This is a genomic window from Priestia sp. 179-F W1.4 NHS, assembly GCF_045369295.1.
GTDB lineage: Bacteria > Bacillota > Bacilli > Bacillales > Bacillaceae_H > Priestia > Priestia zanthoxyli.
This window is the reverse complement of the sequence record NZ_JBIQFF010000002.1, coordinates 653,205-768,547: the sequence shown is the minus strand read 5'-3', so window position 1 is coordinate 768,547 and position 115,343 is coordinate 653,205. Positions and strand designations below refer to the sequence as shown.

Sequence of the window (115,343 nt, the reverse complement as noted above, 5' to 3'; positions counted from 1 at the left end):
AGAAATTCCAACAAAAAGCAAAATAATCGCCACAATAAGAACCATAAGAGGGGGACCGGATGATCCCACTAATGTATAGCGAACAATGCCATATTCACGTACAACTTCCATGCGCTTAGTAATTGTCTCGATTATTTCATAGCTAATTAAGGCAAACGTAGTCAGCAAGAAAAGAATGCCGGCAACAGGTTTTTTAGCCCATGTGATCGTCGAGTATTTCGCTACGCCATACGCAAAGAGCACCAAAGTAGGGGTAAATAAAGCGTGAAACCAAAAGCGAAGGGTGCTGAGTGAACGTAAAGTATCGCCTTCACCGATAAATGAACCAATCCCAATCATTACATTATCGTAAATTAGTCCAGCTATTACTAAAGGAAGAAAAAGCATGTAAAACGGCGAAGTGTTTTTTCGTACTACATATATGCTAAAGAAAAACAGGACAATGTAGCAAAAAGAAAATAGAAAATAAAGGATTGTATCAACCATTGTTTTCCTCCTTTTGATGATACTTCTTCTTTTTATGATAACATCATATGCCAAAAAAGTGAGAAATCATGCATTTTTCTAGGCAATCTTAACGGACAAAAGATGCCTTTATCGGTAGAAAGATTCAGAAAATATTGAAATAAAAATAGGAAAAGAGGCCATAGTCAAGAGATTTAGATTTACTGAATTGATTATTAAATAAAGGGAATCTATAAAATAACAACAAAAGCACTAGGTACATATGGAGTCTAAATGCTTATAAAATTAGAAAAAAATATTTAATGTACTTTCTATTTAAGTAAGTTAAATGTAAGCAGAAAATGATAAATAAATGTATTTTTTTTACTTTTATATCTATCTATCATCCTCACAAGTACGGTTGTTAGACAAATTCAATTGGTATATCCATAAAAAGGAATTAATGGGATAAACTATTTTTTATTCCACCTTTATATTACAAAACGTTTTCTAAAGTTAAGAAATTTTTAATTACGTAATATTTCCGTGTGTTAATTGTAAGAGTGATGTATAAAATATTCCTGTTGTTATGGTAAAAAAAGGTATCGATGGGATTTTTCTAGGTAAATAAACTTTAGACCTATTCTGTAAATTTTAAATAAAACGATGAGTTTTTAATCCTGTAAATAGACAATCGGAATTGTAAGAATATATAACATTTGAGCTATTGACCACTAATGAGCGCAGATGATAGTTTTAGAGCTGTTGAAATTGGTACTCGAGTCCATTTTTCAAAGCAGGTGTTTCAGCAGCATGCTAGCGCTGTTAATTGATTAGCTCCCATACATATATAAAGGGAGTGAAACTATGAAATCGTATATCTATCATTATGAATCAAAAGCATTCATAACGTATCCAACAGGAGAAGTTTGGAAGGAGAAGAATGAAACATGATCTTAATTATCCTATGCTGCCTATTTTTAGTAGGGTATGGCGTTTGGGAGTATCGCAGACATTTACGCAAGCTGCATTCAATTCCTGTACGAGTGAATGTTAATGGTATTCGCGGAAAATCCACCGTTACACGATTGATTACAGGTATTGTAAAAGAAGCAGGTTACAAAACAGTAGGGAAAACGACAGGAACACAAGCGCGTATGATCTACTGGCATACAAGTGAAGAAGAACCAATTATTCGTCGTAAAGAAGGTCCGAACATTGGAGAACAGCGACGAGTGGTAAATGAAGTTGCCGATATTGGCGCAGAAGCTCTTATTTGTGAATGTATGGCGGTACAGCCTGATTATCAAATCACATTCCAAAATCAGCTGATTCAAGCCAAGGTAGGCGTTATTGTAAACGTACTAGAAGATCACATGGACGTAATGGGTCCAACTCTAGATGAAGTTGCTCAAGCGTTCACTGCTACTATTCCTTATGATGGCCACCTTGTTACAATTGAAGGTCCATATTTGGAATATTATAAAAAAATAGCTGCAGAGCGCAACACAAAGGTTATTGTAGCTGACAATGATAAAGTATCTGAAGCGTATTTACGTGAATTTGATTATATGGTTTTCCCTGATAATGCTTCCATCGGTTTAGCAGTAGCAGAAGCACTTGGCATCGATGCTGAAACAGCGATGAGAGGAATGTTAAATGCCCAGCCTGACCCAGGAGCTATGAGAATTACAACGTTTGGCGATGAAAAAAATCCAGCATTTTTAGTGAATGGATTTGCTGCCAACGACGCTTCTTCCACGCTTCGTATTTGGGAACGTGTAGATTCAATGAATTATAGTGAAAAGCTTCCTATTGTCATTATGAACTGCCGTCCGGACCGTGTAGATCGCACGGAGCAATTTGCTGAAGATGTAATGCCATACATTGAAGCGGATGTAATGATTGCAATTGGTCAGACGACCTCACCAATCGCTGCTGCACACCAAAGAGGCGAATTGCCAACAAAAGAATTCTGGGATATGGAAGGCGCTTCTACAGAAGAAATTTTAGAGCGCATGAAGCCTTATTTAAAAGATCGTATCGTATACGGTGTCGGAAATATCCACGGTTCAGCCGAGCCGCTTGTTGAAGCTATTATTGAAATGAAAAAGATGAGAAAAGCAGTTTAATCTAGGAGGCCATTTCATGTTCGGATCAGATTTATATATTGCCCTTGTGTTAGGGGTTACACTAAGCTTAATTTTTACAGAAAAAACGGGCGTATTGCCAGCCGGTCTTATCGTACCGGGGTATTTAGCTCTTGTATTTGATCAGCCAATTACCATTTTAATGATTTTCTTAATTAGTATTTTAACGTATGTTATCGTCGTGTACGGAATCTCAAAAGTAGTTATTTTATATGGACGTCGCAAATTTACAGCGATGTTAATTACGGGTATTGTGATTAAAGTTGCATTTGATTATTTCTTCCCGATCTTGCCGTTTGAAGTGTTTGAATTACGCGGAATTGGTATCATTGTACCGGGCTTAATTGCAAATACAATGCAAAAGCAAGGTCTTCCTTTAACAGTTGGAACAACGGTTTTATTAAGTGGTGTAACATTTGGAATTATGCAAGTTTATTATTTATTTTAATACACAAACAAACCGCAGCTGGTAAAGGAAGGTGAAAGCGTTGAAAGAGAAAAAATTAAACTTTCAAGAAAAAGTATTGATGTTTATAAAGAAAACAAAGCCTACAACGGGCAAGCAAGCTCTTATCTTAACGCCAATTTTAATCGTAATTTTAGCTCTTTCAGGATGGATGGAGCGTTCGGACGCTCTTGAAAACCCTGAGACGGCTAATCCAGAGGCCAATAATGATTTAACGATGACTATGGTCGGAGACATTATGATGGGTCGCCATGTAAGAGAAGTAACTGAACGCTACGGAGAAGATTTTGTATTCCGCAACGTGGAGCCGTTCTTTAAAAATTCGGATTACGTAAGCGGGAACTACGAAACGCCGATTTTAACAAACGACGTAGATTCATATAAAGCAATGGAAAAAGGTATTCATTTATATAGTAAGCCTGCTGATCTAGCGACCGTTAAAAATGCGGGTTTCGACGTATTAAACTTAGCGAACAACCATTCAATGGACTACAGTGCAAAAGGGTTAGAAGATACGATCTCTACTTTTGAAGCAAACAAATTAGATTTTGTTGGTGCTGGCCGTAACTCTGAAGAAGCAAAGCATATTTCATATAAAGATGCTGACGGCATCCGCATTGCAACCGTAGGGTTTACGGATGTACATTCAGACGGAATGTCCGCTGGAAAAAACAACCCAGGTATTTTAAAAGCAGATCCGGATCTTATTTTCAGCACGATCCAGCAAGCGAAAGCAAATGCTGATTTAGTTGTAGTAAATGCCCACTGGGGTGAAGAATACGATGCACAGCCAAGTCCTCGTCAAGAAGGACTAGCAAAAGCGATGGTAGACGCTGGTGCGGACATTATCATCGGTCACCATCCGCACGTTCTACAGTCATATGACGTATATAAAGGTTCGGTTATTTTCTATAGCCTAGGAAACTTTATCTTTGACCAAGGGTGGTCAAGTACAAAAAATACAGCGATGGTTCAGTATCATTTAAACAAGCAGGGCCAAGCTAAAATTGATGTTATTCCAATGGTTATTAAAGCAGGTACACCAACTCCAACAGATAACCCTTGGCGCATGAAGCGTATTTATAACGATTTAAACAAGTTTTCTTCAAACCCTGAACTGTTAGAAAAAGAACGAAACAAGTTTGAATTAAACTTAGATCATTCTCGCATTATAAAACATGCAGAGGAGCGCAAAAAGAAAGAAACACAAGCTAACTAATAGCCCGTCATACACAGAGGAGGTAAAAGATGATAAATAAACGTAATACGATTATTGTTTCCATTGTCATCTTTTCACTCATAGTAGGTGTATGTGTTTATCAATTTATGTTTCCAAAACAAGAATATGCAGTAAGTACTTCAGATCCTCGCGCCACAAAAGTAGGTATGGAAATTCTTAAACAAGGCGGTACAGCAGTTGATGCAGCCATTGCCATTTCCTACACGCTTGGTGTTGTGGAACCGTACGGATCAGGACTTGGGGGAGGCGGCGGAATGCTGATTGATCCAGCAGATGCCTCTCCAACATTTATTGACTACCGAGAAATTGCACCTAAGAATGATAAAGAAGATGAGATTGGCGTACCAGGGTTCGTCGCTGGTATGGATTATATTCAGCACCACTACGGATCTCTGTCGATGAGCAAACTAATCGACCCGGCCATTAACTATGCCGAGAAGGGGTACAAAGTGGACAAAGATTTGCACGATAGGCTGCTTTCATACAAAGGTAATGTGAATGAAGATGAAATTCCTAGCTTTTACCCAGATAAAGACGCCATTAACCCAGGTGAAATTGTCAAACAGCATGAATTAGCGAACACGCTGCAAAAGATTAAGGAAGAAGGGCCAAATGCTTTTTATAGAGGGGAAATTGCAGACGATATTACAGAAGAAACGAAAGTAAGTCACAAAGACTTGCGAAAGTATGCGCCTGTTGAGCGCAAACCTCTATCAACTAATTATAAAGGTCATCAAATTATTTCAGCACCTCCTCCTTTTGCTGGTGCTACGCTCATTCAAATGTTAAAAATGACGGATCAAGAAGATATTTGGAAGCTCAAGGAATCGCATCCTAGTCTTTATTATCATTTTCTTGGTCAAATTTCAAAAGTAGCTTATCAAGACCGCTTGAAGAAAATTGCCGATCCGGCTTTTATAAAAGAAACGCCAAATGATTGGATCGACGATCACTACGTGCATTTACTTCGTAATAAATTAAATAATACTGAAACAGATCACACCAAAGTAAGCGACGTCGAAGAACATGAAAGTACCACTCATTTTGTTGTGATGGACGGTGACGGAACCGTTGTATCGACAACGAATACGCTGAGTAATTTCTTCGGCAGCGGTGAATATGTAGATGGATTCTTTTTGAATAATACGCTCAATACGTTTGGACAAGGAATTAACAAGCGTGAACCTGGTAAGCGTCCAAGAACATTTACAGCCCCTACCATTATTCGTGAAGGTGATGAATGGGTAATGTCGATTGGCACACCGGGAGGAAATCGTATTCCGCAAGTGTTAACGCAAGTAATTGGGGATTATTTTGAGGACAAAGATTCCATTAAAAAGGCAGTAGAAAACAAGCGTGTGATTTTTGATTCTCATAAGTTTTATTCAGAAGCTAAGCTTAAACAGTCAACTAAAGATGGTTTAAAAACGTACGGCTATGACTTGAAAAACAATGATAACGCGATGTTTTACGGAGGCGTTCAAGCTCTTGTGAAAGACTTAAAGAAAAATCAAATTCAAGGTGACGCTGATCCGCGCCGCCACGGTTTATGGGAAAAAAGTACAGACTAATTTAATTGGAGGAATAGAAAATGATCGCAAAACGTATCGTAGGGATTGTAGGACCAATTGCTATTGTAGCAGGAGTAGTAGCAGGACTTGGAGCTTTAAAACATCCGGCTACTCTTTCAACAGATGAACAGCAAAAAATTGAAAATAACGTAAAAATGATTGAACAAACAAAATCTGCTGCTACAGATGCAGTAAATGATGCTGCAGCAGCTTCTGGGAAATAAAACATATATAGTAATAAAAAGGCATCGTCCGGGGCGATGTCTTTTTTGTGTGCAATTTAATGTATGGATAAAAATGAAAGCGCTTCACAAAATATACATATGAGTAAAAATGGAGGGGAATGTGTGAATAAAAAATTACTGTTATTTAATATTGTTGCTGTTTTGTTGTTAATCGGGGTTATAGCCGCTTTTTTTATGACTCAATCGAGTACAGATCTTAGTCCTAAAAAGCTGCTTAAAAAAAATAATGATCATTCTTATGGTGTGAGTTCATCGAATTCTCTGGCAGCAAATGTAGGGATGGACGTATTAAAAGAAGGCGGGAATGCAGTAGATGCGGCCATTGCTATTTCGTATGCCCTCAACGTAGTCGAACCTTTTGGATCCGGAATTGGCGGAGGTGGAGGTATGCTGATTGCCAAAAAAGATCAGCCTGCTACCTTTATCGATTACCGGGAAACCGCTCCAACTTCTATGAGCGGTAAAAACGGCGTGCCGGGATTTGTGGCTGGCATGGAATATATTCAGCAGAAGTATGGCACAAAATCAATGAGTGATTTAATTCAGCCGGCCGTTGAATACGCTGAAAAAGGGTTTGAAGTAGACTCTCTTTTATCTTCGCGATTGTATTATTCTAGAGGAAGGATGGATGTGGATGATCTATCTGCTTTTTATCCAAAGGGAGAAGCAATCGAAGAAGGAGAAACGCTGTCCCAGCCAGTGTTGGCTAAAACGTTAATTAAGATTCAGCGAGAAGGTGCATCTGCATTTTATAAAGGAGATTTGGCACAAGATCTTGCTGATGCAACGCCTATTTCTAAAAAAGACCTATCTTCCTATCAAGTGACAGAAACCAAGCCTGTCGTTTCTGCTTACAATGGAACGGAAGTGATTTCAGCGCCTCCGCCTTTTTCCGGGATTACACTGATTCAAATGTTAAAAATGGCAGAGAAAGAAAATCTTGAAACAATGCCTGACAAAGACTATTACGAAACGATGAACAGAATTAAAAAAGCAGCTTACTCCGACCGGTTAAAACAAATCGGCGATCCTGACTTTCATAATCAAAACTCAAGTGAGTTAGTTAGTGATGATTATATAACAAACCTGGTCAATCACCCGACAAGTTCTTCAGGTGAAGGGGATGAAGAACACGAAAGTACAACACATTTTGTAGTTATTGATTCAGAAGGAACCGTCGTATCAACAACCAATACGTTAAGTAACTTCTTTGGTACAGGTGAACAAGTTGACGGTTTTTTTCTTAATAACAATGCTGATACGTTTGGAAGCAAAGAACCGAATAATCGTGAGCCAGGAAAAAGAGCAAGAACCTTTACAGCTCCAACTATTATAAGAGAAAAAGGCGAGTGGGCGATGGGAATAGGTTCTCCTGGCGGAACACGGATTCCTCAAATTTTAACTCAGGTACTTTCTAAAAATCTTGAAGGAAATGAACCGCTTCAAGAAGCTGTAAATGAACCGCGATTTATTTTTGACGATTCGACTATTTATATAGAGCCTGATTTAGATACAAAAAATATCCCTTCTGCGTTTCGGATAGAAACAAAGGAAAGCGACGTCTTTTATGGAGGTATCCAAGCGTTAACCATTAATTTTCAAGATAAACAAATGGAAGGGGCGGGAGACCCTAGAAGAAATGGAGTTTGGAAAACAGGAGATTAACGAAGTAAAGATCCCTTCTCATATGCTTAGGCATAGTGAGAAGGCGTTTGAAAATATCGAATGGAATGAAATTCTTTGTCACTGGAATGAAAATGTACGTAAATGGGGGAACGATCTAAAGCAGGGTGAGCGTTGAAAAACGTGGCATCACCGTAGCGCAATGCTTTTAGTAAGTAAGGCATTTCTTGTTTGAAAATAGCATACCGTATGGCTTGAACAGACTTTTCCGTGTGTTCATTTCCAATAAATACGTATACATACAGCGTATCAACACCGTCTTTGTGGAGCCATTCAGCAAAAAGCTCATTTCGCTGTTCATTTAATTGATCAACAGCAAACTTTTCGTCGATCCAAAGAAATAAATCGTCTGTTTGTTCAGAATGGGTGAGCGTATAGCGGCGCCCAATAAAAGGAAAGGTGGGCGTGCTTCCTTGCCGGTATGTGACGCTAAATTGCTGAGGATTAAAAGCAGACAAAGGGCATCTTCCTTTCACGCTTTTAAGTAGTTTATGCATAAAAAAGAGAAATTTCACACATTCGTCAAGAATTTTAAGCTGCTTTTTTTACATGCATACTTATGAAAAAGTTGTTACACTGAAGAAAAGAAATAGTGGGTGATAGAAGATGGAGCCGCTGTATATTGTTTTAACGATTTTTTTAGCAGCCATGCTATCGTATGATATTGCTAAATTTGTTCGAGGAGACCGGCCAGATTGGAAAGAGGGTCTCGTGACGGGCCTTGTGTTCGTGGGCTTTTTAGCAGCCATGCAAATGGCTTTTCACATTGTATAGCGCAGAAAGAGGCTGGGACAAACGTAGTTTAGTTGAAGGAAGATCCGAACGATGAATTGTTCGGATCTTTTATGGTTAAGGTGAACGTAGATTTCATGTGTGTAGTTATGTCTCAATCTCTTTTTTGAGGATATGTCCGATAAGTTTAGTTCGGCAATACTAAAAAGCCCTGATATCGAATAAGCTGTTGTATACTGCATTTTTGATAAAGGGGCTTTTTACTTGTATCGAAAAAAAACACTGCTTTTGAAGCGAAGTTTAGGAGTAGCTGTGTTTCTTGCTTTGATTGCGCTGGGAATTTGGATGTTTCAATTTACATTCTTTTCTCCGAGTCATCAAGCCAAATCTGCTGTAAAAGAATTTTATACGCTAGAACAGGAAGGGAACTTTTCGGAATCATGGAACCTTTTTCATTCGTCCATGAAAAAGAAGTGGACAAAAGGTGCATACATACAAGATCGAGCACACGTATTTCTCAATCATTTCGGAGTAGACACTTTTACGTATTCCATTGAAGATGTTGAAAAAAGAAAGAGCTGGAAGATGGAAAATGATCGTAAAGCGTTTCCTGTTGTTTACGAAATGACCGTTATCCAAACGTATAAAGGGAAATATGGAAACTTTGATTTGGTGCAGAAAGTGTATGCTGTTCGTGAAAAAGGAGAATGGAAAGTCGTGTGGGATTATAAACAGTAGGAGAGCCTGCTGTTTTTTTATCTTCATATGAAATGAGCATACCTCAGCTGGTAATATGCCTCTTTTTTAACAGAAAAAACGTTATGTTTTTTTACGAGTGGGTAAAATGAAAGAAGGAGGCGAACGCAGATGAAATTTAAAACGATTTTATTTGATGCATATGGAACGCTGTTTGATGTACATACCGTTATTGAAACGTGTGATAATCTGTATCCGGAACGAGGAGAAAGTATTAGCCATTTATGGCGTTTGAAGCAAATTGAATATGCAATGCAATATCAGCTGATGGGACGATACGTTGACTTTTATACATTAACAAATCAATCCCTGAAATATGCAGCAGAAGCAAATGATATTGATTTAACGGAACATGAAGAAAAAATGCTGATGAGTGCTTACATGAAGCTGAATGTCTACGATGAGGTCAAAGAGGTGCTCGCCTATTTAAAAGAAAAAGGATATCGTCTGGCTATTTTTACGAATGGTCCTAAGCATATGATTGATCCGCTTGTTTCTTATCACAATATGAATCATTTATTTGAAGACGTTATTTCCATAGACGAAATCAAACAGTACAAGCCTACAATGGCAAGCTATCATTATGCAAAAAATAAAATGAATGCAAAAAGAGAAGAAGTATTGTTTCTGTCATCGAATACATGGGATATTGCCGGTGCTAAAAACTACGGGTTCGCAACGGCTTGGGTTAACCGAAAAGGAAATGTAGCTGAGCATAAAGAGTTGCAGCCAAACGTAATCATTAAAAGCTTAAATCAGCTTATTAAATAAAAAAAGAACGAGCATTAAGCTCGTCCTTTTTTATTTATTGCTAAATGTATCTTTTGTTTCGCCTACTGCTTTTTGAGCATTTCCTTTTGCTTTCTCAGCTTTTCCTTCACGCTGAAGATCGCGGTTATTCGTTGCATTTCCGACTTGATCTTTTACTTCACCTTTAGCTTTTGATACATTTCCTTTAACTTTATCTCCTAAACCTTTACTCATTTTAATCTTCCTTTCTATTAGTGATTAAGTAGTGTTACTTGTCTATTCCACCGTTAGAAAGAAATTAAACATATTTTCTGATTTTGGCCTAAACAGAAGCTAAGCCTGCGATATTTAGAAGTACTGTTTAGTCACTATCATCATTCGGAGGTTTTAAGTTCCCAATCATCATAAATCTGAGATTCATAAGGCCATGATAATAAGCTTAAAGATTCCACTGCTTTTAGAACAAGAGGAGAAGCATTATCGATGTTAAGATCTTGCGGTGCGATCCACAATGCTTCCAAAGAATCTTGTCCTTCAAACTGGACGGGGTTGGAAAGAAGCTCACCGCCGGCAATGTCTACGTAATAAAAAACAGCAATGTGATGTACATGGGTAAATTCTTTCCACTTACAGGGATACTGAAAATCCGTTGTACCGGCTTGAGAAATAATAGTAATTTCAAAGCCAGTTTCTTCACTAAATTCTCTTTTCATCGCATCTGTTAATGTTTCACCGTGTTCTAGCTGTCCGCCTGGCAAATCAAAGCGATGAATATACGGCCCTCTATTTTTTCGAATAACAAGCAGCTTTTCATCTCGCATACAAATTCCATATACGCCAAAGGCGCGATCATAGTTTGGTTCCATCTTTTTTCACTACTTTCTATAACAGAATGGCTTGATAAAGCATCATTTGATTTCTTTATCCTACCATACATTTTGTTATAGAACCTTTTTTAATGAGGTGCTTTTACAGTAAGCGTACGGGAAACAGCACTTTCGTTATGCAAACGGTCAACAGAGGTTACAACATATGTGTATGTTTGATTTTTGAGTGCGCTTTGATCTACAAATAATTGTGTTTCTCCTGTTTTCCGAACGGTTGTCAGTAAGTTTTCTGCGTTGTTGATGTCACCTCGTTTATTGCCTTGGAAGCGATAAATGGCATAATAGGCGGAATCATTCTGCTGATGATCTCGAATTTCAAACGCCGCTTCTTTTGTATGAGGGCCCGCGTTTTTTAATTTTGGTGCTTTTGGAGCCGTATCATCAAGCCAAGGCATTGCCGGAATAAGAGCAGGATGTTTATAAATATCGTTTTGCAGCTTATCTTTTATTCCTAGCGGGTTTCGGTTCAAATCTTTCAGGCTAAAATGCATGCTCCCGTGTACTTCTGGAAATTGATGATTCAGAGCAATTTGCCTTGGATACTCATCGGGATCAGACCATGCTTCGACCGCGTTGTTATTAATTTTATAAGCAGCTTGTCCAATATAAAGGTGAACTGGCTTTCCGCGAACTTCATCTCTCCACCAGTTGAGCAGCGTATCGTAAGCAGCGGGTTCAAATCCAATATTCCAATAAATTTGCGGAGTGATGTAATCAATATATCCATTTTGAATCCACGTACGCGTATCAGCATACAAATCATCGTAGTTTGTTTGTCCAGCAGTCGTCTCAGAGCCAGTTGGATCATTAGCGATGTTTCTCCACACGCCGAACGGACTGATGCCAAACTTCACGTATGATTTTGTTCTTTTAATAGCCGTATTTAAATCTCGAACAAGCTGATTAACATTGTCTCGGCGCCAGTCTTCAATATTCGAAAACGTTTGAGCACCGTAGGTTTGATACGTTTTTTGATCTGGGAACGTTTGACCTGCAATTTTGTAAGGATAAAAATAGTCATCCATATGAACAGCATCAATATCATAGTTTCTTACGACTTCGAGCACTTCTTCAATAATAAAGTTTTTTACTTCGGGAATACCTGGGTTGTAGTAGAGTTGTTTTCCATAGGAGACGACCCAATCAGGATGTTGTTTGGCAGGATGATTATCGGCAAGTTTGTTTAAATCAGTATGATTCATGGTAATGCGGTAAGGGTTAAACCATGCGTGGAACTCTAAGTTGCGCTTATGTGCTTCCTCCACCATAAAAGCTAGAGGATCGTAGCCGGGATCTTTACCTTGTGTACCCGTTAAATATTCTGACCACGGGCCATATTTCGACGGATAAAAGGAATCAGCGGTAGGTTTAATTTGAACGACCACAGCATTCATTCCCATCTTTTGTACTTCATCTAGCAAATAGGTAAACTCTTTTTTTTGCTGCTCAACCGGAAGACCAGGCTGAGAAGGCCAGTCAATATTGTATACGCTTGCAATCCAAGCCGCTCGAAGCTCCCGTTTTTGATACGTAGTAGGTACGTCTGCTTTAGCAGGTAATGTGCTCGAACAAAACAGCAGCAAAAACAAGATGCCTCCAATCCATTTTTTTATATGCATGTTCGTTCCTCCTTCTTTTTGGTTGAGATAAAATTTCTTTCATAATATAGCATGCGGTCGTTATATTCACAATAGGTTTTAATAAAATATTCTGAAAAATAAAATAAAGTTTTAAAAATATCAGAAAAATATTGAAATTAAACTTCAGAAAAAATATAATAATGGTAATTTAAAGAATATTTTAGAAATACGTTACTTAACGATGGAGGAATTCATGCGCCAATTTTCCGTACTTACTTTAATCGATGCACAAATGAATCATTACAGTCCTGCTGAAGGAAGAGTAGCTGATTACGTGTTAGAAAATCCTACGACCACGTTGAACTTAACGACCAAACAGCTAGCTAAGCAGTGTCAGTGCAGCGAAGCTACGATTATCCGCTTTTGTCAGCGTGTAGGGATTAATAGTTTTAAAGAATTAAAGATTGAATTAGCAAAAGATGCCCATAAGGTGAATAACGAGCAGCTGCCGAATCTTCCGGTTAATTTTGAAGACGAGACGGAAGCTGTGCTTGAAAAAGTCATGAGCAAAAGTATGAGCGCACTTATGAACACGAGTCGTTTAGTGAGCTCTTCTGCAATTGATGCAGCTGCGGAAGCTATTCATAGAGCGAAACGAGTGTTTTTATACGGAGCAGGGGGATCATCTGTAGTTGCGCTAGATGCGCAGTATAAACTGCTTCGAATTGATATTTCAGCGCTGTTTTCATTAGATAGTCATGTTCAAATGGTGATGGCTACGAATATGACAAAAGATGACGTGCTGTTTGTAGTATCGACTTCCGGTCAAACAAAAGAAGTGGTGGAACTGATGCAAATAGCCAAAGATAAAGGAGCAGCGGTTATTTTGCTAACGCAGCACGGCTCATCGCCAGCTTCTAGATTAGCTGATATTCTGCTGACTATTTCAGTAGAAGAGCAGCATATTCGAATTGGAACGATGAGCGCTCGTATTGCTCAGCTAGCCATTGTAGATGCGATGTTTATACGGTTATGTATTCAAAAAGGCAATCAAGTGTTTGAACGCATAATCGATACACATAATGTAATTCAAAAAATTAAGAGGTAGGGGGAAACGAGAAAATGAAGGTATTGTTTGTATGTTCTGGAGGAATGTCAAGTGCGATTGTGGTGAAAGCATTAAAAACAGAAGCACAAAAGCACGGAACGGATATGGAAGTGCTGGCAATTGGGACAAATGAAGTGGCAGAGGAAATTCAAAAGGGCTGGGACGTTGTAATGGTTGCACCGCAGATTCGTCACCGGTTTAACGCAGTGAAAGCGGAAGCGGATAAAGCTTCTGTTCCATGCGGGCCCATTCCGCCGCAGGCTTATACGCCGCTTGGAGGTCCGACGCTTTATAAAACGGTTCAACAGCTCGTTAGCTAAGGAAAGCAGGTTTCTTCCTGCTTTTTAAATAAATAAGGGGTTTATTACACAAGGGGAGAATATAGAGGGGGAAAGGGTATATGAGCAAATTTGTGTCGTTTTTAGAGAACAATTTATCGGGACCCATGGCCAGGTTATCAGAACAGCGGCATCTTCACGCCATTCGTGATGGTGTTATTTCCGCTTTGCCGTTTATCATTATCGGAAGTTTTTTCTTAATTTTAGCATTTCCTCCTGTGCCGCAAGATAGCACAATTGCGAAATGGGCAGCTGATAATAGCGCCAACATTTTAATACCGTATCGCGTAACGATGTTTATTATGTCTTTATATATAGCCTTTGGGATAGGGTATAACTTGTCCAAAAGCTATAATCTCGATCCGCTGTCAGGAGCACAAATTGCAGTTGCTGCACTACTTCTTACGGTGACTCCAAAGCTGATTGAAGAAGAAGGGTTTATGCTTCCAATGACCAACCTTGGAGGACATGGTTTATTTGTGACAATGATTGTATCGATTTTATCAGTCGAGATTCTCAGGTTTTGTAAAGCAAAAAATGTCACCATTAAAATGCCGGAGCAAGTGCCACCTTCCGTATCGAGGTCTTTTGAAGCGCTAATTCCAGTTGCGATTGTTGTTGTACTTATGACCATTATTACAATTGTTTTAGGTATCGATCTTCATCATTTAGTTGATAAACTAGTTGCTCCGCTTGTAGAGGCAGGAGATAGTTTAGCAGGAGTATTAATACCGGTTTTCTTAATTACGTTTTTCTGGTCATTTGGTATTCACGGCGTCTCAGTTGTTGGGACAGTGGCACGGCCTGTATGGGAAGTATATTTAGCGAAAAATGCTGAAGCGGTAGCAGACGGAGCTTCAACGCTCCCGTATATTGCACCCGAAACGTTCTTTCAATGGTTTGTTTGGATCGGAGGATCTGGAGCGACGCTAGGCCTTGCTTTAGCAATGCTGTTTTTCTCAAAATCTAAATATTCGAAAGCGCTCTCTAGGACATCTTTTATTCCAGCGGTTTTTAATATTAACGAACCAATTATTTTCGGTTTGCCAATTGTCTTAAATCCTATTTTAATTATTCCTTTTATTATCATCCCGATTATTACAACGATCATTTCATACGCAGCAACGGCGACAGGCCTTATTACTCCAACATACGTAATGGTTCCTTGGACGCTCCCGGCGCCGATTGGGGCATATCTATCGACCGGAGGAGACTGGCGGGCGGTTGTACTGGTCGTTGTCAATATTGCTATTTCTGTTGTGATTTATCTTCCGTTCTTTAAAATGTACGATCGAAAGATGGTTGAAATGGAAAGAAGCGATGAAGCAACGGTTACACCATCCGATAGCTCAGTTCAAATGTAAAGAAAGAGAAGCCAACTTGTTTGGCTTCTATCTCTTTAATAGGAGTGAAGATCAATGTTTGTTCGATTTCGATATAAAACCGTGTTTTTATTTCTGTTGACCATGGTTCTTTGTAACGTTATTTTTACACCTTTGCTGCAGTATGCTGGTTTGTCAGCGCAGCATAGTTTATTTGCCATTACAAGTCTGTCAGCAGCTTTGCTTACAACATTTATTTCTATTCGGCTTTCAACAGCAGCTTTATCTAAAACCGCTGTTTGTATACGCTTTGTTTTGCTCGGGGCAGGGTGCACAGCCGTTACATATTTAGCCGTTTTTTAACAAGGAGGGGCAAGGAATGAAAGTAGTGACAATAGGGGGAGGATCAAGCTATACACCTGAATTGGTCGAAGGGTTTATTAAAAGGTACAATGAGCTTCCAATTCAAGAGCTGTGGCTTGTAGATGTTGAAGAAGGAAAAGAGAAGCTTGAAATTGTAGGAGCACTTGCTAGAAGAATGGTCAAAAAAGCAGGTGTTGATATGGAAATTCATTTAACGCTTGATCGAAAAAAAGCGTTAATAAATGCTGATTTTGTAACGACACAGCTTAGAGTAGGCCAGCTTGATGCGCGTATTCAAGATGAACGCATCCCTCTTAAGTACGGAATGATTGGTCAAGAGACAAACGGGGCGGGAGGATTATTTAAGGGCTTGCGAACAATCCCGGTTTTGTTGAAAATTGCCGAGGAAATACACGAAATTTGTCCAAACGCCTGGCTTATTAATTTTACAAACCCTGCCGGTATGGTAACGGAGGCGCTGCTTCGCTACGGAAAGCATTCTAAAGTAGTAGGAGTTTGCAACCTGCCTGTACATATGACAAACTCAATCGCCAGCTTGCTTCAAATCGAAAAAGAAGATGTGCACATTGAATTTGCAGGGTTAAATCACTTGGTATATGGGCTGCATGTGTATGCAAAAGGAAAGGAAGTAACAAAAGAAGTCATTCAACTTTTAAGTGATCCAAAGTCTCAAGTAACAATGAGAAACATAGCTCCTATTCCGTGGCAACCGGATTTTTTGGAAGCTCTTGGCGTGATTTTATGTCCTTATCACCGCTACTACTATAAAACAAAAGAAATAGTAGCAGAAGAGCTTTTGGCCTTTCAGTCAGGTACTACACGCGCTGAAGTGGTCAAAGCATTAGAAGCCGAACTTTTTGAACTCTACAAAAACCCAAATCTAGAAAGTAAGCCTCCGCAGCTGGAAAAACGAGGAGGCGCTTACTACAGCGATGCCGCATGTAATTTAATTTCATCCATTTATAACGATAAAGGTGATATTCAAACATTAAATGTAAGAAATAATGGCGCCATTTCTTCACTGCCAAACGAATCTGCGGTTGAAGTAAACTGTGTTGTAACAAAGCAAGGACCAGTACCACTCGCTGTCGGTGAACTTCCGGTAGAAGTGAATGGACTCGTACAGCAAATTAAATCGTTTGAACGAGTAGGAGCAGAAGCCGCGGTTACAGGATCTTACGAAAAAGCGCTGGTTGCCCTGACCATTAATCCGCTTGTTCCAAGTGACGAACTGGCTAAGGCGGTCTTAGACGAACTGCTTCAAGCTCATCGCAAGTATTTACCCGCTTTTTTTAAGGAAGTGAATGCGTAGTATGTATGCCGTTGGACTTATGTCAGGAACGTCACTGGACGGAATTGATGCAGCTCTTGTGGAGATTGAAGGAAGCGGCTATGGAAGTAAAGTTAAGCTTCTTCAGTTCATTACCATGCCGTTTTCACCGCCGTTAAAAAAAGAAATTGAACAGGCGCTTTCTCTCGAACATTCAAATGTACAGCTGATCTGCAGCTTGAATTTTAAACTTGGCTACGCGTTTGCAGATGCAGTGAAAAGAGTGTGCCAAGAAGCCGGGTTTTCTCTTGAACAAGTAGATGTCATCGGATCGCATGGTCAAACCATTTACCATCAGCCGTATGCTTCAGGAAATACAGCGATGTCTACACTCCAAATTGGAGAGCCCGCTGTTATTGCCTATGAAACCAAAACGAAGGTAGTGGCAAACTTCAGAGTGATGGACATGGCAGCGGGCGGGCAAGGTGCTCCGTTAGTTCCTCACACCGAACGAATTTTGTACAGCCACACTGATCGTACAAGGCTGCTTCAAAACATTGGAGGTATTGGGAATGTAACGTTGATTCCGCCAAAACACTCTCCTATACCCGTAGTAGCTTTTGATACGGGGCCGGGAAATATGATGATAGATGAAGCGTGTCAGCAGCTTTTTCATGTTTCATTTGATGAAAATGGGTGTTTAGCAGCTGGAGGAACTATTATTTCAGAGCTTTTAGAAGACTGTATGAACCATGATTACATGAATCTTTCTCCTCCTAAATCGACGGGAAGAGAGCTGTTCGGTACACAGTACACAAGGAGACTGCTAGAGAAATATAGCAACCATAAAAAAGAAGATTTGCTAGCTACGATTACCATGTTCACGGCATCATCCGTTGTACATCACTATGAAACATTTATTTTTCCTGCCTATTCTATTGACGAAGTGATTATTGGAGGAGGCGGAAGTTATAACAATACGCTGATGAATATGATTAAAGCCAAGCTAGGGAAGCGCTGCAGCGTGTATACACAAGAAGAAATAGGGATGTCTTCAGAAGCAAAAGAAGCCGTAGCTTTTGCGGTGCTCGCAAATGAAACACTTGCAGGTTATCCAAGCAATGTACCAAGTGCAACCGGTGCTTTGTCTCCTGTAATATTAGGAAACATTACGCCTGCACCACTATAAAAAAGGGGATGGAAGAAATGACAGAAGCAGCAAATATGGAAAATGAAATTTTTGAACTTATTGCATACGGAGGAAATGCTAGGTCACTGGCATATGAAGCGTTAGAAGCAGCTGAAGATTATGATTTTAATAAAGCTGACGAACTTTTAAAGCAGTCTCAAGAAGAGCTCAGTCATGCTCATAAAACGCAAACTGCGCTTATTCAACGTGAATTGAACGGAAAAACAATTGAAAAGTCGCTGCTTTTAATTCACGCACAAGATCATTTAATGACGGCTATTTCAGAGCAAAAATTAATTGAACATATGATTAAGCTTATTAAAAAATTTAAAAAAGAAGGCGAAAATCAATGAAAAAGCTAGGTATTGCGATTTATCCGGAACATTCGACTGTGGAAAAAGATAAAGCGTATATAGCACTTGCGCATCAATACGGATTTACCCGCATTTTTACGTGCTTGCTTTCGGTTGAAGGCGATCAGAAAAAAGTAATGGCAAATTTTAAAGAAATCATTGAGTTTGCCAATGAGCTAGAGATGGAAGTAGTAGTGGATATCGCTCCTCGCGTATTTGGAGCGCTTGGCATTTCTTATGATGATCTATCTTTTTTTCAAGAATTAGGGGCTTATGCTATTCGTCTTGATCTAGGCTATACGGGAAATGAAGAGTCCATTATGACCTTTAATCCATACGGCTTAAAAATTGAAATTAATATGAGTAATGCAACAAAGTATGTTGATAATATTTTAAGTTACCAGCCGAATCGAAAACAGCTATTGGGGTCGCACAACTTCTATCCTCATCGATATGCGGGATTGTCGTATGATCACTTTATGAAGTGTTCAGCGTTGTTTAAAGAACATAACCTTGAAACAGCAGCGTTTATTAATTCACCAAGCGCTACTTTTGGACCGTGGCCTGTTACTGAAGGGCTTTGTACGCTTGAAATGCATCGCACGCTTCCAATCGACGTGCAGGCTAAGCATCTTTTTAAAACGGGATTAATTGATTGTGCAATCATTGCGAATGCTTATGCATCGGAAGAAGAAATGAAGTCGCTGCGTGATGTTGTTCAGCAAGAGCGCTTTACCTTTAATGTGAACCTGTATGATACGATTACCGAGCTTGAGAAAAAAATTGTGCTAGAAGAGTTTCATTTTTACCGCGGAGACGTATCGGATTATTTAATTCGCTCTACGCAAAGCCGAGTAAAATATAAAAAAGAAGAATTCAAGCCTACGCATACTCCTTCCATTCGAAGAGGCGATATTTTAATAGAAAATGAACTCTACGGTCAGTACAAAGGAGAGCTGCAAATTGCGCTGTTAGACATGGAGAACTCAGGTAAAACAAACGTAGTAGGCCGCATTGCGGAAGAGGAAATTTTCTTATTAAATGAACTGCAGCCATGGGATAAATTTGCTTTTTGTGAGCGGTGATGAAATGGACTATATTATTGGTATTGACGGCGGGGGAACAAAAACAGAAGCCGTTGCGTACAGCTTAGACGGCCAACAGCTCGCTGCTTCAAAAAGCGGTTACGGCAATTTACTCATTAATTACAACACGGCTATTACTAATATTGATGAATGTATTATGGCGTGCAAAACTGAGCTTGCTGGTCATACATGTAAAGGCATTTCACTAGGACTTGCTGGAAGTAAAGCATTATCCAAAGAAGAAATAAAAAGATATTTTTATAATCGTTATCAAGTAGAAGTAGGTTTATATGATGACGCCATGATTGCACATGAAGCACTACTGCATGGAAAAGAAGGGATTTTAACCATTGCAGGAACTGGAGCCGTCAGCATTGGTAAAAAAGATGGAGTGTATGAATACGGTGGAGGGTGGGGACACCTTCTTGGAGATGAAGGAAGCGGATATTGGATTGGTCTTCAAGCACTGATATTGCTGACGAAAGAGCATGATCAAAACCGTCCGTACAGCAGCCTTAGTCAGACAATCTTGCAACATGTAAAAGCAGATACCATACACGATATAAAAAAGTTTGTCTATTCATCTCCTAAATCAGAAGTTGCTTCACTCACTCCGCTTGTTGTACAGCAAGCAAGAAATCATAAACAAGAAGCAAGTGACATTCTTCAACGGGCTGGAAAGAACCTTGCAAACATGACTCTTTATTTGTATAAGAAACAGCGGTTTGAAGGGAGCTGCTTGCTGGCATGCAAAGGCAGCATTTTAACGGAAGTTCCAGAAGTGTTTAATGTTTATAAAAAAGCATGTGAAAAAGAAATAAACTATATCCAGTGGGCAACACAGCGAGTATCATCTGCTAAAGGAGCTTATCAGCTGTTCATGAAAGAGTATCAATAGAGAAAAAATGATCGTGGAAAAGGCAGGGGATCACAGTGAACTTAAATCATATCTTAACAGAAAAACGCAATCCGCAAACGTTAAACATTGATGAATTATCAAGCCTGGAAATTGCAAAAAAAATTAATGAAGAAGATCACCAAGTGCCTCAGGCAATCAATAAGGTACTGCCTGTTATTGCTTTGTTAATAGATGAAATTGTCAGTGCTTTTAAACAAGGCGGACGTCTGATTTATATCGGAGCAGGTACAAGCGGGCGGCTAGGCGTGTTAGATGCATCTGAATGTGTACCAACATTCGGTACACCTGCCGAACAAGTAGTTGGGATCATAGCCGGGGGAGACAAGGCGCTCCGGCACGCGTTAGAAGGAGCAGAAGATAATAAGAAACAAGCGATAGAAGATTTGAAAGCGATTAATTTATCAAATAAAGATATTCTTGTAGGGATAGCTGCAAGTGGAAGAACGCCTTATACACTCTCAGCGCTTGCGTATGCAAACAGCCTGGGGGCAGTAACGGGCTGCGTTGTAAATTCTCCTCAATCAGCTATGGAACAAGAAGCAAACTATGCAATAGTAGCAGAATCAGGCCCGGAAGTTGTAACAGGTTCTACCAGAATGAAAGCCGGAACTGCTCAAAAGCTTGTTCTTAATATGCTGACGACGGCTTCTATGATTCAAATTGGTAAAGTCTACAGCAATCTGATGGTAGACGTACAGCCGACTAATGATAAACTCGTACAGCGTGCTAAAAATATTATTGCAGAACTAACAGGCGTCTCATCAGAAGAGGCAGCCGAAAGTTTACAAACATACAAAACGCCAAAAGCCGCTATCCTTGCGCTTCTTACTTCTATAGAAGGTAATGAAGTGCACCGGTTGCTTGATAAACATGACGGACATTTAAAAAAAGCCATTGCAGAAGCAAAGGAACAGTCGACTAAAGATTAACCCGCCAGCTAATTAAATTATTTACGTAAAGATAAAAACCTCATGTTACGCTAGTAGCATGAGGTTTTTATGATATTGGAAGTGGAGGAGCAATGAATGAAAATTGGGTTAGCGCAAGTGAGATGTCCAAAGTCAGCCGCAGAGGGTGTAGCAACGGTAGAAAATTGTATGAAACAAGCAGCAGAAGAAGGATGTAACCTTGTATGTTTTCCAGAATCAATTGTGCCGGGACTTAGAGGAGTGGGTTTTGAAGTTGAGACATACAATCACGAAATTCAACAAAATGCGCTTTATAAAGTTAAGTTTCTTGCCAAACAGTTAAAGCTCAACGTAATTTTACCACTGGAATGGCGTGACGAACTTGGAATGCATTTAACTGCTTTTGTAATTGATGAAAATGGAAAAGAATTAGGGTATCAAACTAAAAATCAAATCGATCCAGCAGAAGATCAATTTGGTTATAAGCCTGGAAATGGCCGCCAGTTGTTTGAAATAAACGGCGTGAAATTCGGTATTGTTATTTGCCACGAGGGATGGCGCTATCCTGAAACTGTTCGATGGGCTGCTGTAAGAGGAGCAAGCATTGTGTTTCATCCACAGTTTACTGGTGAAGTACCAGATCCGAAGTTTTATGATTATGCAATGATTGCAAGAAGTACGGAGAATGGTATTTATTTTGCAAGCGTGAATTATGCCTTAGAGAACCAAAAAAGTACAACTTCTCTTCTTTCTCCAAAGGGTGAATGTTTGATAAAAGCGGAAGCTGAAAAGCAGGAATTACTAACGTATACGATAGAGCCCGGCAAAGCAAACCGGCTGTTAGCTCAGCGCTTGTTATCCAATTTACTATTGTAAAAAAGTTTATTTTTCTAGTTAAATTAGCATGTGCGCTCTGATAATCCTTTGGTTATTTCTCCTTATGACGATGTAAACATGAATATGGTATTATCGAAAGTTAAAGGGGTATTAAAAGGTGTGTGGAAACAATGGATCGAAAAAAAGCCGCATCAGTAGCTGGAGCATTGGTCATTGCCGTAGGAATTTGGCTGTTTCAAAGCGGGAAATTTAAAAGTGAAGCCCAGGCAGATAAGTTTACGAGTACGTTTTTGGTCGATCATGAACAAACAGACAATGGATTTGAATTATTTACTTCGGATACCAATCAATATAGCATGTGGTTTCCGCTTCAGTATGTTATTCATAAATCTTCTTATAAAAGCAGTGAAGATGAAAGTGAAGTATGGACAGCATCAACGAAGGAAAATGATTCATACAATGCTGGGAAAATAACGGCTTTATTTTCTAAGAAAAAAAGTAAAGCAGCTCAAAAAAAAATGGATGCGTTTCAGCCTGATTACATGTTAAAAGGTAAAAATGCAACGATTTATGTGAAAAAACAAACAAGAGATGGAAAGCATAGCATTTATCATGCTTATGTGAATGATGATTATTCAAGCAGGTATATTTACTATACGTTTGAACTCAGAAGCAGCGAACAGACAAACAGTACAAAACAGCAGTATTGGGTAGAAAAAATTCTTCTAAATACACAGTTTCAAAAAAACTCAGCTGAATAGTCAGCTGAGTTTTTTCGTAAGGATTCATAATGCTTTTGCTTTTTTATGTAAACGGGTACAATATGAGTAAGGAGGCCTTCGTATGATTGAAAAACAAGCAGTTGGTGAAAAAGCAGCACAATTTGTTGAAGATGGAATGATTGTAGGGCTAGGAACAGGTTCAACAGCTTACTATACAATTGTCAAACTAGGTGAACGAGTAAAAAATGGATTAAACATCAAAGCGGTTCCTACTTCTCAAAAAACAGAAGAACTGGCAAGGAAACTAGGTATTCCTATTGTTACCTTAGCGGATGTTGAATATATTGATATAGCAATTGACGGAGCGGATGAAGTGGATAGCGAGCTTTCTTTAATTAAAGGCGGAGGCGGCGCGCTGCTTCGAGAAAAAATGATTGCGTACGCAGCGAAGCGATTTATCGTGATTGCGGATTCTAAGAAAATAGTGAAGACGCTAGGAGCTTTTCCTCTTCCTGTTGAAGTTATACGTTTTGGCTGGGAAATGACGGCGAAGCATATTCGCAGTGCAGGTTGTGTACCGCAGCTTAGGCTTTTAGATGATCATACGCCGTTTATCACCGATAACGGAAATTATATTCTAGACTGCCATTTTTCAGAAATTGAAAATCCTGCTGAGTTGGAAAAGCAGCTGATAAGGATCCCAGGCGTAGTAGAAAGCGGTTTGTTTGTAGGAATGACGGAGGAAGTTATTACCGTACAAAATCAAGAGGTTCATATCATAAAAAAATAGAAGCTTTGGCGTCGGGCCTAGGCTTCTATTTTTTAATTAGAAAGAACGTTCCAATTTTTCTCTAATTGATATATGTATTGAGACGCGTTCAGTACATTTGGATGAACGAAAGTATCAATTGTTTTTTGCGGACAAGCAGATCCGTATAATGAAAAAATGACAAGCTTGCTATGCTCGATCGGTGATACAACGTGAGATAAACAGCGATAAGAAGGATTTATCAAGCTTTTTACCATCTCATGAATATCTTCTTTGTCGTAAAAATCGACTTCAATTTCTGTCTTTACTAAATAACGGCTTTCAATCGCGCTGCTTCTATAATAATTGTAGCGTGCTCCGATGAAGTAGGACGGATCTGATGTTGAAACGTCCAAATTCGTATATGTTTGATCCTGCTTGCTTTTATAAAAAATAGAATCATGAGTATGCTTCATGAATTCTTGATAAGTTGTTCCATCTTCCCACAGAGCTAGAATACAAGCATCTGTTTCATCTTCCACGTTCCAACCCCCTAATTGGCCAATGAAACCATTCACGTGTGCAAGAGCAGCCCAATGCTGTTGCGTATATGAAAAAGATGCTTTTTTATCAGTCGGTATGCTGCATTTCACAATTTTTGTCAACATTCTCCCATCACCTCAATTAATTACTTCGATAAATGCAGGAAAAATCCTTCTAAAAAGAGGAAAATGATAGACATATCCCCCCTTTAAAAGCCATACATTTCAAATAGGACAATGTTAGGGAAAGAAGGGGAAATGAATGAAAGTTTTTCGTGCAAAAGCCTGTCAGTCTTCTACGCGAAAAGGCTGGTCAATTATGTTTCAGCATCCGTTTAAAAAAGATGAAAGAGGAAGATCGCACCCGTTTGTTAAACGGTTTATGTATACAGAGCAACACGATGAAATTGACATGTTGGTTGAAGAGATGAATGAACTGCTGAGAGTGCAGGATTTTTGGACAAGTACTGCAAAAGGAAGAGCAAAAGCAAGATATGATGAACGAGTAGTGAGTGCTTTTTATAACGATATTGAAAAAAAGACAAGCGAACAAATTGACAGCGAGTATGAGTACGTTCATGTAATAGGAGAACAAGGAAGCGGCAAAACATCTTTAATCCGCCAGCTTCTTGGTATAAAAAAGGAGTGCGGCTTGCTAGGAATAGGCAGTAAAGGCGCTTATTCTGCTACGTATAAGGTGAAGGATTCTCAACACTATGAAGCTGCCGTCTCTTTTTTTACGCGAAGTGAAGTGCAAAGGAAAGTGGAGAATATCCTACTAAGAAGCGCTGAAGTGTATGCTGAAGGAGGCACGGATTATGACTTGGTCTTTGAGTTATTACACGGAGATTCCTCTTTTAATCTGCGCGCTCTTTTGGGAGATATCCCATACAAAGCCCGTTATTTTAATGATGATGTTCCTTTAAGAGTGAGCGACGAAAATAGTTCATTCAAACAATTTGTAGATGCAATTAAACGAGAAAGTGAAATAGTAAAAGACGCTGTTGATCAAGAAGGAAGAGATTTTGCAGAGGTATGGCATAAGCGGCTTGAATGTAGGAAGATCACTGAGCAAATGCTTCTGGCAATTGAATCTCGGTTGAGAGAATACAAGGAAGGAACGTGGGAAATAGGGGAAGACGACTGGCCAATATCCTGCCGTCTCACAGCAAAAGAGCTGTCTTTCTTTGATCCGCTAACAAATGAAGAAGAAGAAAATAACGGACGCCTTATTTATCCATTGTTTCGTAGAATTGAAGTTTCCGGCCCTTTTTCTTTTAAAAAAGGGGTAGCGATTTGCGAGCATCTATCTGTTGAATATACGGGCACCATCCACGATTCTTTTAAACAAGCAGCTTCTATTTTATACGTACATCATGGGCTTAAAGAATTAGATATTCAATTTCTTCAGCAGCTCATCGTACATGGGCACGGTGCTAAGGTAAACGTTTGTGTTACACACGGAGATTTGCTTACCTCTCCAAGCTGCCGTACGGATTATGCTAAAAAACATGCCATGGCTAAAATGATAGATGGTGCGCTTAAAAGCGTTTCACCTCTTATGAGAAAGCAGCTTCACTACTATTTAACAGTAGGGAATACGTCTATTTTAGAATGTGTACACGAGGAATCCGAAGAGAGTCACTTTCTGTATAAAGACTTAAAGGCAGCTTTAGTATCAGAAACGAGAAAAAAGCAGCAAGAGCTGCATCCTATTTATTTAAACTTGACTGTCTCGCAGGCTTTTTATGAAGCAATGGAGTCGCTGAACATTCCTTATATGGACAGAGAAACGTGTTTAAACATTTCCTTAGGAGAGAATGAAGGACCGGTACCAGCTATTGCGTCCGCCGTTATTTCATCTGTGTATGAGCATTTTTTAAGTCAGCCGTCTGGATGGTCAAGTACTTATCATTCGGTCACCGACCGACAGCAGGTTATTCAAGAGTTGGCAGGTGAGTTCGCAACCGTCGTTTATTCCTATTTCAACGAACAGCTGCTTGAAAATCCCCGTAAGGACTGGCTAGCTCTTTATAAAGAAAAAGAAGACGATCAGCCGTATAAATATAGCAGGGTCATAGAAAGTGTGATTCCTGCCAAAAACGATATCTATCAGCAGCAAATTCTTATGAGAACGGTTTATCAATTGATTAAGTATGTGGTAGAAAAGAAAGACGGCGTAATGGTTCATTAAGGAGTCCGTGTAAAAAGAGGTTTATAAATAAAAAAAACAGAGCCTGATTTCAGGCTCTATTAGCGTTTGGAAATAGCAGTTAACGTATTAGGTCCGGCAACGCCGTCCACTGCTAGCTTATTGTCTTTTTGAAACTTACGTACAGCAGCTTCAGTATTGGTGCCGAAAATACCGTCCGTGCCTTTTGTATCATAGCCAAGCGCCGTTAATTTCTTTTGAAGAGCTTGAACATTGCTGCCTTTGCTGCCTTTTTTAAGCGTTTGTTTTGTGTTAATTGTTGTATCCGCTGGTGGGTTTGTTGGCTTTGGATTTGTCGGATTTGTTGGTGTCGGGTTGGTTCCAGGGTTTCCTAAAGCTTTATACGTTGATGGACCAACAATACCGTCAGCCGTTAAGCCGTGGTCTTTTTGGAACTTACGCACAGCTGAATCTGTATTGGCACCGAACACACCGTCCGTACCTTTTGTGTTATAGCCAAGTGAAGTTAGCTTCTGCTGAAGTTCTTTAACTGCATTTCCTTTACTGCCTTTCTTTAAAACAGTTCCTGTAGAAGGAGCTGGAGTAGAACCTGAGTTTCCAGAAACGTTGTACCCGTTTGCTGCTGCAATGTCATTAAATGATTTAGAAGAAGTTGTAATCACAACCGGTGTACCGACGGTCACTTTACTAAATAACCATGCCACTTCTTCATCGTACATACGAACGCATCCGCTGCTTACATATTTGCCAATGGAAGCAGGATTATTATTTCCATGAATAGCATACGTCGTGCCGTATGTACCTCTCGCATTTAGACCCAGCCAGCGGTTGCCAAGAGGATTTCTAGGGTCTCCACCAGGAATGTTCCCTGAGTAATAAGGGCGATTGACAATTTTATTCACTACTTTGAAATGCCCTTCTGGTGTAAGAGACTGCGTGCGTCCTGTTGCGACTGAAAACGTTCGGACAAGTGAACCATTTTGGTAATAAGCGAGTTTATTTGTTGCTTTGTTAATGATAATTAAATGAGATGGTGTTGAAGCAGCTTCTGTTTTTGGAACGCCTACAAACAAGCAGGCTAGAGCTAGAATAGCCGCTATGAGTACGATTGTTGTTCTTGATATTCTATTTGCCATGTGCTGCGCCTCCTTAGGCTGCATTAATGAAAAACGTATGGTGCGGCAGTGCTATAAATTCTTCACTAATAAAATAAAAGACGAATAGCTGCATTTTCTATACCTGTATGTATGCGCTTAATAAGGAAATCATTAAGTAGAAAGACTTTACTAGCGGGAATTTATAATAATAAGAATAACTAAGTTTTTCTTGATGATTTGTACAACTTTAAGAATATAAGTTTACTAATCTAGCGGATTTATATTTACATAAGCAGCACATCCTTTCCAGTTCTTCATTTTCGTGTAAAGAAATGAAAGCGTTATACAGATTGTTTTGTAATCATATTGTAACATAGTTGTATTTTTTGTACCATAAAAAGACATAAAATAGTATAAAAATACTTTATATGGGTTTTATGTACAAAAAATTCAAAAGTTCAGGAGAACGAAGCTATTATTAGATATACGAAACTGGAAAAGAAGTATGCGTAGTTTTGTGGAAATAGATAAATATTCTTATTCGAATATAGGGAGGAAAAGAGTAAAAAACTACTTGCAAAGAGACAAGTAGTTTTTAAACCGTTATTTTTGAGCATACATTACAACAAAATTAAAAAATTTATAAATGCAATCCACTGTGCTGAACCCGCTTGCTGTTAACCAATTTAACTGATCATGTAAAGTTGCCATTTTATCTAACTTCGTACGTTCATGAGCAGCCTTAATTTGCTCATGCGTTAATCCGCTTGCGGCAATTCTTTCACTCCAGTCTTTTTTATATAACTCTTCAATAATAGAAGAATGGCCTAATACTTGATCCGCATTAATAAATATTCCTCCTGTATGCAGTAAATTATGAATTTGCCCATACAGCTTTTGCTTTTGTTCGTCTTCTAAATGATGAATAGCAAGTGAAGAAATCACAATGTCGAATGAGTGCTCAAATTCGTAGCTTGTTATATCTGATACAATAAATTCCATATGCTGTTCGTTTTTAAAGCGCTCCTTGGCTTTTTCAAGCATTTGATCTGACACGTCAATCAACGTGAAATGAGCATCTGGGTATTTTTCTTTGACAAAAGAAGAAAACAATCCTGTACCTGCTCCGATATCAAGTACGCGAAGCGGCTTATTTGAAAAGTGAAGAAGAGAAACGGGAATGGAATAAAAATCAAAAAAACAAGGAATAAGTTTGCGGCGCTGCTCATCATACTGAGAAGCATGGGCATTAAATTTTTCTTTAACGTTATTTTTCATTTTTACAGCTCCTTTATTTGGTAATATTGAGATACATATATCGTATAGAAGTTTGGTAGAAAAGAAAATAAACAAAAATAAGCAGTATTGATTCCAGTTTGTTATAAATAGAAAGAGATGGAGAGAAGAAAATGGAGATCAAATGGTTAAAAACATTCATCATAGCGGCTTCTTATGAAAATTTCAGGCAAGCGTCTGAAGATTTATTTTTAACACAGCCTGCTGTATCAAAGCATATTCAGCGACTGCAGCAAGAGTTAGGTGCTGAGCTTTTTGAAAAAAAAGGTAAATACATCACGCTGACTGAGGCAGGACGCTTTTTTTTGCCTCATGCTCAAAAAATGGTGAGGGCATATGAAGAAGGAGTAGGAAATTTTAAGTTATGGAAGCAAGGATATAACCGAAAACTGGCTATATCCGCTGCTCCTCAAATAGCAGCATCTGTTTTACCAAGCCTCATCAAACAATTTGTAGAGAGATATCCCCATATTGAAGTAACGGTTAATATCACAAATTCGTTTCAAGTGGGAAAAGACATCAGCGACAGAAGGTCAGATATTGGATTAACAAGGATGCTTCCGGGTCAGGCAGACGTTTTTTATGAGTTAATTCATAAAGAAAAAGCAGTCTTAGTTGCCCCGTTTTCTGCAGAGGCACGTACGGAACAGGAGCTGTTATCTTCCTACCGGCTGCTTACGAATAATCATCCTGTTTATTGGGAAGATTTACTCCTTCAAATCAAGGCTTGTTATCCTCACATTCAGCTGCTTCCTGTGACGCAAGTAGAAATTACAAAGCGCTTTATTGAAGAAGGTTTAGGCGTATCTTATTTGCCATTTTCTATGGTGAAAAAGGAAGTTGAAAATCAAACGTTAAGCGTCATTTCACAGCAAAAAATTATCCGGCCTTCTTCACATACGTATATCGTAACAAAAGGTGAAACGGAAGAAACAAAGCAGTTTAAGCACTTTGTAGCTGAGACCTTAACAGAAACGAGTTGAAATGATACCATAAAAAGGAAGGGGGGATGGCAATGTATATATTAATAATACTTGTAGCAGCAGCGGTCTTAGCAGACGTTATCTTGAGAAAAGTCCTTGATATCCCTCGCAGCAAATTTTGGGGAAAATATGAGTATGAAAGTCTAGCTTTAGGCCGATGGGATAAATATGTGACGATAGCTTTTGTTCTTTGTCTGTTACTTGATATGATCTTTATGTTTGTAGAGCCTTATATCGTATCTTTCCTATTTTTAGTCGTGAATATTTTGTTAAAAAGTATAGATGAATGGAAATACAAACAAGAAACGAAAGAGTACGTAACAAGCTTTGTACAGATGGGATTCTTCTTTACAGCTTTTGTTCTATTAGTCAGCGGAATTGTATAGAAAAAAGAGCTTTACCTATGGCAAAGCTCTTTTTGTATTATTTAAAAATATGATCAATGTCTTTAATTTCAGAAGAAGTGAGCTGAACATCTAATGTTTTTAAGTTATCAAGTACTTGATCAGCGCGTTTTGCTCCTGGAATTAATACATCAATTGAATCGCGCGTTAAGTACCAAGCCAGAACAAGATGAGCTACTTCTACGCCTTTTGCGCTAGAGATTTGACGAAGACGCTCTACTTTTTCTAGGTTTTGCTGAAATGCTTCGCCGATAAAATGAGGCATATCTTCGCGCAGGTCATTAAACTTTGTATTTTTATCATATTTCCCAGCAAGTAAACCAGAAGCTAGCGGAAAGTATGGAATAAATGAAATGCGGTTTGCAGCCGTATAAGGTAAAATATCGTTTTCTGCTTCTCGCTGAATTAAGTTATATTGGCCTTGTACCACGTCTACATAACCATCTTTATTTGCTTCTTTTAACTGATCTAACGAGAAGTTTGATACGCCAATAGAACGGATCTTACCTTCATCTTTTAATTCTTTTAACGCACCAACCGCTTCGTCTTTAGGTGTGTTTTTATCTGGAAAGTGAATATAATATAAATCGATATAATCTGTTTGAAGGCGTTTTAAGCTATCTTCAACCGACTGTTTTAAAAATGCAGGAGAATTGTCTAGCAGTACTTCATCTCCAACAATTTTATGTGCTCCTTTTGTAGCGATCACCGCTTCTTCACGATTCCCGCGTTCTTTTAGCACTTCGCCAATTAATTCTTCAGAACGTTTAGGACCATAAATGAACGCTGTATCAAGTAGGTTTATGCCATTATCTAACGCCTTATGAACAAGGTCTTTGCCGACTTCTTCGTTTAGGTTAGGATATAAGTTATGTCCTCCTACAGCGTTTGTTCCAAGTCCAATAGGATTAACATATAATTCGGATTTTCCAATCTGCACTTTTTCTGCCATGTCTAACGCCCATCTCCTTTTTTATATCTTCTTTTTTACTATAGCAAAATATACCACGAATCAAAAATAGTACGCTCATATGAAAAGCAACTTTAAAAAAATATGTGAACTTGAGTTACATGTAAATAAGGAGTATATTCTACATGGATCTATTTCAATAGCAGAAATAAAAAAAGAGTCTCTTTTAAATAAGAGACTCTCTTTTAGTCATGGTAATATGATAGCTTTTTGACAGCTGAAATGTTTCAGCGAGCTGCCTGCGTCCTTGCGCTCCTTGTTCGCGCACATAGTCTAATTCGTTTGGTGTAAGAAGCTTCATGCTAATCAGTTTAATAGATTCGTAAGGTAAAGAGAGGCTAGCTGAAACAGAAGGAGACTGAACTCCTAGCAATACACCAATATCTCCATTTTTATTTACAAAATGAGGCGGTACGTCCAAATCCGTAAATTCAATTGAAAGAACATCATGTTTCATGAATAGTTCTAGCATATTAGGGTGAGCGGCAGCATTTTGACTCATTTGATAAAGAAGGTCAAATGCCCAGTGATCCTGGATATCCGATAAAGGTCCGCGAAGAGATTCATCATCGCATTCGATATAGAATTCTAATCCCTTTCCTTGTCTTTGGCTCTTTTCTTCAGGTAGTTGAAACGGATCGGACAAGCCGTCGCTTGCTAAAATAACCGTCTCTGTTTTTTGAACACGAATAAAAGTTTGACGTCCAGACGGCCAAGCAGGCCCGCCAAAAAACATGGGATTTAACAAATGAGTTAATACGTCTCCGTCTACATGTCCAATTGTGTTCCAGTAGTCTTTTCTTTTTGAGATTGATTCCTCAAGAACACGCTCTACTTCTTTTTCCTGCTTCTTTTGCTTCCACTTTAAAAATAATGACAAGTATCCCACACCTCTTTACGACTTCATAGTACCCAATATATACCTCATTTAGGGAACTCGTAAACCATTATTTAGTGTATAAAAGTAAATTATTCCTTTAAATTATAAAATTCCCAAATTTTTCTCGGGGGATTACAGAATTTTGTCTTTAATAAATCAGGTGAAAAATCAAATAAGCCACATAAACGGCCTGTGCGAAAAATAAAAAGCCCCAAAAGCGTGCTGAAAGATGGGTAAGCTGCTTTAAACTTGTAGCGTCACCCGCATCGTTTGGGTATTTGATGCTTAACACAAAAATAATAAAGGCGGAAAATAGAGATTCTACAAGTAACAGTGCACCAACAAACATCATGCTGTAGCGCATAAGCTGTGGATCTTGCAGATAATAGATGCCTCCGAGGATCAAACCGATAGAAAATAGCCATACAATTCCGTATCCGTTACGTACCCAAAGCAGTAAATTAATAACAACAACACTTCCTAACCCGTAAAAAAGCCAGTCGTAGTGGTTGTGAACGAGCAGGTAGAAAAACAAATAAGCCATTGCTGAGCTGAACGGGTAGCCGGCTAAGGCAATAATGACGCGCGGCAGCCATCCACGGGATCCCGCGTAGGTGGCAGTCACAGCTACACCTTCATTATTGGTGTAAAGCTCAATGCGATTGACGCCTTTTCCGACAATAAGCCCCATTAACGCGTGGCCATCTTCATGAAACATCGTATTTAAATTTGAAAAATAACGTCCAATATGCCTAAGCAGTGTATTAATGCTAGGAGCAAATGAACCTATAAATGGAATGCCTCTTGTTAGCACAAAAGCTAATAAAATAAATAAGAAAAGCGTAGTAGATTGTTCCATCGCGATAGTCCTTTTCGTAAAATGATATGTTTCTACTTTACTCGCAAACGTGCTAAAAGGGAAATGAAACGGCTAGTTTCTCTAGGAAAAGAGAAGTTGGGAGACTTACATAATATTAGTGTAAACAGACCTGACACATTCATTGACCAACTTATTCCAAATTTTATATTCTAAACAGATATAAGAAATGAGGAGATGGTTGAATGAAAGATACGTGGAACGCATTTGTAGACAGTGATCTTTACGCACCTCCAACGGGAACGGGGATGTTAAATAACTTGAGTTTTGCGTTAAAAGACGTATTTGATGTACAAGGACATATATCAAGTGCAGGAAATCCGGATTGGCTCGCCACGCATCAGCCTGCAAGCGAACATGCAGATGTAGTAGCTGCTCTTTTAAAAGAAGGAGCTGCACTGAAGGGAGTTACGCACACGGACGAGCTTATGTACGGACTAAACGGAGAAAACGCGCATTATGGAACACCGGTAAACCCAAAAGGCGCAAATCGAATTCCGGGAGGTTCTTCGAGCGGATCAGCGGTTGCTGTCGCAGCGGGAATAACTGATTTTGCGATTGGAACAGATACTGGAGGATCGGTTCGAATTCCGTCAAGCTACTGCGGTATTTTTGGGTATCGTCCTTCTCACGGACGCATTTCTACAAACGGTCTAATTCCACTTGCTCCAAGCTTTGATACAGTTGGTGTAATGGCTAGAGACGGCCACACTCTGCAAAAAGTAGGAGCGGTTTTATTGAACTCAACGTCGCGTGCTAGCGGTTTTACAAGACTTTATGTAGCAACAGACGTTATGGAACTTGTGGATGAACAAAGCATGCAAGCTCTTGCACCACCTATTAAGCACGTAATGAAGTCTTTTTCTACTACAGAAGAAATAGTAATTGCCCCCCAGGGTTTTTCTACATATATGGAAACTTTTCGTTTGCTGCAAGGAAAAGAAATTTGGCAAACGCACGGAGAATGGATTCAAAAAGAAAACCCAACGTTTGGAGACGATATCGGAAGCCGCTTTCAATGGGCGAGCACTCTTACCTTATTAAATATGAATTATATAGAAGAAAAGCGTCGTGAACTTCGCTATTTTATGTACTCACAGCTTGGAGAAGACGGAATATTAGTGCTTCCTACAGCTCCAGGACCCGCGCCTATAAAAGATGCAAAAGGACCGGAGTTAGAAAACAGAAGATTGCGAACACTTCAAATGACGTGTATTGCCGGACTAAGCGGACTTCCGCAAGTTACGATACCTGCGGGAGAACTAGACGGTTTGCCAATCGGCTTATCTTTTATTGCGGGATACAACCAAGATGAAAAATTATTAAATTGGGTAAAAGAAAACAGCGATCATATCATTCAAGCATCGGTAAGGAGCGTATCATGAAGTTAGTAAATATAATAGAGCAAGGGAAAGAACAAGCAGCTATTTTAGACAATGACAGCATTCTGCTTATAGAAGATATTAATGCTAAATATTTAACAAACTGGTCTACAACAATTTGGGATCTTATTCAATATAAAGAACTTCGCCACCTTGAAACATGGTACGCCCATAATAAATTTGGTATGAACAGCTCTTTTCCCGCACTGCACTTGCAGGGCAGAAAAACAGCTCCTATCATTAGTAATCCGTCAAAATTGTTAGGCATTGGATTTAATTATGCAGCTTCTGAAGAAAAACTAAAAGACTACGACCGTGCCATTGATCCAGTTAGTTTTTTAAAACCCGCAACCGCCATTATTGGACCAGATGACAGCATTCGTATTCCAAAGCAGTCCTACAAAACAACGGCTGAAGCGGAACTAGCGGTGGTAATCGGCGAAACGTGTAAGGATATAGAGCCAGATGAAGCCATGAACGTAATTGCTGGTTATACGTCAGCCATTGACGTAACCGCAGCTGATATTCATGCGGCGAATCATCGCTACTTAATGCGAGCAAAAAGCTTTGATACATTTTGCAGTATAGGCTCAGAGTTTATCACAAAAGAAAGTATGTCAAACGTGAAATCACTGCAAGTGCGCACATTGCTAAACGGAGACATGCAGCATGAAAATACCGTGTCTAATATGATTTACGACATCACATACTGTGTTTCATTTTTCTCAAAAGTCATGACGCTGCACCCGGGAGATATCATCTTAACCGGAACGCCGGGACCCGCTGTTATTGAAGACGGGGACTGTATTGAGTGTCATATTGAAGGCATGCTTCCATTAAAAAATAAAGTGAAAGACATGAAGAAAGTGCCTCAGCAAATATAAAAAAAGAGGCTGTGACAAAAGTATGTTATTTGCAGTAATATCCAAACTGTTAATCCAAATTATTAATTAATAGTTTGGATTTTTTCACTTTCATAGTGAAAGGAGCTTTCAACTGCTTAGTTGATTCTAGCGGTTGATTTAGTTTGTCTTAATTGCTTTTTAACGGAAACGAATATCTTCACACTCAGTTCACAATTAGTAGATATACTAATTAAAAGAGACAGCTGCGTTATCATATACTGAAAAATGAAATATTTACAAATGGAAAAGAAACGGGTACGATATCTGTAGCGACACTTAATAAAAAGGAGCTGACTGACAGTATGATTTTAGTCATCGGAGGAGCAGGCTATATCGGAAGCCACCTAGTAAAAGAATTAGTGAAAACAAATGAAGTTGTGGTACTTGATAATCTATCAACGGGTTATCGCTGGGCAATCGATGAGAAAGCGGTATTCGTAGAAGGAAATCTAGGTAATGAGAAAGATTTAGAAAGCGTATTCACAAATCATAAAATTGATGCTGTCATGCATTTTGCTGCTAATAGTTTAGTAGGGGAGTCAGTAACAGATCCTCTTAAATATTATCAAAACAACGTAGCTGCGACGTTAACCCTTTTACAAACGATGATGAAGCACAATGTGAAAAAGTTTATTTTTTCATCTACTGCTGCTACATACGGGATTCCTTCTGTAGATATCATTACAGAAGATACGGCAACAAACCCAATTAATCCGTACGGACGTTCAAAGTTAATGATCGAACAGATTTTAGCTGACTTTGCAAGTGCTTATGACATGGAATATGTTGTGCTTCGTTACTTCAACGCAGCGGGTGCTTACGAAACAGCGGAAATTGGTGAGTGCCATGATCCTGAAACGCACTTAATTCCAATCATTCTTCAGCACCTGCTTGGTGAACGTGAAAACATCTCTGTATTCGGCTCAGACTACGATACTGCAGACGGAACGTGCATCCGCGATTACATTCACGTAACAGACCTAGCAAATGCTCACATTTCAGCGCTTCAAGCACTGTTAGACGGCACGAAGAAAACAGCAACGTACAATCTTGGAAACGGCCTTGGCTACTCTGTAAAAGAAGTGATCGAAACGTGTGAAAAAGTAACGGGTAAAAAAGCGAATGTTGTAATGGCAGACCGCCGCGCTGGAGATCCGGCACGCCTAGTTGCATCTTCTGATAAAATTCACGCAGAATTAGGCTGGAAAGCGCAAATTTCATTAGAAAAAATCATCGCATCAGCTTGGAAATGGCATCAAAACAGCGCAAAAGTAACAAATTAATAAAAAGTGCCTCTTTTTTCTTTAAAAGAGGCTTTTTTATTACGATTAAACTGATTTATGTTCTAAATAATCATTTTTAAAATCCAGTGTTTTAGCCCACGAACAAGCCTTCTTCTTTTCGGACATTTTCGCTAAACAAGCACGACTTTTATTCTTTTCCATATGCTATAGGTAAATATACCACTCACAACTATCCCGGTTTATAAAATAGCCCGCAAGGAGGTTATGATATGTATTACTGTGTAAGATGCTCCAAATTTCATGACGAACAGGAAAAAGAAAACATCTTTCAAAATGGTTTTTACATTGATCCCTATTTGCTTCAAAAAGTCCATCTAGGCATGTGCGTCCACAAATCCCCATCAATCAAACAAATGAGAGCCGTAGAACGATTCGAAACGAAAAAAATGTAGAATTCACATTCACCAATAAGAAGCTAGATCTAACCAGGTCTAGTTTTTTCAGTGAATAACAGCTTTCTTCAGCTATCTTTCATGTAATATTAAGAGAAATTTAAGACAAGCCCGCTATACTAGTTAGTAGACGTATACATAGGATATGGTACGTTAAGAAATTGAAACAGCAGTCCGTTTTATAAACTAGAAAGGATGGCGTCAAATGATTTCTGAAAAACAATCACTTTTGTTGAAAGAACAAGCAAAGCTTCTCGCATTAAAAGAATATAAAGGCATTGTCAAATCCATATCGCTGAGTAAAATACTCACTCTTCCTATTTATACAGTAGACATCCTTACGTTAAACGGAGAAGAGCACAAAGTAAAAATTAACGCCCAAACCGGGAGTATTTTGAAAGAAAAAACGATTCCTTTAACTAAAAGCCGTGCAAAAGCATACGCGTTAAGACAGCATAAAGGCATTATCGAATCGATTGTTCTTGCTAACAAGCAATACGAAATTGTCATCCTTGGACTTGATGGAAAAACCCACAGCGTGAAAATTGACGCTGAAATTGATGTGCTGGCACAAGGAGAGCGAAACATTCAGTAAATGGCCTATATTATGTAATCAACCTCACTTTGTTGAAAGTGGGGTTTTCTTTATTGAGAGAAATCATTAATAAAGGTAACAATGATAAAAAAAGAAGTGATTGTTTCTTTAATAGAAAGGGTAAGTGATAGTAAAAAATAACCACTTCCTAATTATGGTTCTTTGATTCGTTCTGCTTATGACTCTCCCATTATAAGTATGATACTATCGAACATGTATAAAACATAGGTTATAACATAACTAAAAGGGTGTACGACAATGAAAAAACGTACGAAGACCATTATTGCAGTCATTGCAGGAGCTGCTATTTTAATAGGAGGAATATGGATGATAAACGAAAGCCGATACCCAAACGTCCCTGCTTTTGATGATCACTTTACGCGTGAATTCTTAAACAAAGATAAAAAAGTGGATGATGGGTTTTGTGAGTTTAAGTCGAAGACAGGGCAGTATACGATGTGGTTTCCGGAGGGATATACATTACTAAATGAAGATGGCGATTATTCTAGAGATAATAAAAACTTCGAGCAATGGGGAGCTGTTCCCTCAAGTGAAAACCAGGTGTATAGAGGTGCTATACACATCACAATGGCTAAAGATAATAAAAAAAATCAGCAAGACTATATTGAAAGCTTTTTTAAAGATCATTTGATTTCTAAAGAACCAAAGCTTATTAAAACAAGCAAGAATATTATTTACTTTTCTAGTGTTCATTTTGAAGTAAATAAAGACAAACAAGTAGTAGAAGGTAGCGATCAAAAACCTAATAGCTTTTATGCATATATTATGGATAAAAACTCCGATAGAGTAGTTGAATTTTCTTTTGAAACCAGTGGATTTAAAAATCAACATTTGGATGAAGAAGATCAGACAAAGTGGTTAATGAAGATTTTGAAAAGTATAAAATTTTCTAACTAAGGGGTTTTTATTATGGAACAGAAAGAAATTTTAGATAACAGTATTAGAAATAAAATCGTTCAGTTAGAATATAGTGATTTAACAAATAAAGAAGAGAAAATAAGGAAAATATACAAAGAAGAAACAGGGAAAGAACCTCCTGAATTTAAAATATATACAAGTGAAGAGATGGGGATTGGAAAAACCTCAGGGATGGATGGAGCAGCTATACACTTTTATGATAAAGGTCAAAAGATAAATCAGGTATATTATATTTTCAGAGGAACAGAACCTTCCAAAGATTTCGGAGATGTTATTTATGACGCTTTAGGTATTGGAGCAGGCAAGAAAGATAACCAGTTAAGAGATGCGTCTATAATGTATGATAAAGTAGAAAAAAAAATAAAAACACAAAATAAAAATAACGATATTAAACTAGTACGTTATGGAGATGGGCATTCACTAGGAAGTAGCTTAATAGTAAGTATCGGGCTTATAAAAAAGACTTTTACTAATATACGGGGTTTAAACGATGCCCCTGTGAATATAAAGCAAATTGTTAGGAATGATACGTCCTTTCGAACGTATTTAAGTCGAACGGAAGGTAGAATCGATAAGATACCTGAAAAAAAATAATTGAAATAGCCAATACTTACTACAAAAAGCAAAAGGCCACTATCAGCCATACCTGGGTAAAAGGCGAGCCCATGCATGCTCAATCCTTTCCAAACAGCTGGTATGCAGGTAACAAAGTGACGATGCTTGGAGATTTAGATACAGAAGAAATGATTAACATTGGGAAATATCCTTTTCAGAAAGAAGCAAAATAGAACCCAGTGTATATGATAGACCAATTCCGTTATAACCTTGGAGTAAAGACAACATTAGGCGGTTTAGGGTTTGTTAATGATCATGTGAAACAAGAAACGTTGCTTAACCTGCCAGAAACACGTGATCAATACCTTGAGAGTGTAAAAAGATATCCTTTTCTTCATTTTGGAGAGATTAAAGCAGGTATAGGAGTAGGAGCAGTAGTAATGGTAAATACATTTACTAGCCCTGGAGCAACATTTCAGCTTGTTAAAGGAATATCTCAAAGTAAACAAGCAAAACTCCACGGAATTAATTATGTTGTCAAATACACAGAAGCTAATGCTATGAAGACGTATTATCAGGTTTTTGATTCAGGATCTCAGGAAGAAATCTTACTAGATTATGAACAAATGAAGAAGTTTGTTTATTACTGTGCTAATGCCATTAAAGATAAAGAAGCAAACTTAAATGCACTAAAGCAGTATTTACATAGTGAAATTAACGAAGTCTTCGAAGCTAAGAAGAAAAAGTTAAAAATGAAGATATCCAGAGAAGAAGCTTCTCCCCAGTCATTTATGGAAAAGGCAGATAAAGACGGCGCTACTCTCGCTTGGTTTGGACAAAAGCGTGTGGCTGAAAAAGTGACGTTTGACAAAACGTTTGACCCGCTAGACGATAGTGTATTTACCCCTGTTGAAGAAATTATTTCTTCTATTCAAGAGGAAGTTACATACTATCAAAAGTTTCTTGAAGCGTTCTTCCAAAATTTCGAGAAGATGATGGAAGCTGACGAATCGGTAGCTTCAGATATTAAAAGCATGAAAGAAGTAGTAGGGGGGATTTAATTGTTTGATTTTGATTTTACACACACAGGAACAACGAGCGGTAAATACACGTTTGAATTTGATGGTGATGACTTCAAAGGCGAGCAGGCAAAAAGGATTAAAGAGTTAATCAAAAAGGATCAAGAAGTAAATGAAAAGCTTTGGCATGCTAAAAGCTATTTAGAAAACCAAACGGGTGAGTTTGCGGATGCGGTTAAAAGTAAATTAGAAGCAGCTGAGCGGGGATATACGCTACGAGCTCAGCAGTATGATACTGGAGCATTTCAGCATATTATGAGTTTTATGCATTCTGTTAAAGATATGCATAAGAGGGAGTACGAAATTCGATATAAAGAATCAATGGATGAAAGTGAATTAACATAAGGGATACTGCTATTCCTCAGACAGTGGTCTGAGGGATTTTTATATGTTGAACAATTTACATTAAGTCCTATTTATTTCAAAAGAGTAATAAAGGGAGTGTAGGACAATGAAAAAACGTACGAAGACCCTTTCCGCAATCATTATAGGAGTTGCTATTTTAATAGGAGGAATATGGCTGATAAACGAAAGCCGCTACCCAAACGTCCCTGCTTTTGATGATCACTTTACGCGTGAATTCTTAAACAAAGATAAAAAAGTGGATGATGGGTTTTATGAGTTTGAGTCCAAGACAGGGCAGTATACGATGTGGTTTCCGGAGGAGTATCAGTTGTTACATGAAAATGAACAACAATATGTTAAAAGTGACGATTTTTACGAAAGGTGGAAAGCTTCATCAGTCAAGAAGCATAAAAAAGGAGATCAACTAAATTATTTACAAGTCGAACTATCAGAGAGTAATGCTGATGATGAATCTATTTATGTAGAGAGTCTATTTAAAGGTGAGTTTGGCGCAAATGATCCTGAAAAGTGGGAAACAGCTAATACCCGTATATATTTTGATGCAGCTTATCTTTATTTTAAAGGAACAGAAGAACATGTCATCCATGATAAGAATAAATATGCTCCAAATACATACATAGGATACGTAGCAGATAAGTATTCTAATAAGGTAATTGAATTATGGTTTGATGACAGTTTAAATCATCAAACTAATAAGGGGCTTGAGAAAAGAGAGTGGTTTGTAGAAATATTAAATAGTATTCGTTTTAATCAAGAAAATAGCTCAACTTGAATACAAAGGCTTATTTGGTAAAGAAAAAGAAGTCAGAGAGATTTGTGAGTCTCAATAACTTTTAAAAAAGGTATGTCGAAGAAATAAGAACAGATATAACAATTCTAAACTATTCAATATATACAAAGTGAAGTTTGTTCTAAACAATAAAAAAGGATGGGCGACTATGAAGAATCGCATGAAGACTGTTATTGGAGTAATTGTAGGAGTCGCTATTTTAGTAGGAACAATATGGCTGATAAACGAAACACGCTACCCCAACGTGCCAGCTTTTGATGATCACTTCACGCGTAAGTTCTTGAACAAAGATAAAAAAGTGGACGACGGGTTTTATGAGTTTAAGTCGAAGACAGGACAGTATACGATGTGGTTTCCTAAAGGGTATCAGCTTATAAAGGAGAATAGAGAAGATTACGTAATAAACGGTAATTCTTATGAAAGATGGATAGCGAAAGAGGTGAATAACAAAGCTGGAAATGCTGGAGGAAGTTATATCGAAATGACATTTTCAAACGCAAGAAAGGCTGAAAATGAATCCTTTACTGTAGACAATATGTTTAAAGAACAGCTAAATAGCACTAAGCTTAATACGTTTGAAACTTCTAGTACAAGAATCTACTATAATTCAGCTTATACGTATTTTAAAGGAACACAAGAAGTAATTATGCATCCTAATGAAGAACATGCCCCAAATACATATATAGCATATGTAGCGGATAAACATTCTAATAATGCAATTGAACTGTGGTTTGATAAAAGTGAAAAAAGCAGAAAGAATGATGAAGTAGCAGAGAAAAAATGGTTCCTAACAATATTAAAAAATATTAAGTTCCGTGAGGGGAATGAGGCTTAATAAAGCTCATGTTGAACGATAATTTAAGAAATAAATCAATTTTAACTTAAATACCAAAACCTATCTAGTAGAAATAAAGAGGATGTGCAGCTATGAAAAAAAGGACGAAGACCATTATTGCAGTCCTTGCAGGAACGGTTATTTTAACAGCAGGAATATGGCTAATAAACGAAAGCCGCTACCCCAAAGTCCCTGCTTTTAATGATCACTTTACGCGTGAATTCTTGAACAAAGATAAAAAAGTAGCCGATGGTTTTTATGAGTTTAAGTCAAAAACTGGGCAGTATGCGATGTGGTTTCCAGAGGAGTATCAATTAATACATGAAAATGATGAAGATTATGTTGTAAGTGGAAAAATGTACGAAAGATGGGTAGCAGCTTATACCAAAGAGCATAAAAAGGAACATCAAATTAATTCTATCAGTTTAAAGTTTTCAGAAGGAAGAGATCCAGAAGATGAATCTTTTAGCGTAGAAAGTCTTATGAAAAATCGTTTTAATGTAAGTGAACCAAAGGTAATAGAAACTTCTAATACTAGAATTTACTATCAATCTGCTTACATTTATTTTAAAGGACCCGAGAAGCATGTGATAAATGACAGTAAAGAACATGTCCCAAATACATACGTAGCCTATGTGGCTGATAAGGAATCGACAAAGGTCATTCAATTATCAATGGATCAGGTTGGAGATTTTATAGAAGATAGTAGCTTGGAAAAGAATACGTGGGTTTTAAATATGTTAAAGAGTATCCATTTTAAAGCAGAAAATAATGGAGATGCCAGAAGATGAAAAAGCATACTAAAACTATTATTGCAGTCATCATAGGAATAACTATTTTAATAGGCGGGGTATGGATGATAAACGAAAGCCGCTATCCAAATGTCCCAGCTTTTAATGATCACTTCACCCGTAAGTTCTTGAACAAAGATAAAAAAGTGGACGATGGGTTTTATGAGTTTAAGTCGAAGACAGGTCAGTATACGATGTGGTTTCCAGAAGAGTATCAAATTATACATAAGGATGCTTCGGATTATGTTAAAGACGGTACATACTATGAATTCTTGAAAGCTTCTAACAATAGCCACGATGGATATAAAGGATATATTGATATTGAGCTGTCTGAGAAAAAAACTAATAAAGAAAAGATATATGTAGAGGGCTTATTTAAAAACCGTTTTTATATTAATGATCCTCAAAAATTACAGACAGATACAACAAGAATTTATTACGATAGCGCGTATATCTATTTTAAAGGCACAGATAAAAGAGTAATTACGGATTTTAATAAACGTACGCCAAGTACATATGCTGGCTATATTGCGGATAAAAACTCTGAGCGGGTAATTGAATTTTATTTTGATAGTACAGAACACCTTTCTGAAAAATCAGCAGAAGAACGTGAGGAATGGATTATAAAGATATTAAAAAGTATTACCTTTAAAACAGAATAAAAACAAGGTCTACTCATTCTGTTTTAAACAATAGCTGCAGAAAATTTCTTAATTTTAAAGTTTGTACTAGCAATGGCAATAAAGGATGTGTGGAGTGATGAAAAAACGTAAAAAGACTGTTATTGCAGCAATTGTAGGGTCATCTATTCTAATAGGTGGAATATGGCTGATAAACGAAGAACGCTACCCCAACGCCCCAGCTTTTGATGACCATTTTACGCGTAAGTTCTTGAATAAAGATAAAAAAGTGGACGGCGGGTTTTATGAGTTTAAGTCGAAGACCGGGCAGTATACAATTTGGTTTCCAGAGGAGTACCAGCTGTTGCATGAAAATGAACAGCAGTATGTTAAAGAAGGAAAGTTATATGAGCGTTATAGAGCTGTATCTAATAGCAATGAATTAGAATATATGACAGTTGAATTTTCAAACAAAATAAAAAAGAATGAATCTATTTACGTTGAAAGACTGTTTCAAGAGCAATTTAATTCAAATAAACCTTATAAAATAGAAACTAGAAATGTAAGTATTTATTATGATAAGGCCTATACTTATTTTAAAGGTACTCATAAGCAAGTAAATAGAGAAAAAGAGGGCTACGTACCTAATGAATATGTAGCCTATATAGCGGATAAACATTCTAATTCAGTTATTAAATTTTATTTTGATAACGTAAAAGCAGAATTAAATGAGAGGCAAGGAAGAGAGCAAGATAAGAGGATTATGAAAATCTTAAAAAGTGTTCAATTTAATGATTTTAAAGATACTAGAAATTAAAATCTTTTGTTGTGGAATAAGATTGAATTAAAAAACTACATGTTATCCAATTTATAATAAGTCCCGTTTATTTCAAAAGAATGAAGGGAGGGTATGACGATGAAAAAGCGTATAAAACTCATTACTGCAGTTATTGCAGGAACAGCTATTTTACTAGGAGCCGTATGGCTAATAAACGAAAGCCGCTACCCCAACGTTCAAGCTTTTGATGATCACTTTACACGTAAGTTCTTGAACAAAGATAAAAAAGTGAACGACGGGTTTTATGAGTTTAAGTCAAAGGCAGGGCAGTATACGATGTGGTTTCCCGAGGAGTATCAGCTGTTGCATGAAAATGAACAACAGTATGTAAGAGACGGTAATTTCTATGAAAGATGGAGAGCTTCATCTATTAAAAAGTATAAAGGTGAAAACCAAATAAATAATATACAAGCTACATTTTTAGAAGCAAGAAAACAAGAAAACGAAGAATTTAGTGCAGAAAGTTTATTAAAGAGACGCTTTAATGTCAGTAAACTAGAAAAGCTAGAAACAGATGAAGTTCGAATCTACTATCAATCAGCTTATATCTACTTTAGAGGGGCAGAAAAATACGTTATAAATGATAAAAATAAGCATGCCCCTAATACATATGTGGCATATGTAGCTGATAAAAACTCTAAAAAAGTTATTCAGCTGTCTTTTAATAGTATTGGTAAGCGTTCAGATAACTCTGAGCCTATAAAAGAAGAGTGGTTTATAAAACTTTGTAAAAGTATCAATTTTAATAAGCCAAACAACGGAGATGTAAGAGGATGAAAAAACATACGAAGACTATTATTCTAGTCATTGTAGGAGCCGCTATTTTAATAGGTGGCATATGGGGCGTAAACGAAAGTCGCTATCCTAACGCCCCAGCTTTTGATGACCATTTTACACGTAAGTTCTTGAACAAAGATAAAAAAGTGGAAGATGGTTTTTATGAGTTTAAGTCAAAGACGGGGCAGTATACGATGTGGTTTCCAGAGGGGTATCAAATGCTGCATGATGCTTCAGAGTATTACTCTGTAAATGGAAAATCATATGAAAATTGGTCTGCTTCATATAGGAAGATGGCTGGAAAAAACAAGTCAATATACTATATAAAAGCTGAATTTTTAAAGAATGATAAGAAATTTGAGCCTATTTATGTGAAGGAATTGTTCCAAGAGCAATTAAAAGATAGTAATCCTAAAGAAATAGAAACTTCACGTACTCGCATATATTATGACTACGCTTATGCATATTTCAAGGGAACTGAAAGGCATGTAGTACATAACAGTAAAGTCCATTTACCTAATACCTATACAGCATATGTAGCAGATAAAAGTTCTAATAAGGTTATAGAATTTTCATACGACAGTATAGGTAAAGGTACAGAAACTAGCCAAGAAAAAAGGAAGTTATGGTTTTTGACAATATTAAAAAGTATTAATTTTAGCGAGGGTAAAAGTCGTGAGTGAAAACCTTTATTAAGTAACGATATAAAAAATGAAATAACTCAGCTTGAGTACAGTGGATTATATGGATGAAAGTGAATGAATATAAAAGGTACTGCAATTGCTCAGATAATGATTTGAGAGATTTTTATATGTTTAATAACTACAAATAGATGAGTAAGCAGTATGTAGCATACATAGCAATAGATTTAAATAAAACTATTCAAATTACATTAAATGTGGTTTATTTCAATCAATGAAGGGAGTGTGTAACAATGAAAAAATGTACCAAGGCCATTATTGCAGTTATTGCAGGAGCCGCTATTTTAATAGGAGCCATATGGCTGATAAACGAAAGCAGCTACCCAAACGCCCCAGCTTTTGATGACCACTTTACACGTAAGTTCTTGAACAAAGATAAAAAAGTGGACGATGGTTTTTATGAGTTTAAGTCAAAGACCGGGCAGTATACGATGTGGTTTCCAGAGGAGTATCAAGTTTTACATAAATATCGCGAGGATTACACTAGAAATGGCGAATCATATGAAAATTGGTCAGCCTCTTATATTAAACCCTACGAAAATGATCAACAAACGTACGCTATCAAGGCTGAATTTTCCGAGAACGACACGAAATCAGAATTAATTTATGTAGAGAGTTTATTTAAAGAACAATTAGACAGTAAAAAACCTAAACAGTTAGAAACCTCTCATACAAGAATTTATTATGATTATGCCTATACATATTTTCGTGGTACTAACCAACATATAGTACATGACAGTAAAGAAAATCCGCCCAACCTTTATGTAGCATATGTAGCAGATAAAAGCTCTGATAAGGTAATCAAATTAATATATGATAGTGTAGGGGAAAATACAGAAACAAATAAAATGGATAGAAAGAAATGGTTTTTAAAAATGTTGCAAAGTATTAAATTTGTTAAGGGAAATTAATTATAAGCAAAAGCTTTTTTTAGCATAAGCGCAACAAATCAAAATGCTAAAGACTATTCAATATATAAGGATTAAAGTTTGTTCCAAACGATAAAGTAGAGGGGACGCCGATGAAAAAACGTTCGAAAGTTATCATGATAGTTATCACAGGAGCCGCTATTTTAATAGGAGCAATATGGCTGATAAACGAAAGCCGCTACCCCAACGTTCCAGCTTTTGATGATCACTTTACGCGCAAGTTCTTAAACAAAGATAAAAAAGCCGATGATGGGTTTTATGAGTTTAAGTCAAAGACCGGGCAGTATACGATGTGGTTTCCAGAAGAGTATCAAGTTTTACATAAAAAGAGAGAGGATTATGCTGTAAATAATGATTCCTACGAGAGCTGGTGGGCTGTCTACAATGAAGAAGTTGAAGGTAAAACACAAGCGAATTATATAAAAACTGAGTTTTTAACCAGTAATCCTGCAGATGAGAGTATTCACGTTGAGGCTTTATTTAAAAGAAGATTTGGATTAAGTGTTACTAATAAGATTGAAAATTCACAGACAAGGATTTACTATCAATCAGCTTATATTTATTTCAAAGGAACAGAAAAGCGTGTAATAGTAGATGAGAAGAAACATATTCCTAATACATACTTGGCATATGTAGCAGATAAGCATTCTAATAAAATAGTACAGATTTCCTTCGATAGCAGCGATAAATATAAAAGCGGTGATGAAGACAAAAGACAAGAATGGTTTTTTAAAATGCTGAAAAATATTCGTTTTAATGAGGGGAAATAGTAGAGAATTTATAGAGAAGAAGAGGTAACAAGTTAGATGAAGAAAGTTATAGGATTTGCTTAGCTGTAGGTGCAATATTTTTTGTAATGTCTTGAATGGGCTGTTATCCTTGGTTTTCCAACTAGCATCTATTTATCAACATGAGCAACTTGTCTATGATTACAAGCCAATGATAACAGGTTATTGCGCTAAGTATATGATAAACGTAAATTTCACATATTAGGTGTTTCTAGCGGTTGATTGGAGGGCAAGGCGAAGACTCCTGCGGGAAAAGCGGAACAGGTGAGACCCCGCAGGAGCGTAAGCGACGAGGAGGCTCAGCGGCCGCCCGCGGAAAGCGAAGCCATGCACGGAAATCAACCGCGGTGTCACAAGCAATCTATACTAGTCCCTTTATTTAATTTGCACATCTTTAGATGGGGCTGAGTTGCTTATGTCTCAATCTCTTGTTTGAAACATCCTTTACAGCCTATCTATCAAAATCATAAAAGCCTCTAAAACACTTCTTTGTTGCTATCATAAGCCTCCAGCAAGTCCCAAAATACTAAATCGCCTAATGGAATATCTTACTTTTAATGGACAATTATCTGTTTTTAGGATATATTTTTATAAGTTTAGGTTATGGAAGAAATAGTATATTGAAAACGAAAGGTGATTAAACGAAAGAATGGATGCTCATGCTTTAAAGGAACTGACGTATGAAGACTTTCAGTTTGTATATCAGCCTATTTATGCGCTGGATTCGTGGGAGACGCTGGGTTTTGAGGCTTTGCTGCGCACAGCTTTCGCAAAAGGGCAAATTGAAGAGTTGTTTTCACTGGCAAGACGCCATAATTATTTGTACAAGGTTGATACAATGGCAATTGAAGGGGCTATAAAGAACTTTGCGTTTGAGGTATTGAAATCTGAAGATTTATTTATCAATGTGTTTCCATCTACTCTTCTCCACCCGCATTTCCAACGGTTTTTAACATATCTGTTGAACACCTATAAAAACGCGAAACATCGTATTGTATGGGAGTTAAATGAAACGCTTCATGAAAAGATTTTATGGGAATCACCTGCTCTTTTTGCCCGAGTAATGAGTTTGAAAGAGGCCGGTTTCAAAATTGCGATTGATGATTTTGGAGCAGGAGCCGCAGCGATGAGACAGGTGAGCATGTATGAGCCTCACTATATGAAATTGGACCGAAGCTATGCGGAAGGGCTAGCAGACTGCAAGCAAAAGAAAGATCTGATTGATTTGCTTGTTAACTATTATCCGCATACGAATCTTATTTTAGAAGGCGTTGAACGAGATAAAGATTTAGCCGCAGCGATTTCGTTAAACCTACATGCTGCTCAGGGCTATTTGCTGGGCATGCCGCAGTCGATCTCTTCCTACTTAACTTATAATAAGTACCGCAGTTTATTCAGACGAGAAAGGCTGCTGAACTCTTAAACCATACACTTCACTAAATAGATAATTTATCGTAATATAAAAGCGAGTAATTAGACCTATATGAAACATAGATGCCTTGAATTTTTATAAAATTATGTGATTTTGTGCGATTGTTAAAATATTTTAAAGGGTAAAGAAGACGTGTTGGTTTGGGAGAATGAGTGAATTGCATATCAAAACAAGACGTTTAGTGAAATTCCAAAGGCAGATGGAGGATATTTAGTATGTATAGTGAAGGGGTATTCCAATTTTATTTTATGAATATGCCGCAGCCTGTTATTTTAATTCAGCAAGAAAAACATCAGCTGTATTATAAAGAATGTAACAAAGCAGCTCAGCAATTCTTTGACAAAATGGAAGACAAGATAATCAATAAAGAAGAAAATCAGCTTTTTTACACACTTTGTGAAAAAGCCATTGCCACGAAAGAACCGATTCAATATCAATACATACAGCTTTTTCAGCCCGACCGGCATGCATATGAAGTAACTTTTACTCCTCTTTTTAATCAAGCGACAGCCCCTTCACATGTCCTTGTCATGGCTCAAGAAATTCATTATAAAAAAACACAGGAAGAGAGCACGCGTTTACTCGATGCGTTTCTAGAAAATACGGTAGACGCCATTCTAATTGCTGATTGTGATGAGAAGGTCTTAACAGTCAATGGAGCATTTGAAAAGCTATTTCAGTGGAGAAAAGAAGAAGCTATAGGAAAAAGCCGTCAAGAGATGAACATCGTGTCAAAGAAAGGGGAACAAGAAAACCTTAAATTAATCGAAGAATTAAAAAATGGTAAGACGCTGTCTCCTTATGAAACAGTCAGGTACAAAAAAAGCGGCGAAAGCGTGTGTGTATCTGTCAGCTGTTCACCGATTTATGACCATCAAAATCAACTGGTCGCCTATTCAGTGATTTACCGAGATATCACAGCTATTAAAAAATTAGAATTAGAGCTCATAAAAAGCAAACAGTGGTACAAATCGCTATTTACAAATCACCACCACGCAGTTTGTATGCTGAATTTGGACGGTACGATTTTAAATATTAACAGCGCATTCTTAGAAACGCTGCAGCTTTCTGCAAGCGATGTGCTGCATAAAAATTACCGAGACATTGCTAAAAGACTGGGAGCCTGTAATTACAAACGTTGGAATGTATATGAAGAAATTAGCTATAGTACAGAGATAACATTCCGCAGAAGCCAACATTCTATACAACATGTGTATATTACAACGATTCCTGTTAAAGTAAATAATCAAACGGTTGGCGCCTATGCAATCTTACACGATATTACGCCTCAAAAAGAAGCAGAAGAACAGCTGGCTTATACGCTGAAAGAACTTGAAAATATAAAATATGCGCTTGATGAATCAGCTAGCGTTATGATTATAAATGCAAATGGAACTATTACCTATGTGAATGATATGTATGTACAGTATTCAGGTTATGAAAAAGAAGATTTAGTAGGGAAGTATTATCGAGATGCAGGGCTTAATCATGACCATCATGAGCTGCTTGAAACAATAAAAAGCGGAAAAGTATGGCGAGGACAGCTTGAAATGGGGACGAAGCATCATCAGTCATACTGGGTATCGAAAACAATTGTGCCGTTAAAAGATATAGACGGAAATATTACTCATTATGTATCCATTCATAATGATATTACTGAACAAAAAGCGCTAGAAAATAAACTTCATTTTGAAGCCACTCACGATAGTTTAACAGGTCTTCCCAACCGGGCAATGTTATTAAAAGAGTTAAACAAAGTAATTGAAAAAGGGCAGCAAAAAAGCGATGAGTTTTTTGCGCTTTTGTTTCTTGACTGTGATAATTTTAAGCAGATTAACGATGAATATGGCCATCATATAGGCGACGAATTTCTAAAAGCATACACGAAGAGGTTAAAGAGCTGTGTGAGGAAAGGCGATCGTATTTATCGTTTGGGCGGAGACGAGTTTATCATTATTTTAAACGTAACAAATGGACGAGAAATTGAGCAAATTGCTAGGCGAATTCACGTATCTCTTCAGCAAAGCTGGAATGTACGGGGCTATTGTTTGCGCACCACAACTACCATCGGCGTCTCTATTTATCCAGAAGACGGGGAATCGGCTGCTTCATTATTAAAAAATGCAGATGATGCGTTATATCAAGGAAAAAGAGAAGGGAAAAATAATTATATCCTCTACCAAACGTAAAAAAAGCCTCCAAAGAGGCTTTTTTATTTTATCCATGTTTTTGCCCACTTGCTGACGGGTCCTAAGATCATACCAAGCTCTGATCCTTTTTTAGTTAAGATATATTCAATACGAACCGGACGTTCAGGAATAACGTGCCGGATTACAATTCCTTCTTCTTCTAACTCTTTCATTCGTTCGGTTAACATTCGTTTACTTAAAGAGGGAATGCTGCTGTGAATTTCACTAAAGCGTTTAGGACCGCTCATCAGGACATAAATAATTAATCCATTCCATCTTTTTCCTATTATATCAAACGTTTTCCACACTTTTGGACATAACTCATCAAATTCATTCATTCATGCCACCTACTTTATTGTATATAGGATATTAAAAGTAACCCTTATAATGTTATTATATACTAGCATTTGGATAATGAAAAGGCTATCTTTTTTTATTTTCAAAACTTTCAGTAGCTTGGAAACGCTGTATTGTAAAGTTTTAAAAAAAAGTCACAGAATCGACATATTATTATTGACGTATCAAGAAAAAAGGTCTAAGATTGGTTACATAAAGTTACCTAGTTAAATAAAAGGTACTTTAAATTTACAATTACATCAAGAGTTTGAGAAAGAAGGTTAGTATCAAATGGATATCCTTTTGGCTATTCTTCCTGCGATTTTCTGGGGAAGTATTGTCCTGTTCAACGTTAAATTGGGCGGAGGTCCTTACAGTCAAACGCTTGGGACTACAATTGGTGCGCTGATCTTTTCAGCCGTTATTTATTTCGTAGTTCATCCAGTGTTGACGCCGCTTATTTTTATTGTGGGAATCGTTTCAGGATTATTTTGGGCAGTTGGGCAAAGTAATCAGTTGAAAACGATTGATTATATTGGTGTTTCAAAAACCATGCCAATTTCAACTGGTATGCAGCTTGTGACGACATCACTGTTTGGTGTTATCGTGTTTCACGAGTGGTCAACAACAACAACCGTTATTTTAGGCGTGTTAGCTCTTATTTTTATTGTTATTGGTATCGTGCTAACATCACTAGAAAGCGAAAAAAACCCAGAGCAATCTGGACAATTCAAAAAAGGGATTATTACCCTTATTGTTTCAACAATTGGATACTTAGTGTATGTAGTTGTCGCTCGTTTATTTAATGTAGACGGCTGGTCGGCACTATTCCCACAAGCTATTGGTATGTTAATTGGTGGACTTATACTTACTTATAAACACAAACCGTTTAATAAATACGCAATTCGCAACATTATTCCAGGCCTTATTTGGGCAGCTGGTAACATGTTCTTATTTATCTCTCAACCTAAAGTAGGGGTTGCAACAAGCTTCTCATTATCACAAATGGGAATTGTTATTTCAACGCTTGGCGGTATCTTCTTACTTGGAGAAAAGAAAACAAAGCGTCAGCTTATTTCAATTACGATTGGTATTGTGCTCATCATTTTAGGTGGCGTATTCCTCGGAATGGCTAAAAGTTAACGTTTACGTAAAAGTTAATGATGGTATGTATGAATAAATGAAAACACTAGGAGGATTTTATTATGTATACAGATTTAAAAGATAAAGTAGTTGTAATTACAGGTGGATCAACAGGTTTAGGTCGCGCAATGGCTGTTCGTTTCGGTCAAGAAGAAGCAAAAGTTGTTATTAACTATTACAACAATGAAGAAGAAGCTTTAGATGCGAAAAAAGAAGTAGAAGAAGCAGGCGGACAAGCAATCATCGTTCAAGGCGACGTAACAAAAGAAGAAGACGTTGTAAATCTTGTTCAAACAGCTATTAAAGAATTCGGTACATTAGACGTTATGATTAACAACGCTGGTGTTGAAAACCCAGTTCCTTCTCATGAGCTATCTTTAGACAACTGGAACAAAGTTATTGATACAAACTTAACAGGTGCATTCTTAGGAAGCCGTGAAGCAATTAAATATTTCGTTGAAAACGACATTAAAGGAAACGTTATTAACATGTCTAGTGTTCACGAAATGATTCCTTGGCCATTATTTGTTCACTACGCAGCAAGTAAAGGCGGTATGAAACTAATGACGGAAACACTGGCTCTTGAATATGCGCCAAAAGGTATCCGCGTAAATAACATTGGACCAGGTGCGATGAACACACCAATCAACGCTGAAAAATTCGCAGATCCTGTACAACGTGCAGACGTAGAAAGCATGATTCCAATGGGTTACATCGGTAAACCAGAAGAAGTAGCATCAGTTGCAGCATTCTTAGCATCATCACAAGCAAGCTATGTAACAGGTATTACATTATTTGCTGATGGCGGTATGACGAAATATCCTTCTTTCCAAGCAGGAAGAGGCTAATATAGTTTAGAATCGATGTAGAAAAAAGAGACATGGAAAAAAGCGCCATGTCTCTTTTTTTCTATATCTAAGAGAATTTCCCCCCCCCCCTTTCGGGGTTGGTGAAATTCTCCTAGGTAAAAGCTTTTAAGAACTTTTTAAAACCTTTTTGGGAAGGTTCAAGGGAGCTTTTCGTTCTTCCCTTATAAGTTTATTGTATTAGCCAGCCATTTTTTTATCAGACGATGGCTGGTTTTTGTCTTTTAGTTTGCTGAAGATAAAGGCTAGCACTGAGCCTGAGATGTTGTGCCAGACGCTGAAGATGGCGCTTGGGACAGCGGCTAGCGGCGAAAAGTGAGTGGAAGCAATAGTAACGCCGAGCCCTGAGTTTTGCATGCCAACTTCCATTGCGACAGCTTTTTGTTTGGCTAGGTCCATTCCGCATAAGCGGGCAAAGAAGAAGCCGATTGTGAAACCAAGAATGTTGTGAAGCACAACTACGGCAAAAATGATACCGCCTGTTTTAGCAAGCTGTGCTTGGCTTCCTGCCACAACCGCAGATACAATCAAAACAATCGCGACTACTGAAACAAGGGGAAGAGCTTTGGAACTTGCTTCTGCAGCTTTTCCAAAAAACTTTTTGATCGTAAATCCAAGAGCAAGCGGAATGATGACAACTTGTATAATGGAAATAATAAGAGACATGATATCAATATCGACCCACTTGCTTGCAAATAATAAAATGAGAAGCGGTGTAACGATCGGTGCTAAAATGGTTGAAACAGAAGCGATGGCAACTGCAAGCGCAACGTTTCCTCGAGCCAAAAAGACCATTACGTTTGATGATGTGCCGCTTGGACAGCACCCTACTAAAATAACGCCCACTGCTATTTCTTTTGGTAAATTTAAGCCAATTGCCAAACCGAATGCGAGAAGCGGCATAATGATAAAATGCCCCACCACGCCTAGTGCTACTTCTTTCGGTCTTCGAAATACTTCGCTGAAATCAGACGCTGACAGCGTTAATCCCATTCCAAACATGACAATTCCTAAAAGCGGAACGATATACTTTCCAATCCATACAAAGTGCTCTGGGAATGAATAGGCAATAACGGAAATTAAAATAACCCAAAGCGTAAATGTTTTTCCTGCAAATGTACTGATTTTCTCTATTGTTTTCATCTGTACGATACCTCCTGCGAACTATAAGAAGAAATTATACTATTTATTCAGAAAAATGAAAACAGTATTTTTGTAAAATAGTACAGAATATTTTATCTTTTGGAGATTATTTCAGTTTAAATGCAAGCATTCCTTCATTGAATGGACAGAATATGTGGTAATATAAAGAAGTTAGTTTTAGAAAGTCGGAGGAGTTTAGTCATGAAATTTATCTATATTTTGTCTGTCCTTCCGTTCGTAGGCATATTAGGGTTTCTTCCTTTTGTTAATCGAGTGACTCCGTTTGTTCTCGGTATGCCGTTCAATATGTTTTGGATGGTGATATGGGTGGTGCTTACGTCCATTATTTTAGGGGTTATGTATAAGCTTGATCCCAGAAATCGGGAAGGGGAAGAAGAATGAATAGTGCACTTATTATTATTTTACTATTTTTAGTGGCAGCTATTTTTCTTGGCATACGATCAACCAAAGGCAAGGATATGAACTTGGAGCAGTGGACGGTAGGCGGACGCGGTTTCGGGGCTATTTTAGTTTTTGTGCTGATGGCCGGAGAAATCTATACAACGTTTTCGTTTCTAGGCGGAAGCGGATGGGCTTATGGAAAAGGAGCTCCTGCACTTTACGTCTTAATTTATATTAGCTTATCATATGTCTTATCATACTGGCTTCTTCCTGTTATTTGGAAGTATGCAAGAGATCATAAGCTCGTCTCGCAGCCTGATTTTTTTGTAAGCAAATATAAAAGTCCTTACCTTGGTGTGCTTGTAGCTGCTGTAGGAGTGATTGCGGTCATTCCTGTTATTGTTGTGCAGTTAAAAGGATTGGGAATTATTGTATCACAAGCATCATACGGCGCCATTTCAATGCCGGCAGCCATTTGGATGGGGGCTATCAGTTTAACGATGTATGTGATGATATCCGGTATCCACGGTTCTGCATGGACGGCCGTTATTAAAGACATTATGATGCTTGCTGTGATTGGATTTTTAGGTATTTATTTACCTTTTCATTATTACGGAGGATACGGTCCAATGTTTGAAGCTGTGAATACAGCGAAGCCAGGATTTTTAAAGTTTCCTGAGCAAGGATTAAGCGTCTCGTGGTTTATTTCGACCGTTATTTTACTAGTACTTGGTTTTTATATGTGGCCGCAGGTGTTTAGCTCAAGCTATACAGCGAAAAATGCAAAGGTATTTCGCAAGAATGCAATCATTAGTCCTCTTTATACCTTAATGCTGCTCTTTGTGTTTTTTGTTGGGTTTGCAGCTATTTTAAAAGTTCCTGGTTTAAGCGGAGGAGACGTGGATCTTGCGCTATTACGGATCTCAATCCAAACGTTTGATCCTTGGTTTATTGGAATTATAGGAGGAGCGGGTTTGCTGACAGCGCTTGTGCCGGGATCGATGCTGTTAATGAGTGCGTCAACGCTGCTGGCTAAAAACATATACAAACCGTTTGCGCCTCAAGCAAGCGAAGCGCGTATTGCTCGTTTAGCGAAAAGCTTTGTACCGGTTGTGGCTCTTATTTCCGTTTACTTTACGCTAAACGGGGGAACGACGCTATCAACAATTATTTTGATGGGCTATAGTCTAATGACACAGCTGTTTCCATCTCTGCTTTTCAGTTTGAAGAAAAATAACTTTGTAACGAAACAAGGAGCAGCGTGGGGGATTGTTGCTGGAATTATTGTAGTGGCCTATATTACAATCAGCGGCTCTACGATTGGTACGTTATTTCCATCCCTGCCTCAGCAAATGAAAGATATCAACGTCGGATTTATTGCGCTGCTTATCAACTTTATCGTAATGTGGGCAGTCAGTATGCTCACAAAGCAAAACGAAGCTGGGACAAAAGTATATTAGACGAAGTGAAAAACGAACCATTGATCAACACGTTTGATTAGTGGTTCGTTTTTTTGTTAGGGTCAACGATAGACCCTTCTAGCAGTTGATTGGAGGGCAAGACGAAGACTCCTGCTTGAAAAGCGGAACAAGTGAGACCCCACAGGAGCGCAAGCGACGAGGAGGCTCAGCGGCCGCCCGCGGAAAGCGACGTCTTGCACGGAAGTCAACTGCGGTGTCACAAGCGGTTCAGCTCATGTCTACCGTTTGTTCGTCTTTAGATTAGATTCATCTCATTATGTCTCAGCCTTGTTTTTTCTAATCAAACAGCAAAGAGCCAAAGGAATAGGATCATCCTTTGGCTCTTTACGTGGCTTTTAACCGATAATTTGTAAAATTTCCTACATCAACTGATTTACGCTAAAGCGGGAACTCGGTCGTTATAGTAAATAACTTCCGATAGGATCTTACACCCTTTAATCTCCTGAAATGTCTTTTTCGCCTCTACCTCTGATTCAAATTCAAACATAGTCGGACTTTGGTTTTTCGAGTAAACGGTAATGATCCACATTGTAAAATAAGCTCCCCCTGTAAAATAATAGTTTTCCTTTTTAGTGTAGCTATCAGGTGATGTAATAATAATTGAATAGTTGTGATACAGCCTCACATTTTAAAAGGTACTTCTACTATACAACAAAAATTACAAAATAAAACAAGAAAATCTAAAAAACTACAAAGAATAATGAAAGAGAATAAATAACCGTTTATATATGGGCTATATTTATAAATGGAAGTGGGAGTGTGAAAAATATAGGAAGAGCGATTGTCTTTTAGATTGCTAAACTATATACTTATGTTCAAAAAGTGCAGGACGTGAACGATGAAAGTTGATACGGTAGTAAAAAAAGATGTTTTACTCATTTTGGTGATGATAGTTGTTGTGCCGCTAGCAGGAGAGCTTAAATATTATCCTTTTCATGATACGTATAGAGTCAGCTTTGCTGTGCCCATTTTTTTCTTTTCACTGCTGCTTTTAAGAAAGGTATCTCCTGTAATACCAGGTATTTTAGTTGCGAGTGCTATAGTGGGCTTTCGAATGTACCTTGATTGGTATAATTACGAATCATTTGATTTTCTGCATTCTTTGCAGATCCGATGCTCAGCAGGGATTTATTATCTTGTTTATGCCATTGCTTTTTCTTGGTTTAAGATTAACGATTTTCATTCAAAGCCGTGGATTATTGGCATATGGAGCATCATCATCGAAACGGTTTCAGGTGGCATGGAATTGCTTTGTATGTATGTGATGGTTCACCATCATATTGTGTTTCCGGAGTTCATGCAAATTTTTATTGTAGGCGTCTTTCGAAGTTTCTTTGTTTTATGTCTGTTTAGCATGATCAAACTCTACGAAGGGCAGCTGAGAGAACGGCAAATCTCTCAAAAAAATGATCAGCTGCTTGTTGTGCTTTCAAATTTGTATGAAGAATCCATTCATTTGAAAAAAACGCTGCAAGACGCTGAGAGAATTACGAAAAAGTCGTATGATTTATATGAAGAACTACACGAAGCAGATATCCACCAGCTTACTTCGCTGCACGAATTTAGCCAAAAAGCATTACAAATTGCAGGAGAAGTACATGATATTAAAAAAGACAATCAGCGGATATCAGCAGGACTGTCCAAGGTCATTACAAAAGAAGAATTTTCTGAGTATATGGAAATCGAAAGTCTGCTTCAAATCGTCATGCGCAGCAATGAAAAGTATGCGGCGATGTTAGCAAAAGATATTCATTTTTCATATTCGGTTCTAGGAGAGCATCCTCGCTATCACGTGTACTTGTTTTTATCATTAATTAATAACTTAGTAACGAATGCAGTCGAAGCGATTGAAAAAGAAGGCGCGATTATTATCGACGTCTGCCGAGAAGAAGACCGCATTTTACTATATGTAAGAGACAGCGGTCCCGGTGTGAAAAAAAGGCATGAACGTCTCATTTTTAAAGCGGGATTTACATCCAAATACGCAAAGGACGGGACGCCTTCTACAGGTCTTGGGCTTGTCTACGTTAAGCAAATGACCGAGCAGCTGGGCGGGAGTATTCAATTTATTAATCTGTCTCCAAGCCCCGGTGTTCAATTTACTATAGATTTACCTATTTCTACGTTAATGGGGGATAAGGACTAATATGCGATTTTATATCATAGATGATGACGAAGTCTTTCGTTCAATGTTAGCTGAAATTATTGAAGATAATGATTTAGGAGAGGTTATAGGGGAGGCAGAAGACGGAATTGTCTTAAATGATCAATCTTCTCTATTGCAGCAGATCGATATTTTATTTATTGATTTGTTGATGCCCATTCAAGACGGAATCGAAACCGTGCGCAAAATAAAGGATACTTTTAAAGGCAAAATTATTATGATGTCACAGGTAGAAACAAAAGATTTGATTGGAAAAGCCTACTCGCTTGGCATTGAATACTATATCACGAAGCCGCTTAATCGTATGGAAGTGCTCATGGTCATTCAAAAAGTAATTGAACGAATTCATGTTCAACAATCAATGGAGAAAATTCAAGAATCGTTAAATACCGTACTTAATATAGGAAACCAGCAAAAAATGCCTGCTTCTGGTAAAAAAGAAAGCGATCCGGCAGAAGCGTGCAGGTTTCTTTTAAGAGAACTTGGGATTTTAGGAGAAAGCGGAAGTAAAGATTTAATCGAAATCATCAATTACCTGCATCAAACGGAAAAGAGCACGATGTATGAACAGCATTTTCCTTCTCTCAAAGAAATTTTTGAGAAAATTACCGTTAGAAAGCTTGGTTCATCTTTTACAGAAGACGTGCTGCAAAAAGAAATGAAAGCAGCTGAGCAGCGAGTAAGAAGAGCCATTTATCAGTCTTTAAATCATTTGACCTCTCTTGGGATGGTTGACTTCTTTAATCCTAAATTTGAAAATTACGCTTCTAAGTTTTTCGATTTTTCAATGGTGCATCAGCGCATGAGAGATATAGAAAAAGGAACGGGAAAAAGCAGTACTCCGAGCCGTATAAATGTAAAGAAATTTATCCAAATGCTCTATTATGAAGTCAAACAAACGCTGTAGTAAAAAAACTATAGCGTTTTCATTTTGTAATTTTCTAAAAACTTTTTTGTTAGTTTCAGTAGGTTTGTGTTAGATTTTGTGATGCCTATGATAATGTAATCTTATGAATAAAAGAACTACTTAATAAACAGTTCTTAATGGAATTGTATCTGTTGAATACAGTAAGTGCAAATAAACAGCTTCGAGCTGTTAGAAAAAAGAAGGAAGGTGCAAAGATATGTTCAAAAAGCTTGGATTAGCAGGACAAATTCTAATTGGTTTGATTGCAGGTATTATTGTAGGGGCCATTTTTTACGGAAATCCTAAAGCAGTTGAAGTGCTGCAGCCAATTGGAGACGTATTCATTCATTTAATTAAAATGATCGTGGTGCCAATTGTTATATCTAGTATCATTGTGGGCGTTGCGGGTGTTGGTGATATTAAGAAGCTTGGTAAATTAGGCGGAAAAACAATTCTTTACTTTGAAATCATTACAACAGTTGCCATTGTTGTAGGCTTATTAGCAGCTAACTTGCTTCACCCTGGTACTGGTGTGGACCGCAGTGGTCTTGAAAAATCAGATATCAGCAGCTACACATCAACAGCAGAAGCTACAGAGCAAAAAGGATTTGTAGAAACATTTGTTCACATCGTTCCAACGAATGTATTTGAGTCAATTGCTGCAGGCGACATGCTGCCAATTATTTTCTTCTCGGTCCTATTTGGACTTGGAATTGCATCAATCGGTGAAAAAGGAAAGCCGGTTCTAAGATTTTTTGAAGGCACGGCAGAAGCGATGTTTTGGGTAACGAATTTAGTTATGAAGTTTGCACCGTTTGGCGTATTTGCATTAATCGGTGTAACCGTATCAAAATTTGGACTAGCGTCTCTGATTCCGCTTAGTAAGCTTGTAATTGTCGCTTACGGCACAATGATTTTCTTTGTATTAGTTGTACTAGGACTTGTAGCTAAATGGGCAGGCGTTAACATCTTCCATTTATTAAAAGTGCTAAAAGATGAATTGCTGCTAGCATTTTCAACTGCAAGTTCAGAAACAGTATTACCGCGTATTATTGCAAAAATGGAAAAGTTCGGATGTCCTAAAGCCATTACATCTTTTGTTATTCCGACGGGGTATTCGTTTAACTTAGATGGATCTACTCTTTATCAAGCGCTTGCTGCGATTTTTATCGCGCAAATGTACGGTATTGATATGAGCATTACACAGCAAGTTTCACTGATCCTAATTTTAATGGTTACATCTAAAGGAATTGCAGGAGTTCCGGGCGTATCGTTTGTTGTACTGCTTGCAACGCTTGGATCTGTAGGACTTCCAGTAGAAGGGCTTGCTTTTATCGCTGGAATTGACCGTTTGTTAGATATGGGACGTACAGCGGTAAACGTAATTGGAAACTCACTTGGTGCAATCGTCATTTCAAAGTGGGAAGGTCAATTTAACGACAAAGACAAGGAAGCTTATATTAACGAAGTAACGAAAAAAGTATCGTAATTACAAACGTATTTTAGTTGAAGGAAGATCCGAACGAGTAATCGTTCGGATTTTTTAGTTTGAATTTGCTTTGAAAAGTTGGGAATAGTAACTAAAGATGAAAAACAAATGATTGATATAAGGAGGTCACAACATGGGAAGAGCAAATAATCACAAATCATCACATAACAACAAAGGGTCACTGCCTCAAACACCAAAAGAGTTAAAAATTGCTCCGGATCAAGCAAATGAAGAATTTTCACGCGAGTTAGCGCAGCATCATGATGCTAAAGCGAAACAGGACTTAATTTTGAAACAGCAAAAAGAAAAGTAAAAGAAAAAAAGCTGAGACATAATGAAATGAATCCAGGCTAAAGACGAATAAATGAGATACATGACCTGGACTGCTTGTGACACCGCAGTTGATTTCCGTACAAGGCTTTGCTTTCCGCGGGCGGGCGCTGAGCCTCCTCGTCGCTTGCTCTCCTGCGGGGTCTCACCTGCTCCGCTTTTCCCGCAGGAGTCTTCGCCTTATCCTCCAATCAACTGCTAGAAGGAACGAAACAAATAATACTATGTTCACAATCACAAAAAAACGAACCACTAATCAGACATGCTGATTAGTGGTTCGTTTTTCCCTAAGTGAAAAATGCTTTTGTCCCATCCTCTTTTTGATAAACAACTAAAGATAAAAATTCCTAAGTAACCATTTTGTAACATTATTTAATCATAGCGTAATAGTTTTTGAGGCTTTTTTCATTATAATTAAACCGAACACATTGAAAAATAGGTTCATAGAAACGTAACGTTCGGTTACATAATGGAGGAAAAAAATGAAAAAAGCCATCATTGGGTCTATAACGGCAGCTGCAGTTTTATTTAGCGGAGCCAGTCCGTTTATTGCACCTGCTCAAACAGTGGAAGCAGCGTCATATTCATACAAAGATACGGCTATTGCTACTGGTAAAAAATTAATAGGTGTTCCTTATAAATGGGGAGGCACAACAACAAAAGGTTTTGACTGCTCTGGATTTATTCAATACATTTTCAAAAAAGCTGGAAAAACACTTCCGCGCACAACGGAACAAATGTATCGAGTAGGGACAAGCGTTTCAAAAGCAAAGCTTCAAAAAGGAGATTTAGTTTTCTTTCAAACGTATAAAAAAGGTCCTTCACATGTAGGCGTGTACTTAGGGAACAATCAGTTTCTTCAAGCTTCTACGTCTAAAGGCGTGACAATTACATCTCTTAGCAACAGCTACTGGAAAGCACGTTATATTGGTGCAAAACGGATTTAACCATCCGTCATTTTTTTAGAAAACAACACTACATTGTGTAGTGTTGTTTTTGTTTGCATATACATAACATATTGCCGATATTATTTTTAACGTTTTATACAAAAAAAACCATATTCTGTGAGATAATAACGTTAACACATTTTGTACTTTAACATAAGGAATATCCCACTCTATTCGAAAGTTTGGTGAGCGAAGATGAAGCGCTTAGTATGGAGTTATGGAATAGGTATTGTTGCAATAGTAGCAGTACTCTCATTTTTCTTTATGATGAAAGGTCAAACAGAGAAAGCCGTCGTTAGCGGAGATGTACCAAAAGCTCATGCGCAGGGAGAAAGAGTGAAGCAGCCCATCTCACAGTTCCAAGCAGTACAGCCTCATGAAGCAGGTAATGAAGTGAAAAATGTAAAAAACAACATGCCTGAAAAAGCGGATCCTCCTCCGTTTTTAGTCTACATTGACCCTGGTCATCAAGCTCAGGCTAACCTAGAGAAAGAGCCAATCGGGCCGGGAGCAGCAGAAACAAAAATAAAAGTTTCCGGAGGTACATCAGGTGTGGTGACCAAGAAGCCGGAATACAAGCTGACGTTGGAAGCCTCTATGATATTAAAACAGCTTCTCGAAGAAAAAGGCATAACCGTAAAGCTTACTCGCAGTTCTCACGATGTGAATATCAGCAACCGGGAACGAGCGGAGCTTGCGAATAATTCAAAAGCTGACTTACACGTACGTATCCATGCAGATGGTTCTGAAAATACTTCTGTAAAAGGGTTTTCTGTGCTCACTCCTGCAGAAGATAATTCCTATACAAAGTCTATTTATCAAAGCAGTTTACAAGCATCTCAAGCTATTCTGACAGAGGTGGAAAAAGATCAGTTTGTCGAAGTGGACGGCATTCGCTATCGCAGTGATCTTTCAGGATTTAACTGGTCGACTGTACCCGTAACGCTAGTTGAACTGGGGTATATGACGAATTCAGAAGAAGACCGGAACCTGTCTGATCAGGCTTACCTTACAAAGCTGATGAATCATGTTGCAGACGGTATCGTGGCATATGAAGGAATGACAAAATAAAAGGTGGAAAGACCTATAAAAGCGTGTGACTAAATCAATTGATTTATGTCACACGTTTTTTTGTCGTTCATATGATATAAAAAAGCGTTTTTTCGACAAAAAAATGGACGAGCAGAAAAGAAAACTAGGTAAAATGCTTTAATTTTTATAGAACTGTGTCGATATAACGAGAGATATTAAAATGCGTTAGACAGTACATGAAAATGGGGGAACAAGATGAGAAAGTTAACGGCATTAGCTTTAGTACTAAGCGTACTGCTGTTTCAATTCACGCCGCTTGCTAGCGTGAAAGCTGAAACGGTAGAACCAGTTGTGTCTGTAAAATTAGTAAACTATTTAGGAGATCAGCATGCAATTACAATTAAGCCGTCTTATTTATACACTATTAAAAACTCGGATTTGGTCTTAAATGCAAATACAGAGTATACGGTAACCGCAACAACTCAAGGTGTCACTTTAAAACAAGGAAGCACTGTCTTAGGTGAATTTACAAGCTTTGAAATTACACCGTCTCTTTATAAAAATCCCGTATCTATTAACGGCAGACAGTACTTAGGTGACGTGGCGTTTACAAATGAAAAGGGAACGTATGTCAGACCTGTTAATACGCTCCCGATTGAAGACTATTTAAAAGGCGTTGTGCCAAATGAAGTCTATACATCTTGGAATCTGCAAGCTTTAAAAACTCAGGCGGTAGCAGCAAGAACATACGCAATGAGCTATGCAGGAAAAGTAATCAATGATACGGTAAGCTATCAAGTATACGGTGGCTATACGTGGTATGACAGTACAAACCAAGCAGTAGATCAGACATTCGGACAAGTAGTCACCTACAACAATAAATTAATCAATGCCGTTTTCTCATCAAGCAACGGCGGAAGAACCGAATCAAACAGCAACGCTTGGGGAGGAACTCAGCTTTCTTATTTCCCGGTGAAAGAAGATCCATACGATAAGCGGACGCCGTGGACGTTAGCTATTCAAAAAACGCAAATTGATTTAACAGGAAAAGATTTAGCTAACTATAGCGCTTGGTGGAATACGGTTTCTGAAAAAGATAAAACCGTTACAGATAATTTGAAGTCATGGTTAGTAGCCAATAAGCATCCTGGTAAAACGATTAAAATTACGTCTATTCCAAAGGTGAGTTTTTATGCTCCTTCATCAGGAGGTCGTGTGACTAAAGGTGCAATTACAGTGGACTACCTCGTTAAAGGAGATGTAGACAGTTCGCAAAAACTAGTGGTTCATCATTTGGAATTAAAAGATTTAACATCGACGAAGCTAAAATCAATGTTAAACAGCCGTGCGATGCTTAGTCTGCTTGTAACGGAAACAAATGAAACAAGCACATCAACAACTTTTAATGGTAAAGGAAATGGACACGGTGTTGGAATGAGTCAATACGGTGCTCAAAAAATGGCAAGCCTAGGCAAAGACTATTGTGAAATTTTAGATTTTTATTATCCAACGACTACTCTTTTAAGTTTTTATACAACAAAATATCCGCGAAAAGAGCAGGAGCAAGAACCACCGAAAGATACGGTTGCGCCTGATGCACCTTCAGTTAATGCATTAGGAGATAACCAAACATCGCTTACGGGCGTGACAGAACCAAATGCTTCTGTTATTGCAAAAGTGGAAAATGAAGTAATTGGAACGGGTCTTGCTGATGAAACTGGAAAATTTGCAATTACGATTGCCAAGCAGCCAGCAGATACAAAAGTGTCTGTAACGTCTAAAGATGCAGCTGAAAATGAAAGCAAGGCCACAGTAGTGACCGTAACGGATCAAACGCCGCCTTCTGTTCCAATTGTAAATGAAGTAAGTGACCAAGATACGACCGTAACAGGCGTAACAGAAGCAAACGCCGTCGTGACGGTAAAAGCAGGCGATGCAACGTTCTCTGCAGTAGCGGATGGTAACGGTACATTTACTGTTTCAATTCCAGTACAAATAGGCGGAACAACAATAGCGGTAAGTGCAAAAGATAAAGCAGGAAACGAAAGCCAAGCGCCTTCTTTTGCGGTTAAATCTACGTTAAAAGCACCGCTTGCACCCAAAGTAAATGAAGTAAGTGATCAAGACACAATGATCAAAGGAACGGCTGAAGCAAATGCAACGGTTATCATTAAAAACGAAAGTCTTCAGCTTGCAGCAGGCAACGCAGATGCTAAAGGAAATTACAGCATTTCGATTGCAAAACAAAAAGCAGGAAGCACGCTGTACGTGACGGTTCAAAATGCAGGTGGAACAAGTTCAGCCGCTGCGGTGACCGTACAGGATAAAACGGCACCAGCTGCGCCAAAAGTAAATGCAGTAAGTGATCAAGATACAAAAGTTACAGGTGCAGCAGAAGCAAATTCTACAGTTACGGTAAAAGTAGGAACTACAACTGTAGGAACGGCTAAAGCAGGTGCAAATGGAGCGTTTTCTGTTTCCATTTCTCATCAAAAAGCGAATACAAAGCTAAGCGTACAAGCAAAAGATGCAGCAGGAAATAGCAGTACTGTATCGACTGTAACTGTTACGGCAAAGCAAAAAGCTCCGGTAAAACCAACAGTTAATGAAGTGAGTGATCGAAGTACAGCCGTTACGGGTACCGCAGAAGCAAATGCAACGGTTGTCATTAAAAACGGAAGTCTTCAGCTTGCAGCTGGTAAAGCAGATGCTAAAGGAAATTACAGCATCTCGATTGCGAAACAAAAAGCAGGAAGCACCCTGTCTGTAACGGCTGGAAACACAGCGGGCGTGAGTCCAGCTGTAACTGTAACCGTGCAGGATAAAACAGCACCCGTTACACCAAAAGTGAACGCTGTAAGCAATCAAGATACAGTCGTAACGGGAAGCACAGAAGCGGGCGCGGAAGTGCATGTAAAAATTGATAAAAAAGTAATTGGCAAAGGAAATGCGAAATCGGATGGAACGTTCAGCATCACCATTCCAAAGCAGCCTGCTACTACAAAATTAGCTGTTATTGCAAAAGATGCAGCTAATAACTATAGCTCCAATGCGTTTGTAACGGTTAGTGCCGTACAGACAAAACCAGCGCTTCCAACCGTTAATACGCTTACTGAAAAAAGTACAGCAGTAACGGGAACAGGAGAAAAAAATGCGTCCATTTATATTAAAGTAGGCGGAAAAATTATTGCAAGTGGGAAAATTGATGGAAACGGCAAGTTCAGCGTGAAAATTCCTGCTCAAAAAGCAGGAACAGAAGTGACGGCGGTACTGCAAAATAAAGTAGGATACAGTCCGTATAAAATTGTAAAAGTACAAGATACAACGCCGCCGGCACCTCCGGCAGTTGATGCCGTTACGTCTTTGTCCACATTTATCTTGGGAAAAACAGAAGCAAATGCCGTGATTACGATTAAAAGCGGTACAAAGCTAATCGCGTCAGGCAAAGCAGATACTAAAGGGCAATTTAAAGTAACGATTCCAAAACAAACAGCAGGCGTAAAGCTGGCTGTTACAGCAAAAGATGCAGCCAATAACTACAGCTCCAATACGTTTGTAACGGTTAGTGCCGTACAGACAAAACCAGCGCTTCCAACCGTTGCTACGCTTACTGAAAAAAGTACAGCTGTAACGGGAACAGGAGAAAAAAATGCGTCTATTTATATTAAAGTAGGCGGAAAGATTATTGCGAGTGGGAAAATTGATGGGAACGGCAAGTTCAGCGTAAAAATTCCTGCTCAAAAAGCAGGAACGGAAGTGACGGCAGTTCTGCAAAATAAAGTAGGATACAGTCCGTATAAAATTGTAAAAGTACAAGACACAACCCCGCCGGCACCTCCGGCAGTGAATGCCGTTACGTCTTTGTCCACGTTTCTCTCTGGAAAAACGGAAGCAAATGCTGTGATTACGATTAAAAGCGGTACAAAAGTAATCGGATCAGGCAAAGCAGATAGCAAAGGCCAGTTTAAAGTAACGATTCCAAAACAAAAAGCAGGCGTAAAGCTGGCTGTGACGGCAAAAGATGCCGCTGGAAATACAAGTTCAGCAGTCAATATAAATGTTAAATAAAAACAAAAAAGAATTCTCTGCGGAGGATTCTTTTTTTAGTGATTTTTAAGAGGGATAGAAGGTTACTAAAAGGTTACCTTAGAACTTTGAAGTGCCTAACTTACTTTAAAGTGGGTTCTATCTTTTTCTTTTTTTCTGTTTCATAATAACAAATGTAAAGAAATTAGCAGGGGGTTTTTTATAATGAGTAATCATTTGCAAGATACAGTAACACTTCACAACGGAGTCAAAATGCCTTGGCTTGGATTAGGCGTATTTAAAGTAGAAGAAGGGCCTGAATTAGTGAACGCGGTGAAAACAGCTATCGTCAAAGGCTATCGCAGCATCGATACGGCAGCTATTTATGAAAATGAAGAAGGTGTAGGAGAAGGAATTCGCCAAGGTCTGAAAGAAGCAGGTCTTTCACGCGAAGACATTTTTGTTACATCAAAAGTTTGGAACGCAGATTTAGGCTATGAAGAGACGCTAGCTGCTTACGAAACAAGCTTACAAAAGCTTGGCTTAGAATATTTAGATCTATACTTAATTCACTGGCCGGTAGAAGGCAAGTATAAAGAAGCGTGGAAAGCATTAGAAACGCTGTATAAAGAAGAAAAAGTAAGAGCTGTGGGCGTAAGTAATTTTCAAATTCATCATTTAGAAGACTTAATGAAAGATGGAGAGGTTAAGCCTGTTATTAACCAAGTGGAATATCATCCTCGTTTGACGCAAAAAGAGCTGCATGCTTTTTGTCAAAAGCACGATATTCAGCTAGAAGCATGGTCTCCGCTTATGCAAGGAGAATTGCTAGATAACGATGTGTTAAAAGAAATTGCTGAAAAACACGGCAAATCAGTTGCTCAAATTATTCTGCGATGGGATCTGCAAAACGGAATTGTAACGATTCCAAAATCCACAAAAGAACATCGTATTGTTGAAAATTCATCGCTATTCGATTTTGAATTGGATACTGAAGACGTAAGTAAAATTAATGAATTAAACCAAAATCACCGAGTAGGTCCAGATCCGGACAACTTTGATTTTTAATAGAAGAACTAAGAGGCTGGGAGAAACGTATTTTAGCCCAAGTGAAAAACGAACCATTGATCAACAAGTTTGATTAGTGGTTCGTTTTTTTTATGGTGAATACAGCTTCATCTGTTTCGTCCTTCCAGCGGTTGATTGAAGGGCAAGGCGAAGACTCCTGCGGGAAAAGCGGGACAGATGAGACCCCGCAGGAGCGTAAGCGACGAGGAGGTTCAGCGCCCGCCCGCGGAAAGCGAAGCCTTGCATGGAAATCAACGGCGGTGTCAAAAGCGGTTCAGCTCATGTATCTCATTTGTTCGTCTTTAGGTTGGATTCAGTTAGTTCTGTCCCGGCCTCTTTTTATGCATTATTACATAAATTTAACATTTTCTTCACAGTAAGCTAAAGGACGGGCCGTATCATAAAGAAAGGTCGTGAAAGATAGAGAAATCATTTCATTTTTAAGCGTAAAATAGGCGGTGTAACCATGACGAAACAAGCTTACTCTCACATACAATGTAAAAAAACATCAATGATTGATTTATTGCTGGATGCAGGAGTTTATAAAAAAGGAAACAAGCAGCTATACGAGCTTACGCTTCAAGAGCTAGAATCAGAATACGAAGCTGTTTCACAGCAGCGCATATCTCAATGAAATTTTGATACATTGCTAGAATTTGTTATAATAGAGGAAAGGATAGGAGTTGATTTATATCGAAAAGCACCCGACAGACTCGCAGCCCATCCGTATGGATATCCTCGATTCTATATTTGCTAAAATGGTATTAAATAAGGCTATCCGAGATTTTAGAAGAGATCAAATTTTACGTGAAGTCGATCAAACATTAGAAGAAAGAAACAAAGAAAAATTTTTTCAATTAATTGAAGAATTAAAATCAATTTCGTAAAGGGCGTTCGCGCGATAGAATTTGATTTTATCATTTTAGCATATAAAAACAGGTAAGAAGCGGCATGCTTAGTTACCTGTTTTTTTGTCGTTTTATTGTAAAACAAGGCCTGATATAAGAAGTGCACCTTGCTAGTAAACAGACAAAAAGAGCAAGTCTAATGTACTCACTCTTTTCAGAAAGGTATGGGTTTTAATGAGAAAATGAATGTCACTCTCTAAATGTTGCGTGTGGGGTTTAGAAAGTTCTATGCATCTGCATATTTTCTACTTCATTCGCTCTATGTATTGTTAAAGTAACAATATAACCATATCTTATCACATGAAGGAAATTCGATTCAATATATTTATTGATTTTCTTTTTAAATTGTTCTAAATAATTAGTGAATGTAAAAAATTGTTTTTATTGGGTGAATGTGTATCTATGAAAAAACAATAGAAAAATCTTGTGGGTTTTTATGGGAGACATTTGTTTATTTCTGACGGACTGTAAGCTTCAAAAGAGTACAATCCGTCTTGTAAATCAGTATTAAGAAAAAATGAGCTGAACCCAGTAGAATAGGAGGAAAAGAGTAACGATCGTGGTAAGCGGGATAACAATAAGTGATACTTTTAAATAATCTTTCCATTTTACCTTGATATGATTTTCTTTTAAAATATGCATCCAAATAAGAGAAGCCAGTGTTCCAATCGGCAATAAAAGCGAGCCCATATCACTTCCAATAATATTAGCAAGATAAATGGTTTTAAGAGTAATAGGATCGAGCCCCATTTCAGTCAAGGTAATGGTTCCGACCATCAGGGCAGGGTGATTGTTAAACAAGTTAGAGAGAATAGAAACAAGTCCTCCCATGATAAAGCTTGCTTCAAAAAGTCCTCGATTTACGATTGGTTCGCAAACTTTTACAAGCAGCTCCGTTAATCCTACGTTATGCAGTCCGTAAATAATAACGTACATCGAAAAGGCAAAAACGAAAATGTGCCACGGCGTTTTCTTTAAAATATCAATCGGGTTTGTACGTAAGTGATACCATCTCCAAACAAGCAAGATCAGTGAGCCCAGTACAGCAACCAATTCGATTGGTATGCCGAAATAAGAGGCGACAAATAGGAGACAGCGCATAACAAACACAAATAATAAAACTTTCAGCATAAATTGTGTGCGTTTACGTTTTGTTTCAACAGAAATGCTTCCTTTTAAGGGGTGAAACTGTTTCGTAAAGAAACTTTCTTCTATATCTTTTGAAGCATGCGGCAGTTTTTTTGGCAAATGGCGTTTTACGACCGTATACATGAGCCAAGACATAAATAATAAACCAAGTGTCGCCGGTACAAACATCATCGCCGTGTGCATATAAAGCGACATATGAACAATTTTTAAGGCAATCAAATTGACAATATTACTTACACCTATAGGCGCGCTGGAAGCGGTAGCAATAAGCGCTCCACTTAAAAGGTAGGGGATCTGCTGGTGGGGTTTTAGCTGAAGGTTTTTCAAAAGTAGAATTAAAATTGGAGTGGTAATTAAAATACTGCCGTCATTATTAAATAGTAAAGTCATTAAAAAGCAAAGCAGTTGAATGTACCAATATAATCGGTACCCTGAGCCTTTGGATAAACTCACTAGTCGTGCAGCTGCCCAGTGGAAGAATCCAAAACTTTCTAATATGACGGCCATGACAATGGTGGCAATAATGGTGATAGAAGCGCCGCTTATCTTTGCAAAAATATCAACAATGTCTGATTTGGATACAATCCCTGTAAGCAGGATAATGGCTGCTCCTATGGCTGCCGGCCATGCTTCGTTGATGCCGTTTGGCCTCCAAAAAATGACGAGCATTGTCATTGTAAACACGAAAATGGCAATTCCAATTTCAATATTCATCAGTATGCTCCTTTCTTCTAAAATTTGTAATGAATATACCCTTGCATGTCCCTTACACTCTATTTATATTCATTTATTACTAGAAGGATTGTGCATAAGACCATTTTTGCTAATATGTTTGTTTATCTTGCCAAGGCACGTATCATCTCGGGAGAGGAGCCTATAAAAAAGAGGCTGGGACATAACTAAATCCATCCAATCTAAAAAGAAATCAATTGAATAAAGGAGCTAGTATGCGTTGCTTTTTACACCGCTGTTGATTTGCGTGCAAGACCTCGCTTTCCGCGGGCGGTAGAGCCTGGCCCTCCAATCCACAGCTAGAAGCCACTACATACATGAAACCTACGTTCACGTTTATCATCACAATGAAAAGATCCGAACGGTGTACCGTTCGGATTGTCCTTCAACTAACATACTTTTGTTCCAGCCTGTTTAAGATTAGCAAGTATAGGTTTTTTCGTGTAAAGTTAGCGCTTTTATCTGATCGTGATCAGGTTCATAGCCAATGCCTGGTGTATCGGGAACGGAAATAATGCCGTTGTCGACCGTGATTTCCGGATGAACAATATCACGCGGCCAGTATTTAGAGGATGCGGCCGTATCTCCGGGAAGCGTAAAATTGGCAAGTGTGGTAATGGCAATATTATGTGCTCGCCCTACACCTGATTCGAGCATACCGCCGCACCATACGGGCACACCATGAGTTTGACAAAGGTCATGAATTTTTTTGGCTTCGGTTAGTCCGCCTACGCGTCCAATTTTAATATTAATAATTTGCGTGCTTCCAAGTTTAATAGCTTTTCGAACGTCTTCAGCTGAATGAATGCTTTCATCTAAGCAAATAGGGGTGCTCATGCGGGCCTGCAGTTCAGCGTGATCAATTAAATCATCATGAGCTAACGGCTGTTCAATCATCATTAAATCAAACTCGTCAAGCTGAGCAAGGTGATCAGCATCTGCAAGCGTATAAGCAGAGTTCGCATCAACCATCAGCGGAATAGAAGGGAACTCGTTTCGAACGGCGCGCGTCAAGTTAAGATCCCAGCCCGGCTTAATTTTAATTTTGATTCGCTTATATCCTTCATTCAAGCCGGCTTCAATTTTTCGAAGCGTTTCGTCAATCGTAGGCTGAATGCCAACGCTGAGACCAACTTCAATTTGACTTTTACTGCCTCCTAACGCTTTAGATAGAGAGAAGTTTTGCCTGCGCGCATACAAATCCCAAACTGCGCCTTCTAACGCCGCTTTTGCCATGTAATTGCCGCGAATATGAGCAAAGCGTTGGGATACTTCGTCAGGATGCTGAATTTCTTTCTGTTGAAGCAAAGGAATTAAAAAATCCTCCATAATGTGCCAGTTTGTTTTGATCGTTTCTTCTTTATAAAAAGGATCTGCGCACGCTACGGATTCAGCCCAGCCGGAACGTCCGTCTTCGTCTTGAATTTCTACTAAAATAAAATCTCGATCCACTTCTTTTCCAAGACTTGTCGTAAACGGATGAAGTAAATCCATTTTTAAATGGCGTAAAATGACGCGTTTTATCTTCATTTTTGCACCTCTTTTTTCGTTAAAATATAAAAATGAACGGGTGCGCTGCTTTCTGGATGCTTCATAAAACCTGTTACTTGGAATCCTTTTGCAAAACACGTTTGAAATACGTATCTTGTACGCATCCGCCAGTCCAATGCGAGAGAAGGAGAGACTTCTTTCATTTGCTGAAAAGCAGATGGTATAGCTACAGCTACAACCTCATCATTTAACAGTTTTTCATCAATATTTGTAACAGAAGGAAACCCTTCATCCGTTAACGTCCATTGAATGAGCGATGCCTCCATTATTTGATCTGGCGTATAAAGAGGCTGAGCTCGTGTTGTATCCTCTAAAGATGCCCATTCTACAACGAATCGATCAGAAGGCAAGTCAGCATTTAACGGATCATTCATGTCTCCGTAGCAGTTTTCAATATATGTAGAACAAAGGGCTCCAAGCTTTCCAATATTTAAATACCCGTTGGCGCTTTCTAACGGATCATACGTCCAGCTGATATATGAATAGCCCTTTTTTTTACTTTCCTGTCTCTGCGCATGCTTAAGTTTGGCACCGATACCCATGCTGCGATAGGCAGGGTCAACTGCTAATATATGAGAACATAAGTAGACGCACGTTCCGTCAAACCCGGGGAAACTATATTGAAAGCCAATCAGTTTTTCATCTAAAAACGCACCGAGAACAAGACCTCCGTTTTTAACAGCGGTCAAAGTTTGATGAACGGGCGTTGCTTCTTCTTCTCCCCAGACGCGGCTTTCTAATGCGCGTACGTCTTCTAGTTCATTGGTTGTTGTAAGTGAACGAATCGTTAAAGCTTCAGTCATATGTTTACTTCCTTTCTTTTAATCATTTATTCTAAAAAGATGCCTTGCTCGGTATAGAGCTTTTCCAAGTGTTCTTGTCTTTTTCCAGCCGTTTTTTCATCTCTTTTTTGCATGCTGCTAATGACAATTTGAGACAGGGCAAGAAGTGATAAAATATGTTCGGTTGTTCCGGCTAAAAGCGTGATATCAGCGATTTGACCTACCGGAGATAGACGGCGGTCTGTAATGGCAATTACTTTCGCTCCTTGTTTTTTAGCCTGCTGAGCTACTTCGAGCGCTTCTTTTGTATAGCGCGGCAGTGAAAATACAACAACGGTTGATGCGCTCGTGAGATTGCATAGCGTTTCAAGAAAGAATCCAGTTGGAAAAGATAAAAGAACATGATTGCGAAGCTGATTCATTTTATAATACAGCCAGTAGGCTGCCGTATGAGATTCACGGAAACCCGCAATATACACTTGATCACTTTTGATAAGCGCATCTACAGCTTGAGATAAATCCTTTTCGTCAACGGGGGAAAGCCATTCACTAAAAGGTTTCTTTTCTTCCGCTGCAGAATCAGCTGCATGCTTGCTAGCTGCTTCTTTTGATTCGGCAGAAGCAATCCATTCTTTTCGCATTAGCTCCTGCAAATCGGAAAAACCATTTAACCCAAGTGCGTAAGCTAGACGAATAACGGTTGTTTCACTGACACCTGCTTCTTTGCCAATTTGCCCGGCCGTGTACAGCGAGCCTTTTTCCATAAAATTAATGAGAAACTCCGCCACTTTTTTTTGACCGCGAGAAAGGTCAGGGAATTTATGTTTAATTAATTCTTGAAATGATGGATTCATATAGCCTCCTAAAAAAGAAGTTATAACTTCATAAAAATATATTAATGCATTTTTAACTTCATTTCAATTACTGTTTCAAAATAAAAAGAAGCCCTCGTGATATAATAAATTGATTATTCAAAAATAAATGACATTATTCAAAAACGAATTATATTTTATTCAAAAATGAATAGAAAGCGGGGAGCATACATGAATTCAGAATGGAATGAAAATCAGTGGATCCTTCATTCATTAAAAGATGATTTGCTTGTGACGGATGAAAAAGGCATCATTGTCCGAATACATGAAGGAACGGGAAACATTTACGATGTAAAAGCTGAAAAACTGCTCGGAAAGTCTGTTTATGAACTTGAAAAACAAGGACTGTTTACGCCAATCGTTACCCCAATTGTGCTTGAAACAAAGAAGAAAATTACGCTTGTACAAACAACTAAACAAGGCAAGCAGGTACTCGTTACGGGCATTCCGGTCAAAGATGAAAAAGGTGAGATTAAAAGAATCGTCAGCTATTCTCACGATGTAACGGAGCTGATGGAAATGAAAACATATCTTGATGCGATGGAAGGCGAAATGCAGCGCGTAAAGAGCGAGCTTATGCTGCTGCGGAACCAAAATCTATCAACAGAAGGAATTATATGCAACAGCGATAAAATGCAGCACGTTCTTCGTACGGCCGTTCACGTTTCGAACGTAGACGTAAATATTTTGCTTTTAGGGCAGTCCGGAGTAGGAAAAACGCATTTAGCCAAGCTGATACATAACAAAAGTACAAGAAGCAAAGGGCCGTTTATTGAAGTGAACTGCGGGGCGATTCCAGACCATTTATTTGAGGCTGAACTGTTTGGATATGAGGCAGGGGCTTTTACCGGTGCATCTAAAAATGGAAAGGTGGGGCTGGTCGAATTAGCAGACGGGGGCACGCTTTTTTTAGATGAAGTGGGAGAGCTGTCACCGGCGCATCAAGTGAAAATTTTAAAGCTCATTCAAGAAAAACAGTTTTATTCCGTTGGAGGAAGAAAGCCCAAAACCGTGGACTTTCGCTTAATTGCAGCGACGAACAAAGATTTAGAAAAAGCCGTTGCTGAAAAAGAATTTCGAGAAGATTTGTATTTTCGTTTAAGCGTTGTACCGATTACCATTCCATCTTTGAACGAGCGTCCTGAAGATATTTTTCCGCTGCTCACACATTTTGCCGAGCAGTTTGAAAAGAAATACAACCGAAAAAGAACGTTTGATAATGCGGTTATTCACGCACTGCTTACACATGAGTGGAAAGGAAACGTACGAGAGTTAATCAATGTGATTGAACACGCGGTGGTTGTGTCTTCACAAACGCTGATTACAATGGAGCATTTGCCGCATTCTCTGCATAGGAAAAAACGGATTCAACACGTTGAAGAACATGGGGAAATGAAGCTTAATGACGCGTTAAACGAGCTGGAAAAAGAGATATTAGTAAGAGCAAAAAAACAGTATAAAACGACAACAGAAATAGGGGAAGCACTGGGAATCAGTCAGCCTTCAGTTGTTAGAAAATTAAAAAAACATTCCGTTTTTTAACGTATTTGGCACGCTCTTTGCATGTAAAACAAGTACAAACACATTACTTGATAAATTGCGAGGAGGAAGTCAGATGACGCAGGCATCACTTACACAGTTAATGAACAGTTTACCGGATTTACTAGCACCAAGCATGGCGAAAGATCACCCTAATTTACCGGTGGTAAAAGCAGAGGGCTGCTACTACTACGGAGCGGACGGAAAAACGTATTTAGATTTTACATCAGGTATTGCAACAGCGAATACAGGTCATCGTCACCCTAAAGTTGTACAAGCGATTAAAGAAAGCGTTGATCATCTTATGCACGGCCCGTCAGGTGTGATTATGTACAAATCTATTTTACAGCTTGCTGAAGAATTAAAAACAGTATTGCCAAGAGGCCTGGACTGCTTTTTCTTTGCCAATAGCGGAACTGAAGCAATTGAAGGAGCGTTAAAACTGGCAAAGTACGTGACGCAAAGACCTTATACGGTTTCGTTTATGGGCTGCTTTCACGGCCGTTCTCTCGGAGCGCTTAGTGTGACAACATCAAAAAGCAAATACCGAAAATTTCTTCAGCCATCGGGCTTAACGTATCAAGTGCCTTATGCAGACGTGACTCAGTGTCCAAAAGGAGAAGATCCGGAAATCTACTGCGTGGAAAAGCTAGAAAAAGATTTTGACACGTTGTTTAAGCATCAAGTAACGCCGGAAGAAGTGGCGTGCATGATTGTAGAGCCGGTTCTTGGAGAAGGCGGCTACGTAATCCCGCCGAAAGCGTGGCTGCAAAAAATAAGAGAAGTATGTGACAGACACGGCATTCTGCTTATTTTTGACGAAGTGCAAACAGGATTCGGACGCACCGGCGAGTGGTTTGCAGCTCAAACCTTTGATGTAACGCCTGACATTATGGCAATCGCAAAAGGCATAGCATCAGGACTTCCGCTAAGTGCTACCGTAGCTTCCAAGCAGCTCATGGAAAAGTGGCCGATTGGTACACACGGAACAACTTTTGGAGGCAACCCCATCGCTTGTTCAGCAGCACTTGCGACGCTAGACGTACTAAAAGAAGAAAAGCTGATTGAAAACTCAAAAGCAATGGGGAAATATGCAGCGGATCAGCTTCAGCATTTAAAAGCGAAGCATGAAGTGATCGGAAGCATTCGTTCAGTAGGACTAATGATTGGAATTGAAATTATTAATCCGAAAACAAAGCAAGGTGACGGAAATCTTCTTCTTGAGATTTTAGACAAATGTTTGGAAAAAGGGGTGCTGTTTTACCTTTGCGGAAATAGCGGAGAAGTGATTCGAATGATTCCTCCTTTAACGATTACAAAGAAAGAAATTGATGCCGGGCTTCGCGTGTTAGACGAAGCATTGACAGAAATCACAAGTCTTCACGTGATCTAAAGCTTTAAGAAGCTCTTTGTTTCAACGAAAGATAGATTGACCCATAATAAGGAGGAATCTGTTATGAACGGACTGGATATGACGGTTATGTTTGTCTATTTTGGCGTATTGGTTGTAGCGGGTATCATTGGCTCGTTAAAAGCAAAGTCATCAGAAGATTTTATTTTAGCCGGGCGAAACTTAGGGATGTTTATGTATTTAGGATGTTTGTCTGCCGTTATTTTAGGCGGGGCGTCAACGATTGGAACGGCTCAGCTTGGCTACGAGCACGGGCTGTCTGGCATTTGGTTTGTGACGATGATTGGACTTGGAATCATTACGCTTGGCACGATTTTTATTAAGCGGATTTCGTCGTTGAAAGTGACCACTATCAGTGAATTGCTAGGAAAAAGATATAACGCTCAAGCGCAAATTATCAGCGCCGTTGTTGCCGCTATTTATACACTCATGGTATCGGTCACTCAAGTGATTGGAATGGGAACGATCATTCATGCGTTGCTTGGATGGAACATGACGGCATCGATGTTAATTGGCGGTTCGATTGTTTTGTTCTACACGATTTTAGGCGGAATGTGGAGCGTAACGGTTACTGATATTATTCAATTTGTTGTGATGACGGTGGCGATTTTTGGATTTATGCTTCCAATGAGTGTATCAGAGGCAGGAGGTTTCAAAGCCCTTACCGGAGATTTACCATCATCTTATTTTGATTTTTCATCGATTGGATACGGTCAAATCTTTCAGTATTTCCTTTTGTATACGCTTGGTATGGCAGTGTCTCAAGATATTTGGCAGCGAGTATTTACGGCGCGAACAGAAAAAATTGCGCGAAACGGCTCTATTTTTGCAGGGGTGTACAGCATTGCCTACGCAATTGCGGGAAGTGTAATTGGAATGTGTGCATATTTGCTGCTGCCAAACGCAGAAAGCAGTCAAAGCATTTTTGCGACGCTTGCGATTCAAATTCTGCCTCAAGGGTTATTAGGTCTCGTGCTGGCAGGCGTTTGTTCGGCGCTGATGTCAACTGCTTCCGGAACGCTGCTTGCGTCTTCTACGCTGATTAGTAACGATATCATTAAAAAAGTATGGCTTAAAAATATTTCAGAGAAAAATTATTTAATTTTAACCCGTGTGAATACACTTATTGTCGGCGTGCTTGCTATTATTTTTGCTCTTTGGATTCAAGACGTACTTGTTGCTCTAGACGTTGCGTATGCCATTTTATCAGGAGCGATCTTTGTTCCGTTTGTTGTCTCGCTGTTTTGGAAAGACATTCATCCAAAAGCCGGAGTTTCAGCGATTGTTGTCAGTACGCTAGTAGTACTTGGAGGTCTATTGATTGAAGGGCTTTCTTCTACCACGCCAATCCTATACGGAATTTCAAGCAGCATCATTGTAATGGCTGGATTTGCGGTTATGGCTCGAAACAAAGAACTGTCTGATCAAGAAAAGGTTCAAGAAGATATGTGAATAAGGGGGGAAAAAGCTTCTCATAGTAAAGTGAGAAGCTTTTTAGCATTTTGTATGCATAAGTATAGACAACGAACGGCAAGGAGGAGTACACTAGACGCTCAGATTATAGAGATAAGGAGATTGGTACATGAAAAGCAGAACGTCCGTAATGGTTAGTATTGTGCTGGCGATGCTAGTGGCTTCGCTTGATTCAACAATTATGAATACGACGATGCCTGTTATTGCAAAAGAGCTTGGAAGATTTGATTTGTACGCGTGGTCGTTTGCTTCGTACATGATTGCCAGTACGATTTTATCTCCGGTAGCGGGAAGATTATCGGATTTATTTGGCCGCAAAAAAGTATTTGGGTTTGGAATTATTGCTTTTTTAATTGGTTCAATGCTTTGCGGCGTGGCAAATACGATGATTCAGCTTGTTCTTTTCCGTGCGGTTCAAGGAATAGGAGCCGGGTTTATGGTGGCCTTTCCCGCTATTATTGCCGGAGACTTATTTCCTGTTGAGAAACGAGGGAAAATTCAGGCGCTCTTTACAACGATGTGGGGATTATCAGCTGTGTTAGCACCGCTTTTAGGCGCTTTTTTTGTGGATTATTTAACGTGGAGATGGATTTTCTTTATTAATTTACCGGTATGTATTGTTTCATTTCTGACGTTAATGCCGTATCAAGAAAGCTATGAGCCGAAAAGAGCAAAAGTCGATTACATCGGCGCTATTTTGTTTGGAGCGGGCGTTACCTCACTGCTGCTTGTGACAGTAGTGGAACAAAACCGAATTGTGTATGCAGTCGTTGGACTTATTTTATTAGTGATCTTTTATTTGCATGAACGAAAACATGCTTCTCCGATTGTACCGCTGTCTATGTTCCAAAACAAAACGCTGTCATGGATTAATATTAATGCGTTTATTGGAACAGTAGCTTTATTCGGAACATCAAGCTACATTCCGTTATTTTTACAGCGAGTAGCGCATTTGTCACTGTTTATGAGCGGAGTGGCGCTGTTAGGAACAGCGGTTGGATGGATGTCTGTGTCCGTGCCTGCAGGTAAATGGATTTTAAAACACGGCTACAGAAAGCTGTTGTTAATCGGGAATGTGCTGCTGGTTGGTTCGGGAACACTTCTGCTTATGCTAAATGAAAGTCACGGCTTCTTTTATGTGTTTTGCGTCATGATTGTACAAGGACTGTCGTTTGGTCTGCTTTCTACGGTTGGAGTCATTGGTGTACAGCAATTAGTAGGAGGACATGAAAGAGGTATTTCAACGTCATTTTTTATGTTTTGCCGAAACATGGGAACAGCAATCGGCGTTACGATTATGGGTGCGTTGCTGACTTCAGGCGGAAGCTTTATGGCAGGCATTCATCACTTGTTTTTATTTGGCTTTGCCGGAAGCATCGTGGCGTTATTAACGTCGTTAAAGATTCAAAACGATACGGAAACAAAGCACAATCGAGCTGCTAGTTGAGGGAATTTATGCTAAATATGTTTATTTCATAAAAAAACGGGAAAAAACCAAATAAGGTCATAGAATTGCCTGAGAAATCGTAGGCATATTCTTCTTCTTCTTTCACTTACTACATGTGGGACGCCGGGTATCGGCGTCTTTTTTTTTTGCTGTAAAAGAGCTGATTATATAATCAAACGCATATACATAAATGATTTTGTTCAAATAATGGGACTTTTTACAAAAATAAGTCTTTAAATGGTAAGTAACATTAGGTATAATTTAGGAGTTATTTAGCATATTTTAGAAATGTTTGACTGAGTTTGTACGAAAAAGTGAAAGGGGATATTTCATGTCATGGCTCACCAAATGGTCGTTTAAAAACAAAGCGGCTATTACCATTATGTCTATTTTAATTTTAGCTTTAGGAGTTATTAGTTATTTTACACTTCCGATGGAGTTCCTGCCCACCGCTGATCAGCCTCAAGTGTCAGTAGTAGTTATGGGGCAAGGAACGGATGCGGATTCTATGGAAAAACAAGTTACGTCACCAATTGAAGAAGCGGTAGCCGGTGTTAAAGGAAAAAGTAACGTGTATTCGACAACGGGAGACGGCTATTCCAAAATCGATATTTCATTTGAATCCAAAACGGATATGAAAGAAGCAAAAACAAACGTCCAAGAAGCGCTGTCTTCGGTGCAGCTTCCAGCCAGCGTATCAAAGCCTAATGTTATTCAATTAAATACCTCTATGATTCCCATCGCAGATATTTCACTCACATTTAAAGAAGGATTAACAAGAGACAATCTGGATCTTGCAGAGAAAAAACTGATCCCTAAATATAAAGACATTAAAGGCATTGCGAGTGTTCAAACGTATGGAACAGCGGATTCCTACGTGTCTATTAAAGTGGACAATAAAAAATTGTCACAAAAGAACGTGACGATTGATAAAGTCATCAGCGTGTTAGAAGGAAAAAACACGTCGCTTGCAGTTGGAGAAAAAGTCATTAATAACAAGTCGAGCAACATCAATGTAACAGGTAAAGTTGACAGCTTGGACAAAGTGAAAAAGCTGCCGGTTGCACAGGGTGTAACGCTAGGCGACCTTGCAAAAGTAGAGGTGAAAAAGCCTGAAGGCGTCGTGACGCATATTAACGGAAAAGATGCACTTTTACTTATTGTGACAAAAGACAGTCACTCAAACGCCGTTAGCATTACAAAAGAAGTAAAAAAACTGTCTCAGCAAATTAGCAAAGACTATCACAATGTGGACGCTTCTGTATTTTTTGCAACAGGGGATAGCGTACAAAACTCTGTTCATTCCATGATGAAAGAAGTGTTGCTAGGCGCACTTTTTGCGACCGTTGTCATCATGCTGTTTTTACGCAGCGTTCGCTCTACGTTTATCACAATTGTATCCATTCCATTGTCGCTTTGCTTTACGCTTTTCTTATTGTCCAAATCAGGCGTCACGCTTAATATTTTAACGCTTGGAGGAGTAGCGGTAGCAATTGGAAGATTAGTAGATGATAGCATTGTTGTCATTGAAAACATCTTCCGGAAAATGCAAAAAGAAAAGTTTTCGCTTGGGCTGATTATTGATGCCACAAAAGAAGTAGGCTCTGCTATTACCGCTTCTACGTTAACGACAGTAGCTGTCTTTTTACCAATCGGCCTTGTAAACGGAGGACTTCAAGACTTTATGCTTCCGTTTGCTCTAACGCTGACGTATTCACTGCTATCTTCATTAATTGTGGCACTTACGGTTGTACCGTTAATGAGTGCAGGATTATTAAAAAATGAAAAGATTCGCAAGCACAAGCAGCCGGTTCGTTTTACAAAGGTCATTACGTGGTCGCTTAATCATAAATGGGTTGTGCTGCTGCTTTCGCTGCTTTTATTTGTCGGATCTATTGGCGCGTACACAATGATGCCTAAAGGAGCGGTGGATAACTCTTCGTCTGACTTTGTAGGCACAACGTTAAGCTATCCAAATAATACGCCAATTAAAACCGTAGAAGAAAAATCACTGCAGCTTGAACGCTATATTTTAGCTCGAAAAGAAGTAAAAGAAGTATACATGCAGCTTGGTAATACGGACGAAGGAGCCAAGTGGGGAGACGTTGGTTCACCTACTGAAGCTACGTATACGATTACCGTAAAAGACAGCGGAAACACGGATTCGCTAATGAAACGAATCAAAAATCAAAAGAAGCTCTATGACGGAGGGGATCTTAGCGTAAGTGCTGCTTCACTAATGGGAGCGTCTACTACTTCGATTACCGTTGATGTAATTGGAAATGACATGAATAAGTTAGAAAAGACGGCAAGCAGCATTAAGAAAGAAATCAGCGATATAAAAGGAGTAGACAAAGTTTCTACGAACCAAGACGAAAAGAAAACGATTTACTCTTTAGACGTAGATCCAACAAAAGCGAATACGCAGCAAGTAGCGCAGCAGCTTGGCGTTATGCTGAACAAAACGCCGATTGGAGCGATAGATTTAGAAGGCAAGCAAGCAAACGTGCTTCTTGAATCTGTCTTAAATCCAACATCACCAAAAGAGTTAAAAGATATTTCTATTATGACAGAGACAGGACCGTCACCTGTTTCAAAAGTGGCTTCGCTAACGCAAGCTGAAAAGCCAACCAATCAGTTTCATAAAAATGGAGACCCGTATATTCAAGTAACAGCGGATGTCAATCCAGAAAAGCTTTCAGAGATTAATAAAAACATCCAAACAGCGATTTTTGGAGACGGTAAGAGTAAAGGGTTATCCATTTCAAAAGATGTGGACGTTGTAATCGGAGGAGCAAGCACTCAGCAAGGAGAAGATTTCTCTGACTTGTTCATTACGATGCTCGTGTCGATTGGTATTGTGTTCTTAATTATGGTCATTACGTTTAAAACGATCCGCACGCCGTTTGCCATTTTATTTTCGCTTCCGCTTGCAGCGATCGGTGCCATTTTAGGATTATTAATCAGCCGCATTCCAGTAGACGTAACGGCTTTACTTGGAGCACTGATGCTGATTGGTATTGTTGTAACGAATGCCATTGTACTATTGGACCGCGTGAAGCAAAATGAAAAGAAAATGATTATGCGCGATGCCATTGTTGAAGCAGCCGCTACGCGTATGCGTCCAATTGTTATGACGTCTGCTGCTACGATTTGTGCAATGCTGCCGCTTTTATTTAAACAAAGCGAAAGCGGAAGCCTCGTTTCTCAAAGTCTTGCAGTCGTTGTAATCGGAGGATTGGCTGTTGCAACTCTGCTTACGCTTGTAGTCATTCCAGTTGTGTATGAACTGCTTCACTTCAGAAAATCGAAAAAGCAGAGAATACGGCAAAAACAGCAGGAAGACGTAACGCCGCTATAATGTTTAAAAGAGGTTAGGACATAAGTAATTTAGTTGAAGGAAGAGGCTGGGACAAAAGGATTTTAGACAAAGTGAAAACCGAACCATTAATCAAGATGTTTGATTCGTGGTTCGGTTTTTTTGTTAGGGTAAACATAGGTTTCATGTGTGTGAGGCTTTCTAGCAGTTGATTGGAGGGAAAGCGAAGCCTTGCACGGAAATCAACTGCGGTGTCACAAGCGGCTCAGCTCATTCTCTCATTTGTCTGTCTTTAGCTGGAATTGATTTGGTTACGTTCCAGCCTCTTTTTTATGAAACTTTTTGGCTAGTAAAACGTATAGTTAGACAAAGAGATGGAGGGGATAATATGTTTCGAATAAAAGAGCAGTGTTCTGTTTGTCAAAAAGAAATTCAGCCGAATGAAGAAGTATGGATGAGAATGAAGTATCCAAGTAAAAGAGGAATGACCGAAATCAAAGCTTTTTTGCATCAAGAAGCGCAGTTTGTATGTATGGACTGCTTTGAAAAAACAAAAAAATGAGTCAAATGCGGTGTTCTCTTTTCAAAATATTGACATAGTATGTTCTATAGTTTAATATTTAGATAATTATCTAAATACTTAAATATCATGGAGATGAACTTCAATTGAATGAAACGTTTAAAGCCTTAGCGGATCCTACTCGCAGAAAGATTTTAGAGCTGCTAAAAGAGCGGGATTTAACCGCAGGAGAAATTTCCGAGTATTTTAATATGACCAAACCAAGCATCTCAAATCATTTAAAAATCTTGAAGCAAGCGGACCTCGTTCAAGATGAAAAAAGAGGGCAGTTTGTGATTTATTCGTTAAATACAACCGTTTTTCAAGATTTAATCGGCTGGTTTTTCAGCTTTCAGAAAGGAGAGAGTTAAATGAAAAAACACGTATTTCCTTTAGGCATTACCCTTCTAACATTGGTTGCATGGATAATTGCACTGCCGCACCTTCCAGCTACGATGCCCATCCACTGGGGAGCAAATGGAGAAGCAGACGGATTTGCAACGAAGATCAACGCAATGATCTTAACAGTAGGAATCATGGTACTTATTTATTTTGTCATCGCCTTTGTTCCGCGAATTGATCCGCGTAAAGAAAACTATAAGTACTTTTCAAAAACGTATAACATTCTCTTAAACGCCGTACTGCTATTATTCTTTTTTGTAAATATGAGCACTATTTTACAGGGGCTTGGCTATAACGTGCCGATGTCGTACATTGCTCCGATTATGGCTGGACTCGTTTTTATCATTATCGGAAACTACTTGCAGCGCGTGCGCTCTAACTATTTTATGGGGATTCGTACACCATGGACATTAAGCAATGAAAACGTATGGAAAAAGACGCATCGTTTATCTGGAAAGCTCTTTTTTATTGGCGGACTGCTAATTCTTATTAGCGCTTTTTTACCTGATGGATACAAGTCAGTTATCATGTGGGGGAGTATCGTTCTGTGCGTGGCGGTTCCTTATCTGTATTCGTACTTGGCGTATAAAAAAGAAATGAATATGTAGTCATACCAAAAAATCCGGTGAACATACCGGATTTTTTTATGGATAACATATCAGCCGTAACGCCACCGTTCGTGTCACGCCGGCTGATGGGAATAAACAAAGCATAAAGTATGAAACGCGTTTCAGGTCAAGAGCTGCTATGAAAAAACTTACATTTCTTTACGATCGCTTGCTTCAGGCGGCTTTTCAATCCACCCGTTTTTAATCATCACTTCGCTGCAGCGCCCCGCTACTTTTAAGTCCCGTAAAATACAGGCTTCACAGTGCCCGACAATATCGAGCCTCATGCTGGTAGTCATTGCCGTTGCGTAATAGGTAATGGCTACTTTAAACATCGCTCCTGCGTGAAACGTCATCAGCTTTTCTGAAAAAGGCGCGTGCGTAGACGTTGTGATTTCATTATCCAAAAGCGGAGGCGTATGAAGGTTTTCCTCGTGCATAATGGAAGAATAAAGCTCAATATGCTTGTGGGCCACATCAAGCCCCGTCTCCATAACTTTCCGCACATCTTTTCGTTTACTCACTTGCTTAAAGGCAATTAAAAGCGCTTTGGTTGCCATGCTTTTGCGTAAATTAAAATAAATATTTCCGGCTTCCGTTGCGTTTAAAAGGCGCTGCTTTCCTATAAAATCAAGAGCGTAAGACAAATCTGTAATCGACTCTTGTTTTTTCGGATTTGAAAAATAAGGAGCCGGTACATAAAGATTTTTTGCTAAAAGCAGGTCGAGCGACCGATTATATACTTCCATCACATCTAAATTACACTGATGATAATAATCTCGAAGATCTCGGCGAACGGACACGCTAAATGAAATGCCGTATCCTGCCAAGCCGTGAATAGTCATGTCGTGAAGATACTTCAGCCAAAACGAGTCTGTAAAAAGCGGAGGTGCGTGCAAGTCCACATCTTCATCTGTAAATCCGTTCGGCAGCGGAAAATGTTCGGCATGAAAAATGGCAGTAAGCAGCTCAATATGCTTTTTTGATAACTCCAGCGAAAAGGCGAACAGCGACCTAATCTCGGCATCCGTTACCGTTGCTAGAACGTGTTTCGCTACACAAACCGCCAGCGTATCCTGCTGATACTGCGCGCATAGACTCGTTATTTCAGGCGAAGTCAAACGTTTGCTTTCTGCGTTCAATTGGCTTTCCTCCTATTTATAAAAACGGTACGTATTTATAAAAAACAGATAAGTATAGTGTGGACAAGGGTGTGTTAAATTATTCCATGGTCAAATTGAAATCAAAATAGAAAAAAGACCTGCCCGGTAAAGAGCAGATCTTTATGTAAATCGTTTATTTTTTATTGAATGCTTTTTCAATTTCAGGATAGGTAATGCCGTATTTTTGAGAGACGGTAACTAAACCGATAATTTCTTCTTCAGTAGGTGGTCCCACTTGCGGCACAGGAGCATTTTCTGGAACGGAAGTACCGAGTTCTTTAACGAATGAATCAAAGCCTGCAGGAGAAGCCGTAAGGATAAATTCCGTTTCTTCTGGTCCGGTCACAAAACGGTGTTGAATACCTCGAGGAGCAAAAACATAATCGCCCGCTTTCGCTTCAATGATTTCTTCTCCTATGTAAAAAGTCATCGATCCGCGCTTTACGTAAAACGTTTCGTCTTCATGTTCGTGTAGGTGAAGCGGGGGACCTTGGTTTGCTGGTTTTACTACGTGCGCCACGGCGTAAGCTCCGTTTGTATCTTCACCTGATACAAGAAGCGTTACTTTTTCATCAAGAAAATGAAATGTGTTTTGATCGTGTGGCTTACGGTGAAAAGCATTTGTTAGCTGATTATGAGTTGCTGTCATCCTTTTATCTCCTTAAAAAACATATTTTGAGATTATTGTATACTAATATGAACGTTTTGTGTGTAAATTAATAGTTAAAAAGAATTATTTATTTACATTTATTATCTTTTTATAGTTCTATTGTTATCGATTGTGGATTTTCCATATAATTTCCTTTATTTATTTTCTAAAACTACCCAATATGCTAACATAAAGATAGAACCCTTAAATGGATAAGTGATGTATGAGATGTAAAAGGAGAGTTTCGATGAAGTTGTTTAAAGATGCGTCTAAACGAGAGCATCAAAATTGGAATAAAGCTGTGTCGGCAGGTTTTTATATCCTTTTATTGCTTCTGTTTGTGAACGTAATAATGTATACCTATAAAGGTGCTGAGTTAGTGTCGTCGCTTTCGATGTTTTGGACAGGGATGATTGTGACGTTTGGCTATCAGTTTATTTTAAATAGAAAAAGTGAGAAAAAATGAAAAAACAGCTCTGGCACCGCTCAGAAAAATTTCTGCTGCTGCTGTGCTTTTTTGCACCACCCATCGGTTATATAGCGGTGGTAGTAAATAAGAAAAAGCTCAGCCGAGAGCAGTGGCTGAGTAACTTAACGGTAGCAACTATTATCATGTCCATATGGCTGCTGAAGTTTTTGCCGCATCAGTGGGGACTCATTATTTTGTTAACAGGAGTTGGAATCTACTGGTATCATCGGATTTTGAAGAAGTTTAAGAAGTAGCATAGGGAAAGGAAGTGAAGTCAAATAGCAAACAGTGACTGAATTTCCGCATCCGCCACCGTGGGGTAAGAACGTGTTTCGCTAGACAAACCGTCAGCGTATCCTGCTGATACTGTGGGCATAGACTCGTTATGTCAGGAGAAGCCAATTGAACGCTTGATTTATGTGTTCAATTGGCTTCTCTTCTATTTGGAAAAAGAGTACTTATCTACGAAAAACAGATAAGCTAAGCATAGTAAGGATAAATGTGTTTTAAATTATTCTATAGGCCAACAGCTTATTATTGAGGAACTATTACAAGGGCTCGCTAGTTGCTAAATGTAAAAGCTTTGTGTTCTTAATTAAGATCATTATGTAACAAAACACGACATTTGCACTAATCAGTGGATATTTATCGAAAAATGTTCTTTATTGAGGTTTACTTTTTGTTATTTGTTCTCTATAATAGTCATTACTTGGTGATTATTTAGTAAAAAAGAATTAAAAACAAAGTTTGATTAGATATATATATGACAAATAACAGGGTGTAGTGGTTATCCTTGTTCTTAATAAAGAACAAGGAAGTCGTGAGAGGAGAAAATATGAGTGCAATAGCTGGAATTTACCATTTCAATAACAATCCCGTATCTCATGAAGAGGTAGCTAACGTTCTTCAAGCTTTATCCAAATATCCAGCTGATGACATACAGGTATGGAAAAAAGAAAGTGTTGCACTTTTGAGCCATACTCAATGGATTACGTCAGAATCTGTTGGAGAAAAATTACCTTATTATGACTACGAGAAGCAATTAGCTATTACCGCAGATGCGATTATTGATAATCGTGAAGAATTGGTAGATCAGTTGCAAATCAAGGATATCTATAAAACGAAAATTACAGATAGTGAATTGATTTTGCTTGCGTATCATAAATGGGGAGAAGAAGCTCCGAAATTTCTAGTGGGAGACTTTGCTTTTGTCATTTGGGATGAGAAACAGCAAAAATTATTTGGAGCAAGGGATTTTTCAGGAAACCGTACTCTATATTTTTTCAAAAATGCTACAAGCATGGCTTTTTGCACCGCTATTAATCCGTTATTTTCGCTACCTTATATAAAAAAATCTTTAAATGAAGAGTGGCTTGCAGAATTTTTAGCTATTCCAATAACATTTGAGTCCACGGATGCTGCTTCAACTGTTTATAAGGAAATTCAACAAATACCGCCTTCTCATTCAATAACCGTTTGTCATAATCGGCTTGAAGTGAAAAGGTATTGTATAGTGCAAAAAGAGAAAAAGCTGAAGCTAAAGTCAAACGAAGAGTACGAAGAAGCGTTTCGCGAAGTGTTTCAGCAAGCCGTAGATTCTAAGCTAAGAACGAGATTGCAAGTCGGCGCTCACTTAAGCGGAGGATTGGATTCAGGATCAGTAGCTGGTTTTGCTTCTAAATCTCTTTATAAAGAAAACAAAAAATTACATACATTTAGCTATATCCCAATAAATGAGTTTGAGGATTGGTCGCCTAAAAGTAGAGTGGCAAATGAAAAGCCCTTTATCAAATCAACTGTTAATTACATAGGTAATATAGAAGATAATTACTTCGATTTTGAAGAAAAAAGTCCTTTTTCCGAAATTGATGAATGGCTTGAAATACTAGAAACGCCGTATAAATTTTTTGAAAACAGCTTTTGGCTTAAAGGTATTTATGAACAAGCCTCTAAAAAAGGAGTAGGAGTTTTACTAAATGGACAGAGGGGAAATTGGACAATCTCCTGGGGGCCTGCGCTAGACTATCAGGCACAGCTTTTAAAGAAGGGAAATCTAGCTAAATTCTTTCGAGAGCTACGTTTGTACAGCAGGAATTTAGGAGTTGGAAGATCTCGTGTTCTTCCTGTAGTGGCCAAAAAGGCTTTTCCAAGATTGCATTCGCTCATCTCATCAAGGCAGGGTACACCATATCCACCTATCATTAATCCTGACTTTGCCCAGAGATTTGATGTATATGCCAGACTAAAAGAACATGACATCAATATGGATGGCTTACTTACTAAAAGTGCTTATGAAATAAAGAAAACACAGTTTTTACAGCCATATTACTGGAGTATTAACGGTACATATACAACAAAGCTTTCTTTATATCATTCTTTATGGGATCGTGATCCGACAAACGATTTAAGAGTTATTCGTTTTTGTTTATCAGTTCCTGAAACGCAGTTTGTTCAAAATGGTCAAGATAGATCTCTGATTAGAAGAGCAACTAAGAATGTTCTTCCGGACGATATAAGGCTTAATCAAAGAACAAGGGGCTTGCAAGGAGCAGATGGCATTCAGCGTATGATACCAGAATGGAATCTGTTTATAAATGAAATGGAAAAGGTAATAAACTCTGATTTTATAGCTGAATATTTTGATATGAACTTAATAAAGGCCGCTTTGGCAAATTTAAGGGACAATCCTAAGCCGGAATCTGTATTCAGCACTGACTTTAAGCTTTTGATGCGAAGCTTAATAGTATATCGATTTATAAATAAGTTTCTTTGAAAGGGGGTGAAACTATGAAAAAAGAGTGGAAAAAGCCAGTACTAGAAGTACTTGATGTAAATATGACGATGGCCGGCCCAGGAACTAGTATTCCTGATGCGGTACAGCCAGATCCAGACGAAACAGTTCACTACAGCTAATTTGAATGAATGATTATAGACAACAATTGCCCTTATACACGTTGAGTTGTATGAGGGCTTTTCAAAAAATTAATAACATCTGGAGTGAAATCAATGATTAGTATCAAAAAAAAATATACTTACGATGCTTTTGGGCTAAATATTTTGAGTGAGCTGTCTTTGCCAGAATTAAATAGTCCAGTTTTTCCAGGTGATCATATAGACGTTTCTATTAAACTTTCAGACTTATCAATAGACAAAATTGAATTAGATCAAAAAAACGGTTTTACGGTCCGCAGCCATTACGTAGCGTTTGAAGTTCCTAGTCTAGCCGTTTTTTCTATAAAGAACGGAAAAGAAATTGTAGTAGCACCTCTTAATGACTTTGATGAAGCTAAGGCGAGGCTATATATACTGGGAACTTGTATGGGAGTCATTTTAATGCAGCAGCAAACTTTGCCTTTGCACGGCAGTGCGATAGCTATAGATGGAAGGGCGTATGCTATCGTTGGCAATTCTGGAGCCGGAAAGTCTACCTTGGCGTCAGCTTTTATTCAAAAAGGGTATAAGCTCATAAGCGATGATGTCATTCCTGTTACGTTTTCAGATGAGCATATTCCGATGGTTCAACCAACATATCCTCAGCAAAAGCTGTGGGAAGAAAGCTTAAATGAGTTCGGATTGAATGCCAGAAAATATCAGCCTTTATTTGAAAGAGAAACAAAATATTCAGTGCCCGTAAAAGACAGTTTTTATAATCAACCAATTCCTCTAGCAGGAATCTTTGAGCTCGTAAAAGGAAGCGAGGAATCTGTAGAAATCCGCCAAACCAATGGCTTAGAGGGCTTCCGGATTTTACTTCACCATACGTTTCGAGGTTCACTTCTGCAGAGGCTAGGATTAAAGGAGTGGCATTTTATTTATTCTTCAAAGATTCTTAAAAGCGTAAATACGTTTCAAGTAACGCGATCTTCTTCTAACTTTACGCCGTATGAGTCGGTATCCAAAATACTAAATATAGTGAAAGAAGGGAATTTAATTGATTAAATCAGACCAGATTCTACCCAAGCATATTGTGACACAGAGTGAGGGGAATATCGTAAGCGATATGGGAAACGAGAAAGTTATGCTAAATATTGAAAACGGTAAGTACTACAACCTAGGTGAAATTGGAGGAGACATCTGGGAAGGTATTAGTAAACCCACACAAGTAAACGAATTAGTGAATCATATTGTAAAAAAGTACGATGTTCAAACGGATAAATGTGAAAAAGAAGTTATTTCATTTTTAGAGAACATGTATCAAGAAAACTTGATTGAGCTGGTTGTGGAAGACTAAATTTTTATGTGTATTTTATATGAATAATATTGGAGTAGCTGTAATGAAATTGATAAAAAAAGCTAAACATTTTTTATGCTTAGATACCAGTCAAAAGCTTTTGTTAATCGAAGCATTTTATTATCTTGCTTACGGAAGAATCCTTAAAGCACTGCCATTTTCAAAGGTTACACCTATGTTAGGCGAGCATATGAAAGAGAGCAGCAGGGATGAAGATAGCTATGAAACTAAAACGTTAAGGCATATTTCAAACGCTATCTATCAAATGAGCAGATATACTTTTTGGGAAAGTCAATGTCTCGTAAAAGCCTTCGCAGGTATGAAGATGTTAGAAAGGCGCCGTATTGAAAGTACGCTGTATTTGGGTACAGGAAAAGATGAAAACGGAAATTTTATTGCACATGCCTGGCTGCGAAGCGGCTCAACATACGTAACAGGATCAGAGGGAATGGAAAGGTTTACAGTCGTAGGGAACTTCTCTAAAACCTTAAATAATAAAGGAAAGCGAAAGGAAAAACGATGATAGACAAACAACCAATAATTGATACAAGCCAGTCTAAAGAGCTTCATTTTTTATTAACGCTGTTAAGAGAAGAGAACAAATCTGAAGAAATCATACCCTTAAAAGAGCTTGATTGGAATCATTTTCTTGAGTTAGTAAAACATCATCGAGTTTGTCCTTTAATTTATATAAGGTTAAAAGATACGCCTGATGTTGTTCCATCGCACATCATAGAAGTGCTGCTTCAAGAATATAAAAAAAATACCTTTAAGATGCTTCAGTTGAGTGGAGAAATGGAAGCACTAGATAAGGTGTTTAATGAAAATAATATTGAAACGTTGTTTTTAAAAGGGCCACCAGTCGCTTACGACCTGTTCAAAAATATTTCTCTTAGGATGTCTAAAGATTTAGATATTCTAGTGAGAGAGGAAGAACTCGAAAAAGCAGAAAGTATTCTTTTCAGTCTAGGCTATGAAAAGGAAGAAATACCAACTGTGTTAAATGAGATAAAATGGCGCCATCACCACATTGCCTATTATCATCCGGAAAAAAAGATTCAAGTTGAAGTCCATTGGCGGCTGCATCCTCGTTCAATGAAAAGAACGAAGTTTGAGGAACTTTGGAATGGAAAAAGAGAAAGTCAATTAACCAAGCACCCTATATCTTTTATGGGTACAGAGGACTTGCTGCTGTATTTAATCTCTCATGGGGCTCGTCACGGCTGGTTTCGTCTGCGTTGGTTAAAAGATATCGATCAAATGGTAAGGAACAAAGATATTAACTATGTACGTTTTAGAGCACTGGCAATCAAACATCAGCAGAAGCACTTAGTAGGGCAGGCGTTTCAATTAGCTACTCTACTTTTTCAAACGCCGGTACATGAAGAGCTTCAGGATATTGTAAATGCAAGGAGAGTTCATCGATTAGCGGAAAAAGCAATTCCTTATATAAAGGAAATGGTTCAATTACATGTGCATCCTCAGCCAAAAAATCTAGAAAAGTCCTATAAAAACTATTTATTCTCGATAAAAACTAAACGACAAAAATGTAAATTTTTTATTATTTCATTTTATCCCAACCCTCTAGACGAACGAACCTTTAGGCTGCCGAAAAATTTGTATTTTTTATATTTCTTACTAAGACCGTTTTTGTGGTCGTGGAGAAAACTAAAGAAGCCAGTGTTGTTTTAAACTTTTCTTGCCAAACGGTTAGCATATAAGAACTACGCGTGGGTGGGGTTAATAAGCCATAGGTCAAACCGATAGGAGGCAGGAGAACGTATATTGGAACCGTTATTATATTATATAAAGAAATTGCATTCTTCCACAGGGAAAATTATCTATTTTAATGTTTTCGGAATGGCAGTGGTTAGTTTAATGGAGGGATTTGGTATTTTGCTAATTGTCCCGTTGTTAAGCATTGGAGGAGTGATAGAGACAAATGCTGCATCTAGCAAGCTCAGTCAGTTGTTCAATTTCCTTACCGTATTGCCGCCTTCTCTGTATTTACCGTTAATCTTGTGCATTTATGTGGTAATTATTGTTGGACAAAATCTCCTTCAGAGAAGCTTATCTATTCGAGATGTTAAAGTTAGAGAAAAATTCAGCAGGGACTTAAGAATTGAAATTTACAGCTTGCTTCTTCATTCGAAGTGGGCGTTATTTTTAAGAAAACGAAAATCAACGCTTATTAATCTATTAACTGCGGAGCTGGCACGTGTTATAGGCGGGATTAATTTTTTTCTTCAGCTATTGTCTAATACTATTTTTATGATTATACAATTAGCTATTGCACTATGGCTGTCTGTTAAAATGACTCTTTTTATCGTGCTGTTCGGTTTAATACTAGGGTATCTTTCGAGAAAGTTCGTACAAAAATCTAGAAACTTAGGACGCAGAACCTCTCAATTAGGTGAAGACTATATGGCTGGAATAACAGACCAGCTTAATGGTATTAAAGATATTAAAAGTAATAAATTAGAAAATAACTATATTGATTGGCTGCGTTCTTTAACTTCTAGAATGAATACAGAACAAATTGAATATGTAAAACTTAAGTCAAGCTCTCAGCTAGTATATAAAGTGAGTGCGGCTTTTCTCGTTACAGTATTTATATTTATATCTGTAAAAGCTTTTCATGCTCAAGGCGAGCAGCTTTTGTTAATTATTCTTATCTTTTCTAGACTATGGCCAAGGTTTATTACTATTCAGTCAAACTTTGAACAAATAGCAGCGACTCTTCCTGCTTGCCAGGCTGTTAAGAAGCTCATAGAGGACTGCTCTAAAGAACAAGAATTTAAGCCAGCAGATGCACTTTCACTAGTTGCAAAGCCGCAAATAGAGTGTAAAGACGTTTATTTTCGCTACAAAAAAGACAGTCATAATTATGTATTAAGGAATATTAACTTGACCATTCCTAATAATCAAATGACAGCTATTGTAGGCCCTTCTGGAGCTGGGAAAAGTACGCTTATTGACCTATTAATGGGGCTAAATTCTCCTGAAAGAGGAGAGGTGCTTGTAAATGGCCACCCGCTTAAAGATGAACTTCTACTGTCTTTAAGACAATCCATCAGTTATGTACCCCAAGACTCGTTCTTATTTAACACTAGTGTGAGAGAGAATTTACTGACGGTGAATGAACAGGCTAGTGAAAGAGAATTATGGGAAGCATTAGAATTTGCGATGGCAGATCAATTTGTAGGAAATTTGCCTCAAGGTCTAGATACTGTTATTGGAGATAGAGGAATGAAGATATCTGGCGGAGAACGCCAGAGGCTTGTTTTGGCAAGAGCAATTCTAAAAAAACCAGCTCTTCTCATTTTAGATGAGGCCACAAGCGCCTTAGATACTAATAATGAGAATAAGATTAAAGAGTCAATCGAACGGTTAAAAGGGAAAGTAACGATTGTTGTTGTAGCTCACAGGCTGTCTACTATACAAGCTGCGGATCAGGTTCTTGTGTTAGAAGAAGGAAAAGTGATTCAAAAAGGAAGCTTTGATCAACTGGCTTATGAAGAAGAAGGTGCGTTTCATAAATTATTAGAAGGTCAATTTCAAACTGTTTAATAAAGGTAAGCGCTCTTAATTTATCAGCATAATCTATTTGATGTTTAACTCACAATAAAATAAAGGCGCAATATTATTAAAAATTTCACTTATAACTATTAACGGTGTTCCTTAAGCTAAATCTACATTTTAATAAGGAGAGTGCTTAATAATAATGATTGGTCGTCGTGTAAAAGAAATAAGAATGCAAAAAAAGCTGTCGCTTTCACAGCTTGCAGAACGTGCTGACATTGCTAAATCTTACTTAAGCAATATCGAACGTGATATTTGTATTAATCCAACAATTGATGTAGTTGAAAAGCTGGCTCAGGCCCTTAAAGTGCACCCCGCTGTTCTTTTAAGCTGGGAAATAAAAGAGCTGGGTTCTGAGAGTATGGATGATTCTTTCAGCTGTATAAAAAGCCATATCAGTACTTTAGACAGCTTACAGCTTAAGGAACTAAGAGATTCTATTGATATCGTCGTCTGGAAAAGAGAGAAAGTTCCTTTAAGTGACTTAGGTAATTTAATATAAGTATGTTAAAAAGAAGATAATGTCACGATACCTTCGCAGCTTAAAAGAAAGTTGATTTTACGAAAAAGACAAATTTTATCCATTGATATTTTTGAAAAAACAGATAGAATATTATAAGAATATAAAATTATTCTATCTGTGTAAATAAAAGTTTTTATATTGAATTATTTTACATATGTTTTTTGAGAGTAACCAACCGCATCGGTTGGTTTTTTGCATGAGTTGATTATTTTGTGAAAATTAGAACAAATATACCGCTACACAAAGAAATTTATTATATATTTAAAAATATAAGAGCGTTTTGGTACCAATGGGAGGCCAGCACTTGTGTCTATAAAGAAAAAAATATCGCTGTTCTTTACTTTGCTAGTGTTGTGTATTTTACTGGCGAATAACACACTGCATTACATTAGATCTAAAAATAGATTAATAGATTTTAATCAAAAAGAAATTACTCTTGTAACGGAAGAAATTGCATACGAGGTAGAAAACTCTAAAAATAGCGCTTTGTATATGGAAGATAGAATGGCACAAGAGTTAAGAACAGCTTCAATTGCTATACAACGTTCTCTTCCTTCTAAATATCAGGATGTAAGTAACGAGCAGCTTACAGAGCTAGCAAAGCAGCTTAGAGTATCTCATATTACATTATTAGCTCCTAGGGGAGATGATATTATTGGTGTGAGATCCTCGGATTCGAAAGAAATCAATATATCTACTAAAGAATGGGGGTATTGGTACACGTCTTTTCAAGAGCTTCTGGATAATAGACCGGTCACTACAAAAAAAGGTATGGCTCTGCCCAACTTTTGGAGTGGTCCAATTGAAGTAGCTTCTAGTAATCCAAAGCATGTTGATAAATGGGGATATTATTATGATGGTTCTACTAATTATATTATTAATCCTTATTTTCGTGATAAGAATGTGATAGATATCGAAAAGCAATTTGGTCCTACTAATGTTATGAATCGTTTTACGAAAAGTTTAGATGGTGTTCTTGAATTAACAGTGTTTAATCCTAATAATTTTGGGAAACAAAATCAAAGCGTCTATTTAAATGGAAATAGATATGTGAAAATGAAAGATCAGCCAATTTGGTATGGAATATATACATATCAAAATACGAATCGCGATAAAGCATTTATTAAAAATGCCTTGAAAACGGGGATGTCACAAAGCTATATTTCAGAAATCAACAAGAAAAAAGTACTGAAAACATTTGTACCAATCAAGGAAGAAAAATCTGCTTCCTACGTAATAGGGGTCGTCTATGATTATGATTTGATTGAAACAGAGCTTCATGATGAATTAGTGAAGCATCTGCTTTTATCTCTGCCTTTTATCATCCTTGTACTGATCGTCAGCATTATTTTTTCTACGTCTATTACACGCCCTATTAAAAATTTGGTGGAGCACGTGAATTATATTGCGAAAGGGAATTTTGGTAAAATATCTACTGTAAGAAGAAGGGATGAACTGGGGGGGCTTATCGAAAATATTAATCATTTATCACATTTCTTGAAAACCTATTTAGATGATTTGAAAAGCAGCCAGGAAGAAAGTGAATTTCATGCGTATCACGATTTTTTAACAGGACTGCCCAATAGAAGGTATTTCAAAGAAGAACTCAATAAGCGTTTAATGGAATCTGAGCAAAAATCAATTAAACATGTAGCCGTACTGTTTATGGATATAGACCGGTTTAAAGACATTAATGATACGTTGGGACACTCAAAAGGCGACCAGCTGATACAGCTTGTAGCTAATAGAATTAAAGCCTGCCTGCCTCCATACAATAGCTTTCTGACAAGGCAGGGGGGAGATGAATTTGTAGTTTTATTCAGTGATTTTCCACCTGTAGAGGTTGAAAAGCTTGCTCGGAAAATTATTTTAGACGTTCAGCAGCCTTGCTATATCGAAAGTGATGAAATAGTTGTAAGTATAAGCAGCGGTTTAAGTTTTTATCCGGAGCATTCTACAAATCTGGATACACTCATTACGTATGCTGACGTGGCAATGTATGCTTCTAAAAGGCAGGGAGGCAACAAAGTCATGATTTACCATGAGCTATTAAATGAAAAGCAATCTGAAAAAATGCAGATTGAAAAACGTTTGCGCAAAGCTATTCAAAAAGAGACTATTGAGGTATACTATCAGCCCAAAGTGGATGTTAGACACAATACTATAACGGGAGTAGAAGCTCTTGTGCGCTGGCACGATGAAGAGCTTGGTTTTGTTTCGCCTGAGGTATTTATTGGTATAGCAGAAGAGGCGGGTTTGATTCATTCGTTATGGGAAAGTGTGATGAATATAGCCTGCTGTCAAATCAGCAAGTGGAATAAAATGTTCAATCAAGAATTAACATTGGCTATGAACTTTTCACCGCGCCAGTTTCAAGACTCATCTTTATTAGTTCATGAGGTCAAAGCTGCTCTCTCTTCGTATAAACTTAACCCAGGAAGTTTTGAAATGGAAATAACTGAAAGTACACTGCTTATTAATACACAAGAAACAATTAAAGCTTTACATGAACTAAAAGAATATGGTATATCAATTTCTATCGATGATTTTGGTACAGGTTATTCTTCGTTAAGTTATTTGAAAAGTTTACCTATAGATTGTTTGAAAATTGATCGATCCTTTATTGTGGATATGAACGAAGATGACAGCAACCGTAAAATTATACAAGCAATTATCAGCTTATCTCAAAGCTTAAATTTAAATGTAATTGCAGAAGGCGTCGAGCTAGAATATCAAAAAGATTTTCTGCTTGAAAATGGCTGTGTGCATATGCAAGGATACTTATTTAGTCGACCGCTATGCCCAATAGGCTTTGAATCGCTTTTTTGTAGTAGTGATGACCAGAGTATCGACTGAGATGAAAAAGTAACTGAAAAGGGAAGAGGAAATAGAAATATGACACTTAGTACACAAAATTTAATTGCTCAAAAATTTTTAGAAACATTAGGCACGAATTCGACTGAAATAGATAAAAAAATAGGTCAAGCTGACACATTTATGAATGCAGTGAAAGAACTAATTGATTTGTGCGGAGATAACCCTGAAAGAGATGGCCTTGAAGAGACGCCGTACCGAGTGTTAAAGGCGTTTTTAGAATACACAGAAGGCTACCGAGAAGACCCGAAAGCTCATTTGGAAAAAACATTCGATGTGAACCATAACGAATTGGTGTTGATACGCGACATTGAATTTCATTCAATGTGTGAACATCATTTTGCTCCATTCTTTGGTGTTGCTCACGTTGGGTATATACCGGATAAAAAAATCACGGGTTTATCTAAAATTGCTCGTACTGTAGAAGGGTTCGCAAAGAGATTTCAAGTCCAAGAACGTCTAACAAATGAAATTGCAGATGCAATCGAAGAGGTTTTAGAGCCTAAAGGAGTTATGGTAATTATTGAAGCAAAGCATATGTGCATGTGCGGAAGAGGAATTAAAAAATCTTCAGCTTCTACAGCCACTTCATCCGTTCGAGGAACATTTATGGAAAAACCAGAGGTTCGAGGAGAATTTTTATCTCTTTTACAGAGACAAATGTAGTGATAGAAGCTGAGAAGTAGAAGCGAGGTAAGTCGTATGCGACATGTTGATGTACTAATTATTGGTGGAGGACCGGCTGGCATTTCAGCTGCTATATGGTGCAAGAGGCTGGGGATTGACTGTTTGCTTCTTGAAGAACAGTCACAATTAGGAGGTCAGCTGTTTAACATCTTTAATGAAATTATTGACTACCCTGGAATGCGTACAAAGAACGGAATAGAAATGCAGCGTGAAATGGTGAAGCACTTTGTTGAAATGGACTGCTTATATGAAGTAAATACAAAAGTACTTTTCATTGATGAACGTTCCAAAACTGTGAAAGTTAAGAAGCAAGCTAAAGAACAGGAAATTTGCTATACGTATCTCATTTTAGCCACAGGTTCTAGTCAGCGAAAGCTTGGAGTACCCGGTGAGCAGCAAATGATTGACCGAGGAGAAGTATATTCAGCTTCAGCAGACGGCGAACGGTTAAAAGGTAAAACTGTTGCTATTATTGGCGGAGGAGACCGCGCTTTTGAAGGAGCACATCTTTTATCATCAAAAGCAAGAGAAGTGTATCTTATTCACCGTTCTACGCGTTTTAAAGCAAGAGAGCAGTATGTTGAAAGAGTTATTTCTAACCCTTGTATTAAAGTTATGACTGATACCGAGGTGACAGCAATCCATGGGGATCGTCATATTACATCCATCGATTTAGAGAGCAAGAATAAAGAGTATAAGAGTAAGAACTTGTTAGTAGATGCGGTCCTAATTAGGCTGGGCGTAGCACCTAACGTTGATCTTATTAGAGGCAAAGTAGCTACGGCACAAAATGGGCTTATTGTTACCGACGACGTGCATCAAAGCAGTAATCCATTTATTTATGCAATCGGAGATGCGTGTACGACTCCTTTGTTTTCAAGTATCAGCTCCTCAGCTGGCCAAGGAACAATTGTAGCCAAGCATATATCAAATCTGTTAACTGAGGCTTAACAAATTAAAAAGCATCTATCAGCTTGATAGATGCTTTTTTACGTACTGTAATAAAAAAAACACAAGAGAACAATATTTATAGGCAGACAAATTATTAGGAAAAAAGGAATGTACTTTTGAGGAGCAATACTTATTTTTTTAATTAGAATATACTCAGTGGTCGCATTAAAAAGAAACATGATCGAAGATAGTATTACATAAGACCCTACGCCTTGCTGAAATGAACGAGTAAAAAGAGGTGAGAAAAGCAGTAAAAAGGTAGCGATTTGAAAAGAACCTCTAGAAAATAGGTAATGTTTTTTAGCAATGTAGTTCAAGTTATCCCTCCTTATATGTGTTATTTTACCAAATTAAAAAATAGAAATGAAGCGTATAAAGATATTTGATTATAAAGCTGATAAAGAAGTAAATAAAATCTATTAACGTATTAACCAAGAATATAGACCATAGAAAATTAGCTTATCTGCTATATACACTAGCCATAAGCTATTCCAACATTTCTATCATGCCTGAATGGGTTTCTTAAGCGTCCAAATTTGATAAAGCATGTATAGTGACTGGTAAATAGTCAGATATGTTAGTAATACCGAGCCGTTCATTAAGTACGGATAAATGGCTTGCGGTACAAAAGGGCTCGTTAAGTAATCACGGAATTGAACTACCCCCACTTAGCAAGCTTGAAGTGGGGATTCCTAAAATCTCTAAAGACTTAGGAACCCTTCCCGTTCAACAAGGTCGGTTAGCCATACAAATTACAGAAGTGTCCCTTTGGGACAACCACGCATACAGCTCTTTTTATGTAAGCAAGCGCTTGTAGCGGGTACATCAACCTTCATTTGTATGGAATCGTTTGAACATCCTTGTAATGCGCCCAAACCCTAGAAAATCGCTATCTGCTCCGGTAGCGTCAGTAAGTATTTGGTACAAGAAGTTCAAGGTATATTACTTATGCAAAAGCTTTCTTTAAATGTTTACTTTCTTTTTCTGTTAATTCCTTATGTGTAAGATTGATGTTACCAGATGGTTTATTTACATCGAACAGTTGATAGAACATTTCCGTTCGTACATGGAACTTTTTATTTAGCGCCCACCACTGCTTCCAGTAGGGTAATGGATGACATACAATATGATGACGAAGCACCTGTGGCACTTTTTCTTTGTAGCCAAGACCTTTTCGCCCAATCGTATAACTTGCTGCTTGATGAATAGAGATACCAAATTTACGCATATATTTAAGTTTTCCCGTAATCGATGTGTAAGCTGGATTTACTACGATTACAGCTATACCCATCTTTTGAGCACGACTTTTAATAGCTTGCGCCATTTTACGATAGGCGAAGATACTCTTTAAACGGTTTGCCTTTTTGTTTCCATAGGTATTCCCAGTTTTAGAGAGTGTCGTATCAATGTCCTCCATTACAATCGGTTTGTTCTTTTGAACAGCCACATTTACCAAAGCTATTGCTTCTGCTTCCAAGATTTTCGTTGATTGACCGTTTGTTTTTTTGTTTAATGTAAACGAGAATGTCCCACTTTCTAAAAAATTGCCGTCCTTTGAAACATCTGTCCACGCAAAGTGGTCCACGTTGCAATCTACACCAATGACGCCATCAGACGTAGAGAAGTTCACTAGTACTTCTTCTTCGACATCAAGTAAACATTTAATAATATAATAGTCACCGTAATCTTCGACAGACCAGGAAATAGGCTTGCCGTTCACTTTTTTGTCCTTACACTTCCGTTGGCGAAGAACCGTTTGATTAACCTGTTCTTGCCCATAAGGGAACACGACATTTGAAAACGTCAGAACTTTCCCCGACAGGGAAGTCACATGTAAGTCATGTGTGTCTGGCTGATAGGTAAAGACAAAATTGCCAGCTGCGGCATCTTTGCGTCCCGAAATCAACACTTGCTTGTTTCGTGTGGCTAAAAAGAGTTCTTTCCAAGACTGATGATCTTGCACAAACTCTTTTTTCGTAAATTGGTGCTTAAACAACTTTTTTGAGCCAAAGACTACGCTAGAAATATGAGTGGTCAACTTCACTTTTTTTTCTTCTAGACGAAAAAGCCGGTGTTCTAAACGCCCAATCTTTGCTTTTAGTCGCTTAATGGCGACATCAAGATATTGATGCTCGAATAAGTAGGTATTCATCCAAACAAGAGAGTGATTCTGTAATGCTAATGAAACCAGCCCGCTTGAATGTAATGTGTATTTTCTATTTTTGGGAAAATGTACGTTGCCGTTTATACAGCTTTCTTTAATTTTGCGAAGAGTCGTTAAAAAAGAACGTTCTATCTTTAACTTTTTCTTTATTTTTTTTATTTTTTCATCTGTTTGTTTGATGTACAGTTTATTTAGTTCGGATTGGGCTTTTAGGAGAGCTTGAGATTCGCGTACAATGCTATTAGCTACGTAATCATTTACACCAAACTTTTTCTTTACGACTAAATGGATACTTTCCTTATGAAGCTCGCGTTTCCAACGTTTTTGCCGAACGAGCGTTTGAAATACAAATCGTTTGGCACGATTAAATAATTCACTCAACGATGCTATTTCAACTAACGTAAGGTCGTTTATCTCCTTTTTCCAAATACGCTTTGAAAAATACGCTTTCTTCATACTTGCCCTCCTAGCGAACTTATGTTCTTATGGTTATTTTATAGTTTATAACAAGAGAGGGGATAATTGCAATTAAAAGCTAAAAAGCGGTAAAAAAATTGATTTTGTTCCTTTGCGAATAAGTATTAATGGCATTTGCAGAAAATTAACAATTACTAGATTAATAACTAGAATTGTAACAGAGTCTGGAGATAAAATTATAGAAAAGACTACAGGAACGGAACTTCAGCTAGAATGATTCATTGGTTTACAGGTGAAGAAAAAAGAGTTTGGTAAACGTTCGCGAACGTCTATAGCACCTACTATTCTAAAAAAAGGTGATGAAGTTATTGAAGTCGGAACGCGGGGAGGAAGCAGATTACTTATGATGCTTATGGAAGTTTTGGTTCGACATTTTTTATTTAAGGATGCTCTACAAGATGTATTGATGTGCCAAGATTTTCAATAGAAAATAACCACCTTTATACTGAATTTCAATACGCTAAGAGCGTAAGAGAAGAACTAGAGGAAATGGGATATGATGCGAAAGAGAAGAGTTGCGCTATTTACTGTGGAGTATACAAGCTATCGTTATTGATCAAAAATACAATCGTATTTATGGAGACATAGATCGATCCTAGAAGACAAAGCACTTGGAAAGTTAAATAATTATATATATTCAAAGGAGAGTACCATTACTATTGTAAGAAATCTTATGAAAATATTTGTTCCTATTATTATCGTGGCAGGATTCTTTTTTATTATGTCTAACTTCAAACATACACAAACATTAAGCAGTGCTGAAGAAAAAAGAATTAAAGAATACGCAAGCCTTATGCAGCAGGCTAAAGCTAAAGAAGAAGATAAAACTCAAATTCTATCGCTTAACAGTGTAGCTGCTCTTGGCAAGGGTTCAGCAGGAGAAGAAGTTAAAACAGTTCAAAAATCTTTAGGTCTTAATCCAGACGGTTACTTTGGTTTGGAAACAGAACAAGCGGTAAAAGAATTTCAAGTGAAGAACGGTTATACAGCAGATGGAGTAGTAGGGCCTCAGACGTGGGATGCACTAGTAAACACGAGTAAGGATACAGCGGCATCTACTAGTAATAGCTTATAATATTAATGAAAAGCGAGCTTTCTTGGGAAAGCTCGCTTTTTTTATTAACGCAGTAACTGAAGTACGCCTTGTGGCTGCTGGTTAGCTTGACTTAGCATAGCTTGAGAAGCCTGAGATAAAATCGAATTCTTTGTTTGTTCCATCATTTCTTTCGCCATCGCGCGAACATTTGCTTTCACAAATGACTAGACTATATCTTCACCCTCTAAAAAAGAAGGGGCCGGGCACTTCGGACATCAATATACGGAACGGTATATTCATTACCTACGGATTTCATCGTCATAGCACACTGCCTTAGACGGTTTATCCTAGTCGTTGAACTTTCTCCAGAGTTTCCTCACAGGAGCTTAGCTGCTGATTGCCCAATCTTTTCTTTTTTTAACCGTTACGCCTGTCGTTTCCAACTGCGCCGTGGTAAGAAAAGCTCTCAGGGGTTTCCAGCAATTCACCCGGTTATACTCACTAGCCGTTACCAGCTAGGACGACTGTGCTTGTTACTGCTTAGACAGCTAAAGCATAATCTACGTCACGAATACGTGATTCAGATGCTGTTAGGTTTTCAGATGATGTACTTAGGTTGTTGATAGTGTGATCTAGACGATTTTGGGTCGCGCCTAGTCCAGAACGCTGCTCTGAAACTTGGTTAATAGCACCATCAATAATAGCTAATTGATCATCAAATGATGTGGTAGCAAAATCTTTGACGTTAATGCTATTAACAAAAGCATCCGCTGCACCGTCTGAATCAGTATCTGCTCCTAAAGCTCCAGCACTCATATTTCCAATTTTTAGATTCACCTGCTGTCCTGCGTTCGCTCCAACTTGCAGCGTAACATCTAAGCTGCCATCCAATAGGTTTCGACCATTAAATTGTGATCGGTCAGAAATTCCTTTGCTGTCAGTTTCTCCACCGATTTCTTCAATTAATGAGCCGATTTCATCTTGAATAGCATCTAAATCTTCAGTTTTGTTTGTACCATTACCTGCTTGAACTACTAATTCACGCATACGCTGAAGGATATCATGTGTCTCATTTAAAGCACCTTCTGCAGTTTGGATTAACGAAACACCATCTTGCGCGTTGCGAGAAGCTTGATCTAAACCGCGAATCTGCCCACGCATCTTCTCCGAAATAGCTAGACCAGCTGCGTCATCAGCTGCATTATTAATACGCTGACCTGAAGATAACTTCTCCATTGATTTTGCCTGAGCGTTGTTTGCATTGTTAAACTGACGGTACGTGTTTAAAGCTGTAATGTTATGATTAATTCTCATTTTCCTTACCTCCGTATAATGGTTTTACTTCTGGGGTTACATCCTTGTATGCAAGAAGTGTCTCGCCCTTGGACGAGATAAAAGTAATTGAACATATTGGGAAAATACGTTCATACTATATATCGACTGAGAGGTAAGGTTGTTTAGAGCTTTCATTAATTTATTTAATGAAAACTTTGTACGTATATAAAAAGAAAAACCAGTTCTCTATATGAACTGGTTTTTAGCATTAATGAGTAGCTCCGCCTGAAACTAAAATGTCATCTTCAGTTACAATTGTAGTTTTTACGATGGAACGAAGTCCCTGCACAATCAAATCCAGCGACATACTCGCCTTCCCCGGATGATTCACAGCTTGTTCAGGAAGGTAAGGAATATGCACAAATCCGCCTTTAATACAACAGTTTTGAATCATGTTCATGAGTCCGTAAAACACGTGGTTACAGACAAACGTTCCAGCAGTTTGAGAGACGCTACTTGGAATGCCTGCTTGGCGTAAGTTTTCGACAGCTGCTTTGATAGGCAGTGTCGAAAAGTATGCAGCAGGTCCGTTTTGGATAATAGGGCGATCAATAGGCTGCTGGCCGATGTTGTCAGGAATTCGCGCGTCGTCTACGTTAATCGCAACGCGTTCTACGGTAATTCCTTCTCGGCCGCCTGCTTGTCCAACGCAAATGACGATAGAGGGGCTAATTTCTTCTATATACGTATGAAGCTTTGCGATTGATTCACCAAAAACAGTAGGAAGGGGTTTAGCCATAATGTGATAATCTTCAACAGCTACACCGTCTAAGGCTTTTACAGCTTCTAAAGACGGGTTAATACTTTCACCTTCAAACGGTTCAAAGCCAGTTAGTAATACAGTTGTCATTCTATTACTCTCCTTTAAAAGTGATATACAAGGTAGTACATTAATAACGTATTAACAACAAAAACGGATAAAGCAATCGGCACTTGAGCTTTAATCACGGCATTTTTGTCTTTTAATTCAAGCAGCATGGCAGGAACGATGTTAAAGTTGGCTGCCATTGGCGTAAGAAGGGTGCCGCAGTAGCCAGCAAACATGCCGAGCGCTGCCATAATGGCTGGATTTCCTCCGTGCATATGTACAATCAAGGGAAGTCCAATACCTCCTGTAATAACGGCAAATGCCGCAAACGCATTTCCCATGACAATCGTAAATAGCAGCATTCCCAAACAATAAGCAAGCACAGCAACAAACGCATAGTTAGTAGGAAGTATATCACTTACAATATCCGAAACGACTGTTCCAACGCCTGATTTTGAAAAAATGCCGCCCAGCGCTGCCAGCATTTGCGGTAAAATAACCGCCCAGCCAACTGCTTGAAGTAAGCGGCTTCCTTCTTTAACAGGCACGTCCATTTTTGCTTTTGTGACGCCCATTGAAGCGATAAACGCAATGACGGCTGCGATTGCTAGTGAAATTAACGTGACTTTTTCTGGGTCAATTAACGCCCAGTTTCCAAACTTGATTTTGCCAAAAAGAAGGGTACCAATAATCGTAAAAATAGGAATAAATAAAGCCGGTAAAAAGATTTTGTTTTTTAACCTTTGCGCGTGGGCTACTCGTTCTTCAGCAGGTGTTTCCGCTTCATTCGATTTAGTCACGCGGTTAAAGGAAGCAAGCAGCACCATGATAATAACTAAACATCCTATATAAAAAGGCGGAATGACGTTGCCAAATAAAAACGTAATAGAAAACAGCGCCCAGAATAGAGAAGACCCTAAACGGTTAGGATGGTTGTGATCGCGTGCGATTCGAATCGCGATAAATGCGACAATAATACCGAGTAAGTAGTAAATCGTATCAAGCGTCAGGATGCTTTTCATTTAACTCGCCTCCGTCTTTGAAGATGATGTTGGTTTGTGCGTCGTCATTTTTTTGTGAATTCTTCGATCTAACTGACGGAAACGAATCGCGCTGATTAGCAGCGCTGCGATGGCTGTTGGGATACCCCAAAGCGCCATATCCCAGACGTCAACGTGAATGCCTACAGAGTCGAAGAATCCTTTCATTAAAAGAATTCCACCCGTTGCGATAAAGATATCTTCTCCGAAAAACCAGCCCGTATTTTCAGCTGCTGCTGCGTGAGCGCGAATATCTTCTTTTACTTTAGGCGGAAGCTCTCCGTATTTTGCACGAGCTGCGCCTTCAGACATAGGTGCTACTAATGGACGCACGGATTGAGCATGTCCTCCGATATTTAAGCCGACTGCCGCTGAGATTTCACGGATAAAAAGATATATAAGTAAAACATTTCCAGAAGAAGCGTTTTTCGCTTTTTTAATCAACACTTCCGCTTGTTCCTTTAACCCGTATTTTTCTAATACGCCAAAGATAGGAAGAGTAAGTAAAATAGCCATAGACATATAGCGGTTATCGACAAAGAACTGACCGAACATCGTAATTACTTCATGCAGTGACAAGCCTGATACAAGGCCCGTCACGATGCCTGCAACAGTTACCACAAGCAGTGTATTTAAACGAAATAAAAACCCTACTGCCACTAGCAAAACCCCAATTAATTTCAACATGAAAAATCCCCCTCCAGTATGTATAGACCGTGCTGCAAAGTCACCTCCATTGCTTTTCTAAAAAAACAAAGACGTCTTGAGTATAAACAATTCTGAAAATTAAAACAAGATACTTAAGGCATAAAATAGTTTGATTAGTGAAATAAGTGAAAAAGAAAAAAGCTTTGGAATTTTATATTCCAAAGCTTTTTTTAAACCCAATACCTGGGATACTGCCGATCTTGAAATAAATTATTATATACGGTCGAAATTAATACAACGACACACGCACAAATCATAATAATACCTAAGTATCCCCAGCCTGCTTGAGTATTAATTGCAACAATCGCACTAGCCGCCGCGGGAGGGTGAACGGTTTTTGTAAGAATCATTAAAATAAGAACAAAAGCAAGCACAATGGCTATAGTAATTAGACTTCGATGAAATAAGCTCCAAATAATAAGCGCGGAAACTGTTGCTAGTAAGTGACCTCCAAGCACGTGGCGCGGCTGTGATAAAGGCCCTTTATGAGCACCGAAGACAAGTACGCAGGTTGCGCCAATTGGAGCGAGTGCCATTGGATAACCAAGCGCTAGTGCAATCGCGCTGCTGATGATAATCGCAATTAAGCCTCCAATAGAAGAAACGACTGCGTCTCTATAATTGATTTTCGGTTCTTCTTTTAATTCTCCTTTCATCTTTTTCGTATAAGAGCTTAAGTAAGACAGAAAGGGGCTTTTTGTTTGTGAAAAACTTTTTTCGAATTCCATTTCTTATTTCCTTTCCCTTGTGTAAGTAAAAGTTGTTTGTCAAGTTGTATGTCAGAACATCTGCTATATTAAGTTAGTTTATAAGAAAAGAAGGATTACTGGAAGAGGAAAAACGTCTTTTTTTAGTAGAAATTCTTTTGATGAATGAAAAAAGGTGGGATAGGCGGTAGAAGGGTCTCTATGTGCAGTAATGGCAAGAGAGATGTATAATAAACCTAGAGGTGACGAAATTATGTATCTAGTAGACTACCATCATCACACGAATAATTCATTTGACTCTCAGGCAGTCATGAAAGAAGTGTGCGAACAAGCTGTAAAAAACGGCATAAACGAAATTTGTTTTACCGAGCACTTTTCATTAAATCCAGTAGCGCCAACGTATGGTCATATGAATTTCGATAAATATGAACGAGAACTAGCGGAATGCAGAGATCAGTTTCAAAATCAGCTAGTGATTAAAAAAGGAATTGAAATTTGTGAGCCGCACTATTTAAAAGGGAAGTATCAAGAAACAATGAATCAGGAGAACTTTGATTTTATTTTAGGTTCGGTGCATAACATTAATAACATCAAGCTTCGCAAACATTTGGAGCTGAACGATAAAGAAGCAATTTACCGCGCTTATTTTAATGAAATGTATAAGCTAGTAAGCGAAGCGGATATTGATGTCTTGGCTCATTTGGATTTAATGAAGCGCTATGCGTTTGAGCAATACGGTATTTACGACTTTCATCAATTCAAAGATATTCTTGCGGATATTTTGAAAAAAGCAATTGATCGTAATATCGGAATTGAAATTAATACTTCAGGTATAAGAGGGAAGTTAAACGAAGCATTGCCGGCATTTGAAGTCGTTGGATTGTACCGCGATTTAGGCGGAGAAATCTTAACAATTGGATCTGATTCACACTTTGCTGAAACGGTAGGAGCTCATATGAAAGAAGCGGTTGAAATGGCGAAGGAGTGCGGATTTACACATGTTTATACGTTTAACCAGCGTCAGCCAAACGGAATAAAAATATAAGTGATAGTAAAAGCACGCTTCAATACATTGAAGCGTGCTTTTACTATTGGTTGCTCTTATTCGCTAATAAGAATTCTCGGACGTCCTCTATTTTTAATCCGAGTTCATGAGCTGCTTTTATTAGATCAATCCATTCTTGATCTACTGCTAATTTTTCGTTTGTGTTCATCACTATTCATCCACCCTTGTCAGGGAACCCAGCCATCTTAGCATGCTGTAAACATTGCCTTAGACCTGAAGCTTTGCGTCACTGCTTTTCAGCAGCTTTGCCTTTATCTGAATAAATTTTTTAAATAACTATTATTATTTTAGTAGAAAGCATGCAGAAATAGTGTCGAAATAGGTCGAGGTTTTAAAAAAACATTCTACATCCATCTTTGTATCCTAAAACGAGTGAATAGTAAAATGATTAAACTTAAAAAGTAACGTTTTGCTGCTAATTTATACGCAGTTCATAAATAGTGTTCACAATAGAAGAAAAAAGCATGGGACAAGGAGAGGTAGATATGAGCTGGATGAATATCTACAAAGTATGGAGGGACTTCGGAGACCTGCAGTCACATTTAAGAGAAGACCTGCTAAGAGAATAGAGAACAATAAAATTATAAAAAAATAAACCCTGATAAAAAAGGCTCATTTTTTTATGGAAGAACTATATCTATTTCTCTTTGCTCTTCTGTGCTCTGTTTTACTTTTATATAGAAGAAATAAAAACAAAGCCCCTCCAAATGAGTCAACAAGTACATCTACAATTCGGCCGTCTCGGCCAATAATAAAAGCTTGGTGAACCTCGTCCAAAAAAGCAAAGCACGCAAGCAAAAGTCCTGCTTTTACATAACGCCCAGGCTTTTCTTTTAAGTTCCAATAAATTAAAACAGCTAATACACCAAAGAAGGAAATATGAGCAATTTTACGAAGGATAAACTCTAGATTAAATCCGTAACTGTAGGAAGTATAAAACTCACTGCCCGGTTTTAAAATAGACCAAAGCGTGGCGTTATGATCCCAAACAGAAGAGTTACTCCAGCTGCTTGGATCTGTGACCTGTAAATGAGGTGTGTGGGAAAAATGAGCGATGCCAAGCATCATTAAGATAACAGCGATTTTTTTTATCATGATGACATTTCCTTTATTTTACTTGATTGTATTAGCTTAAGGAAAAAAAGAGAAAAAAGCAAGAAATTTAAGTATTGATAACAAATTTTTTAATGACCCAAGATAAAAGAAACAAAATTCAGTTAATTTTGTTTGCTTTCTTGAACAAACTTCTTTACCTCATCAACGGACAAGCCCATTTCATAGGCTTCTTTCATGAGTAAAATCCACTCTTTCTCTAAATCTACTTTTTCTTTTAATTTGTCAGTCATGATTATTCCTCCTCGGACCTTAAGGAGTAAAGCTGTCGTGGTTGAAAAAGCTCTCGATACTAGCCTTACTTACTTTTATTAACAATTATACAAACAATCGATTTTGCTTTGCAAATATTATACAGAATATAGTTATAAAGGATTATTTATAAATGAGTAAGAATAGGTAAAAAGAAGTTAATTTGAATAGTATAGCGCAGTGTTTTTTATTTAATGCCCAGAATCCTTAACTGCCTGCAGATTTTTTTTGAAGGACAGGTACTGATAGAATTCGATAAAATCCTCTTTGGTCATGCCTTGGCCTATAGCTTTATTTAACAGCTCTATCCATTCTTCTGTAACATAATGAGTAGCTTCTGCATGTTCATTGGTTTCATCAATTAAATAATCAACACTTGTGCCCAAAGAAGAAGCAATTTTATGAAGCATCTGCAAGGAAGGGTTTGAGTTTGAACCTTTTTCAATTTGTGAAAGGTAGGACTTTGATATTTGTGCTTTCTCCGCCAGTCTAGTAATAGAATAACGTTTTTGCAATCTCATTTCTTTAATGCGATCACCGATCACGTGAAAACCTCTCCTTTATATGTAGCATCTGTCGTTCATTATAAAGGAATTTTCGGTGTTTTCAATACCGAAATATTAAAAAATAGACATTTAATAAAAAAAATGTTCTTTATAAAGAATATGACTGAGTTAGAAAGCTATTGTTAAATTTTTTGAATCGGACCTATTTACATAGAGAATGTAGTCTAAAGAGGTTTATTTTTAACATATGTAAACAATAGAACTGGTTCCGGTACTTGTATTTAAACATCAACCTAGAAGAAGAGGTCATCTCCACAGTACTTCTTGAATATTTTAATAAATGAACTTAAAGGTAAAATGGTGAATTTTTTTGACAACAACCATTTTAGGTATAGAGAGTATCTCCATGGTTGTTAAACGTTGTAATTATTAATTTGAGGTGTTGTGTTAATGTTAGTTTTAATGCAGTTCATGGAGAGTTAAAAAAATCTTCTAACCTATTTAGGCGCTTTTTGTAAGAGGTGATAATTTGATAATGGATATTTTAAACTAATATTAACAATATTTTAATATTGTTGTGATAGGTTAAAGGTAGATATCAGATGCACTAAAAAGGAGACTATGATTTGGAAAATACTTTTATTAGAGGTTTTTTATATGGTCTTTTAATAAATGTTATCTTATGGATTTCTATCTTTGGCTGGTTAAAAATATTGAATATGTTCTTACAAATTCTAAGTGAACAATCTAGTAATATCTAATTCCGTAATTTTGATAAGAAAAAAAGACTAGATTCTCACTTGTTTTTGTATTCTGATTAGTTCTTTAAGTCTATATTAACGCTGGGTAATAGCACTTAATACAGGTTAATTATCTTAAATTTAAATTGATTAATGATATCGATAAGTATATAATACTCATATTGAAATTTATGTAATTAGGAGAATTATATGAATAATATTAAAATGTTTAATGGATATAGAAAGTCAATTGCTGTACTTTTAGTAATTCTAATAGGGTGTCTAACTGGTATTCTATCTACTTATCCAATGCTTTCGTTGTTCTTGCTGGGTGGAATTATTGCTGCTTTTTTTTGTTGGTATATTTATAATAATCCTGAACATGGGTTAATTATCTTATTTATTGGGTTTTTAATAAACCCGATGATTATTTCTAAAATTATACCATCTATCCTCCATTTGAGTCCATCTATGAGTAATATGTTAGGTATGTGGAAAGAAGGTGTGCTCTTTATTTTAGCGCTAAGGGTACTGAGTATGAAGAAAGAAATTAATAAGAATGCAATCTTAACTTTTGCTACAGTCTTAATGCTATTTTCGCTAATATACATATTTGTAAATCAAAACTTTATACATGGTATCATGGGATATAGATTTTATTTTGAAACAATGACTCTTTTCTTTGTTGTCAATAAGTTAGAAACGCACAAGAGATTTTTTCAAACATTTATTCGCATTTTTTCAATTTTTGTTTTTCTTATGGCAGCTTGGTCCTTGGTGGTATCACTATTCCTAGGTTATCAGTTTATGTTTGATGTTGGTTACACAAACTATAATGGTGTTCCACATTTTTCGTATTTAATCTCTGGGCACCTTGGTTATCTAAGGACATTTGGAACATTGTCTGCCCCTAATAACTATGGGTTGTTTGTAGATGTTTCTATAATGCTCTTGTTGATTTTTAAAGAAGAATTTAAGAATAAATTATTTTTGAATTTAAATTTACTTTTACAAGTCGTTGTGCTTTCTCTTACCTACTCAAGATCAGCTTGGATCGGCTTATTAATAGCACTATTTATTTATTTTATAACCTCAAAGCCAAATGTGAGATTTAAATTCATTCTATTCTCTTTTTATGCGGCTTTCTCTTTTTTAATTTATTGTGTATTAGTTCCTGACAATCCAGTAGTAAATTTTTTTATAAATACTGTAACTTTAAGAGATACTTCGGCAATGGGGCACTTAAATTCGTGGGCCGGAGACATAAAATTTATTTTAAGCCATCCTTTAGGTATCGGGCTAGGGAACGCAGGGCCCAAAGCTTTTGAGTTAACAGGTGTCTATTTAAACCCTGAAATCTCATTTTATACTGTAGCTTACGAAATGGGCATTTTAGGGATGGTGTTGTTCTTTATATTCAATGTTTTTTCCATTATATATCTATTTAAAAAATCTAAGAAAACTGCCCTTTCCGATATGTTTCACTCTAAACTTTACTTGCTTTCAGGTTTATCTTGGCTAATCGTTTTCATGTCATATTTTTTCTTACCTATGGTGCAAGAAATGGAAGTTACTTTGATACCTTATTTTATGGCTTCAATTAGTCTAAGTTATAAAAAATATTAATAAGTTAATTTTATTCAACTGTCATAAAATAAATTTATTAAAAGTAAAATTATAAAGAATTTAACTTATATGAGGAGGATCCAATAAATTGGGTTCTCTTTATTATTTATAAGGGGGAAACTAGATGCTCAATCCAAATGATAACCCACTTTATAATGCATATGGAGATGGGTTAAATGATGATACCGCATACTTACAAGCAGCCCATGATCGATTGCCTAGTTCAGGAGGGACTATTTATCTTCCTAATAAAAAATTTAAATATACAAAGCTAAATATTACAAAACCTAACGTTTCAATTACTGGAGAAGGAATTTTATACGAGGGGACAATTATTATTGGAGATGCGCATGTAATCAAAGATTTACATTTTAAAATACATGGTATTACATTCGAATTTAATTCAATAGAAAATGGTAAGAATGCAATCGAATTAAGAAATGTTCGTCGAGGAAAGATTTTTAACTGTACTTTTAAAAATGCAGATAAAGTAATATATACGCATCCAATAGGGGTTTTTCAACATACGAGTCGAATTATGATCTATGATAACATAATGGATGGAGCTGGTTATATTCTATATATTGATAGACCTGAGGGATATAATGACTATAGTGTTGGTGATTTTCATTTTATCAACAATCAGTGTTATGGGGGAGTCAAATATGGACATATTTATGGATTAGGTGTAGATGGCTTTATTTGTGCACTCAATTCTTTTTTCTTTCCAAGTCATAGAGATGCTAGTCAATATAAAAAAGAAAATATATACATCGATTTTGGGAACCATATTAATATAAATAGTAATAATTTATACGAAGCAGGAACAGAAGCTATATGGCTAAACCGAATTCAAAATCCTAATATAAATGGTAATAATATTGCTTGGTGTGGACAAAGGATACCTAGTTCAGGAATAAAAATATCAAAAGGAAATCAAACTGGGGACGAATTTGTCTTTGGTTCTATATCAGGAAACAATATAGTTTTCCCCACTGCTAGTGGAATAGAACTATCCGACAATGTTAGTCATATGTCCTTAGGAGCTAATACAGTTAGGTCAGCAGGACATAGTCAATATTATTACGGAAGCATTCCACTTTCTTCAGTTCCTCATTTTGGAATAAACACAAGTAGTAAAACAAAAGGAAACGTTATTATAGGTAATAACACAGATGATAATATTAACAATATTCAAGGTAGTAACGTACAAAATACTAATCTCGATATTAATAAAAATGTTATTGAAACAAAAATTTCATTAACACTAACCCAAAATATTTCCACCCTTGATACTAGGGGTATTAATAGGATACACTTTGCGCAAACGCTTCCTACAACAATTACCAATTTAAATAACGGAACAGGTTCTCAGGAAATCCTCTTACTGGCATTCAATGACAATACCACCATACAAAGTAACTCTTCAATACT

Annotated in this window: 120 protein-coding genes, 1 pseudogene and 1 riboswitch (1 of these 122 only partly in view); of the genes and pseudogenes, 91 read left to right on the top strand and 30 right to left on the bottom strand. The window is 38.0% G+C overall.

The annotated features are described in order from the left end of the window. Nucleotides 1-486: the 5' portion of a hypothetical protein gene (locus tag ACH0CI_RS14405; protein WP_406901705.1), read on the bottom strand. The gene continues 168 nt to the left of window position 1, outside the view; the window shows 486 of its 654 coding nt (coding positions 1-486); its start codon is at nucleotides 484-486; its stop codon lies beyond the left edge, outside the window. A gap of 908 nt (nucleotides 487-1,394) precedes the next feature. Between ACH0CI_RS14405 and pgsB the strand changes: the two genes are divergently transcribed. From pgsB to ACH0CI_RS14375, 6 genes are all read left to right on the top strand, one after another. Next, a complete protein-coding gene (pgsB, locus tag ACH0CI_RS14400; RefSeq protein WP_014461310.1) occupies nucleotides 1,395-2,576 on the top strand; it encodes a poly-gamma-glutamate synthase PgsB in 1,182 nt (393 codons plus the stop codon). Nucleotides 2,577-2,592: 16 nt separating this feature from the next. After that, nucleotides 2,593-3,042, top strand: coding sequence for a poly-gamma-glutamate biosynthesis protein PgsC (pgsC, locus tag ACH0CI_RS14395; protein WP_013055707.1), 450 nt, complete (start codon nucleotides 2,593-2,595; stop codon nucleotides 3,040-3,042). A gap of 40 nt (nucleotides 3,043-3,082) precedes the next feature. Next, nucleotides 3,083-4,279: a CapA family protein gene (locus tag ACH0CI_RS14390; RefSeq protein WP_335708415.1), complete on the top strand. Its 1,197-nt coding sequence runs from the start codon at nucleotides 3,083-3,085 to the stop codon at nucleotides 4,277-4,279. Nucleotides 4,280-4,308: 29 nt separating this feature from the next. Continuing rightward, on the top strand, nucleotides 4,309-5,871 hold the full coding sequence (locus tag ACH0CI_RS14385; RefSeq protein WP_406901704.1) for a gamma-glutamyltransferase family protein: 1,563 nt from the start codon (nucleotides 4,309-4,311) through the stop codon (nucleotides 5,869-5,871). 20 nt (nucleotides 5,872-5,891) lie between these two features. Next, nucleotides 5,892-6,095, top strand: a complete 204-nt coding sequence (locus tag ACH0CI_RS14380) for a CapE family protein (protein WP_014461308.1) — start codon at nucleotides 5,892-5,894, stop codon at nucleotides 6,093-6,095. A gap of 123 nt (nucleotides 6,096-6,218) precedes the next feature. After that, complete coding sequence (locus ACH0CI_RS14375) at nucleotides 6,219-7,781, top strand: gamma-glutamyltransferase family protein (protein ID WP_034269815.1); 1,563 nt, start codon at nucleotides 6,219-6,221, stop codon at nucleotides 7,779-7,781. 26 nt (nucleotides 7,782-7,807) lie between these two features. On the opposite strand, the gene ACH0CI_RS14370 is transcribed toward ACH0CI_RS14375, so the two are convergent. Next, nucleotides 7,808-8,257 carry a staygreen family protein gene (locus tag ACH0CI_RS14370; protein WP_028412243.1) on the bottom strand — a complete coding sequence of 150 codons (450 nt, stop codon included), beginning with the start codon at nucleotides 8,255-8,257 and terminating at the stop codon, nucleotides 7,808-7,810. A 148-nt stretch (nucleotides 8,258-8,405) separates the two neighbouring features. Between ACH0CI_RS14370 and ACH0CI_RS14365 the strand changes: the two genes are divergently transcribed. The 3 genes from ACH0CI_RS14365 to ACH0CI_RS14355 all read left to right on the top strand — a co-directional run bounded on the left by ACH0CI_RS14365 (nucleotide 8,406) and on the right by ACH0CI_RS14355 (nucleotide 10,058). After that, the gene (locus ACH0CI_RS14365) at nucleotides 8,406-8,573 is read left to right on the top strand and encodes a hypothetical protein (protein ID WP_014461305.1); all 168 of its coding nucleotides are present in this window, start codon (nucleotides 8,406-8,408) and stop codon (nucleotides 8,571-8,573) included. Between the two features lie 222 nt (nucleotides 8,574-8,795). After that, nucleotides 8,796-9,269, top strand: a complete 474-nt coding sequence (locus tag ACH0CI_RS14360) for a hypothetical protein (protein ID WP_028412244.1) — start codon at nucleotides 8,796-8,798, stop codon at nucleotides 9,267-9,269. Nucleotides 9,270-9,398: 129 nt separating this feature from the next. Next, nucleotides 9,399-10,058 carry a haloacid dehalogenase type II gene (locus ACH0CI_RS14355; RefSeq protein WP_406901703.1) on the top strand — a complete coding sequence of 220 codons (660 nt, stop codon included), beginning with the start codon at nucleotides 9,399-9,401 and terminating at the stop codon, nucleotides 10,056-10,058. A 30-nt stretch (nucleotides 10,059-10,088) separates the two neighbouring features. Here ACH0CI_RS14355 and ACH0CI_RS14350 read toward each other — a convergent pair whose 3' ends face one another. From ACH0CI_RS14350 to ACH0CI_RS14340, 3 genes are all read right to left on the bottom strand, one after another. Continuing rightward, nucleotides 10,089-10,271: a CsbD family protein gene (locus ACH0CI_RS14350; RefSeq protein WP_014461302.1), complete on the bottom strand. Its 183-nt coding sequence runs from the start codon at nucleotides 10,269-10,271 to the stop codon at nucleotides 10,089-10,091. Nucleotides 10,272-10,411: 140 nt separating this feature from the next. Beyond that, nucleotides 10,412-10,903 (bottom strand): NUDIX hydrolase, encoded by a 492-nt coding sequence (locus ACH0CI_RS14345; protein WP_406901702.1) that lies wholly within the window; start codon nucleotides 10,901-10,903, stop codon nucleotides 10,412-10,414. An 89-nt stretch (nucleotides 10,904-10,992) separates the two neighbouring features. Beyond that, nucleotides 10,993-12,543, bottom strand: a complete 1,551-nt coding sequence (locus tag ACH0CI_RS14340) for a glycoside hydrolase family 10-like protein (protein WP_033578205.1) — start codon at nucleotides 12,541-12,543, stop codon at nucleotides 10,993-10,995. A 214-nt stretch (nucleotides 12,544-12,757) separates the two neighbouring features. Here ACH0CI_RS14340 and ACH0CI_RS14335 point away from each other — a divergent pair, with 214 nt between their 5' ends. The 13 genes from ACH0CI_RS14335 to rpiA all read left to right on the top strand — a co-directional run bounded on the left by ACH0CI_RS14335 (nucleotide 12,758) and on the right by rpiA (nucleotide 23,729). Then, nucleotides 12,758-13,612, top strand: a complete 855-nt coding sequence (locus ACH0CI_RS14335; protein ID WP_033578206.1) for a MurR/RpiR family transcriptional regulator — start codon at nucleotides 12,758-12,760, stop codon at nucleotides 13,610-13,612. Between the two features lie 14 nt (nucleotides 13,613-13,626). After that, nucleotides 13,627-13,932, top strand: a complete 306-nt coding sequence (locus ACH0CI_RS14330) for a PTS sugar transporter subunit IIB (protein ID WP_028412249.1) — start codon at nucleotides 13,627-13,629, stop codon at nucleotides 13,930-13,932. 80 nt (nucleotides 13,933-14,012) lie between these two features. Continuing rightward, nucleotides 14,013-15,314, top strand: coding sequence for a PTS sugar transporter subunit IIC (locus ACH0CI_RS14325; RefSeq protein WP_406901701.1), 1,302 nt, complete (start codon nucleotides 14,013-14,015; stop codon nucleotides 15,312-15,314). A 54-nt stretch (nucleotides 15,315-15,368) separates the two neighbouring features. Next, complete coding sequence (locus ACH0CI_RS14320; protein WP_033578208.1) at nucleotides 15,369-15,635, top strand: hypothetical protein; 267 nt, start codon at nucleotides 15,369-15,371, stop codon at nucleotides 15,633-15,635. Nucleotides 15,636-15,651: 16 nt separating this feature from the next. After that, a complete protein-coding gene (locus ACH0CI_RS14315; RefSeq protein ID WP_335388011.1) occupies nucleotides 15,652-16,968 on the top strand; it encodes a 6-phospho-beta-glucosidase in 1,317 nt (438 codons plus the stop codon). A gap of 1 nt (nucleotide 16,969) precedes the next feature. After that, on the top strand, nucleotides 16,970-18,115 hold the full coding sequence (gene anmK, locus ACH0CI_RS14310) for an anhydro-N-acetylmuramic acid kinase AnmK (protein WP_406901698.1): 1,146 nt from the start codon (nucleotides 16,970-16,972) through the stop codon (nucleotides 18,113-18,115). 17 nt (nucleotides 18,116-18,132) lie between these two features. Continuing rightward, nucleotides 18,133-18,468: a PTS lactose/cellobiose transporter subunit IIA gene (locus tag ACH0CI_RS14305; protein ID WP_013055725.1), complete on the top strand. Its 336-nt coding sequence runs from the start codon at nucleotides 18,133-18,135 to the stop codon at nucleotides 18,466-18,468. After that, entirely contained in the window at nucleotides 18,465-19,553 is a 1,089-nt protein-coding gene (locus tag ACH0CI_RS14300; protein WP_028412254.1) for a DUF871 domain-containing protein, read from the top strand. The genes ACH0CI_RS14305 and ACH0CI_RS14300 overlap by 4 nt, the downstream gene beginning before the upstream one ends. Further along, nucleotides 19,543-20,451, top strand: a complete 909-nt coding sequence (locus tag ACH0CI_RS14295; protein ID WP_406901697.1) for a BadF/BadG/BcrA/BcrD ATPase family protein — start codon at nucleotides 19,543-19,545, stop codon at nucleotides 20,449-20,451. The genes ACH0CI_RS14300 and ACH0CI_RS14295 overlap by 11 nt, the downstream gene beginning before the upstream one ends. A gap of 35 nt (nucleotides 20,452-20,486) precedes the next feature. Further along, nucleotides 20,487-21,401 carry an N-acetylmuramic acid 6-phosphate etherase gene (gene murQ, locus ACH0CI_RS14290; protein WP_406901696.1) on the top strand — a complete coding sequence of 305 codons (915 nt, stop codon included), beginning with the start codon at nucleotides 20,487-20,489 and terminating at the stop codon, nucleotides 21,399-21,401. Between the two features lie 96 nt (nucleotides 21,402-21,497). Beyond that, nucleotides 21,498-22,256 (top strand): carbon-nitrogen hydrolase family protein, encoded by a 759-nt coding sequence (locus tag ACH0CI_RS14285; protein WP_406901694.1) that lies wholly within the window; start codon nucleotides 21,498-21,500, stop codon nucleotides 22,254-22,256. Between the two features lie 131 nt (nucleotides 22,257-22,387). Further along, nucleotides 22,388-22,978, top strand: a complete 591-nt coding sequence (locus ACH0CI_RS14280) for a hypothetical protein (protein ID WP_047751546.1) — start codon at nucleotides 22,388-22,390, stop codon at nucleotides 22,976-22,978. 82 nt (nucleotides 22,979-23,060) lie between these two features. Next, nucleotides 23,061-23,729 carry a ribose-5-phosphate isomerase RpiA gene (gene rpiA / locus ACH0CI_RS14275; protein WP_406901693.1) on the top strand — a complete coding sequence of 223 codons (669 nt, stop codon included), beginning with the start codon at nucleotides 23,061-23,063 and terminating at the stop codon, nucleotides 23,727-23,729. Nucleotides 23,730-23,761: 32 nt separating this feature from the next. Here rpiA and ACH0CI_RS14270 read toward each other — a convergent pair whose 3' ends face one another. Further along, a complete protein-coding gene (locus tag ACH0CI_RS14270) occupies nucleotides 23,762-24,355 on the bottom strand; it encodes a YdbC family protein (RefSeq protein ID WP_013055735.1) in 594 nt (197 codons plus the stop codon). Between the two features lie 136 nt (nucleotides 24,356-24,491). Here ACH0CI_RS14270 and ACH0CI_RS14265 point away from each other — a divergent pair, with 136 nt between their 5' ends. Further along, nucleotides 24,492-26,423, top strand: coding sequence for a hypothetical protein (locus ACH0CI_RS14265; protein ID WP_335388002.1), 1,932 nt, complete (start codon nucleotides 24,492-24,494; stop codon nucleotides 26,421-26,423). A gap of 59 nt (nucleotides 26,424-26,482) precedes the next feature. Here ACH0CI_RS14265 and ACH0CI_RS14260 read toward each other — a convergent pair whose 3' ends face one another. Both ACH0CI_RS14260 and ACH0CI_RS14255 read right to left on the bottom strand, forming a co-directional pair. Then, the gene (locus ACH0CI_RS14260; RefSeq protein WP_034269857.1) at nucleotides 26,483-27,538 is read right to left on the bottom strand and encodes a L,D-transpeptidase family protein; all 1,056 of its coding nucleotides are present in this window, start codon (nucleotides 27,536-27,538) and stop codon (nucleotides 26,483-26,485) included. 564 nt (nucleotides 27,539-28,102) lie between these two features. Then, nucleotides 28,103-28,777, bottom strand: a complete 675-nt coding sequence (locus ACH0CI_RS14255) for a class I SAM-dependent methyltransferase (protein ID WP_154991666.1) — start codon at nucleotides 28,775-28,777, stop codon at nucleotides 28,103-28,105. Between the two features lie 131 nt (nucleotides 28,778-28,908). Here ACH0CI_RS14255 and ACH0CI_RS14250 point away from each other — a divergent pair, with 131 nt between their 5' ends. Both ACH0CI_RS14250 and ACH0CI_RS14245 read left to right on the top strand, forming a co-directional pair. Then, the gene (locus ACH0CI_RS14250) at nucleotides 28,909-29,778 is read left to right on the top strand and encodes a LysR family transcriptional regulator (RefSeq protein WP_098113753.1); all 870 of its coding nucleotides are present in this window, start codon (nucleotides 28,909-28,911) and stop codon (nucleotides 29,776-29,778) included. Nucleotides 29,779-29,810: 32 nt separating this feature from the next. Continuing rightward, nucleotides 29,811-30,164 carry a DUF4181 domain-containing protein gene (locus tag ACH0CI_RS14245; RefSeq protein ID WP_033578218.1) on the top strand — a complete coding sequence of 118 codons (354 nt, stop codon included), beginning with the start codon at nucleotides 29,811-29,813 and terminating at the stop codon, nucleotides 30,162-30,164. Nucleotides 30,165-30,201: 37 nt separating this feature from the next. Here the strand turns inward: ACH0CI_RS14245 and ACH0CI_RS14240 are convergent, their stop codons facing one another. The 3 genes from ACH0CI_RS14240 to ACH0CI_RS14230 form a co-directional block, all read right to left on the bottom strand. Then, on the bottom strand, nucleotides 30,202-31,134 hold the full coding sequence (locus ACH0CI_RS14240) for an aldo/keto reductase (protein ID WP_335388137.1): 933 nt from the start codon (nucleotides 31,132-31,134) through the stop codon (nucleotides 30,202-30,204). Between the two features lie 184 nt (nucleotides 31,135-31,318). Continuing rightward, nucleotides 31,319-32,041 carry a suppressor of fused domain protein gene (locus ACH0CI_RS14235; protein WP_230683440.1) on the bottom strand — a complete coding sequence of 241 codons (723 nt, stop codon included), beginning with the start codon at nucleotides 32,039-32,041 and terminating at the stop codon, nucleotides 31,319-31,321. Between the two features lie 139 nt (nucleotides 32,042-32,180). Next, nucleotides 32,181-32,891: a M50 family metallopeptidase gene (locus ACH0CI_RS14230; protein ID WP_033578221.1), complete on the bottom strand. Its 711-nt coding sequence runs from the start codon at nucleotides 32,889-32,891 to the stop codon at nucleotides 32,181-32,183. A 203-nt stretch (nucleotides 32,892-33,094) separates the two neighbouring features. Here ACH0CI_RS14230 and ACH0CI_RS14225 point away from each other — a divergent pair, with 203 nt between their 5' ends. From ACH0CI_RS14225 to ACH0CI_RS14120, 22 genes are all read left to right on the top strand, one after another. Then, a complete protein-coding gene (locus ACH0CI_RS14225) occupies nucleotides 33,095-34,294 on the top strand; it encodes an amidase (protein ID WP_335388134.1) in 1,200 nt (399 codons plus the stop codon). Beyond that, complete coding sequence (locus tag ACH0CI_RS14220) at nucleotides 34,291-35,175, top strand: fumarylacetoacetate hydrolase family protein (protein WP_406901688.1); 885 nt, start codon at nucleotides 34,291-34,293, stop codon at nucleotides 35,173-35,175. The genes ACH0CI_RS14225 and ACH0CI_RS14220 overlap by 4 nt, the downstream gene beginning before the upstream one ends. 323 nt (nucleotides 35,176-35,498) lie before the next feature. Continuing rightward, a complete protein-coding gene (galE, locus tag ACH0CI_RS14215) occupies nucleotides 35,499-36,479 on the top strand; it encodes a UDP-glucose 4-epimerase GalE (protein ID WP_335388129.1) in 981 nt (326 codons plus the stop codon). Nucleotides 36,480-36,709: 230 nt separating this feature from the next. Continuing rightward, the gene (locus tag ACH0CI_RS14210) at nucleotides 36,710-36,892 is read left to right on the top strand and encodes a DUF3973 domain-containing protein (RefSeq protein WP_013055747.1); all 183 of its coding nucleotides are present in this window, start codon (nucleotides 36,710-36,712) and stop codon (nucleotides 36,890-36,892) included. 205 nt (nucleotides 36,893-37,097) lie between these two features. Beyond that, nucleotides 37,098-37,487 (top strand): PepSY domain-containing protein, encoded by a 390-nt coding sequence (locus tag ACH0CI_RS14205; protein WP_115653203.1) that lies wholly within the window; start codon nucleotides 37,098-37,100, stop codon nucleotides 37,485-37,487. Between the two features lie 258 nt (nucleotides 37,488-37,745). Continuing rightward, nucleotides 37,746-38,405, top strand: coding sequence for a hypothetical protein (locus ACH0CI_RS14200; protein WP_406901687.1), 660 nt, complete (start codon nucleotides 37,746-37,748; stop codon nucleotides 38,403-38,405). Nucleotides 38,406-38,417: 12 nt separating this feature from the next. Beyond that, on the top strand, nucleotides 38,418-39,020 hold the full coding sequence (locus tag ACH0CI_RS14195) for a DUF6792 domain-containing protein (RefSeq protein WP_406901686.1): 603 nt from the start codon (nucleotides 38,418-38,420) through the stop codon (nucleotides 39,018-39,020). Between the two features lie 71 nt (nucleotides 39,021-39,091). Further along, nucleotides 39,092-39,214, top strand: coding sequence for a hypothetical protein (locus tag ACH0CI_RS14190; protein WP_335707047.1), 123 nt, complete (start codon nucleotides 39,092-39,094; stop codon nucleotides 39,212-39,214). A 12-nt stretch (nucleotides 39,215-39,226) separates the two neighbouring features. Continuing rightward, nucleotides 39,227-40,042, top strand: a complete 816-nt coding sequence (locus ACH0CI_RS14185; RefSeq protein ID WP_335707046.1) for a hypothetical protein — start codon at nucleotides 39,227-39,229, stop codon at nucleotides 40,040-40,042. Further along, a complete protein-coding gene (locus tag ACH0CI_RS14180) occupies nucleotides 40,043-40,405 on the top strand; it encodes a hypothetical protein (protein WP_335707045.1) in 363 nt (120 codons plus the stop codon). A gap of 106 nt (nucleotides 40,406-40,511) precedes the next feature. Beyond that, a complete protein-coding gene (locus tag ACH0CI_RS14175) occupies nucleotides 40,512-41,198 on the top strand; it encodes a hypothetical protein (protein WP_406901683.1) in 687 nt (228 codons plus the stop codon). A gap of 166 nt (nucleotides 41,199-41,364) precedes the next feature. After that, on the top strand, nucleotides 41,365-42,051 hold the full coding sequence (locus ACH0CI_RS14170) for a hypothetical protein (protein ID WP_335388125.1): 687 nt from the start codon (nucleotides 41,365-41,367) through the stop codon (nucleotides 42,049-42,051). Between the two features lie 92 nt (nucleotides 42,052-42,143). After that, nucleotides 42,144-42,842: a hypothetical protein gene (locus ACH0CI_RS14165; RefSeq protein WP_088567772.1), complete on the top strand. Its 699-nt coding sequence runs from the start codon at nucleotides 42,144-42,146 to the stop codon at nucleotides 42,840-42,842. Continuing rightward, on the top strand, nucleotides 42,839-43,504 hold the full coding sequence (locus ACH0CI_RS14160; protein WP_088567771.1) for a hypothetical protein: 666 nt from the start codon (nucleotides 42,839-42,841) through the stop codon (nucleotides 43,502-43,504). The genes ACH0CI_RS14165 and ACH0CI_RS14160 overlap by 4 nt, the downstream gene beginning before the upstream one ends. Nucleotides 43,505-43,601: 97 nt before the next feature. Continuing rightward, the gene (locus tag ACH0CI_RS14155; protein WP_102814100.1) at nucleotides 43,602-44,279 is read left to right on the top strand and encodes a hypothetical protein; all 678 of its coding nucleotides are present in this window, start codon (nucleotides 43,602-43,604) and stop codon (nucleotides 44,277-44,279) included. A gap of 99 nt (nucleotides 44,280-44,378) precedes the next feature. Further along, complete coding sequence (locus ACH0CI_RS14150; protein ID WP_406901682.1) at nucleotides 44,379-45,077, top strand: hypothetical protein; 699 nt, start codon at nucleotides 44,379-44,381, stop codon at nucleotides 45,075-45,077. After that, entirely contained in the window at nucleotides 45,074-45,760 is a 687-nt protein-coding gene (locus ACH0CI_RS14145; protein ID WP_406901681.1) for a hypothetical protein, read from the top strand. Before ACH0CI_RS14150 ends, ACH0CI_RS14145 begins: the two co-directional genes overlap by 4 nt. 251 nt (nucleotides 45,761-46,011) lie before the next feature. Beyond that, on the top strand, nucleotides 46,012-46,689 hold the full coding sequence (locus ACH0CI_RS14140; RefSeq protein WP_335388119.1) for a hypothetical protein: 678 nt from the start codon (nucleotides 46,012-46,014) through the stop codon (nucleotides 46,687-46,689). A gap of 110 nt (nucleotides 46,690-46,799) precedes the next feature. Next, nucleotides 46,800-47,477 (top strand): hypothetical protein, encoded by a 678-nt coding sequence (locus ACH0CI_RS14135; protein ID WP_243495523.1) that lies wholly within the window; start codon nucleotides 46,800-46,802, stop codon nucleotides 47,475-47,477. A gap of 236 nt (nucleotides 47,478-47,713) precedes the next feature. Further along, nucleotides 47,714-47,878: a hypothetical protein gene (locus ACH0CI_RS14130; RefSeq protein ID WP_223260278.1), complete on the top strand. Its 165-nt coding sequence runs from the start codon at nucleotides 47,714-47,716 to the stop codon at nucleotides 47,876-47,878. 266 nt (nucleotides 47,879-48,144) lie between these two features. Next, nucleotides 48,145-48,918, top strand: a complete 774-nt coding sequence (locus tag ACH0CI_RS14125) for an EAL domain-containing protein (protein WP_335388116.1) — start codon at nucleotides 48,145-48,147, stop codon at nucleotides 48,916-48,918. A gap of 224 nt (nucleotides 48,919-49,142) precedes the next feature. Next, the gene (locus tag ACH0CI_RS14120; RefSeq protein WP_335388114.1) at nucleotides 49,143-51,116 is read left to right on the top strand and encodes a diguanylate cyclase domain-containing protein; all 1,974 of its coding nucleotides are present in this window, start codon (nucleotides 49,143-49,145) and stop codon (nucleotides 51,114-51,116) included. A 23-nt stretch (nucleotides 51,117-51,139) separates the two neighbouring features. Here ACH0CI_RS14120 and ACH0CI_RS14115 read toward each other — a convergent pair whose 3' ends face one another. Next, nucleotides 51,140-51,454: a winged helix-turn-helix transcriptional regulator gene (locus tag ACH0CI_RS14115; RefSeq protein ID WP_013055757.1), complete on the bottom strand. Its 315-nt coding sequence runs from the start codon at nucleotides 51,452-51,454 to the stop codon at nucleotides 51,140-51,142. 289 nt (nucleotides 51,455-51,743) lie between these two features. Here ACH0CI_RS14115 and ACH0CI_RS14110 point away from each other — a divergent pair, with 289 nt between their 5' ends. Together ACH0CI_RS14110 and gdh are read left to right on the top strand one after the other, a co-directional pair. Further along, a complete protein-coding gene (locus tag ACH0CI_RS14110; protein ID WP_028412283.1) occupies nucleotides 51,744-52,595 on the top strand; it encodes a GRP family sugar transporter in 852 nt (283 codons plus the stop codon). 62 nt (nucleotides 52,596-52,657) lie between these two features. Beyond that, complete coding sequence (gene gdh / locus ACH0CI_RS14105) at nucleotides 52,658-53,443, top strand: glucose 1-dehydrogenase (RefSeq protein ID WP_014461262.1); 786 nt, start codon at nucleotides 52,658-52,660, stop codon at nucleotides 53,441-53,443. Between the two features lie 198 nt (nucleotides 53,444-53,641). Here gdh and ACH0CI_RS14100 read toward each other — a convergent pair whose 3' ends face one another. Next, the gene (locus tag ACH0CI_RS14100; protein ID WP_033578239.1) at nucleotides 53,642-54,604 is read right to left on the bottom strand and encodes a bile acid:sodium symporter family protein; all 963 of its coding nucleotides are present in this window, start codon (nucleotides 54,602-54,604) and stop codon (nucleotides 53,642-53,644) included. 201 nt (nucleotides 54,605-54,805) lie between these two features. Here ACH0CI_RS14100 and ACH0CI_RS14095 point away from each other — a divergent pair, with 201 nt between their 5' ends. From ACH0CI_RS14095 to ACH0CI_RS14025, 15 genes are all read left to right on the top strand, one after another. Continuing rightward, complete coding sequence (locus ACH0CI_RS14095; RefSeq protein WP_013055761.1) at nucleotides 54,806-55,006, top strand: DUF3311 domain-containing protein; 201 nt, start codon at nucleotides 54,806-54,808, stop codon at nucleotides 55,004-55,006. After that, the gene (locus ACH0CI_RS14090; protein WP_406901680.1) at nucleotides 55,003-56,466 is read left to right on the top strand and encodes a sodium:solute symporter family protein; all 1,464 of its coding nucleotides are present in this window, start codon (nucleotides 55,003-55,005) and stop codon (nucleotides 56,464-56,466) included. Before ACH0CI_RS14095 ends, ACH0CI_RS14090 begins: the two co-directional genes overlap by 4 nt. An 85-nt stretch (nucleotides 56,467-56,551) precedes the next feature. Next, nucleotides 56,552-56,731 carry a hypothetical protein gene (locus ACH0CI_RS14085; RefSeq protein WP_367071450.1) on the top strand — a complete coding sequence of 60 codons (180 nt, stop codon included), beginning with the start codon at nucleotides 56,552-56,554 and terminating at the stop codon, nucleotides 56,729-56,731. A 594-nt stretch (nucleotides 56,732-57,325) separates the two neighbouring features. Continuing rightward, nucleotides 57,326-58,633: a sensor histidine kinase gene (locus tag ACH0CI_RS14080; RefSeq protein WP_033578240.1), complete on the top strand. Its 1,308-nt coding sequence runs from the start codon at nucleotides 57,326-57,328 to the stop codon at nucleotides 58,631-58,633. 1 nt (nucleotide 58,634) lies between these two features. Next, a complete protein-coding gene (locus ACH0CI_RS14075; RefSeq protein ID WP_406901679.1) occupies nucleotides 58,635-59,558 on the top strand; it encodes a response regulator in 924 nt (307 codons plus the stop codon). 217 nt (nucleotides 59,559-59,775) lie between these two features. Then, complete coding sequence (locus tag ACH0CI_RS14070) at nucleotides 59,776-61,047, top strand: cation:dicarboxylate symporter family transporter (protein WP_045294664.1); 1,272 nt, start codon at nucleotides 59,776-59,778, stop codon at nucleotides 61,045-61,047. A 133-nt stretch (nucleotides 61,048-61,180) separates the two neighbouring features. Further along, nucleotides 61,181-61,360 carry a YfhD family protein gene (locus ACH0CI_RS14065; RefSeq protein WP_013055768.1) on the top strand — a complete coding sequence of 60 codons (180 nt, stop codon included), beginning with the start codon at nucleotides 61,181-61,183 and terminating at the stop codon, nucleotides 61,358-61,360. Nucleotides 61,361-61,411: 51 nt separating this feature from the next. Next, complete coding sequence (locus tag ACH0CI_RS14060; protein WP_406901678.1) at nucleotides 61,412-61,579, top strand: hypothetical protein; 168 nt, start codon at nucleotides 61,412-61,414, stop codon at nucleotides 61,577-61,579. A 280-nt stretch (nucleotides 61,580-61,859) separates the two neighbouring features. After that, complete coding sequence (locus tag ACH0CI_RS14055; protein WP_013055770.1) at nucleotides 61,860-62,324, top strand: C40 family peptidase; 465 nt, start codon at nucleotides 61,860-61,862, stop codon at nucleotides 62,322-62,324. A gap of 195 nt (nucleotides 62,325-62,519) precedes the next feature. Then, complete coding sequence (locus ACH0CI_RS14050) at nucleotides 62,520-63,395, top strand: N-acetylmuramoyl-L-alanine amidase family protein (RefSeq protein WP_048020162.1); 876 nt, start codon at nucleotides 62,520-62,522, stop codon at nucleotides 63,393-63,395. 216 nt (nucleotides 63,396-63,611) lie between these two features. After that, the gene (locus ACH0CI_RS14045; RefSeq protein WP_406901677.1) at nucleotides 63,612-67,424 is read left to right on the top strand and encodes an Ig-like domain-containing protein; all 3,813 of its coding nucleotides are present in this window, start codon (nucleotides 63,612-63,614) and stop codon (nucleotides 67,422-67,424) included. 183 nt (nucleotides 67,425-67,607) lie between these two features. Beyond that, on the top strand, nucleotides 67,608-68,450 hold the full coding sequence (locus tag ACH0CI_RS14040; protein ID WP_335388098.1) for an aldo/keto reductase: 843 nt from the start codon (nucleotides 67,608-67,610) through the stop codon (nucleotides 68,448-68,450). 92 nt (nucleotides 68,451-68,542) lie between these two features. Continuing rightward, entirely contained in the window at nucleotides 68,543-68,830 is a 288-nt protein-coding gene (locus ACH0CI_RS14035; RefSeq protein WP_157774319.1) for a hypothetical protein, read from the top strand. A gap of 86 nt (nucleotides 68,831-68,916) precedes the next feature. Beyond that, nucleotides 68,917-69,084: a Fur-regulated basic protein FbpA gene (locus ACH0CI_RS14030; protein WP_080754385.1), complete on the top strand. Its 168-nt coding sequence runs from the start codon at nucleotides 68,917-68,919 to the stop codon at nucleotides 69,082-69,084. Nucleotides 69,085-69,133: 49 nt separating this feature from the next. Then, on the top strand, nucleotides 69,134-69,337 hold the full coding sequence (locus ACH0CI_RS14025; protein WP_016766443.1) for an IDEAL domain-containing protein: 204 nt from the start codon (nucleotides 69,134-69,136) through the stop codon (nucleotides 69,335-69,337). A gap of 528 nt (nucleotides 69,338-69,865) precedes the next feature. Here the strand turns inward: ACH0CI_RS14025 and ACH0CI_RS14020 are convergent. The 4 genes from ACH0CI_RS14020 to ACH0CI_RS14005 form a co-directional block, all read right to left on the bottom strand. After that, nucleotides 69,866-71,221, bottom strand: a complete 1,356-nt coding sequence (locus ACH0CI_RS14020; RefSeq protein ID WP_033578244.1) for an arsenic transporter — start codon at nucleotides 71,219-71,221, stop codon at nucleotides 69,866-69,868. Nucleotides 71,222-71,659: 438 nt separating this feature from the next. Then, entirely contained in the window at nucleotides 71,660-72,769 is a 1,110-nt protein-coding gene (gene menC / locus ACH0CI_RS14015; protein WP_406901676.1) for an o-succinylbenzoate synthase, read from the bottom strand. Then, nucleotides 72,766-73,593 carry a GNAT family N-acetyltransferase gene (locus tag ACH0CI_RS14010; RefSeq protein WP_406901675.1) on the bottom strand — a complete coding sequence of 276 codons (828 nt, stop codon included), beginning with the start codon at nucleotides 73,591-73,593 and terminating at the stop codon, nucleotides 72,766-72,768. The genes menC and ACH0CI_RS14010 overlap by 4 nt, the downstream gene beginning before the upstream one ends. 26 nt (nucleotides 73,594-73,619) lie before the next feature. Further along, complete coding sequence (locus tag ACH0CI_RS14005) at nucleotides 73,620-74,426, bottom strand: MurR/RpiR family transcriptional regulator (RefSeq protein WP_406901674.1); 807 nt, start codon at nucleotides 74,424-74,426, stop codon at nucleotides 73,620-73,622. A 189-nt stretch (nucleotides 74,427-74,615) separates the two neighbouring features. Here ACH0CI_RS14005 and ACH0CI_RS14000 point away from each other — a divergent pair, with 189 nt between their 5' ends. The 8 genes from ACH0CI_RS14000 (at nucleotide 74,616) to ACH0CI_RS13965 (ending at nucleotide 85,202) form a co-directional block, all read left to right on the top strand. Then, complete coding sequence (locus tag ACH0CI_RS14000) at nucleotides 74,616-75,986, top strand: sigma-54 interaction domain-containing protein (RefSeq protein WP_406901673.1); 1,371 nt, start codon at nucleotides 74,616-74,618, stop codon at nucleotides 75,984-75,986. A 73-nt stretch (nucleotides 75,987-76,059) separates the two neighbouring features. Continuing rightward, nucleotides 76,060-77,376, top strand: a complete 1,317-nt coding sequence (locus ACH0CI_RS13995; protein WP_406901672.1) for an aspartate aminotransferase family protein — start codon at nucleotides 76,060-76,062, stop codon at nucleotides 77,374-77,376. Between the two features lie 63 nt (nucleotides 77,377-77,439). After that, nucleotides 77,440-78,846, top strand: coding sequence for a sodium:solute symporter family protein (locus tag ACH0CI_RS13990; protein WP_034269962.1), 1,407 nt, complete (start codon nucleotides 77,440-77,442; stop codon nucleotides 78,844-78,846). Between the two features lie 130 nt (nucleotides 78,847-78,976). After that, entirely contained in the window at nucleotides 78,977-80,314 is a 1,338-nt protein-coding gene (locus ACH0CI_RS13985) for an MFS transporter (protein WP_328173347.1), read from the top strand. A gap of 331 nt (nucleotides 80,315-80,645) precedes the next feature. Further along, complete coding sequence (locus ACH0CI_RS13980; RefSeq protein WP_406901671.1) at nucleotides 80,646-83,675, top strand: efflux RND transporter permease subunit; 3,030 nt, start codon at nucleotides 80,646-80,648, stop codon at nucleotides 83,673-83,675. A 346-nt stretch (nucleotides 83,676-84,021) separates the two neighbouring features. Beyond that, nucleotides 84,022-84,195 (top strand): Fe3+ hydroxamate ABC transporter substrate-binding protein, encoded by a 174-nt coding sequence (locus ACH0CI_RS13975; protein WP_406901782.1) that lies wholly within the window; start codon nucleotides 84,022-84,024, stop codon nucleotides 84,193-84,195. A 104-nt stretch (nucleotides 84,196-84,299) separates the two neighbouring features. After that, nucleotides 84,300-84,563, top strand: a complete 264-nt coding sequence (locus ACH0CI_RS13970) for an autorepressor SdpR family transcription factor (protein ID WP_013082079.1) — start codon at nucleotides 84,300-84,302, stop codon at nucleotides 84,561-84,563. Continuing rightward, nucleotides 84,564-85,202 carry an SdpI family protein gene (locus ACH0CI_RS13965; protein WP_335708487.1) on the top strand — a complete coding sequence of 213 codons (639 nt, stop codon included), beginning with the start codon at nucleotides 84,564-84,566 and terminating at the stop codon, nucleotides 85,200-85,202. It abuts the gene before it with no gap. Between the two features lie 149 nt (nucleotides 85,203-85,351). Here ACH0CI_RS13965 and ACH0CI_RS13960 read toward each other — a convergent pair whose 3' ends face one another. Beyond that, entirely contained in the window at nucleotides 85,352-86,344 is a 993-nt protein-coding gene (locus ACH0CI_RS13960) for a DUF3231 family protein (RefSeq protein WP_406901670.1), read from the bottom strand. Nucleotides 86,345-86,498: 154 nt separating this feature from the next. Next, nucleotides 86,499-87,014 (bottom strand): cupin domain-containing protein, encoded by a 516-nt coding sequence (locus ACH0CI_RS13955; protein WP_406901669.1) that lies wholly within the window; start codon nucleotides 87,012-87,014, stop codon nucleotides 86,499-86,501. A 247-nt stretch (nucleotides 87,015-87,261) separates the two neighbouring features. On the opposite strand from ACH0CI_RS13955, the gene ACH0CI_RS13950 reads away from it, so the two are divergent. From ACH0CI_RS13950 to ACH0CI_RS13885, 14 genes are all read left to right on the top strand, one after another. After that, a complete protein-coding gene (locus tag ACH0CI_RS13950; RefSeq protein ID WP_406901668.1) occupies nucleotides 87,262-87,480 on the top strand; it encodes a hypothetical protein in 219 nt (72 codons plus the stop codon). Beyond that, on the top strand, nucleotides 87,477-87,737 hold the full coding sequence (locus ACH0CI_RS13945) for a hypothetical protein (protein WP_406901667.1): 261 nt from the start codon (nucleotides 87,477-87,479) through the stop codon (nucleotides 87,735-87,737). The genes ACH0CI_RS13950 and ACH0CI_RS13945 overlap by 4 nt, the downstream gene beginning before the upstream one ends. A gap of 581 nt (nucleotides 87,738-88,318) precedes the next feature. Continuing rightward, a complete protein-coding gene (locus ACH0CI_RS13940; protein ID WP_406901666.1) occupies nucleotides 88,319-90,256 on the top strand; it encodes an asparagine synthase-related protein in 1,938 nt (645 codons plus the stop codon). A 14-nt stretch (nucleotides 90,257-90,270) separates the two neighbouring features. After that, nucleotides 90,271-90,396, top strand: a complete 126-nt coding sequence (locus ACH0CI_RS13935; RefSeq protein WP_014461234.1) for a paeninodin family lasso peptide — start codon at nucleotides 90,271-90,273, stop codon at nucleotides 90,394-90,396. A gap of 93 nt (nucleotides 90,397-90,489) precedes the next feature. Continuing rightward, entirely contained in the window at nucleotides 90,490-91,422 is a 933-nt protein-coding gene (locus ACH0CI_RS13930; protein ID WP_406901665.1) for an aldolase, read from the top strand. After that, nucleotides 91,415-91,714, top strand: a complete 300-nt coding sequence (locus tag ACH0CI_RS13925) for a lasso peptide biosynthesis PqqD family chaperone (RefSeq protein ID WP_406901664.1) — start codon at nucleotides 91,415-91,417, stop codon at nucleotides 91,712-91,714. Before ACH0CI_RS13930 ends, ACH0CI_RS13925 begins: the two co-directional genes overlap by 8 nt. 43 nt (nucleotides 91,715-91,757) lie before the next feature. Beyond that, nucleotides 91,758-92,237 (top strand): lasso peptide biosynthesis B2 protein, encoded by a 480-nt coding sequence (locus ACH0CI_RS13920; protein ID WP_406901663.1) that lies wholly within the window; start codon nucleotides 91,758-91,760, stop codon nucleotides 92,235-92,237. Then, nucleotides 92,234-93,406, top strand: coding sequence for a nucleotidyltransferase domain-containing protein (locus ACH0CI_RS13915; protein ID WP_406901662.1), 1,173 nt, complete (start codon nucleotides 92,234-92,236; stop codon nucleotides 93,404-93,406). Before ACH0CI_RS13920 ends, ACH0CI_RS13915 begins: the two co-directional genes overlap by 4 nt. Nucleotides 93,407-93,499: 93 nt before the next feature. After that, nucleotides 93,500-95,284 carry an ABC transporter ATP-binding protein gene (locus tag ACH0CI_RS13910; protein ID WP_406901661.1) on the top strand — a complete coding sequence of 595 codons (1,785 nt, stop codon included), beginning with the start codon at nucleotides 93,500-93,502 and terminating at the stop codon, nucleotides 95,282-95,284. A 154-nt stretch (nucleotides 95,285-95,438) separates the two neighbouring features. Next, nucleotides 95,439-95,798 carry a helix-turn-helix domain-containing protein gene (locus ACH0CI_RS13905; RefSeq protein ID WP_014461229.1) on the top strand — a complete coding sequence of 120 codons (360 nt, stop codon included), beginning with the start codon at nucleotides 95,439-95,441 and terminating at the stop codon, nucleotides 95,796-95,798. A 327-nt stretch (nucleotides 95,799-96,125) separates the two neighbouring features. After that, on the top strand, nucleotides 96,126-98,675 hold the full coding sequence (locus ACH0CI_RS13900; RefSeq protein WP_406901660.1) for a bifunctional diguanylate cyclase/phosphodiesterase: 2,550 nt from the start codon (nucleotides 96,126-96,128) through the stop codon (nucleotides 98,673-98,675). A gap of 39 nt (nucleotides 98,676-98,714) precedes the next feature. Continuing rightward, nucleotides 98,715-99,359 (top strand): GTP cyclohydrolase I FolE, encoded by a 645-nt coding sequence (gene folE, locus ACH0CI_RS13895; RefSeq protein WP_155010363.1) that lies wholly within the window; start codon nucleotides 98,715-98,717, stop codon nucleotides 99,357-99,359. Nucleotides 99,360-99,395: 36 nt separating this feature from the next. Then, the gene (locus tag ACH0CI_RS13890) at nucleotides 99,396-100,331 is read left to right on the top strand and encodes an NAD(P)/FAD-dependent oxidoreductase (RefSeq protein WP_155010362.1); all 936 of its coding nucleotides are present in this window, start codon (nucleotides 99,396-99,398) and stop codon (nucleotides 100,329-100,331) included. A gap of 574 nt (nucleotides 100,332-100,905) precedes the next feature. Further along, nucleotides 100,906-101,148, top strand: coding sequence for a hypothetical protein (locus tag ACH0CI_RS13885; protein WP_186819741.1), 243 nt, complete (start codon nucleotides 100,906-100,908; stop codon nucleotides 101,146-101,148). A gap of 129 nt (nucleotides 101,149-101,277) precedes the next feature. Here the strand turns inward: ACH0CI_RS13885 and ACH0CI_RS13880 are convergent, their stop codons facing one another. After that, nucleotides 101,278-102,951, bottom strand: a complete 1,674-nt coding sequence (locus ACH0CI_RS13880; protein ID WP_406901657.1) for an IS200/IS605 family accessory protein TnpB-related protein — start codon at nucleotides 102,949-102,951, stop codon at nucleotides 101,278-101,280. A 253-nt stretch (nucleotides 102,952-103,204) separates the two neighbouring features. Between ACH0CI_RS13880 and ACH0CI_RS13875 the strand changes: the two genes are divergently transcribed. Continuing rightward, nucleotides 103,205-103,399 carry a gamma-glutamyltransferase gene (locus ACH0CI_RS13875; RefSeq protein WP_406901655.1) on the top strand — a complete coding sequence of 65 codons (195 nt, stop codon included), beginning with the start codon at nucleotides 103,205-103,207 and terminating at the stop codon, nucleotides 103,397-103,399. Between the two features lie 246 nt (nucleotides 103,400-103,645). Then, nucleotides 103,646-104,047, top strand: coding sequence for a peptidoglycan-binding protein (locus tag ACH0CI_RS13870; RefSeq protein WP_406901654.1), 402 nt, complete (start codon nucleotides 103,646-103,648; stop codon nucleotides 104,045-104,047). 44 nt (nucleotides 104,048-104,091) lie between these two features. Here ACH0CI_RS13870 and ACH0CI_RS13865 read toward each other — a convergent pair. The 6 genes and pseudogenes from ACH0CI_RS13865 to ACH0CI_RS13840 all read right to left on the bottom strand — a co-directional run. Further along, nucleotides 104,092-104,205, bottom strand: a pseudogene (locus tag ACH0CI_RS13865) (flagellin); the annotation flags it as partial. Nucleotides 104,206-104,548: 343 nt separating this feature from the next. Further along, nucleotides 104,549-105,322 (bottom strand): flagellin N-terminal helical domain-containing protein, encoded by a 774-nt coding sequence (locus ACH0CI_RS13860; RefSeq protein WP_406901653.1) that lies wholly within the window; start codon nucleotides 105,320-105,322, stop codon nucleotides 104,549-104,551. Between the two features lie 229 nt (nucleotides 105,323-105,551). Continuing rightward, nucleotides 105,552-106,193 (bottom strand): pyroglutamyl-peptidase I, encoded by a 642-nt coding sequence (gene pcp, locus ACH0CI_RS13855; RefSeq protein WP_406901652.1) that lies wholly within the window; start codon nucleotides 106,191-106,193, stop codon nucleotides 105,552-105,554. Between the two features lie 14 nt (nucleotides 106,194-106,207). Continuing rightward, nucleotides 106,208-107,173, bottom strand: coding sequence for a DUF979 domain-containing protein (locus tag ACH0CI_RS13850; RefSeq protein ID WP_097824134.1), 966 nt, complete (start codon nucleotides 107,171-107,173; stop codon nucleotides 106,208-106,210). Continuing rightward, nucleotides 107,174-107,878: a DUF969 domain-containing protein gene (locus ACH0CI_RS13845; RefSeq protein ID WP_377237485.1), complete on the bottom strand. Its 705-nt coding sequence runs from the start codon at nucleotides 107,876-107,878 to the stop codon at nucleotides 107,174-107,176. A 191-nt stretch (nucleotides 107,879-108,069) separates the two neighbouring features. Further along, nucleotides 108,070-108,627, bottom strand: coding sequence for an HPP family protein (locus ACH0CI_RS13840; protein WP_182420826.1), 558 nt, complete (start codon nucleotides 108,625-108,627; stop codon nucleotides 108,070-108,072). A gap of 232 nt (nucleotides 108,628-108,859) precedes the next feature. Here ACH0CI_RS13840 and ACH0CI_RS13835 point away from each other — a divergent pair, with 232 nt between their 5' ends. Next, the gene (locus ACH0CI_RS13835) at nucleotides 108,860-109,651 is read left to right on the top strand and encodes a histidinol-phosphatase HisJ family protein (RefSeq protein ID WP_406901651.1); all 792 of its coding nucleotides are present in this window, start codon (nucleotides 108,860-108,862) and stop codon (nucleotides 109,649-109,651) included. 43 nt (nucleotides 109,652-109,694) lie between these two features. Here the strand turns inward: ACH0CI_RS13835 and ACH0CI_RS13830 are convergent, their stop codons facing one another. The 4 genes from ACH0CI_RS13830 to ACH0CI_RS13815 form a co-directional block, all read right to left on the bottom strand. Further along, nucleotides 109,695-109,820 carry an anti-repressor SinI family protein gene (locus tag ACH0CI_RS13830; protein WP_406901650.1) on the bottom strand — a complete coding sequence of 42 codons (126 nt, stop codon included), beginning with the start codon at nucleotides 109,818-109,820 and terminating at the stop codon, nucleotides 109,695-109,697. A gap of 19 nt (nucleotides 109,821-109,839) precedes the next feature. Continuing rightward, nucleotides 109,840-109,932, bottom strand: a riboswitch (cyclic di-GMP riboswitch). Nucleotides 109,933-110,284: 352 nt separating this feature from the next. Continuing rightward, nucleotides 110,285-110,767, bottom strand: a complete 483-nt coding sequence (locus ACH0CI_RS13825) for a VanZ family protein (protein ID WP_406901649.1) — start codon at nucleotides 110,765-110,767, stop codon at nucleotides 110,285-110,287. Between the two features lie 122 nt (nucleotides 110,768-110,889). Continuing rightward, nucleotides 110,890-111,018 (bottom strand): DNA-binding anti-repressor SinI, encoded by a 129-nt coding sequence (sinI, locus tag ACH0CI_RS13820; protein ID WP_218215610.1) that lies wholly within the window; start codon nucleotides 111,016-111,018, stop codon nucleotides 110,890-110,892. A gap of 210 nt (nucleotides 111,019-111,228) precedes the next feature. Next, nucleotides 111,229-111,582 carry a helix-turn-helix domain-containing protein gene (locus tag ACH0CI_RS13815; protein WP_406901648.1) on the bottom strand — a complete coding sequence of 118 codons (354 nt, stop codon included), beginning with the start codon at nucleotides 111,580-111,582 and terminating at the stop codon, nucleotides 111,229-111,231. Nucleotides 111,583-112,493: 911 nt separating this feature from the next. Here ACH0CI_RS13815 and ACH0CI_RS13810 point away from each other — a divergent pair. Further along, a complete protein-coding gene (locus ACH0CI_RS13810; RefSeq protein ID WP_406901647.1) occupies nucleotides 112,494-113,909 on the top strand; it encodes an O-antigen ligase family protein in 1,416 nt (471 codons plus the stop codon). 124 nt (nucleotides 113,910-114,033) lie between these two features. Next, a partial coding sequence (locus tag ACH0CI_RS13805) for a hypothetical protein (RefSeq protein ID WP_406901646.1) occupies nucleotides 114,034-115,343 on the top strand: 1,310 nt, incomplete at its 3' end.

Coding starts and splice junctions, on each gene's coding strand:
- ACH0CI_RS13835 (WP_406901651.1), top strand. CDS start 108,860: ATGTATCTAGTAGACTACCATCATCACACGAATAATTCATTTGACTCT.
- ACH0CI_RS13995 (WP_406901672.1), top strand. CDS start 76,060: ATGACGCAGGCATCACTTACACAGTTAATGAACAGTTTACCGGATTTA.
- ACH0CI_RS13930 (WP_406901665.1), top strand. CDS start 90,490: ATGATTAGTATCAAAAAAAAATATACTTACGATGCTTTTGGGCTAAAT.
- ACH0CI_RS14350 (WP_014461302.1), bottom strand. CDS start 10,271: ATGAGTAAAGGTTTAGGAGATAAAGTTAAAGGAAATGTATCAAAAGCT.
- sinI (WP_218215610.1), bottom strand. CDS start 111,018: ATGACTGACAAATTAAAAGAAAAAGTAGATTTAGAGAAAGAGTGGATT.
- pgsC (WP_013055707.1), top strand. CDS start 2,593: ATGTTCGGATCAGATTTATATATTGCCCTTGTGTTAGGGGTTACACTA.
- ACH0CI_RS13860 (WP_406901653.1), bottom strand. CDS start 105,322: ATGAGAATTAATCATAACATTACAGCTTTAAACACGTACCGTCAGTTT.
- ACH0CI_RS14325 (WP_406901701.1), top strand. CDS start 14,013: ATGAGCAAATTTGTGTCGTTTTTAGAGAACAATTTATCGGGACCCATG.
- ACH0CI_RS14300 (WP_028412254.1), top strand. CDS start 18,465: ATGAAAAAGCTAGGTATTGCGATTTATCCGGAACATTCGACTGTGGAA.
- ACH0CI_RS14355 (WP_406901703.1), top strand. CDS start 9,399: ATGAAATTTAAAACGATTTTATTTGATGCATATGGAACGCTGTTTGAT.
- ACH0CI_RS14170 (WP_335388125.1), top strand. CDS start 41,365: ATGAAGAATCGCATGAAGACTGTTATTGGAGTAATTGTAGGAGTCGCT.
- ACH0CI_RS14045 (WP_406901677.1), top strand. CDS start 63,612: ATGAGAAAGTTAACGGCATTAGCTTTAGTACTAAGCGTACTGCTGTTT.
- ACH0CI_RS14120 (WP_335388114.1), top strand. CDS start 49,143: ATGTATAGTGAAGGGGTATTCCAATTTTATTTTATGAATATGCCGCAG.
- ACH0CI_RS14115 (WP_013055757.1), bottom strand. CDS start 51,454: ATGAATGAATTTGATGAGTTATGTCCAAAAGTGTGGAAAACGTTTGAT.
- ACH0CI_RS14260 (WP_034269857.1), bottom strand. CDS start 27,538: ATGGCAAATAGAATATCAAGAACAACAATCGTACTCATAGCGGCTATT.
- pcp (WP_406901652.1), bottom strand. CDS start 106,193: ATGACAACTGTATTACTAACTGGCTTTGAACCGTTTGAAGGTGAAAGT.
- ACH0CI_RS14330 (WP_028412249.1), top strand. CDS start 13,627: ATGAAGGTATTGTTTGTATGTTCTGGAGGAATGTCAAGTGCGATTGTG.
- pgsB (WP_014461310.1), top strand. CDS start 1,395: ATGATCTTAATTATCCTATGCTGCCTATTTTTAGTAGGGTATGGCGTT.
- ACH0CI_RS14090 (WP_406901680.1), top strand. CDS start 55,003: ATGAATAGTGCACTTATTATTATTTTACTATTTTTAGTGGCAGCTATT.
- ACH0CI_RS13845 (WP_377237485.1), bottom strand. CDS start 107,878: ATGTTGAAATTAATTGGGGTTTTGCTAGTGGCAGTAGGGTTTTTATTT.
- anmK (WP_406901698.1), top strand. CDS start 16,970: ATGTATGCCGTTGGACTTATGTCAGGAACGTCACTGGACGGAATTGAT.
- ACH0CI_RS14210 (WP_013055747.1), top strand. CDS start 36,710: ATGTATTACTGTGTAAGATGCTCCAAATTTCATGACGAACAGGAAAAA.
- ACH0CI_RS14320 (WP_033578208.1), top strand. CDS start 15,369: ATGTTTGTTCGATTTCGATATAAAACCGTGTTTTTATTTCTGTTGACC.
- ACH0CI_RS13840 (WP_182420826.1), bottom strand. CDS start 108,627: ATGGAATTCGAAAAAAGTTTTTCACAAACAAAAAGCCCCTTTCTGTCT.
- ACH0CI_RS13935 (WP_014461234.1), top strand. CDS start 90,271: ATGAAAAAAGAGTGGAAAAAGCCAGTACTAGAAGTACTTGATGTAAAT.
- ACH0CI_RS13810 (WP_406901647.1), top strand. CDS start 112,494: ATGAATAATATTAAAATGTTTAATGGATATAGAAAGTCAATTGCTGTA.
- ACH0CI_RS14065 (WP_013055768.1), top strand. CDS start 61,181: ATGGGAAGAGCAAATAATCACAAATCATCACATAACAACAAAGGGTCA.
- ACH0CI_RS13950 (WP_406901668.1), top strand. CDS start 87,262: ATGAAGTTGTTTAAAGATGCGTCTAAACGAGAGCATCAAAATTGGAAT.
- ACH0CI_RS14220 (WP_406901688.1), top strand. CDS start 34,291: ATGAAGTTAGTAAATATAATAGAGCAAGGGAAAGAACAAGCAGCTATT.
- ACH0CI_RS14200 (WP_406901687.1), top strand. CDS start 37,746: ATGAAAAAACGTACGAAGACCATTATTGCAGTCATTGCAGGAGCTGCT.
- ACH0CI_RS14205 (WP_115653203.1), top strand. CDS start 37,098: ATGATTTCTGAAAAACAATCACTTTTGTTGAAAGAACAAGCAAAGCTT.
- ACH0CI_RS13880 (WP_406901657.1), bottom strand. CDS start 102,951: ATGAAGAAAGCGTATTTTTCAAAGCGTATTTGGAAAAAGGAGATAAAC.
- ACH0CI_RS14040 (WP_335388098.1), top strand. CDS start 67,608: ATGAGTAATCATTTGCAAGATACAGTAACACTTCACAACGGAGTCAAA.
- ACH0CI_RS13870 (WP_406901654.1), top strand. CDS start 103,646: ATGAAAATATTTGTTCCTATTATTATCGTGGCAGGATTCTTTTTTATT.
- ACH0CI_RS14010 (WP_406901675.1), bottom strand. CDS start 73,593: ATGACTGAAGCTTTAACGATTCGTTCACTTACAACAACCAATGAACTA.
- ACH0CI_RS13890 (WP_155010362.1), top strand. CDS start 99,396: ATGCGACATGTTGATGTACTAATTATTGGTGGAGGACCGGCTGGCATT.
- ACH0CI_RS14075 (WP_406901679.1), top strand. CDS start 58,635: ATGCGATTTTATATCATAGATGATGACGAAGTCTTTCGTTCAATGTTA.
- ACH0CI_RS13830 (WP_406901650.1), bottom strand. CDS start 109,820: ATGAACACAAACGAAAAATTAGCAGTAGATCAAGAATGGATTGATCTA.
- ACH0CI_RS13885 (WP_186819741.1), top strand. CDS start 100,906: ATGTTAGTAATACCGAGCCGTTCATTAAGTACGGATAAATGGCTTGCG.
- ACH0CI_RS14245 (WP_033578218.1), top strand. CDS start 29,811: ATGTATATATTAATAATACTTGTAGCAGCAGCGGTCTTAGCAGACGTT.
- ACH0CI_RS13990 (WP_034269962.1), top strand. CDS start 77,440: ATGAACGGACTGGATATGACGGTTATGTTTGTCTATTTTGGCGTATTG.
- ACH0CI_RS14140 (WP_335388119.1), top strand. CDS start 46,012: ATGAAAAAATGTACCAAGGCCATTATTGCAGTTATTGCAGGAGCCGCT.
- menC (WP_406901676.1), bottom strand. CDS start 72,769: ATGAAGATAAAACGCGTCATTTTACGCCATTTAAAAATGGATTTACTT.
- ACH0CI_RS14185 (WP_335707046.1), top strand. CDS start 39,227: ATGATAGACCAATTCCGTTATAACCTTGGAGTAAAGACAACATTAGGC.
- ACH0CI_RS14155 (WP_102814100.1), top strand. CDS start 43,602: ATGAAAAAACGTAAAAAGACTGTTATTGCAGCAATTGTAGGGTCATCT.
- ACH0CI_RS14225 (WP_335388134.1), top strand. CDS start 33,095: ATGAAAGATACGTGGAACGCATTTGTAGACAGTGATCTTTACGCACCT.
- ACH0CI_RS13915 (WP_406901662.1), top strand. CDS start 92,234: ATGATAGACAAACAACCAATAATTGATACAAGCCAGTCTAAAGAGCTT.
- ACH0CI_RS14070 (WP_045294664.1), top strand. CDS start 59,776: ATGTTCAAAAAGCTTGGATTAGCAGGACAAATTCTAATTGGTTTGATT.
- ACH0CI_RS14160 (WP_088567771.1), top strand. CDS start 42,839: ATGAAAAAGCATACTAAAACTATTATTGCAGTCATCATAGGAATAACT.
- ACH0CI_RS14230 (WP_033578221.1), bottom strand. CDS start 32,891: ATGGAACAATCTACTACGCTTTTCTTATTTATTTTATTAGCTTTTGTG.
- ACH0CI_RS14060 (WP_406901678.1), top strand. CDS start 61,412: ATGAGATACATGACCTGGACTGCTTGTGACACCGCAGTTGATTTCCGT.
- ACH0CI_RS14005 (WP_406901674.1), bottom strand. CDS start 74,426: ATGAATCCATCATTTCAAGAATTAATTAAACATAAATTCCCTGACCTT.
- ACH0CI_RS14095 (WP_013055761.1), top strand. CDS start 54,806: ATGAAATTTATCTATATTTTGTCTGTCCTTCCGTTCGTAGGCATATTA.
- ACH0CI_RS14035 (WP_157774319.1), top strand. CDS start 68,543: ATGGTGAATACAGCTTCATCTGTTTCGTCCTTCCAGCGGTTGATTGAA.
- ACH0CI_RS14050 (WP_048020162.1), top strand. CDS start 62,520: ATGAAGCGCTTAGTATGGAGTTATGGAATAGGTATTGTTGCAATAGTA.
- ACH0CI_RS13850 (WP_097824134.1), bottom strand. CDS start 107,173: ATGAAAAGCATCCTGACGCTTGATACGATTTACTACTTACTCGGTATT.
- ACH0CI_RS14365 (WP_014461305.1), top strand. CDS start 8,406: ATGGAGCCGCTGTATATTGTTTTAACGATTTTTTTAGCAGCCATGCTA.
- ACH0CI_RS14255 (WP_154991666.1), bottom strand. CDS start 28,777: ATGAAAAATAACGTTAAAGAAAAATTTAATGCCCATGCTTCTCAGTAT.
- ACH0CI_RS14335 (WP_033578206.1), top strand. CDS start 12,758: ATGCGCCAATTTTCCGTACTTACTTTAATCGATGCACAAATGAATCAT.
- ACH0CI_RS14135 (WP_243495523.1), top strand. CDS start 46,800: ATGAAAAAACGTTCGAAAGTTATCATGATAGTTATCACAGGAGCCGCT.
- ACH0CI_RS13975 (WP_406901782.1), top strand. CDS start 84,022: ATGTTTCGAATAAAAGAGCAGTGTTCTGTTTGTCAAAAAGAAATTCAG.
- ACH0CI_RS14280 (WP_047751546.1), top strand. CDS start 22,388: ATGGATCGAAAAAAAGCCGCATCAGTAGCTGGAGCATTGGTCATTGCC.
- ACH0CI_RS13905 (WP_014461229.1), top strand. CDS start 95,439: ATGATTGGTCGTCGTGTAAAAGAAATAAGAATGCAAAAAAAGCTGTCG.
- ACH0CI_RS14150 (WP_406901682.1), top strand. CDS start 44,379: ATGAAAAAGCGTATAAAACTCATTACTGCAGTTATTGCAGGAACAGCT.
- ACH0CI_RS13965 (WP_335708487.1), top strand. CDS start 84,564: ATGAAAAAACACGTATTTCCTTTAGGCATTACCCTTCTAACATTGGTT.
- ACH0CI_RS14100 (WP_033578239.1), bottom strand. CDS start 54,604: ATGAAAACAATAGAGAAAATCAGTACATTTGCAGGAAAAACATTTACG.
- ACH0CI_RS14020 (WP_033578244.1), bottom strand. CDS start 71,221: ATGAATATTGAAATTGGAATTGCCATTTTCGTGTTTACAATGACAATG.
- ACH0CI_RS14340 (WP_033578205.1), bottom strand. CDS start 12,543: ATGCATATAAAAAAATGGATTGGAGGCATCTTGTTTTTGCTGCTGTTT.
- ACH0CI_RS14385 (WP_406901704.1), top strand. CDS start 4,309: ATGATAAATAAACGTAATACGATTATTGTTTCCATTGTCATCTTTTCA.
- gdh (WP_014461262.1), top strand. CDS start 52,658: ATGTATACAGATTTAAAAGATAAAGTAGTTGTAATTACAGGTGGATCA.
- ACH0CI_RS14315 (WP_335388011.1), top strand. CDS start 15,652: ATGAAAGTAGTGACAATAGGGGGAGGATCAAGCTATACACCTGAATTG.
- ACH0CI_RS13920 (WP_406901663.1), top strand. CDS start 91,758: ATGAAATTGATAAAAAAAGCTAAACATTTTTTATGCTTAGATACCAGT.
- ACH0CI_RS14240 (WP_335388137.1), bottom strand. CDS start 31,134: ATGGCAGAAAAAGTGCAGATTGGAAAATCCGAATTATATGTTAATCCT.
- ACH0CI_RS14285 (WP_406901694.1), top strand. CDS start 21,498: ATGAAAATTGGGTTAGCGCAAGTGAGATGTCCAAAGTCAGCCGCAGAG.
- ACH0CI_RS14145 (WP_406901681.1), top strand. CDS start 45,074: ATGAAAAAACATACGAAGACTATTATTCTAGTCATTGTAGGAGCCGCT.
- ACH0CI_RS14270 (WP_013055735.1), bottom strand. CDS start 24,355: ATGTTGACAAAAATTGTGAAATGCAGCATACCGACTGATAAAAAAGCA.
- ACH0CI_RS13945 (WP_406901667.1), top strand. CDS start 87,477: ATGAAAAAACAGCTCTGGCACCGCTCAGAAAAATTTCTGCTGCTGCTG.
- galE (WP_335388129.1), top strand. CDS start 35,499: ATGATTTTAGTCATCGGAGGAGCAGGCTATATCGGAAGCCACCTAGTA.
- folE (WP_155010363.1), top strand. CDS start 98,715: ATGACACTTAGTACACAAAATTTAATTGCTCAAAAATTTTTAGAAACA.
- ACH0CI_RS13825 (WP_406901649.1), bottom strand. CDS start 110,767: ATGATAAAAAAAATCGCTGTTATCTTAATGATGCTTGGCATCGCTCAT.
- ACH0CI_RS14265 (WP_335388002.1), top strand. CDS start 24,492: ATGAAAGTTTTTCGTGCAAAAGCCTGTCAGTCTTCTACGCGAAAAGGC.
- ACH0CI_RS14345 (WP_406901702.1), bottom strand. CDS start 10,903: ATGGAACCAAACTATGATCGCGCCTTTGGCGTATATGGAATTTGTATG.
- ACH0CI_RS14250 (WP_098113753.1), top strand. CDS start 28,909: ATGGAGATCAAATGGTTAAAAACATTCATCATAGCGGCTTCTTATGAA.
- ACH0CI_RS14080 (WP_033578240.1), top strand. CDS start 57,326: ATGAAAGTTGATACGGTAGTAAAAAAAGATGTTTTACTCATTTTGGTG.
- ACH0CI_RS14110 (WP_028412283.1), top strand. CDS start 51,744: ATGGATATCCTTTTGGCTATTCTTCCTGCGATTTTCTGGGGAAGTATT.
- ACH0CI_RS14030 (WP_080754385.1), top strand. CDS start 68,917: ATGACGAAACAAGCTTACTCTCACATACAATGTAAAAAAACATCAATG.
- ACH0CI_RS14195 (WP_406901686.1), top strand. CDS start 38,418: ATGGAACAGAAAGAAATTTTAGATAACAGTATTAGAAATAAAATCGTT.
- ACH0CI_RS14175 (WP_406901683.1), top strand. CDS start 40,512: ATGAAAAAACGTACGAAGACCCTTTCCGCAATCATTATAGGAGTTGCT.
- ACH0CI_RS14380 (WP_014461308.1), top strand. CDS start 5,892: ATGATCGCAAAACGTATCGTAGGGATTGTAGGACCAATTGCTATTGTA.
- ACH0CI_RS13980 (WP_406901671.1), top strand. CDS start 80,646: ATGTCATGGCTCACCAAATGGTCGTTTAAAAACAAAGCGGCTATTACC.
- ACH0CI_RS14190 (WP_335707047.1), top strand. CDS start 39,092: ATGCATGCTCAATCCTTTCCAAACAGCTGGTATGCAGGTAACAAAGTG.
- ACH0CI_RS14305 (WP_013055725.1), top strand. CDS start 18,133: ATGACAGAAGCAGCAAATATGGAAAATGAAATTTTTGAACTTATTGCA.
- ACH0CI_RS13940 (WP_406901666.1), top strand. CDS start 88,319: ATGAGTGCAATAGCTGGAATTTACCATTTCAATAACAATCCCGTATCT.
- rpiA (WP_406901693.1), top strand. CDS start 23,061: ATGATTGAAAAACAAGCAGTTGGTGAAAAAGCAGCACAATTTGTTGAA.
- ACH0CI_RS14000 (WP_406901673.1), top strand. CDS start 74,616: ATGAATTCAGAATGGAATGAAAATCAGTGGATCCTTCATTCATTAAAA.
- ACH0CI_RS13955 (WP_406901669.1), bottom strand. CDS start 87,014: ATGACAGCAACTCATAATCAGCTAACAAATGCTTTTCACCGTAAGCCA.
- ACH0CI_RS14055 (WP_013055770.1), top strand. CDS start 61,860: ATGAAAAAAGCCATCATTGGGTCTATAACGGCAGCTGCAGTTTTATTT.
- ACH0CI_RS14125 (WP_335388116.1), top strand. CDS start 48,145: ATGGATGCTCATGCTTTAAAGGAACTGACGTATGAAGACTTTCAGTTT.
- ACH0CI_RS14165 (WP_088567772.1), top strand. CDS start 42,144: ATGAAAAAAAGGACGAAGACCATTATTGCAGTCCTTGCAGGAACGGTT.
- ACH0CI_RS13985 (WP_328173347.1), top strand. CDS start 78,977: ATGAAAAGCAGAACGTCCGTAATGGTTAGTATTGTGCTGGCGATGCTA.